At 43.2% G+C, this 115,343-nt stretch carries 118 protein-coding genes (2 of these 118 running past the window's edge); 40 read left to right on the top strand and 78 right to left on the bottom strand.

Translation table 11 applies throughout. The annotated features are described in order from the left end of the window. Together NL626_RS16055 and mpl are read right to left on the bottom strand one after the other, a co-directional pair. Nucleotides 1–265, bottom strand: partial view of a flavin prenyltransferase UbiX gene (locus NL626_RS16055; RefSeq protein ID WP_033906022.1) — the 5' end (the start) only. Its footprint begins 374 nt before the window's first position; the window shows 265 of its 639 coding nt (coding positions 1–265); the start codon lies at nt 263–265; its stop codon lies off the left edge, out of view. 5 nt (nt 266–270) lie between these two features. Beyond that, nucleotides 271–1,629 (bottom strand): UDP-N-acetylmuramate:L-alanyl-gamma-D-glutamyl-meso-diaminopimelate ligase, encoded by a 1,359-nt coding sequence (gene mpl, locus NL626_RS16050; protein WP_151514463.1) that lies wholly within the window; start codon nt 1,627–1,629, stop codon nt 271–273. Between the two features lie 312 nt (nt 1,630–1,941). Here mpl and fbp point away from each other — a divergent pair, with 312 nt between their 5' ends. Then, nucleotides 1,942–2,958 (top strand): class 1 fructose-bisphosphatase, encoded by a 1,017-nt coding sequence (gene fbp / locus NL626_RS16045; protein WP_005383114.1) that lies wholly within the window; start codon nt 1,942–1,944, stop codon nt 2,956–2,958. A 127-nt stretch (nt 2,959–3,085) separates the two neighbouring features. Further along, a complete protein-coding gene (gene ppa, locus NL626_RS16040; protein WP_005379635.1) occupies nt 3,086–3,616 on the top strand; it encodes an inorganic diphosphatase in 531 nt (176 codons plus the stop codon). Nucleotides 3,617–3,689: 73 nt separating this feature from the next. On the opposite strand, the gene NL626_RS16035 is transcribed toward ppa, so the two are convergent. The 4 genes from NL626_RS16035 to NL626_RS16020 are packed head-to-tail and all read right to left on the bottom strand — an operon-like array spanning nt 3,690 to nt 9,967. Beyond that, entirely contained in the window at nt 3,690–4,052 is a 363-nt protein-coding gene (locus tag NL626_RS16035; protein ID WP_025768360.1) for a DUF2799 domain-containing protein, read from the bottom strand. Between the two features lie 49 nt (nt 4,053–4,101). Further along, nucleotides 4,102–4,449, bottom strand: a complete 348-nt coding sequence (locus NL626_RS16030; RefSeq protein WP_064368958.1) for a gamma-glutamylcyclotransferase — start codon at nt 4,447–4,449, stop codon at nt 4,102–4,104. A gap of 44 nt (nt 4,450–4,493) precedes the next feature. After that, nucleotides 4,494–8,258, bottom strand: a complete 3,765-nt coding sequence (locus NL626_RS16025; protein ID WP_253657529.1) for a translocation/assembly module TamB domain-containing protein — start codon at nt 8,256–8,258, stop codon at nt 4,494–4,496. Continuing rightward, on the bottom strand, nt 8,255–9,967 hold the full coding sequence (locus tag NL626_RS16020) for an autotransporter assembly complex family protein (protein WP_005383121.1): 1,713 nt from the start codon (nt 9,965–9,967) through the stop codon (nt 8,255–8,257). The genes NL626_RS16025 and NL626_RS16020 overlap by 4 nt, the downstream gene beginning before the upstream one ends. A gap of 167 nt (nt 9,968–10,134) precedes the next feature. Here NL626_RS16020 and msrA point away from each other — a divergent pair, with 167 nt between their 5' ends. Beyond that, the gene (gene msrA / locus NL626_RS16015; RefSeq protein WP_005379620.1) at nt 10,135–10,773 is read left to right on the top strand and encodes a peptide-methionine (S)-S-oxide reductase MsrA; all 639 of its coding nucleotides are present in this window, start codon (nt 10,135–10,137) and stop codon (nt 10,771–10,773) included. Nucleotides 10,774–10,843: 70 nt separating this feature from the next. On the opposite strand, the gene NL626_RS16010 is transcribed toward msrA, so the two are convergent. Then, complete coding sequence (locus NL626_RS16010) at nt 10,844–11,044, bottom strand: DUF1107 domain-containing protein (RefSeq protein WP_005379612.1); 201 nt, start codon at nt 11,042–11,044, stop codon at nt 10,844–10,846. A gap of 215 nt (nt 11,045–11,259) precedes the next feature. On the opposite strand from NL626_RS16010, the gene NL626_RS16005 reads away from it, so the two are divergent. From NL626_RS16005 to NL626_RS15975, 7 genes are all read left to right on the top strand, one after another. After that, a complete protein-coding gene (locus NL626_RS16005) occupies nt 11,260–11,811 on the top strand; it encodes a YtfJ family protein (protein ID WP_005383122.1) in 552 nt (183 codons plus the stop codon). 236 nt (nt 11,812–12,047) lie between these two features. Next, on the top strand, nt 12,048–12,347 hold the full coding sequence (locus NL626_RS16000; RefSeq protein ID WP_080996158.1) for a DUF2607 family protein: 300 nt from the start codon (nt 12,048–12,050) through the stop codon (nt 12,345–12,347). 134 nt (nt 12,348–12,481) lie between these two features. Next, the gene (locus tag NL626_RS15995) at nt 12,482–13,135 is read left to right on the top strand and encodes a DUF2796 domain-containing protein (protein ID WP_033906016.1); all 654 of its coding nucleotides are present in this window, start codon (nt 12,482–12,484) and stop codon (nt 13,133–13,135) included. Nucleotides 13,136–13,187: 52 nt separating this feature from the next. Then, on the top strand, nt 13,188–13,916 hold the full coding sequence (locus NL626_RS15990) for an ABC transporter ATP-binding protein (protein ID WP_042522447.1): 729 nt from the start codon (nt 13,188–13,190) through the stop codon (nt 13,914–13,916). Beyond that, the gene (locus tag NL626_RS15985; protein ID WP_005379602.1) at nt 13,913–15,172 is read left to right on the top strand and encodes an ABC transporter permease; all 1,260 of its coding nucleotides are present in this window, start codon (nt 13,913–13,915) and stop codon (nt 15,170–15,172) included. The genes NL626_RS15990 and NL626_RS15985 overlap by 4 nt, the downstream gene beginning before the upstream one ends. 4 nt (nt 15,173–15,176) lie before the next feature. Beyond that, nucleotides 15,177–15,671: a DUF3299 domain-containing protein gene (locus NL626_RS15980; protein ID WP_253657528.1), complete on the top strand. Its 495-nt coding sequence runs from the start codon at nt 15,177–15,179 to the stop codon at nt 15,669–15,671. A gap of 322 nt (nt 15,672–15,993) precedes the next feature. After that, entirely contained in the window at nt 15,994–16,899 is a 906-nt protein-coding gene (locus NL626_RS15975; RefSeq protein ID WP_253657527.1) for a TIGR03899 family protein, read from the top strand. Between the two features lie 89 nt (nt 16,900–16,988). Here NL626_RS15975 and cysC (NL626_RS15970) read toward each other — a convergent pair whose 3' ends face one another. The 5 genes from cysC (NL626_RS15970) to cobA all read right to left on the bottom strand — a co-directional run bounded on the left by cysC (NL626_RS15970) (nt 16,989) and on the right by cobA (nt 22,899). Beyond that, the gene (cysC, locus tag NL626_RS15970; RefSeq protein ID WP_005379598.1) at nt 16,989–17,606 is read right to left on the bottom strand and encodes an adenylyl-sulfate kinase; all 618 of its coding nucleotides are present in this window, start codon (nt 17,604–17,606) and stop codon (nt 16,989–16,991) included. 24 nt (nt 17,607–17,630) lie between these two features. Beyond that, nucleotides 17,631–19,355 carry an SLC13 family permease gene (locus NL626_RS15965; RefSeq protein WP_005379596.1) on the bottom strand — a complete coding sequence of 575 codons (1,725 nt, stop codon included), beginning with the start codon at nt 19,353–19,355 and terminating at the stop codon, nt 17,631–17,633. 251 nt (nt 19,356–19,606) lie between these two features. Next, a complete protein-coding gene (gene cysN, locus NL626_RS15960; protein WP_017633444.1) occupies nt 19,607–21,037 on the bottom strand; it encodes a sulfate adenylyltransferase subunit CysN in 1,431 nt (476 codons plus the stop codon). A gap of 18 nt (nt 21,038–21,055) precedes the next feature. Next, nucleotides 21,056–21,964, bottom strand: a complete 909-nt coding sequence (gene cysD, locus NL626_RS15955; protein ID WP_005379592.1) for a sulfate adenylyltransferase subunit CysD — start codon at nt 21,962–21,964, stop codon at nt 21,056–21,058. Nucleotides 21,965–22,023: 59 nt separating this feature from the next. Further along, on the bottom strand, nt 22,024–22,899 hold the full coding sequence (cobA, locus tag NL626_RS15950; RefSeq protein WP_031780800.1) for a uroporphyrinogen-III C-methyltransferase: 876 nt from the start codon (nt 22,897–22,899) through the stop codon (nt 22,024–22,026). A 275-nt stretch (nt 22,900–23,174) separates the two neighbouring features. On the opposite strand from cobA, the gene cpdB reads away from it, so the two are divergent. Then, on the top strand, nt 23,175–25,136 hold the full coding sequence (gene cpdB, locus NL626_RS15945) for a 2',3'-cyclic-nucleotide 2'-phosphodiesterase (protein WP_195723064.1): 1,962 nt from the start codon (nt 23,175–23,177) through the stop codon (nt 25,134–25,136). Nucleotides 25,137–25,233: 97 nt separating this feature from the next. Beyond that, nucleotides 25,234–25,812, top strand: a complete 579-nt coding sequence (locus NL626_RS15940) for a Crp/Fnr family transcriptional regulator (RefSeq protein ID WP_017820293.1) — start codon at nt 25,234–25,236, stop codon at nt 25,810–25,812. Nucleotides 25,813–25,865: 53 nt separating this feature from the next. On the opposite strand, the gene dbpA is transcribed toward NL626_RS15940, so the two are convergent. Continuing rightward, a complete protein-coding gene (dbpA, locus tag NL626_RS15935) occupies nt 25,866–27,245 on the bottom strand; it encodes an ATP-dependent RNA helicase DbpA (protein WP_154204877.1) in 1,380 nt (459 codons plus the stop codon). 142 nt (nt 27,246–27,387) lie between these two features. On the opposite strand from dbpA, the gene NL626_RS15930 reads away from it, so the two are divergent. After that, nucleotides 27,388–27,849 carry a GNAT family N-acetyltransferase gene (locus NL626_RS15930; protein WP_017820295.1) on the top strand — a complete coding sequence of 154 codons (462 nt, stop codon included), beginning with the start codon at nt 27,388–27,390 and terminating at the stop codon, nt 27,847–27,849. A gap of 91 nt (nt 27,850–27,940) precedes the next feature. On the opposite strand, the gene NL626_RS15925 is transcribed toward NL626_RS15930, so the two are convergent. Then, the gene (locus tag NL626_RS15925) at nt 27,941–28,537 is read right to left on the bottom strand and encodes a LysM-like peptidoglycan-binding domain-containing protein (RefSeq protein ID WP_017820296.1); all 597 of its coding nucleotides are present in this window, start codon (nt 28,535–28,537) and stop codon (nt 27,941–27,943) included. A 232-nt stretch (nt 28,538–28,769) separates the two neighbouring features. On the opposite strand from NL626_RS15925, the gene NL626_RS15920 reads away from it, so the two are divergent. Further along, complete coding sequence (locus NL626_RS15920) at nt 28,770–29,390, top strand: FKBP-type peptidyl-prolyl cis-trans isomerase (RefSeq protein WP_005383137.1); 621 nt, start codon at nt 28,770–28,772, stop codon at nt 29,388–29,390. Nucleotides 29,391–29,543: 153 nt separating this feature from the next. After that, a complete protein-coding gene (locus NL626_RS15915) occupies nt 29,544–30,023 on the top strand; it encodes a DUF2780 domain-containing protein (RefSeq protein ID WP_017820297.1) in 480 nt (159 codons plus the stop codon). Between the two features lie 135 nt (nt 30,024–30,158). Here NL626_RS15915 and rplQ read toward each other — a convergent pair whose 3' ends face one another. From rplQ to rpmE, 29 genes are all read right to left on the bottom strand, one after another. Then, nucleotides 30,159–30,539: a 50S ribosomal protein L17 gene (rplQ, locus tag NL626_RS15910; RefSeq protein ID WP_005383141.1), complete on the bottom strand. Its 381-nt coding sequence runs from the start codon at nt 30,537–30,539 to the stop codon at nt 30,159–30,161. Nucleotides 30,540–30,565: 26 nt separating this feature from the next. Further along, entirely contained in the window at nt 30,566–31,558 is a 993-nt protein-coding gene (rpoA, locus tag NL626_RS15905; RefSeq protein ID WP_005383143.1) for a DNA-directed RNA polymerase subunit alpha, read from the bottom strand. Nucleotides 31,559–31,582: 24 nt separating this feature from the next. After that, nucleotides 31,583–32,203: a 30S ribosomal protein S4 gene (rpsD, locus tag NL626_RS15900; RefSeq protein WP_005383146.1), complete on the bottom strand. Its 621-nt coding sequence runs from the start codon at nt 32,201–32,203 to the stop codon at nt 31,583–31,585. A gap of 27 nt (nt 32,204–32,230) precedes the next feature. Further along, the gene (gene rpsK / locus NL626_RS15895) at nt 32,231–32,620 is read right to left on the bottom strand and encodes a 30S ribosomal protein S11 (protein WP_001118870.1); all 390 of its coding nucleotides are present in this window, start codon (nt 32,618–32,620) and stop codon (nt 32,231–32,233) included. 18 nt (nt 32,621–32,638) lie between these two features. Further along, nucleotides 32,639–32,995, bottom strand: a complete 357-nt coding sequence (gene rpsM / locus NL626_RS15890; protein ID WP_005383154.1) for a 30S ribosomal protein S13 — start codon at nt 32,993–32,995, stop codon at nt 32,639–32,641. Nucleotides 32,996–33,144: 149 nt separating this feature from the next. Next, the gene (gene rpmJ / locus NL626_RS15885) at nt 33,145–33,258 is read right to left on the bottom strand and encodes a 50S ribosomal protein L36 (protein WP_000868186.1); all 114 of its coding nucleotides are present in this window, start codon (nt 33,256–33,258) and stop codon (nt 33,145–33,147) included. A gap of 38 nt (nt 33,259–33,296) precedes the next feature. After that, nucleotides 33,297–34,631 carry a preprotein translocase subunit SecY gene (gene secY, locus NL626_RS15880; RefSeq protein WP_005379562.1) on the bottom strand — a complete coding sequence of 445 codons (1,335 nt, stop codon included), beginning with the start codon at nt 34,629–34,631 and terminating at the stop codon, nt 33,297–33,299. 20 nt (nt 34,632–34,651) lie between these two features. After that, nucleotides 34,652–35,086 carry a 50S ribosomal protein L15 gene (rplO, locus tag NL626_RS15875; RefSeq protein ID WP_005383155.1) on the bottom strand — a complete coding sequence of 145 codons (435 nt, stop codon included), beginning with the start codon at nt 35,084–35,086 and terminating at the stop codon, nt 34,652–34,654. 5 nt (nt 35,087–35,091) lie between these two features. After that, nucleotides 35,092–35,268, bottom strand: coding sequence for a 50S ribosomal protein L30 (gene rpmD / locus NL626_RS15870; RefSeq protein ID WP_005379565.1), 177 nt, complete (start codon nt 35,266–35,268; stop codon nt 35,092–35,094). A 7-nt stretch (nt 35,269–35,275) separates the two neighbouring features. Further along, entirely contained in the window at nt 35,276–35,779 is a 504-nt protein-coding gene (gene rpsE / locus NL626_RS15865; RefSeq protein WP_004745894.1) for a 30S ribosomal protein S5, read from the bottom strand. A gap of 14 nt (nt 35,780–35,793) precedes the next feature. Continuing rightward, a complete protein-coding gene (gene rplR / locus NL626_RS15860; protein ID WP_005379568.1) occupies nt 35,794–36,147 on the bottom strand; it encodes a 50S ribosomal protein L18 in 354 nt (117 codons plus the stop codon). A gap of 9 nt (nt 36,148–36,156) precedes the next feature. Then, complete coding sequence (gene rplF / locus NL626_RS15855) at nt 36,157–36,690, bottom strand: 50S ribosomal protein L6 (protein ID WP_005379570.1); 534 nt, start codon at nt 36,688–36,690, stop codon at nt 36,157–36,159. Between the two features lie 13 nt (nt 36,691–36,703). Then, nucleotides 36,704–37,096, bottom strand: a complete 393-nt coding sequence (gene rpsH / locus NL626_RS15850) for a 30S ribosomal protein S8 (RefSeq protein ID WP_005379572.1) — start codon at nt 37,094–37,096, stop codon at nt 36,704–36,706. Between the two features lie 29 nt (nt 37,097–37,125). After that, complete coding sequence (rpsN, locus tag NL626_RS15845) at nt 37,126–37,431, bottom strand: 30S ribosomal protein S14 (RefSeq protein WP_004410442.1); 306 nt, start codon at nt 37,429–37,431, stop codon at nt 37,126–37,128. A 17-nt stretch (nt 37,432–37,448) separates the two neighbouring features. Then, nucleotides 37,449–37,988, bottom strand: coding sequence for a 50S ribosomal protein L5 (gene rplE / locus NL626_RS15840; RefSeq protein WP_005379573.1), 540 nt, complete (start codon nt 37,986–37,988; stop codon nt 37,449–37,451). Nucleotides 37,989–38,011: 23 nt separating this feature from the next. Then, entirely contained in the window at nt 38,012–38,329 is a 318-nt protein-coding gene (gene rplX / locus NL626_RS15835; protein WP_005379574.1) for a 50S ribosomal protein L24, read from the bottom strand. A 13-nt stretch (nt 38,330–38,342) separates the two neighbouring features. After that, complete coding sequence (gene rplN / locus NL626_RS15830) at nt 38,343–38,714, bottom strand: 50S ribosomal protein L14 (RefSeq protein WP_004410450.1); 372 nt, start codon at nt 38,712–38,714, stop codon at nt 38,343–38,345. 162 nt (nt 38,715–38,876) lie between these two features. Next, nucleotides 38,877–39,131, bottom strand: coding sequence for a 30S ribosomal protein S17 (gene rpsQ, locus NL626_RS15825; protein WP_005379575.1), 255 nt, complete (start codon nt 39,129–39,131; stop codon nt 38,877–38,879). Continuing rightward, nucleotides 39,131–39,322, bottom strand: coding sequence for a 50S ribosomal protein L29 (gene rpmC / locus NL626_RS15820; protein ID WP_005379576.1), 192 nt, complete (start codon nt 39,320–39,322; stop codon nt 39,131–39,133). Before rpmC ends, rpsQ begins: the two co-directional genes overlap by 1 nt. Beyond that, nucleotides 39,322–39,732, bottom strand: coding sequence for a 50S ribosomal protein L16 (gene rplP, locus NL626_RS15815; RefSeq protein ID WP_005379577.1), 411 nt, complete (start codon nt 39,730–39,732; stop codon nt 39,322–39,324). The genes rpmC and rplP overlap by 1 nt, the downstream gene beginning before the upstream one ends. A gap of 11 nt (nt 39,733–39,743) precedes the next feature. After that, complete coding sequence (gene rpsC / locus NL626_RS15810; protein WP_005383161.1) at nt 39,744–40,442, bottom strand: 30S ribosomal protein S3; 699 nt, start codon at nt 40,440–40,442, stop codon at nt 39,744–39,746. Nucleotides 40,443–40,460: 18 nt separating this feature from the next. After that, nucleotides 40,461–40,793, bottom strand: a complete 333-nt coding sequence (rplV, locus tag NL626_RS15805; protein ID WP_005383164.1) for a 50S ribosomal protein L22 — start codon at nt 40,791–40,793, stop codon at nt 40,461–40,463. 10 nt (nt 40,794–40,803) lie between these two features. Further along, nucleotides 40,804–41,082, bottom strand: coding sequence for a 30S ribosomal protein S19 (gene rpsS, locus NL626_RS15800; protein ID WP_004394525.1), 279 nt, complete (start codon nt 41,080–41,082; stop codon nt 40,804–40,806). Nucleotides 41,083–41,103: 21 nt separating this feature from the next. Further along, entirely contained in the window at nt 41,104–41,928 is an 825-nt protein-coding gene (rplB, locus tag NL626_RS15795; protein ID WP_005383168.1) for a 50S ribosomal protein L2, read from the bottom strand. A 15-nt stretch (nt 41,929–41,943) separates the two neighbouring features. Then, nucleotides 41,944–42,246 carry a 50S ribosomal protein L23 gene (rplW, locus tag NL626_RS15790; RefSeq protein WP_004398471.1) on the bottom strand — a complete coding sequence of 101 codons (303 nt, stop codon included), beginning with the start codon at nt 42,244–42,246 and terminating at the stop codon, nt 41,944–41,946. Then, complete coding sequence (rplD, locus tag NL626_RS15785; RefSeq protein ID WP_005379556.1) at nt 42,243–42,845, bottom strand: 50S ribosomal protein L4; 603 nt, start codon at nt 42,843–42,845, stop codon at nt 42,243–42,245. The genes rplW and rplD overlap by 4 nt, the downstream gene beginning before the upstream one ends. 17 nt (nt 42,846–42,862) lie before the next feature. After that, the gene (gene rplC, locus NL626_RS15780) at nt 42,863–43,492 is read right to left on the bottom strand and encodes a 50S ribosomal protein L3 (RefSeq protein ID WP_005379555.1); all 630 of its coding nucleotides are present in this window, start codon (nt 43,490–43,492) and stop codon (nt 42,863–42,865) included. A 14-nt stretch (nt 43,493–43,506) separates the two neighbouring features. Further along, nucleotides 43,507–43,818 (bottom strand): 30S ribosomal protein S10, encoded by a 312-nt coding sequence (rpsJ, locus tag NL626_RS15775; protein WP_004410492.1) that lies wholly within the window; start codon nt 43,816–43,818, stop codon nt 43,507–43,509. A gap of 456 nt (nt 43,819–44,274) precedes the next feature. Next, the gene (rpmE, locus tag NL626_RS15770) at nt 44,275–44,496 is read right to left on the bottom strand and encodes a 50S ribosomal protein L31 (RefSeq protein WP_005379546.1); all 222 of its coding nucleotides are present in this window, start codon (nt 44,494–44,496) and stop codon (nt 44,275–44,277) included. 296 nt (nt 44,497–44,792) lie between these two features. Between rpmE and priA the strand changes: the two genes are divergently transcribed. The 7 genes from priA (at nt 44,793) to rraA (ending at nt 54,243) form a co-directional block, all read left to right on the top strand. Then, nucleotides 44,793–46,997 carry a primosomal protein N' gene (gene priA, locus NL626_RS15765; RefSeq protein WP_213969834.1) on the top strand — a complete coding sequence of 735 codons (2,205 nt, stop codon included), beginning with the start codon at nt 44,793–44,795 and terminating at the stop codon, nt 46,995–46,997. 303 nt (nt 46,998–47,300) lie between these two features. Then, a complete protein-coding gene (gene cytR / locus NL626_RS15760) occupies nt 47,301–48,329 on the top strand; it encodes a DNA-binding transcriptional regulator CytR (protein WP_254901949.1) in 1,029 nt (342 codons plus the stop codon). 226 nt (nt 48,330–48,555) lie between these two features. Further along, nucleotides 48,556–49,104: a cell division protein FtsN gene (gene ftsN / locus NL626_RS15755; RefSeq protein WP_253657526.1), complete on the top strand. Its 549-nt coding sequence runs from the start codon at nt 48,556–48,558 to the stop codon at nt 49,102–49,104. 115 nt (nt 49,105–49,219) lie between these two features. Next, nucleotides 49,220–49,771 (top strand): ATP-dependent protease subunit HslV, encoded by a 552-nt coding sequence (gene hslV / locus NL626_RS15750; protein WP_005383176.1) that lies wholly within the window; start codon nt 49,220–49,222, stop codon nt 49,769–49,771. 23 nt (nt 49,772–49,794) lie between these two features. Beyond that, nucleotides 49,795–51,126: an HslU--HslV peptidase ATPase subunit gene (gene hslU, locus NL626_RS15745; RefSeq protein WP_025768349.1), complete on the top strand. Its 1,332-nt coding sequence runs from the start codon at nt 49,795–49,797 to the stop codon at nt 51,124–51,126. 1,616 nt (nt 51,127–52,742) lie between these two features. Further along, complete coding sequence (locus NL626_RS15740; RefSeq protein ID WP_005383178.1) at nt 52,743–53,660, top strand: 1,4-dihydroxy-2-naphthoate polyprenyltransferase; 918 nt, start codon at nt 52,743–52,745, stop codon at nt 53,658–53,660. Nucleotides 53,661–53,736: 76 nt separating this feature from the next. Next, nucleotides 53,737–54,243 (top strand): ribonuclease E activity regulator RraA, encoded by a 507-nt coding sequence (rraA, locus tag NL626_RS15735; protein ID WP_005379537.1) that lies wholly within the window; start codon nt 53,737–53,739, stop codon nt 54,241–54,243. A 135-nt stretch (nt 54,244–54,378) separates the two neighbouring features. Here rraA and zapB read toward each other — a convergent pair whose 3' ends face one another. Further along, nucleotides 54,379–54,621: a cell division protein ZapB gene (gene zapB / locus NL626_RS15730; protein ID WP_005379536.1), complete on the bottom strand. Its 243-nt coding sequence runs from the start codon at nt 54,619–54,621 to the stop codon at nt 54,379–54,381. Between the two features lie 348 nt (nt 54,622–54,969). Between zapB and glpX the strand changes: the two genes are divergently transcribed. The 3 genes from glpX (at nt 54,970) to NL626_RS15715 (ending at nt 57,826) form a co-directional block, all read left to right on the top strand. Beyond that, entirely contained in the window at nt 54,970–55,977 is a 1,008-nt protein-coding gene (gene glpX / locus NL626_RS15725) for a class II fructose-bisphosphatase (protein ID WP_137281674.1), read from the top strand. A 717-nt stretch (nt 55,978–56,694) separates the two neighbouring features. Next, nucleotides 56,695–57,315 carry a metalloregulator ArsR/SmtB family transcription factor gene (locus NL626_RS15720; protein WP_253657525.1) on the top strand — a complete coding sequence of 207 codons (621 nt, stop codon included), beginning with the start codon at nt 56,695–56,697 and terminating at the stop codon, nt 57,313–57,315. A gap of 160 nt (nt 57,316–57,475) precedes the next feature. After that, nucleotides 57,476–57,826: a DUF3135 domain-containing protein gene (locus NL626_RS15715; protein WP_253657524.1), complete on the top strand. Its 351-nt coding sequence runs from the start codon at nt 57,476–57,478 to the stop codon at nt 57,824–57,826. On the opposite strand, the gene NL626_RS15710 is transcribed toward NL626_RS15715, so the two are convergent. From NL626_RS15710 to NL626_RS15700, 3 genes are all read right to left on the bottom strand, one after another. Beyond that, the gene (locus NL626_RS15710) at nt 57,820–58,110 is read right to left on the bottom strand and encodes a GIY-YIG nuclease family protein (protein WP_080773739.1); all 291 of its coding nucleotides are present in this window, start codon (nt 58,108–58,110) and stop codon (nt 57,820–57,822) included. The genes NL626_RS15715 and NL626_RS15710 overlap by 7 nt on opposite strands. An 895-nt stretch (nt 58,111–59,005) precedes the next feature. Then, complete coding sequence (locus NL626_RS15705) at nt 59,006–59,428, bottom strand: DUF805 domain-containing protein (protein WP_005384868.1); 423 nt, start codon at nt 59,426–59,428, stop codon at nt 59,006–59,008. 162 nt (nt 59,429–59,590) lie between these two features. Further along, nucleotides 59,591–59,938, bottom strand: a complete 348-nt coding sequence (locus tag NL626_RS15700) for a 5-carboxymethyl-2-hydroxymuconate Delta-isomerase (protein WP_017820736.1) — start codon at nt 59,936–59,938, stop codon at nt 59,591–59,593. Between the two features lie 269 nt (nt 59,939–60,207). On the opposite strand from NL626_RS15700, the gene tpiA reads away from it, so the two are divergent. Beyond that, nucleotides 60,208–60,978 carry a triose-phosphate isomerase gene (gene tpiA, locus NL626_RS15695; RefSeq protein WP_005384863.1) on the top strand — a complete coding sequence of 257 codons (771 nt, stop codon included), beginning with the start codon at nt 60,208–60,210 and terminating at the stop codon, nt 60,976–60,978. Nucleotides 60,979–61,073: 95 nt separating this feature from the next. Here the strand turns inward: tpiA and NL626_RS15690 are convergent, their stop codons facing one another. The 15 genes from NL626_RS15690 to wecB form a co-directional block, all read right to left on the bottom strand. Continuing rightward, nucleotides 61,074–62,240: a nucleotide sugar dehydrogenase gene (locus tag NL626_RS15690; protein WP_213912282.1), complete on the bottom strand. Its 1,167-nt coding sequence runs from the start codon at nt 62,238–62,240 to the stop codon at nt 61,074–61,076. Nucleotides 62,241–62,391: 151 nt separating this feature from the next. After that, a complete protein-coding gene (locus tag NL626_RS15685) occupies nt 62,392–64,491 on the bottom strand; it encodes a YjbH domain-containing protein (protein WP_253657523.1) in 2,100 nt (699 codons plus the stop codon). Nucleotides 64,492–64,659: 168 nt separating this feature from the next. Further along, on the bottom strand, nt 64,660–66,648 hold the full coding sequence (locus NL626_RS15680) for a nucleoside-diphosphate sugar epimerase/dehydratase (protein WP_054574231.1): 1,989 nt from the start codon (nt 66,646–66,648) through the stop codon (nt 64,660–64,662). A 275-nt stretch (nt 66,649–66,923) separates the two neighbouring features. Beyond that, nucleotides 66,924–68,099 carry a DegT/DnrJ/EryC1/StrS aminotransferase family protein gene (locus NL626_RS15675; protein WP_253657522.1) on the bottom strand — a complete coding sequence of 392 codons (1,176 nt, stop codon included), beginning with the start codon at nt 68,097–68,099 and terminating at the stop codon, nt 66,924–66,926. A gap of 33 nt (nt 68,100–68,132) precedes the next feature. Continuing rightward, a complete protein-coding gene (locus NL626_RS15670) occupies nt 68,133–68,762 on the bottom strand; it encodes an acetyltransferase (protein WP_047103861.1) in 630 nt (209 codons plus the stop codon). Beyond that, nucleotides 68,755–69,366: a sugar transferase gene (locus NL626_RS15665; protein WP_253657521.1), complete on the bottom strand. Its 612-nt coding sequence runs from the start codon at nt 69,364–69,366 to the stop codon at nt 68,755–68,757. The genes NL626_RS15670 and NL626_RS15665 overlap by 8 nt, the downstream gene beginning before the upstream one ends. Then, nucleotides 69,350–70,609: a glycosyltransferase family 4 protein gene (locus NL626_RS15660; RefSeq protein ID WP_262589774.1), complete on the bottom strand. Its 1,260-nt coding sequence runs from the start codon at nt 70,607–70,609 to the stop codon at nt 69,350–69,352. The genes NL626_RS15665 and NL626_RS15660 overlap by 17 nt, the downstream gene beginning before the upstream one ends. After that, the gene (locus tag NL626_RS15655; RefSeq protein ID WP_253657519.1) at nt 70,609–72,420 is read right to left on the bottom strand and encodes a heparinase II/III-family protein; all 1,812 of its coding nucleotides are present in this window, start codon (nt 72,418–72,420) and stop codon (nt 70,609–70,611) included. The genes NL626_RS15660 and NL626_RS15655 overlap by 1 nt, the downstream gene beginning before the upstream one ends. After that, on the bottom strand, nt 72,417–74,558 hold the full coding sequence (locus NL626_RS15650; protein ID WP_253657518.1) for a bi-domain-containing oxidoreductase: 2,142 nt from the start codon (nt 74,556–74,558) through the stop codon (nt 72,417–72,419). Before NL626_RS15650 ends, NL626_RS15655 begins: the two co-directional genes overlap by 4 nt. After that, nucleotides 74,530–75,792 carry an O-antigen polymerase gene (locus tag NL626_RS15645; RefSeq protein ID WP_253657517.1) on the bottom strand — a complete coding sequence of 421 codons (1,263 nt, stop codon included), beginning with the start codon at nt 75,790–75,792 and terminating at the stop codon, nt 74,530–74,532. Before NL626_RS15645 ends, NL626_RS15650 begins: the two co-directional genes overlap by 29 nt. Further along, entirely contained in the window at nt 75,789–76,961 is a 1,173-nt protein-coding gene (locus NL626_RS15640; RefSeq protein WP_253657516.1) for an acyltransferase, read from the bottom strand. Before NL626_RS15640 ends, NL626_RS15645 begins: the two co-directional genes overlap by 4 nt. Beyond that, nucleotides 76,942–78,087, bottom strand: a complete 1,146-nt coding sequence (locus NL626_RS15635; RefSeq protein ID WP_253657515.1) for a hypothetical protein — start codon at nt 78,085–78,087, stop codon at nt 76,942–76,944. Before NL626_RS15635 ends, NL626_RS15640 begins: the two co-directional genes overlap by 20 nt. Then, entirely contained in the window at nt 78,084–79,187 is a 1,104-nt protein-coding gene (locus NL626_RS15630) for a hypothetical protein (RefSeq protein ID WP_253657514.1), read from the bottom strand. Before NL626_RS15630 ends, NL626_RS15635 begins: the two co-directional genes overlap by 4 nt. 147 nt (nt 79,188–79,334) lie before the next feature. Then, nucleotides 79,335–80,600, bottom strand: coding sequence for a UDP-N-acetyl-D-mannosamine dehydrogenase (gene wecC / locus NL626_RS15625; RefSeq protein ID WP_253657513.1), 1,266 nt, complete (start codon nt 80,598–80,600; stop codon nt 79,335–79,337). Nucleotides 80,601–80,621: 21 nt separating this feature from the next. Next, a complete protein-coding gene (gene wecB / locus NL626_RS15620) occupies nt 80,622–81,746 on the bottom strand; it encodes a non-hydrolyzing UDP-N-acetylglucosamine 2-epimerase (protein ID WP_253657512.1) in 1,125 nt (374 codons plus the stop codon). A gap of 866 nt (nt 81,747–82,612) precedes the next feature. Between wecB and NL626_RS15615 the strand changes: the two genes are divergently transcribed. Beyond that, the gene (locus tag NL626_RS15615; protein ID WP_213969823.1) at nt 82,613–83,938 is read left to right on the top strand and encodes an MBL fold metallo-hydrolase RNA specificity domain-containing protein; all 1,326 of its coding nucleotides are present in this window, start codon (nt 82,613–82,615) and stop codon (nt 83,936–83,938) included. Between the two features lie 3 nt (nt 83,939–83,941). Here NL626_RS15615 and wecA read toward each other — a convergent pair whose 3' ends face one another. From wecA to NL626_RS15545, 14 genes are all read right to left on the bottom strand, one after another. Beyond that, nucleotides 83,942–85,033: a UDP-N-acetylglucosamine--undecaprenyl-phosphate N-acetylglucosaminephosphotransferase gene (wecA, locus tag NL626_RS15610; protein WP_239945660.1), complete on the bottom strand. Its 1,092-nt coding sequence runs from the start codon at nt 85,031–85,033 to the stop codon at nt 83,942–83,944. 222 nt (nt 85,034–85,255) lie between these two features. Then, the gene (locus tag NL626_RS15605; protein ID WP_161445818.1) at nt 85,256–85,906 is read right to left on the bottom strand and encodes an ABC transporter ATP-binding protein; all 651 of its coding nucleotides are present in this window, start codon (nt 85,904–85,906) and stop codon (nt 85,256–85,258) included. Further along, entirely contained in the window at nt 85,903–87,861 is a 1,959-nt protein-coding gene (locus NL626_RS15600; protein ID WP_253657511.1) for a capsular polysaccharide biosynthesis protein, read from the bottom strand. Before NL626_RS15600 ends, NL626_RS15605 begins: the two co-directional genes overlap by 4 nt. A 2-nt stretch (nt 87,862–87,863) precedes the next feature. Beyond that, a complete protein-coding gene (locus NL626_RS15595; protein WP_253657510.1) occupies nt 87,864–88,538 on the bottom strand; it encodes an acylneuraminate cytidylyltransferase family protein in 675 nt (224 codons plus the stop codon). Next, entirely contained in the window at nt 88,535–89,512 is a 978-nt protein-coding gene (locus tag NL626_RS15590) for a DUF6716 putative glycosyltransferase (RefSeq protein WP_253657509.1), read from the bottom strand. The genes NL626_RS15595 and NL626_RS15590 overlap by 4 nt, the downstream gene beginning before the upstream one ends. After that, nucleotides 89,505–90,680 carry a hypothetical protein gene (locus tag NL626_RS15585; RefSeq protein ID WP_253657508.1) on the bottom strand — a complete coding sequence of 392 codons (1,176 nt, stop codon included), beginning with the start codon at nt 90,678–90,680 and terminating at the stop codon, nt 89,505–89,507. The genes NL626_RS15590 and NL626_RS15585 overlap by 8 nt, the downstream gene beginning before the upstream one ends. A 56-nt stretch (nt 90,681–90,736) precedes the next feature. After that, nucleotides 90,737–91,948, bottom strand: coding sequence for an alpha-2,8-polysialyltransferase family protein (locus NL626_RS15580; RefSeq protein WP_253657507.1), 1,212 nt, complete (start codon nt 91,946–91,948; stop codon nt 90,737–90,739). A gap of 2 nt (nt 91,949–91,950) precedes the next feature. Beyond that, entirely contained in the window at nt 91,951–93,072 is a 1,122-nt protein-coding gene (gene neuC / locus NL626_RS15575; protein ID WP_253657506.1) for a UDP-N-acetylglucosamine 2-epimerase, read from the bottom strand. Next, nucleotides 93,072–94,115 (bottom strand): N-acetylneuraminate synthase family protein, encoded by a 1,044-nt coding sequence (locus NL626_RS15570; RefSeq protein WP_161444816.1) that lies wholly within the window; start codon nt 94,113–94,115, stop codon nt 93,072–93,074. The genes neuC and NL626_RS15570 overlap by 1 nt, the downstream gene beginning before the upstream one ends. Before the next feature lie 12 nt (nt 94,116–94,127). After that, nucleotides 94,128–95,228: a lipopolysaccharide biosynthesis protein gene (locus NL626_RS15565; RefSeq protein WP_253657505.1), complete on the bottom strand. Its 1,101-nt coding sequence runs from the start codon at nt 95,226–95,228 to the stop codon at nt 94,128–94,130. Between the two features lie 4 nt (nt 95,229–95,232). Beyond that, nucleotides 95,233–96,018 carry an ABC transporter permease gene (locus tag NL626_RS15560; protein ID WP_253657504.1) on the bottom strand — a complete coding sequence of 262 codons (786 nt, stop codon included), beginning with the start codon at nt 96,016–96,018 and terminating at the stop codon, nt 95,233–95,235. Nucleotides 96,019–96,020: 2 nt separating this feature from the next. Continuing rightward, on the bottom strand, nt 96,021–97,256 hold the full coding sequence (locus NL626_RS15555; protein WP_253657503.1) for a phosphoribosylamine--glycine ligase: 1,236 nt from the start codon (nt 97,254–97,256) through the stop codon (nt 96,021–96,023). Beyond that, nucleotides 97,257–99,005: a polysaccharide biosynthesis/export family protein gene (locus NL626_RS15550; protein WP_253657502.1), complete on the bottom strand. Its 1,749-nt coding sequence runs from the start codon at nt 99,003–99,005 to the stop codon at nt 97,257–97,259. It abuts the gene before it with no gap. 2 nt (nt 99,006–99,007) lie between these two features. Then, the gene (locus tag NL626_RS15545; RefSeq protein ID WP_253657501.1) at nt 99,008–99,400 is read right to left on the bottom strand and encodes a hypothetical protein; all 393 of its coding nucleotides are present in this window, start codon (nt 99,398–99,400) and stop codon (nt 99,008–99,010) included. Between the two features lie 407 nt (nt 99,401–99,807). Here NL626_RS15545 and NL626_RS15540 point away from each other — a divergent pair, with 407 nt between their 5' ends. The 13 genes from NL626_RS15540 to cysN (NL626_RS15480) all read left to right on the top strand — a co-directional run bounded on the left by NL626_RS15540 (nt 99,808) and on the right by cysN (NL626_RS15480) (nt 113,677). Continuing rightward, nucleotides 99,808–100,029 carry a hypothetical protein gene (locus NL626_RS15540; protein ID WP_005535462.1) on the top strand — a complete coding sequence of 74 codons (222 nt, stop codon included), beginning with the start codon at nt 99,808–99,810 and terminating at the stop codon, nt 100,027–100,029. Between the two features lie 68 nt (nt 100,030–100,097). Then, nucleotides 100,098–100,778 carry a YjbF family lipoprotein gene (locus tag NL626_RS15535; protein WP_170893638.1) on the top strand — a complete coding sequence of 227 codons (681 nt, stop codon included), beginning with the start codon at nt 100,098–100,100 and terminating at the stop codon, nt 100,776–100,778. Then, nucleotides 100,775–101,530, top strand: coding sequence for a capsule biosynthesis GfcC family protein (locus tag NL626_RS15530; protein WP_154204904.1), 756 nt, complete (start codon nt 100,775–100,777; stop codon nt 101,528–101,530). The genes NL626_RS15535 and NL626_RS15530 overlap by 4 nt, the downstream gene beginning before the upstream one ends. Further along, nucleotides 101,530–103,725: a YjbH domain-containing protein gene (locus tag NL626_RS15525; protein ID WP_253657500.1), complete on the top strand. Its 2,196-nt coding sequence runs from the start codon at nt 101,530–101,532 to the stop codon at nt 103,723–103,725. The genes NL626_RS15530 and NL626_RS15525 overlap by 1 nt, the downstream gene beginning before the upstream one ends. A 148-nt stretch (nt 103,726–103,873) precedes the next feature. Continuing rightward, a complete protein-coding gene (gene rfaD / locus NL626_RS15520) occupies nt 103,874–104,815 on the top strand; it encodes an ADP-glyceromanno-heptose 6-epimerase (RefSeq protein WP_005379462.1) in 942 nt (313 codons plus the stop codon). Nucleotides 104,816–104,941: 126 nt separating this feature from the next. After that, nucleotides 104,942–105,928: a lauroyl-Kdo(2)-lipid IV(A) myristoyltransferase gene (gene lpxM, locus NL626_RS15515; protein ID WP_132936695.1), complete on the top strand. Its 987-nt coding sequence runs from the start codon at nt 104,942–104,944 to the stop codon at nt 105,926–105,928. Further along, nucleotides 105,925–106,647 carry a glycosyltransferase family 25 protein gene (locus NL626_RS15510; RefSeq protein ID WP_053307407.1) on the top strand — a complete coding sequence of 241 codons (723 nt, stop codon included), beginning with the start codon at nt 105,925–105,927 and terminating at the stop codon, nt 106,645–106,647. Before lpxM ends, NL626_RS15510 begins: the two co-directional genes overlap by 4 nt. Further along, complete coding sequence (gene waaF / locus NL626_RS15505; RefSeq protein WP_253657499.1) at nt 106,644–107,699, top strand: lipopolysaccharide heptosyltransferase II; 1,056 nt, start codon at nt 106,644–106,646, stop codon at nt 107,697–107,699. The genes NL626_RS15510 and waaF overlap by 4 nt, the downstream gene beginning before the upstream one ends. Then, nucleotides 107,693–108,937 (top strand): lipid IV(A) 3-deoxy-D-manno-octulosonic acid transferase, encoded by a 1,245-nt coding sequence (gene waaA, locus NL626_RS15500; protein WP_253657498.1) that lies wholly within the window; start codon nt 107,693–107,695, stop codon nt 108,935–108,937. The genes waaF and waaA overlap by 7 nt, the downstream gene beginning before the upstream one ends. Beyond that, on the top strand, nt 108,937–110,673 hold the full coding sequence (locus NL626_RS15495) for an SLC13 family permease (protein WP_132936692.1): 1,737 nt from the start codon (nt 108,937–108,939) through the stop codon (nt 110,671–110,673). The genes waaA and NL626_RS15495 overlap by 1 nt, the downstream gene beginning before the upstream one ends. Nucleotides 110,674–110,702: 29 nt before the next feature. Further along, nucleotides 110,703–111,617 carry a sulfate adenylyltransferase subunit CysD gene (gene cysD, locus NL626_RS15490; protein ID WP_049534422.1) on the top strand — a complete coding sequence of 305 codons (915 nt, stop codon included), beginning with the start codon at nt 110,703–110,705 and terminating at the stop codon, nt 111,615–111,617. 2 nt (nt 111,618–111,619) lie between these two features. Beyond that, nucleotides 111,620–112,249: an adenylyl-sulfate kinase gene (gene cysC / locus NL626_RS15485; protein WP_132936690.1), complete on the top strand. Its 630-nt coding sequence runs from the start codon at nt 111,620–111,622 to the stop codon at nt 112,247–112,249. 12 nt (nt 112,250–112,261) lie between these two features. Continuing rightward, nucleotides 112,262–113,677, top strand: a complete 1,416-nt coding sequence (gene cysN / locus NL626_RS15480) for a sulfate adenylyltransferase subunit CysN (RefSeq protein WP_253657497.1) — start codon at nt 112,262–112,264, stop codon at nt 113,675–113,677. Between the two features lie 37 nt (nt 113,678–113,714). Here cysN (NL626_RS15480) and NL626_RS15475 read toward each other — a convergent pair whose 3' ends face one another. After that, complete coding sequence (locus NL626_RS15475; protein ID WP_170893632.1) at nt 113,715–114,590, bottom strand: glycosyltransferase family A protein; 876 nt, start codon at nt 114,588–114,590, stop codon at nt 113,715–113,717. A 12-nt stretch (nt 114,591–114,602) separates the two neighbouring features. Next, nucleotides 114,603–115,343, bottom strand: partial view of a sulfotransferase gene (locus NL626_RS15470; protein WP_170893631.1) — the 3' portion only. The gene runs 60 nt beyond the window's last position; only the last 741 of its 801 coding nucleotides appear in the window; its start codon lies off the right edge, out of view — the gene reads right to left on this strand; the stop codon is at nt 114,603–114,605.

The raw sequence follows: 115,343 nt of genomic DNA, 5'->3' as shown, positions 1-115,343 counted from the left end.
CATCTTTACCGCAAACGGTGATGTTATCGGGATTGCAGTTCAGGTGCTCTACCAATGCTTGCTGCGCCGCTTCTGGGCCACTTGGTAGCTTAAGATTATGCTCGGTTGCCATCACAACACGAGCTGCCGAAGAAATCAGAACGTAGACATGATAATCCGCCGCAACCAAGCATTCTAAAAGACGAAGGCCGTAGGGAGCACCAGAAGCCCCCGTTAATGCCAACGTGATGGCTTTTTTGTGAGAGGGTTGTGTTTTGTTTTGCATATCAATCAGGCTTTTTGTTTTAACTGCTCAAGAAGTTTTCCGTGAATACCACCAAAGCCACCGTTGCTCATGACTAGAATTTGGTCACCTGGTCGCGCACGTTCGACGATCTTGGCTACAAAGTTATCTATATCCGCATCGACAAACGCTGGCTGTTTGCATTGGTCGGCAATGTCTTGCACAGACCACTCGATATTATCTGGCTGGAACAAGAAGACTTCATCTGCACTGTGTAGTGACTCTGCAAGTGTGTTTTTGTGTACACCACGCTTCATGGTGGCAGACCGCGGCTCTAACACAGCAAGGATGCGTTTTTCACCTACCTTGTTACGCAAACCACCGACAGTAAGTTCAATTGCCGTTGGGTGATGCGCAAAATCATCGTAAACCGTCACACCTTGTTCTTCACCTTTCAGCTCTAAACGGCGCTTGGTATTGATGAAACGCCCTAATGCCTGGCAAGCAAGATCCGGAGTGACTCCAACATGTCGTGCAGCAGCGATTGCCATCAGCGCATTATCCACATTGTGGTCACCCACCAAATTCCATTCGACGGTACCAACCTTCTCACCTTGCAACGCAACGTCAAACTTTGAGCCATCAAGCACTAATTTGTGCGCTTGCCAGTCGCCATCAACACCTGAAAACTGCTTTTCTGTCCAGCAACCACGCTCTAATACATCCGCTAACGCTTGATCCTGCCTCGGCGCTAAGATCAATCCATTGCCCGGTACAGTTCGCACTAAATGATGGAATTGGCGTTTGATCGCTTCTAGATCATCGAAGATGTCGGCATGATCAAACTCAAGATTGTTCATGATTAAAGTGCGAGGATGGTAATGCACAAACTTAGAACGCTTATCGAAAAAAGCACTGTCATATTCGTCCGCTTCAACGACAAAAAACATACTTTCACCCAAACGAGCAGACACTCCGAAGTTACCGAGTACCCCACCGACTAAGAAACCCGGTTGATAACCACAATCTTCAAGTATCCAAGCAAGCATGCTCGACGTGGTCGTTTTCCCATGTGTACCCGATACCGCCAATACCCAACGATCATGCAGCAAAAACTCGTTGAGCCACTGCGGGCCAGAGGTGTAACGCATGTTAGTGTTGAGCACATGCTCGACACAAGGGTTGCCACGGCTCATCGCATTACCAATCACCACAAGATCTGGTTGGGGGGCGAGTTGAGACGGGTCAAAGCCTTCAATAATTTCAATACCTTGAGACTCAAGCAGTGTGCTCATTGGCGGATAAACGTTGGCATCAGAACCAGTGACTTTATGTCCTAATTGGCGCGCTAGAATCGCTGCGCCGCCCATAAATGTGCCACAGATACCCAAGATATGAATGTGCATAAACTAAACCTTGTAATGCGTTTTTTAATGCTTTCATTATCGCGATTACCGCCTGAAAAGCGAGTGACTTTAGCCTTCTTCTTGCAGTCCCTTTCACAAATATGACAAGGTTGAACACAGACTGTACAACCTCTTGCTTACTGATGAATTCCTCAAACAAGTCTACAAATAAATTGAGATCTCAAACAGTTACTTCATTACCATTAAAAAGATCTGCGACTTAAACTTACATCCAGCGCAATCGTTTAACATCCATAAAGAGATGCTCACTTGCGCACTACCCCCAATGAAATGAAAATGTAAGGATTAACCATGTCAGGACTGCGCACCCTAGGCGAGTTCATTGTCGAAAAACAAGCGGATTTCCCCCACGCTAGCGGTGATCTATCATCCCTTTTAGCCTCCATTCGTTTAGCTGCAAAAATCGTTAACCGCGAAATCAACGCAGCGGGTCTCGGTGATATCACTGGTGCTGTAGGCACGGAAAATGTCCAAGGTGAAGATCAGCAAAAGCTCGATGTTTACGCGAACGATAAGTTCAAAGCCGCGCTTGAAGCTCGTGATCAAGTGTGTGGCGTTGCCAGTGAAGAAGAAGACGAAGCAGTTGCGTTCAATAAAGAACTCAACCAAAACGCCAAATATGTAGTACTGATGGACCCACTTGATGGTTCTTCTAACATCGATGTGAACGTCTCTGTTGGTACTATCTTCTCGATTTACCGTCGTGTTTCTCCAATCGGTACTCCACCAACTGAAGAAGACTTCCTACAACCTGGTCACAAACAAGTGGCTGCGGGCTACGTAATTTACGGCTCCTCCACCATGTTGGTATACACAACAGGTAACGGCGTAAACGGCTTTACTTACGACCCATCTATCGGCAGCTTCTGTCTTTCTCATGAAAACATGATGATTCCTGATGATGGTAAGATCTACTCCATCAACGAAGGTAATTACATTCGTTTCCCTCAAGGGGTGAAGAAGTACATCAAGTACTGCCAAGAAAACGTGCCAGAAGACGGTCGCCCATACACTTCTCGCTACATTGGCTCGCTGGTTGCTGATTTCCACCGCAACCTACTGAAAGGCGGTATCTACCTTTACCCAAGCACACAAAGCCACCCACAAGGCAAGCTACGCCTGCTTTACGAATGTAACCCTATGGCATTCCTCATTGAGCAAGCTGGCGGCATTGCATCGGACGGCGTGAATCGCATTATGGACATCAAGCCTACTGAGTTGCACCAGCGTGTACCTTTCTTTGTGGGTTCGAAGAACATGGTTCGCAAAGTTGAAGAGTTCCTTGAACTGCACCGCGACGAAGAATAATTTCAGACCTTTGTCCAACGCGGCAGGTGTTTACCTGCCGCGTTTTTGTCGCTAAAGTGAAACGCGAATTTATCATCAGATGAAGCCGCTTTTGTGTGACTCATCGTTAATGAAAAGGAATATTCTAATGAGCTTAAACCATGTACCAGCAGGCAAGTCGCTGCCTGAAGATATCTATGTCGTTATCGAAATTCCAGCAAATGCAGATCCAATCAAGTACGAAGTAGATAAAGACTCTGGTGCTGTATTTGTCGACCGTTTCATGTCTGCACCAATGTTCTACCCATGCAACTATGGCTACGTGAACAATACCCTGTCTCTTGATGGCGACCCAGTCGACGTATTGGTACCAACACCATACCCACTCATGCCAGGTTCAGTCATTCGCTGCCGTCCTGTTGGCGTTTTGAAGATGACAGATGAATCGGGTGAAGATGCAAAAGTGTTTGCGGTTCCCCACTCAAAAATCTCGAAAGAGTACGAGCACATCCAAGATGTGGACGATATCCCAGAACTACTGAAAGCGCAGATCACGCAATTCTTTGAGCGTTACAAAGAGCTTGAAGCAGGCAAATGGGTGAAAGTGGATGGGTGGGCAGATGTTGCTGCCGCTAAAGCTGAAATCCTAGAATCTTACGAGCGAGCTCAGAAAAAATAAGCATCACTGCTGATACAAAATTAAAAAGAGCTGCTCTAGGGCAGCTCTTTTGCTTTCATCTTACCTGTGTCAACTAGATAGGTGCGCCTGCTGAAGACATTCGTCCAGCGTCGTAGTCATGTTGAAAGAAGGGGTCAACATCATCACAAATGCCAAAATACGGCCGCCCGATAACACCGAGCATATAAGCACTTTGCTCACAATACTCTTGCTTGCCTTGCTGGTAACCCGCTTGATAAGCCATTATCAGTTCTGGCGTCGCATGGTTAACATCATCCAGCTTCGCAATTCGCTCCTCAGATAACTCCCGTAATCCATCTAAAGCTGACTGCTTACCAAACACTTGCCAATCGGTCACATTATTCGAAGTCGGTAGTGTTGTTTGTGCGCATGCAGCAAGAAGCAACGCCATTACTCCAATTACGAATGTTTTCATCGTGACTCCTTAGTGTTTAGCTCGTTGCTATTGATAATGTCAGTATAGCTCACACCTTTTGACACCAATCGCCGGAAGCGATTTCTTCGGTTAATTGCTCAGTATCTTGATATAAGTAGATCCAAGCTTGGCCAAACGGCGTGACGATGCTCTCTCGGCGATATTCCACTGGCACATCTTCCAACTTATCTAGCTCGGATAAGGTTTCATCATCAATCAGATACACTTCACCTTGAATCGAGCGTTGCCCAACAGACAACGCTGGATAAGGGCCTAAGTCATACATTGCAAATTGAGCATCCGTTTCATGTAAACCAAGAAACTGCGCCGAGCGCAAATACTGATGGTTGTACTCTCCCTTGCGTAACGTGCCGTAGACAAAAATCAAATGCTGCATAACCACTCCTTAGTCATGACTGTGTATGCTTAGGTTAAAGCACTTTAATCGAACTCAAACTGATAGAGTAGGTCAACGGCGCTATCTACACCAGATACCGCTTCTAAATACAAGTCTTGCATCAATCGATAACGCACAGTGAACTCACCTAGAGAGTTAAAGATGCCGACACCATATTTCACCTGCAAACCTGGCAGAATATAACCACTCACCGTCACTTGCGAATCATCGCCCGACCCAGCAGTGTCCAGCTGTAAATCTTGTACGCCAAAGGCTTCACCAATTTCACCAACCACACGACCACTCTTCGCCAGGCTTAAACCAATTAAGGTAGTCGTCATTGCATTACCACCGGCTTCACCATCAATATCTTGACCACGAAGTAGATAAGAAAGTGCATTGGCTTGGTTCATCGCGGGCTCTGAGAAAATTTCTATACTCGGATCAGATGCTGGGCCCGACACTTGTACCCCCGCAATGACATCATCTTGGGTATTGTCTGGATTACGAATCGCTTTGATAGACAAGTAAGGTTGATCTGGTGGACCATTCATCAGAATCTTACCTTCTTTAATCAATAAGTCCTGACCAAACGAACGATAAGAACCGTCGACAACATTCACTTCACCAACGATGAAAGGACCTTTGTCTTTTTGTGTCACGTTTAGGTTCCCTTTCAACCCACCTTTTAAACCAAAAGCGGCAAGTTGGAAGTCATCACCAATTTTAATGTTGATGTTCGTTTCCACATCAAACGGCATCGCAGCGACATCGTCCACTGGCTGCAAGTTTTTATCGAGAATAACGGTATCACTCGATACGCCTACCGCACTTGGTGGAAGCTCTTCGACGACAATTCTGCCCCATGGCAAATTAATATCACCCTCAATTTTCGCAAGCTGAGGAGTCACATCTATTGTCATGTCAGGCTCAACTTTGATTTTTACCATTGGAGGCAAATCAACATTGAGCTCTTTAGCAAATACACGCGCTTTAGTACGCCAGTTCTGTAAGTCCTGCCAGTCGGCATCACCGGTAACGTTCAACTCACCATCCGGGGTTAGAATTCCGGCATCCAAGTCCGCTTGATGGCCTTTAAAGTTGATGACGACCTGCCCTGAGTTTATATCTATCGGTGTGACTTCACCCTGTAGCTTCATTTGGTCAATCAAGAACTGACCATTCACCTTCGGATGCATGACGTCACCTGATATCGCTAGGTCAGTATTCATGTTTGCTTTAAACAAGCTGTACTCACCAATCAACGGTGCCAAGAAATCCAAGTGGAACGTAGAGAGTGAAACCTTACCATCAATAGTGGGCTTTTCAGACGAGACATTCAGTAAAGAAACCTTACCAGACAAGTCACCGTTATCTTTCACATCAAATAGCCACTCGGCATCAAGCTTGTCTTTCGCTAATGCTGCTTTAAAGTTGAAGCTTTCCCAACCGACTTTAATTGGCTGTTCAAGCGCTTGTTCAACTTGGCCTTTTGGCATATTGACACTTAAGGTTACTTCAGGCTTTTTCTCTGGTGCCCATTTAGCAAAAGCCTGTGCATTAACCGAGCCTTGCAGCTTGGTTTCTGGCGGCAGGAATTGTTTGATTTGGTCAAAATCAAAATCATTGATAGCTAACTTCGCCTGGCCACTCTTACCGACACTAATGTCTTCGGTTAGACATACGCTCGACTCCGCTTGCAACCAACAATGCGCTTGAACGTTCGCGATCTGTTTGTCGATATTGACCTTCACCGCGGTCGATTTTTGCAACGCCCACGGGCCTTGTTGCGAGCTCAGCGTCAAGCGGCGCAGCGCCCCATCCCAAATCATTTCTGGTTTCTGCTGGAATGTCCCTTCAATTTCTAAACTGGTCGACACCAGGTCAGACACTACATCGAGCGTCAGTTGATGCAGTTTTTCATCCCCAGAGACTTCAAGGTCAGCACTATCAACTTTTATGTCGTCATAGGTAACGTTGTTCGCAATAAGGCTTATATTCGCTTTTGGTGCTGGCAGAGGCTTCACATCGCCCTTTAAGGTGATCGTTTCTACGTTCGCCTGTTGCTGCCAGTTAATCTGATTTAAAGCGAGATCAAGATTGATGTCTGGTTCTTTCAAGCTACCACGTAGTGCGACTTTACCTTGCATCTTACCTGCAAGATCCGGAACACTTTTTGCAAAATCAGGGAAGTTAACCTCAACATCCATCAGAATTTGCTTATCTATCTTACCCTTTGCACTGAGTTGGTTTGGACCATGAGAAAGCGCTAAACCCTGAGTGGTAAGTTGGATGTCTTCGCCTTTGCCGTTCTTATCAGACGCTTCAAGTTGCCCTTCAACATTCAGCGGATACCCTCGCAAAATGCCGTCAATGTCTAACTTAGGCAAACTGACTTGCCAACCGCCTTGTTCTGTTAACGACCCCGAAGTCGAAAGGTTACCGCTGATATCCCCTTCTGCTTCTTTCCATTGTAAACCTGGTTGAATGTTTTTCAGGTTTAAGTCAGCTTGCCAGTTGATTGGCGCGGCCCAATTGGCCATGACTTTCCCAGAGAGTTCGCCTCCCAGGGTTTTCACTACAAGGCTTTCGAGGTCAATTTGCTCTAACGTACCTTTGCCGTTTAGTGCGACATCAACGGCGGGAATATCTTTGCCTGACGCTTTGGTTTCTAATGCGACTTCGTAGCCATCAAGTGAGCCTTTTGCCGCCAAGCTTGGTACAGAAACCTGGTAATCGCTTTGTCCAAATAGCGGCCATTGCGCCTGTACATTTTTAATCGCGACATCAAACGGTAACTGCGTTTTAAGCGGTTGAATATCACCTTTGATCTCCGCTTGTACAAGCTCAGAAAGCGTAGCATTTAGTGACAAATCACCAACCGAACCCGAGACCGAAAGCGACAGTTTTTGTCCCTTCGCATCCGCTTGCTTCACTAACGCGTCCAGTTGCGCTTTGATAGGGTAATCAGAAGAAAGCGTCACTTGTGTGCTCAACTTGCCTTCCACTTCTGGCATGTCGAGCTCTAATGTTTTGACATCAACACGCTCACCGCCTGCTCTTGCAACCAAACCAAGATGATTGACGATCACTGGCGTTTCACCTGCCAGTTTGAAATTGTGAATATCAAGACGACGCGCTTCCACCGTCAGTGGAATCCATACTTCGGGTAACACAATATCTTGCGGCGTAACGTCAGTTTCTTTCGGCTCATCGGCAGCCGCTTCAGGTTCAGCCTCACTTGGTGCTAAAGCCACATTAATGTCTTTCAACGCGGTAGGTGCAATCACCAAACGATCACCCTGCATCGACAAAGCGGTCGAGAATGTTTGCCAATTAATTTGATTGCCCAGCACATTGACATTGATGTCATTAAAGCTGACTTTATTAACAAAAATTGGCACTGGCGTACTGATAGAACGCAGTGGTGGTGTTTCCTCTTGCTCCTCGCTTGCTGGCGGTAGCTCAGGCATCTTAAAGTCAAGCCCCTGCAGTCTTAACTCATCGACACAGACCTTAGGGTCAAAGAAGCAGCGGAAGTTCACTGCCAAAGCTAAACGCTCGACTTTGGCGTCGATATTCAAAGACTCATCGACAAAACTGACGTTATGCAGTTCGAAGCGAGGAAACAATGAACCCTGCACTTTTTCAATCTGCAATTGTGGTAATGCTTTTTCAGCTCCCCACAAGGCAAATTTGAGGCCTGGGTGGGTAAACAAAACTGTCGCGACAATAATGATGAGCAACAGCAATAGACCAATCAAACTGAGCGACAGCCATTTGGTCCACTTAAACATCATTTTGATCATAGCTCAGGCCCCAATGAGAAGTGGATACGAAACTCTCGTTCTGGTTTTGCATCCAACCCCCATGCAAAATCAAAACTAACAGGGCCCACCGGAGACGCCCAGCGGATACCAACACCAGCACCTGATTTCCAATCTGGTGTTTCATTAAACGCATCACCAATATCGTAAAACGTTGCAGCCCACCAGTTTCCATAAACACGATATTGGTATTCTAATGTACTGCTAACAATGTATTTACCACCCGTCAAAGCACCACTCTCATCCACAGGTGAAATAGATTCATAGCCGTAACCACGAATATTATTGTCACCACCAGCGAAGAAACGCAGCGACGGTGATAGCTTTTCAAGTTCATCGGTAATATTCGCACCACCTTCTAAGCGGAACAAACCACGATGATTCTCTCCAATACCACGAATCCAAGAAGTCGAGCCAATTAAGCGGAGCACTCTAGTTTCAGAAAGCATAGCGGTATCACCATACTCAATAGTGATGCTTTGCTTGTCTCCCCACATTGGCATATTGCCCCCTCGAACCCTAGTCCGAGAAAATGTCGCACCTGGAAGTACGAAGTTGAATTCATCATCTTGTAAACCTTGCGTAAAGCTCTCGTACAAATGACGAACATAAACGGTATTATGCCAACCACCGTCTGCTAACCAATGACGCTCCACTGCAAGGTTAGACTCGATACTCTGCGTGTCACGGTTGTCTAGGTTTTTAAGCCCATATTGAACTTGATAATAATCGTTAGCGACATCTTCTAAAGGAATTTTGTAAGAAGCAGTCACGGTTTGCTCTGGCTTAGATAGGGATAAAGCGGTGTTGAAACTGTGTCCTCGGGAGCTCACCCAAGGTTTCTTCCACTTCAACGTCCCTCGAACGCCGACATCCGTTGAGTAACCAATACCCGTCTCGATCTGATTCTTGGAAGCAGGAGATAAAGACACTTTAATTGGCAAGTCTCGGCCATCATCAAGCCTATCCAATTCAGGCTCAACAAAAACTGAGGAAAACCACTCCGTATTTGATAGCTTCTGGTTAAACTCGCCCAGCTTCGAAACGTTGTATGGGTCCCCTTCTTTAAAAGGTTGTAATGATGCGACACGATCTTCCCAGATGTGGTTGCCAATAAAAGAAACGTCGCCAAAATTGAAACGTATTCCACTGCTGTAGTGCAAACGGACATTAGCTTCGTTCAGATCAGGGATAACCTCTAATCGACTTAGCGTAAACTCACCATTGAAGTAACCACGCTGAAGCGCCAAGTTACGAATGCCTGACTTAAGGCTGTCGTATTGGCCTTGATTCAAAACTTGACCAACTTTGAGCGGAGAGCGCTCAATAAGTTTTGCAAACTCTTCATCGTCCTTGGCCTCTCCAGTGATGACCACATCCATGACTTTCACTTTCACTGGCAAGCCCGGCTTGATGAGCACAATTAACTCATCATTCGCTTCAGGAATAGAGTATGAAATTTTTGCATGATAATACCCAAGCGCGTTAAGCGCTTCAGTGATACTTTGATCTAATCTCGCTTGAAAACGCAGAGAAGTGGAGTAATCCTTCTCTGGAATAGATGATAGATACGCACTGACATTCTCTTCTAAAGCGCCATCAATGCCTTTCAAAGTCAAAGAAACATCGGCATAGGCACCATGAGAAAAGGCAAACAGGCCAACAATGGTGGGGAGAGCTTTTTTTATCATGCTTTTATGGCTGAATGAGGTTAAGTAAACGTAAATAATGATAACGCCAATTAGATTCTAAGTCTGTAATATTAATAGGTTTAACGCGGTCTATGTCATCACAGCATCAGATACAGACGAAATGAAAAAGTTCGCAAATTTAAGACACGTATTGAAGGACAAATACCATGCTCAACAAACAAACATTGATCAGTATAGAAGATGCCTTGCCAGGTAGAGATCAACCAATGCAGATTGACGATCATCATTTTGTAAATAAATCTAACCTAAAGGCGCCTCTTGCGTCACACCAACAGCAGATTTTGCTCGGAATGGGCTGTTTTTGGGGCGCTGAGCGCGTATTTTGGCAACTCGACGGCGTTGTATCTACTTCGGTCGGTTACGCTGGGGGGTACACACCCAATCCCACGTATGAAGAGGTCTGTACAGGTAAAACGGGTCATACAGAAGTCGTACGAGTCGTTTTCGATGAACGCGTCATCTCATTAGAAAAGCTACTGGCTGTTTTTTGGGAAAAACACGACCCAACTCAGGGAATGCGTCAAGGTAACGACTTAGGTACTCAATATCGTTCTGCAATTTACACTTATTCGACGGAGCAGCTCGAGAGCGCAGAGAAATCGAAACTCTTGTATCAGCAAGCACTGCAAGAAGAGCAACGCGCGAACATCACCACCGAAATACAACCAGCAGGTCCGTATTACTTTGCGGAAACCTACCACCAGCAATATTTGGCGAAAAACCCTGATGGTTACTGTGGCATCGGAGGAACGGGAGTTTGCTTCCCACCAAGCCTCCAAGGATAAACCTAACCAGCAACAAAAAGAGCGACCGATATGGTCGCTCTTTTCTAAATCTAAGTGGGTACCAAGCTAACTAAGCCGATAATGATGCTATCACTTGGTTGACTTCTTTAAAGATGGTGAGCCTTTTATGATCGTTGACGTCAGGTAGTAACACTTTGCCATTGTCGAACTGAAAACAGCCAACCCCAACAATAAAAAACTGACCTTTGAACAACGTTTTAACAAAACGGGCCACTTGTAATGGTCGATATACAGCAAACTCACGTAGCATAACTCACCTCAATTCCTTTGAGAAAACACGGATTGCTTATTTTTCCTCTGCAATCTTAATGCGCAATTTGCGACGGAACTCATTTTAGCAAATTCTAAATATAACGCAAGATTACACCACTCCATACGTTAAATAAATGTTATCAACGGTCCTACAAATTTCTAGGTTCTGGATATATACTGGAAGCTTCCAAACCTCGTACGGAATATAACAATATGAAAACTAAGACTCTCCTACCTCTATTACTGGCCTTAACGCCAAGCTTGACCTTTGCACACAACTTGTCAGTGGGAAAAAGCGTTCCTCCTGTCAATGTTGCCGCTTACGGCGAGATTGTTTTACAAGGCGAAGGCGTTGCATACCAACCCTGGGCAACTCAACATATGCAAGGCAAAGTTCGTGTCATTCAAGCCATTGCAGGCCGTAGCAGTTCAAAAGAGATGAATGCCCCTTTAATGTCAGCAATAACAGCGGCAAATTTTCCACAAGAAAGCTACCAGACGACGACTATCATCAACCAAGATGATGCAATTTGGGGGACAGGCTCTTTCGTGAAGTCTTCAGCTCAAGACAGCAAAAAAGAGTTTCCTTGGTCATCCATGGTTCTTGATGAAAATGGCGTAGTTGCTAATACTTGGGACCTGAAAGAAGAAAGCTCGGCCATTATTGTTCAAGACAAAACGGGCAAAGTTCTGTTTGTCAAAGAGGGCGCACTTGAGCAAGATGAGATAACAAAAGTCATTGAGCTTATTAAACAGAACATCTAGCTTAATTGAATGGCTCCTTGTTCTTGTTGTAAGGAGCTATATGAATTTGATTAGAAGCATGGGCAGTGATAACTCTGCTCTTTATAAGTGCGATAAGTGCGACACTTCCATCAGAGAGTATTACCAATATTTTTCGGCACGTATGTGTTGAGTTAAATTTTTCTGCTAGCCAACAAAAGAGTGAACTTTTATTCATTATGGGTGTTATATTATAACAGTCGGTAAGAGGAGCTCAGATGTACCACCACCAGCAAAAAATACTAAGATATTGGTATCGCACTGCTTTATTTTTCAGTGTTGCGTTGCTGATCGCTTGGAACTTTGCGGTTGTACTTCATCAAGTCGATCTGACGCCCGACCATCATACCCATCATCATTGCCAATTATTTTCTGGTGTTCAGCACGGTATAGCAAAGGTACAACCTACCCTCTCTACACCGACTTTTACGCGCGCCCAGCATCATCATGTTTTTTTGCATCTCGTGTACGGCGAAGAAGTTCTTGGCGCTGCTCGTGCCCCTCCTTATTTTGCTTAATTTCCAAACTATTCCACACTCAAAATTATTGAGTTCATTCCCGCACCTAGTGTGTCAGGGAACAATAACTTAGTGAAACTCGAATCTGAGCAATACCGCCTTTGGTTAATGCCAGTAAAATTAGGAAAAATACAATGTCATCAAAACACGTTTTAGCCCTTGCTATTGGCCTCACTTTATCGACAGCAGCGAATGCAAACGAATACCGCCAGCATGGTGCTCATGTGCATGGTCACGTCGAGTTTAATATCGCCCAAGATGGCAAAGATCTGTTAGTAGAGATTACAGCTCCTGGAGCTGATGTTGTGGGTTTCGAGCATGCTCCAGAAAACGCGCAACAAGAGCAAGCGCTTAAACAAGCCGTCGCTACACTCGAAGACAGCAACGCATTGTTCGCTATTAACTCACAAGCTGATTGTAATATTGAAGAAGCTTACGTGAGCCACAACCTAAGCGAAACTCATGAGGAACATGATCATAGTGAGCACGACCATGATGACCATGCACATCACGATCATGAAGGGCACGAACACCATGATCATAATGAACATCATGATAAACATGACCACCATGACGCTCATGATGAGGCGCACGATCATGGCGGTCACGGTGAATTTTCGGTGCAATATCGCTTCAGTTGCGAACAAGTTAATCAGCTTAGCCAAATCCAAACCGATTGGTTTAACCAATTCCCAACTACAGAGTCCATCAGCGTCAATATATTCACTGATACCATGCAATCAGCAATTAAATTAAGCAAAGATAACACCCAAATCGTAATCAAATAACACGAGTGGCGTGTAAGTACCCACTTACACGCCACAGCTTTGGTGATTTAATATGACTGAAACCACACCAAATGTTGTCGAGCTAGAGGATGCCCAATTTTTCTGGCCCGGTTCAACCAACGCAACCATCCACATTCCCAAATTACACATTACACAAGGCGAGCATGTGTTTATCAAAGGTCCAAGTGGCTGCGGTAAATCGACCTTGCTCGCTTTGTTGACGGGGATTAACACATTAACTTCAGGCTCTCTATCTGTACTCGATACTGACCTTGCTAGTTTAAGTGCCAGTCAGAGAGACCGCTTTCGCGCCAATCATATTGGCTACATCTTTCAACAGTTCAATTTATTGCCGTACCTTAACGTACTTGAAAACGTATTATTGCCATGTCAGTTCAGTAAAATACGACGTGACCGTGCCCATTTAGGTGCCTCATCTCAAACGTTAAATGAACAGGCTCAGGCCCTACTAGAACGACTGCACTTGCCAAACGAGCTTCATACACGCCCTGTCTCTGAATTGAGTATTGGTCAACAACAACGTGTGGCTGCGGCTCGAGCTCTGATAGGACATCCAGAGTTAGTGATCGCTGACGAACCAACCTCAGCTTTAGACTATGACAATCGTAAAGCATTTATTGAGCTCCTTATGGAGCAAGCGAATCAAGCCAATGCCACACTGGTATTCGTTAGCCACGACCCAACACTCGAACCCTTATTCGATCGCACGCTCAATCTACCCGACATTAATCAAGTATCTAGCCTAGGAGCCATATCATGAGTGCTGTTGTAAAGCTCGCCTGGAAAAGCTTGATGAACCGCAAAGCGACGGCAATTCTAACCATCATGACCGTTGCGATTTCAGTGGTACTCCTCTTGGGCGTCGAGCGTATCCGAACTCAAGCCAAGGATAGCTTCGCCAATACAATTTCAGGCACAGACCTCATTATTGGTGGACGTTCTGGGCAAGTGAACCTATTGCTCTATTCTGTGTTTCGTATTGGTAATGCGACCAACAACATCGATTGGAAAAGCTACCAAGAGTTTGCCAATCATCGTTCAGTCGATTGGGCTATTCCAATCTCGCTTGGCGACTCGCATAAAGGCTTCCGAGTTATGGGAACCAATCACAGTTACTTTGAGCATTACAAGTTTGGAAGTAAGCAACCACTAACATTCAGCAAGGGTAGAGAATTCAATGGTTTATTTGAAACCGTGCTAGGTTCTGATGTCGCTAAACAACTTGGTTATGATATCGGTAGCGAAATCATCATTGCCCACGGCATTAGCGACGTTGGCTTTAGCCGTCATGATAATCTGCCATTTAAAGTTGTCGGTATCCTTGCACCTACAGGAACACCAGTCGACAAAACTGTCCATGTATCATTGGAAGCCATCGAAGCCATTCACGTCGGATGGGAAAGTGGTGCGCGTTTGGGCCCGACACCCAAGGCACAAGATCTCAAAAACAGAGACTTTCAGCCCAAACAAATTACCGCTATGCTCGTTGGTTTGAAATCTCGTATTCAAACTTTCGCCCTGCAAAGACAAATTAACACCTACCCCAAAGAGCCGCTTAGCGCCATTATGCCCGGCGTTGCGTTGCATGAGTTATGGGGAATGATGTCTGTTGCAGAGCAAGCCCTAATGGCAGTATCTGGTTTTGTCGTGATTGCAGGGTTGTTAGGTATGTTAAGCAGTCTATTAACTAGCCTACAGGAACGCCGCCGTGAAATGGCGATTTTGCGTGCCATGGGAGCAAGGCCTCGTCATGTTTTCTCACTCTTAATTAGTGAAGCCAGCTTGCTTACTGCTGCTGGTATTATTACTGGCGTTACTGGGCTGTATGCCATTCTTGCTATCGCGCAGCCGATCATCCAACAGCACTATGGAATACATCTCACCTTAAGCATCTTATCTACTTATGAGTGGATGCTATTAGGTTTCGTACAATGCGCTGGTATTGTGATTGGTTTCATTCCCGCACTCCGCGCCTACCGACAGTCACTGAGTGACGGAATGACAATAAGGATTTAATAAAATGTGGAAAAAAATACTCGCAAGTTGCTTGCTGGTCATCGCATTCACAGCGCCTGTTATGGCCAGCGAAGAACCATTAAAGCTTGACTGGATTGACCTTGTTCCAGAAAAAGAGCGTAAATTGTTCGACAGTATAGGCATGCCCGCATCTGATCACAGTGGTGGCGCAGCGCAGCAATCCAAGATTGGTAACGTTCGACCAGAACTGAACGGAAGCCAAGTTAAAATTCCGGGGTTTGTTATCCCACTTGAAGGTGATGCCGATACCGTCACCGAATTTTTATTGGTGCCATATTTTGGAGCTTGTATTCACGTGCCACCACCGCCTCCAAACCAGATCATTTACGTGAAGTTTCCGAAAGGCGCGCCTGTTCAAGAGTTGTGGGATGTTATATATGTGGTTGGAACGTTGAAAACCGAGACGATAAACCACGAACTGGCAGAAACGGCTTACGTTATTGAGGGATCAGAAATAGAAGCCTACGACGATATGTAATTTAAGTCGTCGATAAGCCTCGCTACACCTAAGGCGTCACACTGGCGCCTTTTTTAGCTTTGTGCTACACGATATAACGAGATAAATACGCTAACACGCCCACATAAATAACCAAAAGAAACGCTATCGACAGGTGCTTTTTGAGTTTACCTGCTTCTGAGAACTTCATAGCCCCTCCAAAATAACGATAACAATTTTAACAACTCATTATCATTTTGAATAGCCCTATTCGTTCAAAAACTGAGAACTCCTGTCTGGTCGCTTGGTCAGATAAGGTGTAAATTTAAACGTGCGAACCGCGCAGTTCTTGGTAGGAAAACGAATGGCAGACCCGACAAAGCAACCTGTTGTCATCGAACATCAGTCAGACACAAAAAAAAATACGCAACAAGAAAAGAAACAAGGCTACATAAAAGACAGTGCTAGTAAGGTAAAAACCATAGCCCAAATACACGGTCTTGACGCCTTACTGCAAACCGAACCGCCAGCCAAATCTGCGTTTGAAAGAGCCCAATTGCGAGAGCAAAGACGCCAAGAACAGCGACAAAAAAACTTAGAACAGATTTTAAAATTAGCGCACAGTTCATGCCGAGATGAGACAGCGGGAGAGCCAGACCAAGATTGGTTGCATCGATTTTTTGAGATGGCTCAAGACATCCATAACAGCGCGATGCAAAAGCTATGGGCTCAAGTGATGAAGCGTGAAGTAACCAATCCGGGTTCAACGTCCATGAAAGCGTTGAAAACCCTCAAGGATATGTCACCAAAGGAAGCACAAACTCTGCAAAGAGCCGCCTCTTTAGCGTGCAGTTTTGGAGGGGATCACAGCAGAAAACTGCTGATTGGTTACAAAGCGCAAGGAGGTATATTTAGCTTCGGCAAGCGAGACGTCGCCAACAGCCTAAATATGGGAAGTTTTCAACTGCCGTATTCAAGCTTGTTGCTCTTATTTGAATTAGGGCTGCTGCACAGTGCCGAACTTGAATCTGGCGAAATTAGTATCGAGACACCGTTGGTCCTCACCTACCAAGGTAAAAACTTGTCACTGAACGTAAACAGTAAAGGTGTCCGCCTTTTATATTACCGCTTCACACCCACAGGTAATGAGCTCTGTACCTTGCTCGGAAACAAACCACATGCCGAATACTACGATCAAATGCTTGCACTGTTAAATCATAGATTTAGTGTCCATAGTGAAGCTAAAAGTACGGTTTATCATACCGTCTAGCCAGCTTGAGAAGCATTTGATCACCTATGATCCAAATACTTCTCAAGCAGCTCAAAGAGCTTTAGGTCACCTATGATCTAAATGCTTTTTTATCGGATCACACCGCGTTGTTTAAGATCGATTAAGCACAAATCCACCAGCTCATCGACACTCTTTTCTCCCGCGGGCAAATCGATTTCAGGGTTCTCTGGCGCTTGATATTCCGAATCAATACCAGTGAAATTAGGAATCTCTCCCGCACGGGCTTTACGGTATAAACCCTTAGGATCTCGACCTTCGCAAACCTCTAGAGATGCATTGACATACACTTCGATAAACTCGCCTTCTGGCAATAAATCGCGTACTAACTTCCGCTCTGCACGATGCGGTGAAATAAACGCCGACAGAACAATTAAACCCGCATCTGCCATCAACTTCGCCAGTTCACCAATACGACGAATGTTCTCGCGACGGTCCTGTTCAGAAAAACCTAAATCGCTACACAAACCATGTCGTACATTGTCACCATCCAATAAATAGGTGTGGTAACCCAATGCTGCAAGGCGATTTTCCAACGCCCCTGCTACGGTTGATTTACCCGCTCCAGATAAACCAGTGAACCACAATACGGCAGGTTTTTGCTTCTTTAATTCAGCACGAAACTGTTTATCAACCGAATGCTGGTGCCAAACAATGTTTTCATCTTTTACCGTCGTTTCGGCAGTCATAACGTATCCTTGTAAATATCGGAATTAAAACGGGAAAAAGACCGGGATCAAAGTAAGTACTAATACAGAGTACACAATCGAAATTGGCACTCCAATTCTCACGTAGTCGGTCAATTTGTAATTTCCTACGCTGTACACCAGCAGGTTAGTTTGGTAACCGTAGGGAGAGATAAAGCTCGCACTCGCGCCGAACAAAACCGCCATGATGAATGGCATCGGATCCACGCCATAACCCACCGCCATGCTATAGCCGATAGGAAAAGAAAGCGCAGCCGCGGCATTGTTTGTCACCAATTCAGTGAGTACCAATGTCATGATATAAGTCGCCACCAAGGCACCAAATACTCCCCAGCCATTAAACGCTTCAATAAACATCACTCCCATTCTTTCTGACAATCCAGAAGAGATCATCAGTTGAGCAATAGACAAAGCGGAACCGACAATCACGACGATATCGATCGGAAAACGGCGGCGCAGTTCTGAAATCTGCACAATACCAAACGCAATAAGCGCGATAAGGTACGCAGCTAGACCTTTAATAATCGGTACTAACTCTAATAGAGCGCATCCAATTACGGCTGCAAAGCCCAGTAATACAATGGAAGACTTATTCGTATCAAGCCGAGCGCTAGAGTCCAAGTCATGCACTAAAACAAACTCTTTACGATGAGCTCGGCGTTCAGACTCAAAACGCTTTCCTGGAACCAGAACTAACGTGTCTCCTGGCGCTAAGGTAATGCTACCCAAGCCACCTTCTAGGCGTTCGTGGCCTCGGCGAATCGCCACAACAACGGCATCGAATCGGTCGCGGAATCGGCTCTCTTTGAGGGTTTTGTAGCAAAATGTCGCCGACGAGCTCACCACAACTTCGATAAAGTTTTGCCCATTTAAGTGCTGCTGACCAAACAACTTGAGGCCCGGAATTTCTTGCAGGGTCGCGACGCTCTCAACATCGCCACAAAATAACAGGCGGTCTTTTGCATTGAGCACAAAATCCGGTCCCACAGAAGAAACAGTAACACCATCGCGCACCACTTCTGCAAGAAACAGTTTGCGCAGCGCACGTAAATTATTCTCGCTGATCGTACGCCCAACTAGCGGTGATCCAGGCTCAACGCGAGACTCAAGAAAGTAAGGTAAATCTTCTTGGTTTTGATCATCATAATTCGGTAGCAAGTAGCTCAGTGGGATAAGAATCAGCATCCCTCCCACCAGCACAGCCAAACCTATCATCGTAGGTGTAAAAAAGCTCAGGCTCGGTAAGCCTGCGTCTTCGACAAAGCTGTTGATGATTAAGTTAGTCGACGTACCAATCAAAGTTAACGTGCCACCAAAAATGGCGGCGTAAGACAAGGGAATAAGTAATTTCGAAGGTGCATGCTGCTGATTACGCTTAATCGCCCCAATCAATGAGACAACCACAGCGGTATTATTCGTAAATGAAGAAAGCAAGGCGGTCGACACACCGAGCTTAGCAATCACGCTGCCTAACTGGCCCTCAGAGATACTTCGGCTCACCCAACTGATCAGCAGTGTTTTTTCTAGAGCACAGGATGCAAGAATCAATAGAACCAGGGTTAACAATGAAGAGTTGGTAAAATTGGATGCGATAGTGGCTGAATCCATCATCCCAGCCATGAATGCAATAAAAGCGGCACCCGCAAAGACGTAACTAGGCTTAATTTTCGTGACAAGCAAGCAAGTGATAATGCCAAGCAAAATCGCTAACACAAACCCTTGTTCCCACATAGCCTTTCCTTACCAAATAGCCCCAAAGGGCACAACAACGACTCATTTATCCATGAAACACCGACAAACGAGTAAACAGACAAAAATCAGCGCAAGCGAAAAGAACATCAGAATGCTCGGTTTTCTTGGGCTCCACCGAAGCATTCTGGTATTAGGAGAATACCTAACGACATTTCGCAATTCAGTTAGGTAGCGACGCCCCAAGTACAACAGCAGACAGAGCCTGAAATTATCGTACTTGGGTAAGCCAGTTACTTTTTCAGAAACTGGCTGACGTCTTTTGCTTCCCAGTGTGGGAAGTGTTTACGGACAAGCGCATTAAGCTCAACTTCAAACGCAGAGATGTCCGTCAAATCGCGCTCAACCACGGCGAGGCTCTCTTTAACCATGCCAGCACCAACCGTCACGTTTGTCAGACGATCGATAATGATAAAGCCACCGGTATCTGCACAGTCTTGATAATTGTCCAGCGCGACTGACTCATTAAGAGACCATTCACACAAACCAATACCATTCAATGGCAGCTCTGCCGAGCTATGAGTCGAGAGATTATTAATGTCATATTGATGACGAATCGCTTCAACATGACCTACGGTTTTCTTACCTGCGATTTTGATGTCATAGTCACGACCCGGTTGCAGGGGTTGCTCTGTCATCCACACCACATCGGCAAGCAAATGGTTTGTGGTTTCCACTTGAGCATTATCTAGAACAATCAAATCTCCACGGCTAATATCGATCTCATCGCTTAGCGTCAGAGTGACAGCTAATCCGGCACGAGCTTCTTCGATATCACCATCAAAGGTCACAATACGAGCCACAGTTGACGTTTTACCCGATGGCAATGCTTTAATGGCATCACCGACTTTGATCGAACCAGAAGAAATGGTCCCCGCAAAACCACGGAAATCGAGGTTAGGACGATTAACGTATTGCACAGGGAAGCGGAATTCACCCGCGCCTTTTTCTTGATCCACATCGACCGTTTCAAGAAGCTCAAGCAATGATGGGCCTTTAAACCAAGTCAGGTTTTGGCCTTTATCCACCACATTGTCCCCTTCAAGCGCTGAGATCGGGATGATTTGAATATCAATATCCCCTGTCAGATTCTCAGAGAACTTCAGATACTCATCGCGGATCTCTTCAAAGCGCTCTTGGGAGTAATCCACTAAGTCCATCTTGTTGATCGCCACAACAAAGTGCTTCAAACCCAAAAGGTTGGAAATGAAAGAGTGACGACGAGTTTGATCGAGAATGCCCTTACGTGCATCAACCAGAATCACAGCTAAGTCACATGTCGATGCGCCTGTAGCCATGTTACGTGTGTACTGCTCGTGTCCAGGAGTATCTGCAATGATGAATTTACGTTTCTGCGTCGAGAAATAGCGGTAAGCCACATCAATCGTGATCCCCTGCTCTCGCTCAGCTTGTAAGCCATCGACCAACAACGCAAGGTCGGGCTTTTCACCCGTGGTACCCACACGTTGGCTGTCTGAATGCACTGCCGCTAGCTGATCTTCATAAATTTGTTTTGAGTCATGGAGTAAGCGACCGATTAATGTACTTTTACCGTCATCCACCGAGCCACAAGTCAAGAATCTAAGTAACGACTTGTACTGGTGTTGTGTTAAATAGCCTTCGATACCAAGCTCGGCTAATTGAGCTTCAACTGCACTGTTCATTATCTTTCCTTAGATCCTTTAGAAGTAACCTTGACGTTTCTTAAGCTCCATCGATCCTGACTGATCGTGGTCGATCGCTCGGCCTTGGCGCTCACTCGACGTTGCCACCAGCATCTCTTCAATAATGCCAGTTAAAGTGTTTGCTTCAGACTCGATGGCCCCGGTCAATGGATAACAACCAAGGGTACGGAAGCGCACACTCTTCTCTTCAATCACTTCACCCGGTTGAAGCTCCATACGATCATCATCAACCATGATCAGCATGCCATCGCGTTCAACAACTGGGCGTTTGTCCGCGAGGTAAAGCGGCACGATCTCGATGTTTTCTAAATAGATGTATTGCCAGATATCAAGCTCAGTCCAGTTAGACAGCGGGAATACACGAATGCTCTCACCCTTATTAACCTGACCGTTGTACGTCTTCCATAGCTCAGGACGTTGGTTTTTAGGATCCCATGTATGGTTCTTATCGCGGAATGAATACACGCGCTCTTTCGCCCGTGATTTCTCTTCGTCGCGGCGCGCACCACCAAAGGCCGCATCAAAACCGTACTTGTTCAGCGCTTGTTTTAAGCCTTGAGTCTTCATGATGTCAGTGTGCTTAGAAGAACCATGAACAAACGGACTACAGCCCATGGCTAGACCTTCTGGATTCTTATGTACCAAAAGCTCAAAACCGTATTTGGCCGCGGTGCGATCACGAAATTCAATCATCTCGCGGAACTTCCAATCGGTGTCGACATGCAGCAATGGAAATGGAATCTTACCTGGGTAAAAAGCTTTACGCGCAAGGTGCAGCATCACTGATGAGTCTTTACCAATCGAATACATCATGACTGGGTTATCAAACTCAGCCGCAACTTCACGGATGATGTGGATACTCTCCGCTTCGAGTTGTTTAAGGTGAGTTAAACGTTGTTGGTCCATGTTTTGTATTTCCTTTTTAAGCTTGAAGGCGCATTACGTCTCTAATCTTTGGTCTGAAATTATATGGAGTTGGCAATAGCACTTTTGTTGAATTCAGTACTAGACAAAAACCAGTCTAACTTTTGAGACAGTCGCACAACCTCTCCGACAACAATCAAAGATGGCGACTGTGCTTCCTTCGATAAATCAGAGAGTTGGGAGAGTTCTCCCGTAAATACTTTTTGTTGAATCTGCGTGCCACGCTCAATAATGGCAATCGGAGTCGACGCTGAACGACCATGCTTAATGAGTTGATTCTGAATATAGTGTGATTTCATCAGCCCCATGTAGATCACTAAAGTCTGATTCCCACGCGCCAACGTGGACCAATCCATCTCATCACTTTCTTCTTTCAAGTGGCCAGTCACAAAGATGGCCGATTGCGCATAATCACGATGAGTCAGTGGAATACCAGCATAAGCGGTTGCGCCAGCTGCTGCGGTAATGCCAGGGACAACTTGAAAACGAACGCCGGCATCAGCAAGCACTTCTAACTCTTCACCACCACGACCGAATACAAACGGATCCCCACCTTTAATGCGCACTACTTTGTAGCCCTGCTTGGCAAAATCCACCAAAAGCTGATTCGTCTTCTCCTGCGGCACACTGTGATGCCCAGCTCGCTTCCCAACGCACACCAAAATCGTATCGCTTGGAATCAATGCCATGATTTCTTCAGACACCAAGTAGTCGTACAAAACCACGTCAGCTTGCTGCAAGCAGTTCAGTGCTTTCACCGTCAGAAGTTCAGGATCGCCTGGTCCTGCACCTACTAAGGCAACTTCACCAGGCTGTAGCGATTGCTTTGCAAAACGAGTAACACCAGCGACTGGGTTGTCAGAAACTAACCGGGGCTTTGGTTTAGGAAAAGAAGTGACTGAATCGTTCGTTGCCATGTGCTTGCTCATCGTCCATTGATATCGTTATGCAAGCATTATGGCGGGGCGTTTATATTACCTGAAATTCTAAAATTTCATTTTTTATTCAAAAATCTGCTAAGAAGTTTTTGTTTGGTCTCATTCAAAAGCGTGAAAAAGTCGGCGGTTAATATGAATAAGGTTCAGTAAACTGATTAATGTTCACAGTTTTCTGTATCTTTATCATCGAGTTGCACCTGTGTTTGATACATTACGCAGTACGATTTCCCCTTATCATTGAATTGGAGCACCAAATGAAAGTGGCAGTTCATCCTATTTCCCTCGCAGTTTTAAGTGGCATGCTAACGCTTGCTGGCCCAACAATGGCCGATACCATCAAGCTTCGTATTATCGAAACCACCGACATTCACACCAACGTGATGGATTACGATTACTACAAAGACCAACCATCACAGCAAATCGGTTTAAGTCGCGCAGCGACAATAGTGAAACAAGCTAAGTCCGAGACAGAAAACACAGTACTAGTAGATAACGGTGATTTAATTCAGGGCAGCCCAATGGGCGATTACATGGCGGCAAAGGGGATTAATCCCGGCGACGTGCACCCAGTCTACAAAGCGATGAACCAGCTAGACTACGATGTGGGCAACATTGGCAATCATGAGTTCAACTATGGCTTAGATTTCCTACAAACGACGTTGAAGGGGGCAAACTTCCCTTACATCAATGCAAACGTATTTGATAAACAAACCGGTGAGCATTACTTCAAGCCTTACCTCATCAAAACTCACACATTTACAGACACAAACGGCGAAGCGCATCAAATAAAAGTGGGTTACATCGGCTTTGTACCACCACAAATTATGGTGTGGGACAAGAAAAACTTAGAAGGCAAAGTCTTTGCTAAAGACATTAAGGAAACAGCTGAGAAACTGATTCCTCAAATGAAGAAAGAAGGCGCAGACGTGATTGTGGCGATTCCACACTCGGGCATTTCTACTGATCCATACAAGCTAGGCGCTGAAAACTCTGTTTACTACCTCACAGAAGTTGAAGGTATTGATGCGATTGCTTTTGGCCACTCTCACGCCGTCTTCCCAGGGAAAGACTTCGCAAACCTACCTGGTGTTGATATAGATAAAGGGACCATCAATGGTGTAACGTCCGTGATGCCGGGCCGCTGGGGAAGTCACGTAGGTGTGATGGATTTGATGCTGAAAGAGAAAGACGGCAGATGGCAAGTCGTCGAAGGCCAAGCAGAAGCACGCCCTATCTTCGATAAAGTAAATAAGAAGTCATTAGCTAAAGCCGATGCAGATATTGTGAAAGCGTTAGAAGAAGATCACAAAGGCACTCGTGAATTTGTAAACCAACCAATCGGCAAAGCAAATGATGTCATGTACAGCTTCTTGGCATTAGTGCAGGACGACCCCACCATTCAAATCGTTAACCTTGCTCAGAAAGACTACGTAGAACGCTTTATTCAAGGCGACCCAGACCTTTCTGACATTCCAGTACTGAGTGCGGCAGCACCATTTAAAGTCGGCGGTCGTAAGAACGATCCGAATAACTTTACAGAAGTAGAATCCGGTCAGCTCACCTTCCGTAATGCGGCCGATCTTTACTTATATCCAAACACCTTGGTTGCGATGAAAGTGAAAGGTAAAGAAGTTCGCGAATGGCTAGAGTGCAGTGCGGGTCAATTCAACCACATCGACATCAACAATCCTAAACCGCAATCTTTGATTGATTGGGATAATTTCCGTACTTACAACTTCGATGTTATTGATGGGGTTAACTACCAAATCGACGTTACCCAACCGCCGAAGTACGATGCGGATTGTAAAGTGATTAATCCAGATTCTCAGCGTATTGTGAACCTGACGTTCAATGGTAAGCCTGTCAATCCGAAGCAAGATTTCATCATCGCAACCAATAACTACCGTGCTTATAGCAATACTTTCCCTGGTACAGGCCCAGATTTCATTGCGTTTGACGCACCAGATGAAAACCGCTCTGTCGTCGCCACTTATATTTCTCGCGTGAGTGAAGAAAAAGGAGAAGTGACACCAAGCGCTGACAACAACTGGTCTTTCGCACCGATTAAGTCCGATAACAAGCTAGATATTCGTTTCGAAACCTCCCCTAGCGATAAAGCGGCGCAGTTCATCAAAGAGAAAGGACAATACCCAATGAAACGCGTGTCAACAGACGACATTGGTTTCGCAATTTATCAAATCGATCTGAATAAATAAGGTTGATTTGACAACAACACTAAGCGGCTCTCATGAGCCGCTTTTTTGTTACCAATAAAACCCGTTAAAATAAAGAAAACCGTTTCTGAGTTATCACATGCACAGCGATCTTTTTTCAGACTTAGTCAAACATGGCTTTTTAGAGACAGAAGCAAACCAACTTATTGAAAATGGTGAGTTACTCGAACTGCCTACACGCCACATTCTTAATCACCAAGGGGAGTTTAGCTCACACCTTTACTTCATCATTGAGGGGTTATGCCACGCAAGCTATCTTACTGAGCACGGCAAAGAATTCAGTAAAGAATTTTATTGGGAGAAGGACTGGGTTATCGGGTTTGAGAGCATAATAAAGGACCAACCTTCGCCTTACTTATTGGAAACGCTGAGCGCTTGTCAGCTATTTTGCTTGCCAATTGAAACGTTGCATCACTGGCGAGCAGAAAAGCACGCCATTTACTTAAAGCTACTCGAAAACCAACTGGTTAATAAAGAGAACAAAGAACGCTTTATGTTGCTCTACTCTCCAGAAGAACGATATCAATTATTTTGCGCTCATTACCCAGATTTAAAGCAACGTATTACCGATAGTCAAATTGCGGCCTACCTGGGCATTACGCCAATCAGTTTGAGTCGAATCAAAGCACGCTTAACCAAAGATCACACTCTCAAATAAACTCAAAAAAGAAAAAGCTCTTCAAACGAAGAGCTTTTTCTCTGCTATTTGAGCTATTTAAGAATTCGCGCCCGGAATTGGCGCCCTTTCATCTTGCCGTTACTAATGGTCTGTAGAGCCTTTTTAGCCACAGACTTTTCGACGGCAACATAAGCGCGTACAGGGAATAGGTGGATCTTTCCGACTTGAGAGCCTGGAATACCATTTTTTCCTGTCAAACAACCTAAGATATCACCCGGTCGTACTTTCTGTTTCTTACCGCCATCAATGTTAATCGTCACCATCTTCGCTTGGTATGGCTGCTGATTTGATTTGGCAGGCAATGTTGCTGGTACCACGTCCATCTCTAGGTATTCTTCAATACGAGCTACACGTAAACCGTCTTTCTCACCAAAAAAGCTGAACGCTAAACCTTTACTACCCGCACGACCTGTACGACCAATACGGTGCACATGAACCTCAGGATCGCGCGATAGCTCAAAGTTAAAGACAGCATCAAGATTATCAACGTCCAAACCACGCGCCGCAACGTCTGTTGCAACAAGGATAGACACACTCTTGTTAGCAAACTGCACCAATGCTTGGTCGCGTTCACGCTGCTCTAAGTCCCCATGGATATCGATAACGCTGAATCCTTTGTGATGCAACTCATCTGCGACACTTTGCACTTCTTTTTTGGTATTACAAAAAACCACCGCGGACTCTGGCTGGTGAGTCAGCAGCAAATTCGACAACGCTTCATCACGTGCTTCCGAGCCTTCAACTTTATAGAAGTACTGCGCAATGCTTGAGGTATCATGCGTCGATTCCACCTTAATCACTTCCGGTGTCTGCATTATACGCTGCGCAATTTGCTCAATTTTTTCTGGAAAAGTAGCACTGAAAAGTAGAGTTTGACGCTGCTTTGGCGCTGCATCGATGATTGCATCTAATGCGTCTTGGAAACCCATGTCCAACATGCGGTCAGCTTCATCTAGCACCAAGGTATTCAGTTCGCTAAGATCAATTCGGCCTTTTTCAAGGTGATCCAAAATACGACCAGGAGTACCAACTAGGATATGCGCACCATGCTCTAACGAACCAATTTGTGGCCCCATTGGCATCCCACCGCAGAGAGTAAGCACTTTAATATTATGAATGCCGCGACCTAAAGTACGAATTTCCTTCGCTACTTGGTCTGCAAGCTCACGTGTTGGACACAATACTAATGACTGGACACGAAAGCGTTTGACGTTGAGGTTCGATAAAACCCCTAAACCAAATGCAGCGGTTTTACCTGAGCCCGTTTTACCCTGCCCGATGACATCACGATGTTTTAGGATTGCAGGCAAGCTCAAAGCTTGAATTGGCGTCATGTGGGTATAGTTCAGGGAATCAAGTGTGGCGAGTAACGCTGGGTTCAGCCCAACTTGATCGAATGTTTGTTTGCTCACGGGGATATCCTCAGGTGAGATGGAAAGAGGGCACATTATCACCAGATTTGGTGGGAAAACCAGTGCTAATTAACCTTTGTTAATGAGTATGAGCTCAAAACAAAGTAAAGTCAGTCACTCTATTCTCACTACGGATAACAACATGCTCACTTGGATTACTTTGCCCTTTGCTCAGCTAACAACCACACAGCTGTATGAAATGATGAAATTGCGTGTGGATGTATTCGTTGTTGAACAAACCTGCCCTTATCCTGAACTGGATGGTAAGGACACGCTGGAAGGTGTTTATCATCTAATAGGCTATCACGGTGATGAACTGGTTGCTTGCGCAAGATTACTGCCCGCAGGCACTACGTATGACAATGTGAGTATTGGTCGAGTGGTGACAAAGCAGACCGCGCGAGGCGGTGGCTTAGGTCATAAGTTATTGGACAAGGCCTTGGCACAATGCGAAACATTATGGCCAGGACAGACAATAGATATAGGTGCTCAAGAACACCTCATCCAGTTTTATGCTAGTCATGGATTCAAGGTTATCTCAGAGTGCTATCTTGAAGATGGTATCCCTCATGTGGATATGCGGAAAGAATCCGTAGCGCTATAAGCTTCAACTCGATTGGTTACTATGAAAACTAATCGCTATGAAAAACTGACTAAAAAGACGCGATATCTTCGCGTCTTTTCATTTGAAGCGTTTACTTGTTACGTCCAAAGGTCCCATCCGATAAACGGAAAAACATAACGGACCGCCCGCTTTTTTCCAGCTGTAGCATATCTAACTCACCTTCGTCACTAAGCTTAAAGCGAATCAACTGTCCCTGCTTTATTTGGCTTAGCGGCTTATCACTGCCTTCTATTTTGACCAGAGCGCTAAGATCCGCCATAGAGAGCTGATTACTTCTGAAAACCTGCGCTAATGTATCACCATTTTTAACCGTGTACTCTTTCCAGTCTTCAGATTTCGGTCCAGAGTTCTGAGAGGTTCTCTGCTGGCTTAAACTCTGCGCGTTCAGCTCAATCGCTACGCGTTGATGATCGACCTCAGTCTGCTCAACTGGCTGGTCTGTTTTATTAGGCAAAGGAATAACAAGGAGTACCAGAATCAATGGCACTAAGACCATCAAAGCACGCTGATGAAATTTAGGCAGACGCAACCAAAACTGCTTAACAGGCTGTATACGCTCCAACCATTGCTCTTTGTTGAACGGCTGCTTCCAGTCGATAGCAGCGAATTTTTGTTTAACCAATTCGACATAGTCGACTTGCTGCTTTTTCTTTCTGCGACGATTCATTGTAATGAGTCCCTTAATACTTCTACGGCCAGTATAAAAATACCGACGCGGAGAGTATATGTTTTTCACCAAACTAAAATGGAATTGGGATTAAATTAGCAGAAATTTCACTTGGAGTAAGAGATAAGTCACAACCTGGCCGCCTCAATTAAGCATTCGGTCGCAATCATTTAAACCTAAGCTCGAAACTGATATCCTGTTACCTTTATCACTCCTAATAAGAGCGACATTCATGTCTGAAATTAAATTTGAAACTGCAGAACAAAAAGCAAGCTACGGCATTGGTCTGCAAATGGGTCAGCAACTTGCAGGATCTGGTCTTGAAGGTCTTAGCGTTGATGCTATCGCAGCAGGTATTGCAACAGCACTAACTGGTGACATGCCATCAATCGAAATTGATGAAATCAACAAAGCACTACAAGAACTTCACACTCGTGCAGAAACAGCTCGCCAAGAAGCAGCAAAAATTGCGGCAGCAGAAGGCGAAGCGTTCCTAAAAGACAACGCTCTACGACCTGAAGTTAACGTTCTAGACTCTGGTCTTCAGTACGAAATCATTTCTGAAGGTACTGGTGCAGTTCCTACAGCAGAAAGCTCAGTTCGCGTTCACTACCACGGTGAGCTAACTGACGGTACTGTATTCGATAGCTCTGTATCTCGCGGTCAACCTGCTGAATTCCCTGTTACAGGTGTAATCAAAGGTTGGGTAGAGGCACTACAACTAATGCCTGTTGGCTCTAAGTGGAAGCTATACGTACCACAAGATCTTGCGTACGGTGAGCGTGGCGCTGGTGCGGCTATCCCTCCATTTGCAGCTTTAGTTTTCGAAGTAGAACTATTAGATATTATCTAATTGAAACCATTTTCAATTATGATTAAATAAAACGGCGCACTAGCGCCGTTTTTTTGTCTAAACTGAATAGACTTTCTCACCTCTGAACCTTTCACTCTGATAGCCTTTAAAAATAAAATCACTTTTAAAAAACGCTCAACCTTTGGAGGTACTATGCGTAAAACACTCCTAACTCTAGCACTCCTATCAATCAACATTGGTAGTGCGCACGCATTCTTAGATTCAGTCACTCAAAAAAGTAAAGAAAGTGGCCTGATGGACATGGTCGGCAGCAGCTTGAACACCGAGTCATCTCCATTAACAGACATGCTAACTAGCCAATTACCAGTATCCACTGAGCAAGCAGCCGGAGGCAGTGGTGCGCTACTCGCTTTGGCTCAAAGCCAGCTTTCGCAAGAAAATAGTAGTGAATTACAGTCTTTGATTCCTGGACTTTCAAACTTGCAAGGGGCACAAAGCTTACTAGGAAATATTGAGAATATCAGTGCAGTAAAAAGTGCATTCGATACGTTAGGTTTAGACCCATCTATGATCAGTCAGTTTGCTCCAGTAATCTTGGATTACTTGAACAAGCAAGGCGCTAGCGAAGGGCTTCTAAGTTCGTTGGGCGGGTTGTGGAATACTAGTAAATAAGCGTAAGTGATAATCACTTTTTAAATTGCCAGTCTGCATGGGTTGAAATAAATGCAGGCTGGATATAAAGGTTTACTGAATTACAGATACAAAAAAGCCGAGCTAATGCTCGGCTTTCTCGTTCTTACGAACTGATTACTCAGCAGCTTCTTCAGCAGCTGGGCGATCTACAAGCTCAATGTAAGCCATTGGAGCTTTATCACCAGCACGGAAGCCAGCTTTTAGGATACGAGTGTAACCGCCCTGACGAGCAGCAAAACGTGGACCTAGTTCGTTAAATAGTTTTGCAACTACTTCGTTGTCACGAGTACGTGCAAATGCTAGACGACGGTTAGCAACACTGTCAGTCTTAGCTAGTGTAATCAAAGGCTCAACTACGCGACGTAGCTCTTTTGCTTTTGGCAAAGTAGTCTTGATAACTTCATGACGTACTAGAGAGCTAGCCATGTTGCTGAACATCGCTTTGCGATGTGAGCTGTTGCGGTTGAGTTGACGACCACTCTTACGATGGCGCATGACCTAATCCTTCTAACTAGTATCGATTAATCTTCAGCGATTGATGCAGGTGGCCAGTTTTCTAGGCGCATACCCAGAGACAGACCACGTGACGCAAGTACGTCTTTAATCTCAGTAAGAGATTTTTTACCAAGGTTAGGCGTTTTAAGTAGCTCAACCTCAGTACGTTGTACTAGATCACCGATGTAGTGAATCGCTTCTGCTTTCAGACAGTTAGCAGAGCGAACTGTTAGTTCAAGATCGTCTACAGGACGCAGTAGGATCGGATCGAATTCTGGCTTCTCTTCCTTCTCCTCAGGAACTCGTACATCACGAAGATCTACGAATGCATCCAATTGTTCAGCTAGGATTGTAGCTGCACGACGGATTGCTTCCTCAGGTTCTAGAGTACCGTTTGTTTCCATATCGATAACAAGCTTGTCTAGATCAGTACGCTGTTCTACACGAGCAGCTTCTACAGCGTAGGCAATTTTGTCTACTGGGCTGTAAGTAGCATCTACTAGTAGGCGACCGATAGGACGCTCGTCTTCTTCGTTATGGATACGCGCAGAAGCTGGAACATAACCACGACCACGTTCAACTTTGATACGCATTGCGATCTCAGCGTTGTCATCCGTTAGGTGACAAATTACGTGTTCAGGGTTAGCGATCTCTACATCACCATCATGGGTGATGTCACCTGCAACCACAGGGCCCGAGCCTGATTTGTTCAAAGTAATGAACACTTCATCTTTGCCTTCGGCAACGCGCACAGCCAAACCTTTAAGGTTTAGAAGAATTTCAAGAATATCTTCTTGAACGCCTTCTTTCGTGCTGTACTCATGAAGTACGCCTTCAATTTCTACTTCTGTTACAGCACAACCTGGCATAGAAGATAGAAGGATGCGGCGAAGTGCATTACCCAGAGTATGACCAAAGCCACGCTCTAATGGCTCAAGAGTTACTTTTGCGTGAGTCGAGCTGATTTGTTCGATGTCAACTAGACGTGGCTTAAGAAATTCTGTTACAGAACCCTGCATTGTGTCCTCTCTTTAGTTTAAACCTTACTTAGAGTAAAGCTCGACGATCAATTGTTCGTTGATGTCAGCTGATAGATCAGAACGCTCAGGCATACGCTTGAATGTACCTTCCATCTTGCCACCATCTACTTCAATCCAAGTTGGTTTTTCACGTTGTTCAGCAACTTCTAGAGCTGCTTTGATACGAGCTTGCTGTTTAGCTTTCTCGCGAATAGAAACAACGTCATTAGCCGCTACTTTGAAAGAAGGAACGTTTACAACTTTACCGTTTACTAGGATAGCTTTGTGGCTAACTAGCTGACGTGCTTCTGCGCGAGTTGCGCCAAAGCCCATGCGGTAAACTACGTTATCAAGACGACCTTCAAGAAGCTGAAGTAGGTTTTCACCAGTGTTGCCTTTTAGGCGAGCAGCTTCTTTGTAGTAGTTACGGAATTGTTTTTCTAGAACGCCGTACATACGACGTACTTTTTGCTTCTCACGAAGCTGAACGCCATACTCAGATAGACGACCGCGACGAGCGCCGTGTACACCTGGTGCGTTATCAATTTTACACTTGGTATCGATCGCGCGAACACCAGACTTAAGGAATAAGTCAGTGCCTTCACGACGGCTAAGCTTCAGCTTAGGACCCAAATATCTTGCCATGATTCTTCTCCAATTGTCCTAGAAACGTTATACGCGACGTTTCTTAGGTGGACGACAACCGTTATGAGGGATTGGTGTAGCATCAACGATGTTTGTGATGCGGAAACCAGCGGCGTTTAGTGCACGAACAGTAGATTCGCGACCTGGACCAGGACCCTTAACCATAACTTCCAAGTTCTTTAGGCCGTATTCTTTAGCCATTTCAGCACAACGCTCAGCAGCAACCTGTGCAGCGAACGGAGTAGACTTACGAGAACCACGGAAACCAGAACCACCTGCAGTAGCCCATGCAAGAGCGTTACCTTGACGGTCAGTAATGGTTACGATTGTGTTATTGAAAGAAGCATGGATGTGCGCAACGCCATCTGCAACTTGCTTGCGTACGCGCTTACGAGCGCGAGTTGGTTGTTTAGCCATTGTACTCTACCTTCCCGATTATTTCTTGATCGGCTTACGCGGACCCTTGCGGGTGCGAGCGTTGGTTTTAGTACGCTGTCCACGTAGTGGTAGACTGCGACGATGACGAAGACCACGGTAACAGCCAAGGTCCATAAGACGCTTGATGTTCATAGATACTTCACGACGTAGATCACCTTCTACAGTGTACTTAGCTACACCATCACGCAGTTGATCGATCTGCTCTTCAGTTAGTTCACTGATCTTAACATTTTCAGCAATACCCACTTCAGCTAGGATAGCTTGAGAGCGAGTTTTACCGATGCCGTAGATCGCTGTTAGAGCGATTACTGCATGTTTCTGATCAGGAATGTTAATGCCTGCTATACGGGCCATTATTCACTCCTAAGTGTTTCTATAAAAGAATTAGCCGCAGCAAAGCCCGTTATGGATACGCTGCGGAATACTACTTCTTTTGCACGCAAAAGGTAGGCCGAGGAATATACTCGACCCAACCTTCATTTTCAAGTAAAAATTTCTGCTAATTAGCCTTGGCGCTGTTTGTGCTTTGGCTCACTGCAAATCACGCGAACGACACCGTTACGCTTGATTACTTTACAGTTACGGCAGATTTTTTTAACGGAAGCACGAACTTTCATTGCTAAACTCCGTAAATGAAACTGAGTCTACCGCCGGATTAACGGCCGTAGCCTTTCAGATTCGCTTTCTTCAACACAGAATCATACTGTTGAGACATCAGATGAGTCTGTACCTGTGCCATAAAGTCCATAATTACAACAACTACGATTAGTAGCGATGTACCGCCGAAGTAGAAACGTACGTTCCACGCGACCATCATGAACTCGGGAATCAGACAGATAAAGGTAATGTACAGTGCACCAGCAAGGGTTAAACGTGTCATTACTTTATCAATGTATTTCGCTGTCTGCTCACCTGGGCGGATACCGGGTACGAATGCACCAGACTTCTTCAAGTTATCTGCTGTTTCACGCGGGTTGAAAACCAACGCCGTGTAGAAGAAACAGAAGAAGATAATTGCTGCTGCATAAAGCATTACATACAACGGTTGACCAGGGCTAAGAGCCAAAGACACGTCAGTTAACCAACCGAACGCGCTGCTCTCACCGTTTTGACCAAACCACTGAGCCAATGTTCCTGGGAACAAGATAATACTTGATGCAAAAATCGCTGGAATTACACCTGCCATGTTAATTTTAAGAGGCAAGTGCGAGCTTTGCGCAGCAAACACTTTACGACCTTGTTGACGTTTCGCATAGTTAACGACGATTCGGCGTTGACCACGTTCCATGAAAACAACGAAGTAAATTACTGCAAAAGCTAATACCGCGATTAGCAACAGAAGAAGTACATGCAATTCACCTTGACGCGCTTGCTCGATTGTTTGACCGATTGCAGAAGGCAATCCAGCAACAATACCTGCAAAAATCAGTATCGAAATACCGTTACCAATTCCGCGCTCTGTAATTTGTTCACCTAACCACATCAAGAACATGGTACCGGTTACTAAACTTACGGTAGCAATTAGCGTAAACATGGTTTGGTTGATAACAACCAGATTGTCGACCATGTTTGGTAGGCCAGTTGCAATACCTATAGCTTGGAAGGTTGCAAGTACAAGCGTGCCGTAGCGTGTGTATTGGCTTATCTTACGACGGCCTGCTTCACCCTCTTTTTTGAGTTCAGCTAACGCTGGATGAACTACAGTTAGCAATTGGACAACAATAGATGCCGAAATATACGGCATGATGCCCAATGCTAATATAGATGCACGCTCAAGAGCACCACCGGAGAACATGTTAAACATTTCAACGATGGTACCTTTTTGCTGTTCGAACAAATCGGCAAGTACAGCAGCGTCAATACCAGGAATCGGCACAAAAGAGCCGGCTCGGAATACTAAAAGTGCACCAATTACGAATAACAAGCGCGACTTTAGTTCACTTAAGCCGCTCTGAGCACTACGAAAATCTTGTCCTGGTTTCTTAGCCATCTGTACCTCGTTCCTCGAGATTATTCCTCGATTTTACCGCCTGCAGCTTCGATTGCAGCTTTAGCGCCTTTAGTCACACGTAGACCTTTAACAGTCACTGCTTTGTTGATTTCACCAGAAAGAACAACTTTTACAAATTCGATGTTCTTAGTGATGATGTTAGCAGCTTTAAGACTGTTTAGATCAACTACGTCACCAGAAACTTTCGCTAGCTCAGCTAGACGAACTTCAGCAGACACTAGGCTCTTACGAGAAGTGAAACCGAATTTTGGTAGACGTTGTTTCAGAGGCATCTGACCGCCTTCGAAACCTGGACGAACACTGCCGCCAGAACGTGATTTTTGACCTTTGTGACCACGGCCACCAGTTTTACCTAGGCCTGAACCGATACCACGACCTACTCGCTTCGCAGAAGTTTTCGCGCCAGCAGCCGGTGCTAGAGTATTCAAACGCATTCTGATTACTCCTCAACTTTAACCATGTAGTAAACCTTGTTGATCATACCGCGAATACACGGAGTATCTTCAAGTTCTACTGTGTGGTTGATTTTACGAAGACCTAGACCGCGCAAAGTAGCTTTGTGCTTTGGCAGACGACCAATTGAGCTTTTAGTTTGAGTTACTTTAATAGTTGCCATGGTGTTCTTACTCCGAAATAGATTCAACAGTTAGACCACGTTTAGCAGCAACCATTTCTGGTGACTTCATGCTACCTAGTGCATCGATCGTTGCACGAACGATGTTGATAGGGTTCGTAGAACCGTACGCTTTAGATAGTACGTTGTGTACACCAGCAACTTCTAGTACTGCACGCATCGCACCACCTGCGATAACACCAGTACCTTCTGCAGCAGGCTGCATGTAAACTTTAGAGCCCGAATGGCGACCTTTCACTGGGTGGTGAAGAGTGCCTTCGTTTAGAGCGATCGTAGTCATGTTACGACGCGCTTTTTCCATTGCTTTTTGAATCGCTGCAGGTACTTCACGAGCTTTGCCGTAACCGAAACCTACACGACCGTTACCGTCACCAACTACTGTTAGTGCAGTGAAGCTCATGATTCGACCACCTTTAACCGTTTTAGAAACACGGTTAACTGCGATTAGCTTTTCTTGCAAATCATTCGCTTGAACTTGTTGTTCTTTAGCCATCTTCCAACCCTACCTTAGAATTTCAGACCAGCTTCGCGAGCAGATTCTGCTAGCGCCGCTACTCGACCGTGGTATTGGAAACCAGAACGATCAAATGCAACTGCAGTTACGCCCTTCTCTAGAGCGCGCTCAGCAATAGCTTTACCCACTGCTTTAGCTGCATCAACGTTACCAGTGTATTTCACTTGCTCACGGATCGCTTTTTCTACAGTAGAAGCTGCTGCGATAACCTCAGAGCCGTTAGCCGCGATAACCTGTGCGTACACGTGACGAGGAGTACGGTGTACAACTAGGCGAGTCGCACCCAGTTCTGCAATCTTACGACGTGCACGTGTAGCACGACGGATGCGAGATGCTTTCTTATCCATAGTGTTACCTTACTTCTTCTTAGCTTCTTTAGTACGCACATTTTCATCTGCGTAACGAACACCTTTGCCTTTGTATGGCTCAGGCTCACGGTAAGAACGAATGTCAGCCGCAACTTGACCAACTAGTTGCTTGTCAGCACCAGTGATCACGATTTCAGTTTGGCTTGGACATTCAGCTTTAATACCCGCTGGCAACTCGTGCTCAACTGGGTGTGAGAAGCCTAGTGTTAGACCTACAGCGTTGCCTTTGATAGCAGCACGGTAACCTACACCTTTAAGAGTTAGCTTCTTAGTAAAGCCTTCAGTAACACCAACAACCATGTTGTTAACTAGAGCGCGAGCAGTACCTGCTTGAGCCCATGCGTTAGCAACACCTTCTTTAGGACCGAAAGTCAGGTTATTTTCTTCCTGAGCGATTACAACTGCGTTGTTAAGAACGCGAGTTAGTTCGCCTTTCGCACCTTTTACAGTGATTTCTTGGCCGTTTAGTTTCACCTCTACGCCAGCTGGAATAGCGACAGGTGCTTTTGCAACACGAGACATAGTCTACTCCTTATTAAGCTACGTAAGCGATGATTTCACCACCAAGACCTGCTTTACGTGCAGCGCGGTCTGACATAAGACCCTTGGAAGTAGAAACGATAGCAATACCAAGACCACCCATTACAGAAGGAAGTTCATCTTTCTTCTTGTAAACACGTAGACCTGGACGAGAAACACGTTTAAGTTGCTCGATTACTGGTTTAGCTTGGAAGTACTTAAGTGTAACTTCTAGCTCAGGTTTTGCTTCGCCTTCAACAGCGAAGTCAACGATGTAACCTTCAGCTTTTAGTAGTGCAGCAATTGCAACTTTAAGCTTTGAAGAAGGCATTTTTACAGCAACTTTGTTTGCTGCCTGACCGTTACGAACGCGGGTCAGCATATCCGAAATCGGATCTTGCATGCTCATATGATTTACTCCAAATGATTAAGTGGCAATTACCAGCTAGCCTTACGAAGACCCGGAATCTCGCCTTTCATGCAAGCTTCACGAACCTTAATACGGCTTAGACCGAACTTACGTAGGTAACCGTGTGGACGACCAGTTTGGTTGCAACGGTTGCGCTGACGTGATGCACTTGAATCACGTGGAAGAGATTGCAGTGTAAGAACCGCGTTCCAACGATCTTCTTCAGATGCGTTTACATCGCTGATGATAGCTTTTAGCGCTGCACGCTTTTCAGCGAACTTAGCTACTAGCTTCGCACGTTTTGCTTCACGTGCTTTCATTGAATTTTTAGCCATAACAGTAACCCTTCACCTTACTTACGGAATGGGAAGTTAAAGGCAGCCAGCAGAGCACGGCCTTCCTCATCAGTACCAGCAGACGTCGTAATAGTGATGTCTAGACCGCGTACTCGATCAACTTTATCAAAGTCGATTTCCGGGAAGATGATTTGCTCGCGAACGCCCATGCTGTAGTTACCGCGACCGTCAAAAGACTTAGCGCTAACACCACGGAAGTCACGTACACGTGGAAGAGCGATGTTAATTAAACGCTCAAGAAAATCCCACATACGTTCGCCACGCAAGGTTACTTTACAACCGATAGGGTAGCCTTCACGGATTTTGAAACCTGCAACAGATTTGCGCGCTTTTGTGATAAGTGGCTTTTGACCAGAGATCGTTGCCATATCAGACGCTGCATTTTCTAGCAGTTTCTTATCGTTGATTGCTTCACCAACACCCATGTTTAGGGTGATTTTCTCGATTCTAGGGACTTGCATGACGCTTGTGTAACCGAACTGTTTGGTCAGTTCAGCGACTACAGACGACTTGTAGTAATCATGCAGTTTCGCCATAGTAGAACTCCAAATTACTTCTATTAGTTAGAAACGGTTTCGCCGTTAGACTTGAAGAAACGAACTTTTTTGCCGTCTTCAAAACGGAAACCGATACGGTCAGCTTTACCAGTAGCTGCGTTAAAGATAGCCACGTTAGAAACGTCGATAGCTGCTTCTTGCTCTACGATACCGCCTTGGATACCCATAGCTGGAACAGGTTTCTGATGTTTCTTAACTAGGTTGATACCTTCAACGATAACTTTACCAGTTGCTAGAACCTTAGTTACTTTACCTTTCTTGCCTTTGTCTTTACCAGCAAGAACGATTACTTCGTCATTACGACGGATTTTAGCTGCCATTTCTACGTGCTCCTTACAGAACTTCTGGAGCCAGTGAAACGATCTTCATGAACTTATCGCCACGAAGTTCGCGTGTCACAGGACCAAAGATACGTGTACCGATTGGTTGCTCAGTATTGTCGTTTAGCAATACGCAAGCATTTCGGTCGAAGCGAATGACAGAACCGTCAGGACGACGTACGCCTTTACGGGTGCGCACTACCACCGCCTTCAGAACATCACCTTTTTTAACTTTACCGCGAGGGATTGCTTCCTTCACAGTAACTTTGATGACGTCACCGATATGTGCATAACGGCGGTGAGAGCCACCCAGAACCTTAATACACATTACGCTGCGTGCGCCTGAGTTATCAGCTGCGTCCAGCATACTTTGCATTTGGATCATGTTAGTGCTCCGCTAAATATTAATAACTAGACCCATCACGGGTCGGGCTGCCTCTTTAAAAGGGACGCGAATTGTACCACCCTTTTTTGTGATTGGGTAGTCAAAAAATAAACGGCTCCAAAAATATTTTGGAGCCGCTTTAGTTTCATAGAATTAACGAGATTAAATCTTCGCCTTTTCTAGAACTTTTACCAAAGTCCAAGACTTAGTCTTAGACAGTGGACGACACTCTGCGATTTCAACTGTGTCGCCTAGGCCACACTCGTTGTTCTCGTCATGTGCGTGTACTTTAGTCGTACGTTTTACGTATTTACCGTAGATTGGGTGTTTTACGAAACGTTCGATAGCAACAGTGATAGACTTGTCCATCTTGTCGCTAACAACACGACCTTGTTGAGTACGTTTTACTTCGCTCATTATGCGCCTGCCTTCTCAGTCAAAACAGTTTTCACACGTGCGATATCACGGCGTACAGCTTTCAGAGTATGAGTTTGCTGTAGTTGACCAGTCGCAGCTTGCATGCGCAAGTTGAACTGTTCACGTAGCAAATTCATTAGCTCAGCGTTAAGCTCTTCAACGCTTTTCTCGCGTAGATCTTGTGCTTTCATCACATCACCTGCTTAGTTACAAATGTAGTTTTGAAAGGCAGTTTACGTGCCGCAAGACGGAACGCTTCACGTGCCAATTCTTCAGGTACACCACCCATTTCGTACATAACCTTACCAGGTTGGATTTGGGCTACCCAGTACTCAACGTTACCTTTACCCTTACCTTGACGAACTTCAAGTGGTTTTTCTGTGATTGGTTTGTCTGGGAACACACGGATCCAGATTTTACCTTGACGCTTAACGTGGCGTGTCATTGCACGACGTGCCGCTTCGATTTGACGAGCAGTTAGACGACCACGGCCAACAGCTTTAAGACCGAATTCGCCGAAGCTTACATCAGTACCTTTAGCTAGACCACGGTTACGACCAGTCTGAACCTTACGGAACTTAGTACGTTTAGGTTGTAGCATCTGTCGACTCCTTACTTACGGCCTTTACGCTGCTTCTTAGGCTTGTCGCCTTTAGGCTCTACAGCGTTAGCTGCTGGCATACCACCTAGGATTTCACCTTTGAAGATCCAAGTTTTAATGCCGATCACACCGTATTGAGTGTGAGCCGAAGAAGTTGCGTAATCAATGTCAGCACGTAGAGTGTGTAGAGGCACACGGCCTTCACGGTACCACTCTGAACGTGCGATTTCAGCGCCGCCTAGACGACCGCTTACTTCCACTTTGATACCTTTAGCGCCTAGGCGCATTGCGTTTTGTACTGCGCGCTTCATAGCACGACGGAACATAACACGACGCTCTAGCTGAGACGCGATGCTATCACCAACAAGTTGCGCATCTAGTTCAGGCTTACGTACTTCAGCGATGTTAATTTGCGCTGGTACACCTGCAATTTTAGCTACAGCTGCGCGTAGCTTCTCAACGTCTTCACCTTTCTTACCGATAACAACGCCTGGACGAGCAGTGTGAATAGTCACACGGATGCTCTTAGCAGGACGCTCGATAACGATACGTGATAGAGACGCTTTTTTCAGTTCACTTGTAAGGAACTGACGTACCTTGAAGTCGCCGTCTAGGTTGTCAGCGAAATCTTTGGTGTTAGCAAACCATGTAGCATTCCAAGGCTTAACGATGCCTAGACGAATACCATTTGGATGTACTTTTTGACCCATTGCTTACTCTCCTAGTCTCTAGCGATCTGCTACAACAACAGTGATGTGGCTTGAACGCTTCAAGATACGATCCGCACGACCTTTAGCACGAGGCATAATACGCTTCATGGTTGGGCCTTCATCTACAAAGATTTTTGCGACATTCAGATCGTCAATATCTGCACCTTCGTTGTGCTCCGCGTTAGCGATAGCAGACTCTAGAACTTTCTTAACTAGTGCAGCAGCTTTTTTGTTGCTGAACGTTAGGATTTCTAGAGCTTGGTCAACAGATTTACCACGGATTAGATCCGCAACTAAGCGAGCTTTCTGAGGCGAAATGCGAGCAAAGTTATGTTTAGCAATTGCTTCCATTATCTACTCCTTAGCGCTTCTTAGCTTTCTTATCCGCAGCGTGACCGCGGTAAGTACGTGTTGGTGCGAATTCACCCAGTTTGTGACCGATCATTTCATCAGTTACAAATACTGGTACGTGCTGACGACCATTATGGACAGCGATGGTCAAACCGATCATCGTAGGGATGATCATTGAACGACGGGACCAAGTCTTAATAGGCTTTTTGTCTCCGCTTTCCACCGCTTTCTCTACCTTCTTCAGCAAGTGTAGGTCAATAAAAGGACCTTTCTTGAGAGAACGTGGCATGGCGATTCCTCTTTATATAGATTACTTGTTACGACGACGTACGATGTACTTGTCAGTGCGTTTGTTCTTACGAGTCTTGAAGCCTTTAGTAGGCATACCCCAAGGAGATACTGGGTGACGACCACCAGAAGTACGACCTTCACCACCACCATGTGGGTGGTCAATCGGGTTCATTACAACACCACGAACCGTTGGACGGATACCGCGATGACGTGATGCACCTGCTTTACCAAGTTCACGTAGCATGTGCTCAGAGTTACCAACTTCACCGATTGTTGCACGGCCTTCAGAAAGAACTTTGCGCATCTCGCCAGAACGTAGACGGATAGTTACGTACGCACCGTCGCGAGCAACGATTTGAGCGTAAGCACCAGCCGAACGAGCTAGCTGACCACCTTTACCAGGCTTAAGTTCAACGTTATGTACTGTTGAACCTACTGGGATATTACGCATTGGTAGAGTGTTACCAGCTTTGATTGGTGCATCAACACCAGACTGAATAACATCACCAGCTACAACACCTTTAGGTGCTAGGATGTAGCGACGCTCACCGTCTTTGTAAAGAACTAGAGCAATGTTTGCGCTACGGTTTGGATCGTATTCAAGACGCTCAACTGTCGCTGGAATACCATCTTTAGTACGTTTGAAGTCAACTACACGGTAGTGGTGCTTGTGACCACCGCCGATGTGACGTACTGTGATACGACCCTTGTTGTTACGACCACCGTTCTTAGAGTTTTTCTCTAGAAGAGGTGCGTATGGCTTGCCCTTGTGTAGGTCAGCGTTAACAACTTTAACAACGTGACGACGACCAGGGGAAGTCGGCTTACATTTAACAATAGCCATTTTTAACTACTCCTGTTATTCCGCGCCGCCAACGAAGTCAAGATCTTGACCTTCTTTCAAAGTAACGTACGCTTTCTTAACGTCGCTGCGGCGACCTTGGCGTAGACCTTGACGTTTGGTCTTACCCTTAGTGATAAGAGTATTTACAGACTTAACTTCAACTTCAAATAGCTTTTCTACAGCTGCTTTGATCTCTTTTTTAGTCGCATCTTTAGCTACTTTGAAAACGATAGTGTTCGCTTTCTCAGCTGCCATAGTTGCTTTTTCAGAGATGTGCGGTGCACGTAGAACTTTTAGGATACGCTCTTCAGTGATCATGCTAGCATTTCCTCTACTTGCTTAACTGCTTCTGCAGTCATTACAACTTTGTCAAACGCGATTAGAGATACTGGATCGATACCAGCAACATCACGTGCGTCAACTTTGTATAGGTTACGAGCAGCTAGGAATAGATTCTCATCTACTTCGCTAGTCACGATTAGAGCGTCAGTTAGCTCAAGCTCTTTAAGCTTAGCAACTAGCTCTTTAGTCTTTGGTGCTTCAACTGAGAAGTTATCAACAACGATTAGACGCTCTTGACGAACAAGCTCAGAAAGAATGCTCTTCATAGCACCACGGTACATTTTTTTGTTTACTTTTTGGCTGTGATCTTGTGGTTTCGCAGCAAAAGTAACACCACCTGTACGCCAGATTGGGCTACGGATTGTACCAGCACGCGCACGGCCAGTACCTTTTTGACGCCATGGCTTAGCGCCACCGCCAGAAACTTCTGAACGTGTTTTTTGAGCACGAGTACCTTGACGAGCACCTGCTGCGTACGCAACAACTACTTGGTGTACAAGAGCTTCGTTAAACTCACGTCCGAAAGTAGTTTCGGAAACAGTTAGTGCATCGGCACCTTTAACCATTAGTTCCATTACTTACTCCTGAGACGTTATGCTTTAACAGCTGGTTTAACGATCACGTTGCCGCCAGTTGCGCCTGGGACTGCACCTTTAATAAGAAGCAGGTTGCGCTCAGCGTCAACACGTACGATCTCTAGGTTTTGAGTCGTTACACGCTCAGCACCCATGTGACCTGCCATTTTCTTGCCTTTAAATACGCGACCTGGAGTCTGACATTGACCGATAGAACCAGGAGCACGGTGAGACAATGAGTTACCGTGAGTCATATCTTGAGTACGGAAGTTCCAACGCTTAACAGCGCCTTGGAAACCTTTACCCTTAGATGTACCAGTAACGTCTACTTTCTTAGTTTCGTTGAATAGTTCAACAGTTAGTTCTGAACCAACTTCGAACTCTTCGCCGTTTTCTAAACGGAATTCCCAAAGACCGCGACCAGCTTCAACGCCAGCTTTAGCAAAGTGACCTGCTTCAGCTTTGTTTACACGGTTAGCTTTCTTAGAACCAGCTGTAACCTGGATTGCTGCGTAGCCGTCAGTTTCAAGAGTTTTCACTTGAGAAACACGGTTAGCTTCAACCTCAACAACTGTTACTGGGATAGAAACGCCTTCTTCAGTAAATACGCGGGTCATGCCCACTTTACGACCGATTAGACCAATCATACTTCTAATCTCCCTTAACCTAGGCTAATTTGAACGTCAACGCCCGCAGCAAGGTCTAGACGCATTAGAGCATCAACAGTCTTGTCTGTTGGCTCAACGATGTCGATTAGACGCTTGTGAGTACGGATTTCGTACTGGTCACGTGCTTTCTTGTTAACGTGTGGAGAGATAAGAACTGTGAAACGCTCTTTACGAGTTGGCAGTGGGATTGGACCACGAACCTGTGCGCCAGTGCGCTTAGCTGTTTCAACGATTTCCGCTGTAGAAGCATCGATTAGTTTGTAATCGAAAGCTTTTAGGCGGATACGGATACGTTGGTTCTGCATGAGACAGAGCTCCAAATTTAATAAATTACACAAACAATATCGCCACTCAAACTCGTCAAGACGAGAGAATGCCGATTGATTTATGTGAAACCGTAGCATCCAAGATTAGGACGCATTGTCAGTTAATTTTCGATTAACTATCCCTATATGCCAAAGTCACCTTTGAGGATAGTTTTTCCGAAGAAAAGATAGCTAATTGTATTAACCGCGAACATAAGCTGAGTATACATTACCTCGCAAATCCTTAGATTTGCTCGCTCCTCACTGCTCATTGGTTCACAACTGGCTTAACCAGTGCGCTGCATTATACAGATCACACTTTAGGTTGCAAGCGCTGAGTGAAAAATAATCGGGAATATTCCAAACCCCATACATTCCTCTTCGCTTGGTAGCCATTAAAACAAAAAGGACGCCGAAGCGTCCTTTTCTAAACTGTAATCGTAATAGCGGCTGCTATTATTTCTTACCGCTTGATAGTGCACCGAAACGCTTGTTGAAGCGATCAACACGGCCGCCTGTATCAACGATACGTTGCTTACCAGTGTAGAATGGGTGACACTTGTCACATACGTCTAGGTGGATAGACTCTTTACCTAGAGTAGAGTTGAACTCAAAAGAGTTGCCGCAAGAACAAGTCGCTTTTACTGCTTTGTATTCTGGGTGGATACCAGCTTTCATGGGATAACCTCAATAGTAGGCCGTGTCGCTATACGAATCTAAGCCGCACACCACACGCAATTAATAATAAAATGGGATACCGCATCAACTAATTGCCGAAGCCATATCTCAAGGCGCGATATAGTAAAGAATCACATTGCTCGGATCAACACATTTGGCAACTTTTTCGCCACTTTTTTAGCCAGACTAATCATAGAGGCACGATTCACACTGAATCGCATTGCTTTACTCGAATTTCCATACCGATTTTAATAGACTCTCATTTCCTTTCCCTCTTTTTTAATAGCTAAGAATTTATGCGTCCAACCATTGCTAGAGTGGCATTACCCGTTCCGCTCGACAAACAATTTGATTACGCCATTCCGGGGCACCTGTTTCCGATCATTGGTGGACGCGTTTCCGTACCTTTTGGACGCCAAACGTTAGTTGGCATCGTCACCGCGATGGTTAATCACTCGGACTTTCCCAAAGATCAACTCAAGCCAATCAAAGCAGTTCTTGATTCTCAGCCGATATGGTCTGAAAAGCTTTATTCGTTGCTGACTTGGTGCAGCCAGTTCTACCAATACCCACTTGGAGATACGCTACACAATGCGATGCCAGCAGCTCTACGTAAAGGAAAGCCTGCAGATTTTGCGACGCTACAAGAGTGGCAAATTACCAAATCCGGTAAAGACAAGCTGATGCAAGGGCTTGATCGTCGAGCGGTCAAACAACAGAAGGTCTTGCAAATGTTGGTTAACGGCGCTTTGCCTCACCAGGAATTTGTCGACCAAGAGATAGCCTCAACAGTACTAAAGTCTTTAGAAGAGAAAGGCTGGATTGAACGTATCGAGAAGAGGCCTGTAATCACCCAGTGGGGACAGCACGTTGAATGCGACGTCGAAAAGCCAAAGCTCAACCACGAACAAGCGCTGGCTATTGCGAGTGTAAATAGCCAAACAGGTTTTGCCTCCTATTTATTAGAAGGCGTCACGGGCTCAGGTAAGACAGAAGTGTACCTCAACCTTATCAAGCCAGTTTTAGAGCAAGGTAAACAAGCCTTGGTTTTAGTACCAGAGATTGGCTTAACGCCCCAAACCATCAACCGCTTTAAACGCCGTTTTAATGTGCCAGTTGACGTCATCCACTCCGGGTTAAACGAGACGGAGCGTCTGAATGCGTGGCTTTCTGCACGCGACAAAGCGGCCGGAATCATTATCGGCACACGCTCTGCCCTACTCGCGCCTTTTGCTGATCTCGGGATTATCATTGTGGACGAGGAACATGACACCTCTTACAAACAGCAAGATAGCTTGCGTTATCATGCACGCGATGTTGCTGTAATGCGCGCTCATAAAGAACAAGTTCCGATTGTTCTGGGCTCAGCCACACCTGCACTGGAGACATTGCACAATGCCTTGTCAGGCAAATATCACCATTTAACACTAACCCAACGAGCTGGCTCTGCCGTGCCAACCACTAATAAAGTGTTAGATGTAAAAGGTCAGTATTTAGAAAGTGGCTTATCTGCCCAACTGATTGCCGAGATGCGCAAGCATTTAAAAGCGGGCAATCAAGTAATGTTGTTTCTTAACCGCCGAGGCTTTTCGCCCGCTTTGATGTGCCATGAATGCGGTTGGATTGCAGAATGTAAACGCTGTGATGCGTACTATACGTTCCACCATTACAGCAACGAAATACGCTGCCATCACTGCGGCTCACAACAACCGGTAATTCATCAGTGTCAGGGGTGTGGTTCAACTCAACTGGTTACCGTCGGCGTAGGAACGGAACAACTCGAACAACAATTGACTCAGTTATTTCCAGAATACAACGCCATTCGCATCGACAGAGACAGCACACGCCGCAAAGGTAGTTTGGAAGATGCCCTTGAATCGATTCGTAAAGGTGAACATCAAATTCTGATTGGCACCCAAATGCTGGCTAAGGGGCACCATTTTCCAAATGTAACGCTCGTTGCTCTTTTGGATGTTGATGGCTCTCTCTATAGTAGTGACTTCCGCGCTTCCGAGCGACTAGCGCAGTTGTTTATTCAAGTCGCAGGTCGTGCCGGCCGCGCAAGTAAACCTGGCGAGGTTATCCTACAAACCCACCATCCTGAGCACAGCTTGCTGCAGGCCCTACTTCAAAAAGACTATCGCCACTTTGCTATGACTGCTCTGGAAGAACGCAAACTGGCTCAGCTTCCGCCTTATAGTTTCTTGACTCTGTTTAAAGCAGAGGCGAACCAAAGTGAGGTAGTTGAAGACTTCCTGCGTCAGGTTCGCTTTACGTTAGAGTCACACCCTCTGTTCGATGATTCCTGCATGGTGTTAGGCCCTACTCCTTCACCTTTGGCCAAGCGGGCTGGTAAATACCGTTGGCAACTATTACTGCAAACTCAGCATCGTTCATTGATGCAAAAGTTATTAACCAGTGCCAAACCTGCTATTGAGTTGTTGCCAAATGCTAAGAAAGTGCGCTGGAATTTAGACATAGAACCACAAGATCTCAGCTAGCAAACGTTTAACTATGTAATGAATTACCATTTAATGTGACCAGAATCACACCAAGATTACAATTTTTGTTAAACAGACCGTAACTTTCACTTTAGAAATGAATAGACTATCCAAATTAGAAAAGTCTAAAGTGACTTGTTTGCACAGGCTTAGATTAAAACAATGACTATTCCCACAAATTGATATCGCGGTGAAGAATCCATTTTCCCACTCGTTAACACGAACTGAGCGAAGAGCAAATACAGCTCTAACTCGGTTTGATTACTCTGATTTCAAACCGGAATAACGTCATCTTGGCAAAAAATAAATGAGAGGTTAAAAACTATGGCGACAATGAAGGATGTTGCCCAGCTTGCGGGAGTGTCTACGGCTACGGTATCTCGAGCCTTAATGAATCCAGAGAAAGTCTCTTCTTCTACAAGAAAGAGAGTAGAAGATGCCGTACTTGAAGCGGGTTATTCTCCAAACTCATTAGCGCGTAACTTACGTAGAAACGAATCAAAAACCATTGTTACTATCGTTCCCGACATCTGTGATCCTTATTTTTCTGAAATTATTCGCGGTATTGAAGATGCAGCCATGGAACATGGCTATCTAGTCCTGCTGGGCGATAGCGGACAACAGAAGAAACGCGAAAGCTCTTTCGTTAACCTCGTATTTACTAAGCAGGCAGATGGAATGCTACTGCTTGGTACAGATCTACCATTCGATGTCAGTAAGCCAGAGCAAAAGAACTTACCTCCGATGGTAATGGCGTGTGAATTTGCGCCTGAACTCGAGCTTCCGACAGTACATATTGATAACCTGACCTCAGCATTTGAAGCGGTGAATTACCTGACCCAATTAGGTCATAAACGCATTGCTCAAATCTCTGGACCAGATACAGCAATATTGTGTCAATTCCGCCAGCAAGGCTACCAACAAGCCCTGCGCCGTGCCGGCATCAATAAAGATCCGCAATATAGTGTCATTACTGAGTTCTCTTTTGATGGCGGAGCAAAAGCCGTTCGTAAACTGCTCGAATTGCCAGAACCACCAACGGCTATTTTCTGTCACTGTGACACAATGGCCATCGGCGCAATTCAAGAAGCGAAAAAGCTTGGCTTACGAGTACCGCAAGATCTCTCTGTTGTGGGCTTTGATGACATTAACTTCGCTCAGTACTGCGATCCACCGTTGACCACCATCTCTCAACCTCGCTATGAGATTGGTCGACAAGCGATGCTAATGATGCTCGAGATGTTAAAAGGCCACGACGTGCATTCAGGCTCACGTCTGCTTGAAACTAATCTCGTCATTCGTGGAAGTGCAGCGCCACCACAGCGCCCTTAACCTAAAGATTAGGTATTCATCCCCAAAGCGGTGCTAAGGCGCCGCTTTTTTTATTTACCCCTCCTGCTTTTTGTGTATCCCTGAATAAATGTAAGTGAGAACGGAAACACACTCCTACACTCGGGCGTTGTCGCGCTTTAGCTATCAAGATTCTATCAATAGGGTGTTTTCTCAACTCGTTCTGGATTAACATATTTGCAAGAATCCTTGATGACCAGAAATAACCGTGGCAAATAGAGATTATGTAAGACGAGGGCGAGGCGCCCCAAAAAAGTCGACAAAAAAACAGCCGCCGAAAAGAAAAAAACCTTGGCGCAGTGGCCTGCTCGCTATCTTGCTCGTGGGCGGTTTTTGCTATGGTCTTTACCTTTTGAGTAGTGACCCAGAACCTAAACAACCAGTCGTGAAGCAGCCAACAACCACTGTAAGCAAACCAAAGCCGAAAAAAGACTTGCCGCCACCACCAGAAGAAAAATGGGAATATGTTGAGTCACTACCGAAACGTGAAGTTGAAGTTGTGGCCAAAGAAATTGAAGTTTCTAAAATTCCTTACATCATGCAGTGTGGCGCGTACAAAACTCAGGCACAAGCCGAAGAGCGCAAGCTTGCAATCGCGTTCCAAGGGATGTCGAGCAAGATTCGTAAGAAAGAAGGCAGTTCATGGTATCGCGTGGTGCTAGGTCCGTATAAGTTCAAACGTGATGCAGAACGTGACCGTCATAAACTGCAACGCGCGAAAATCGAGCCGTGCGCGATTTGGAAAGAAAATCTTTAAACTCAGGCCCTAGGAGCTAAGATCCTAGGGCCTTTCTTTTTGCCCCCTTGAATCCCCATTTCTCCTCCCCCATATACTGAATTAAATCCAAAGAGAAATAATCAAGAGGTCGACTGTGACTACCATTGTATCTGTACGTCGAAATAATAAAGTCGTCATCGCGGGTGATGGCCAAGTATCTCTAGGCAATACCGTAATGAAAGGTAATGCGCGCAAAGTTCGCCGCCTATACAACAACCAAGTACTAGCGGGCTTTGCCGGCGGTACTGCGGATGCCTTCACCCTTTTTGAGCGCTTCGAAAGCAAACTGCAAATGCACCAAGGTCACCTAACCAAAGCGGCAGTTGAGCTAGCCAAAGACTGGCGTAGCGATCGTGCTTTGCGCAAGCTCGAAGCCTTACTTGCCGTTGCCGACGAAACCGCATCGTTAATCATTACCGGTAATGGTGATGTCGTACAGCCAGAACACGACCTGATTGCGATTGGCTCTGGTGGTGCTTACGCACAAGCTGCCGCAACCGCCCTACTAGAAAACACAGATCTAGATGCTCGTGAGATCGCGGAAAAAGCTCTCAATATCGCGGGTGACATTTGTGTCTTCACTAACCATCACCACACGGTAGAAGAGCTAGACTCAACAGTAGAGCCTGAAAAACCAACCGCGTAATCGTAACGAAGTAAGGAAAGAATATGTCTGAAATGACGCCTCGCGAAATCGTTCATGAATTGAACCGCCACATTATCGGTCAAGAAAAAGCCAAGCGTTCGGTTGCGATTGCACTTCGTAACCGCTGGCGCCGCATGCAGCTTGAAGAAAGCTTGCGTGCCGAAGTGACGCCAAAAAACATCTTGATGATTGGTCCTACTGGTGTTGGTAAGACTGAAATCGCACGACGCCTCGCAAAACTGGCAAATGCCCCTTTCATCAAAGTTGAAGCGACAAAATTCACCGAAGTGGGTTACGTTGGTAAAGAAGTTGAAACCATCATCCGTGACCTAACCGATGTCGCTGTGAAAATGACGCATCAACAAGCGATGGAGAAAGTGAAATTCCGCGCAGAAGAGCAAGCGGAAGAACGCATTCTTGATGCGCTACTGCCACCAGCACGTGATAGCTGGGGTCAAGCAGAGCAAACGGAAGAGTCTTCTCACACTCGCCAGATCTTCCGTAAGAAACTGCGTGAAGGCCAACTAGACGATAAAGAAATTGAAATCGACGTAGCCGCACCGCAGATGGGCGTAGAGATCATGGCGCCTCCTGGTATGGAAGAGATGACTAACCAGCTGCAAGGCATGTTCCAAAACCTGGCAGGCGACACTAAGAAAAAACGTAAGCTGAAAATCAAAGACGCAATGAAAGCGTTAGCGGAAGAAGAAGCGGCGAAACTGGTAAACCAAGAAGAGCTAAAAGAAGCAGCGATTTTCAACGTTGAAAACAACGGCATCGTATTTATCGATGAGATCGACAAGATCTGTAAACGCGGCGAGAGCTCAGGCCCAGACGTTTCACGCGAAGGTGTTCAGCGCGACCTACTTCCATTGATTGAAGGCAGCACGGTATCAACCAAGCACGGCATGGTAAAAACAGACCACATTCTGTTTGTTGCATCTGGTGCATTCCAAGTGGCAAAACCATCTGACTTGATCCCAGAATTGCAAGGTCGTCTACCAATTCGCGTTGAGCTAGAAGCACTAAGCAGCAACGACTTCAAACGCATTCTGACAGAACCAAAAGCCTCTCTAACAGAGCAGTACGTTGCGTTGATGAAAACGGAAGATGTGGACATCGAATTCACAGAAGACGGTATCACGCAAATCGCGGAAGCTGCATGGACGGTCAACGAGAGCACAGAAAACATCGGTGCTCGTCGCTTACACACCGTAATGGAACGCTTGATGGATGAAATCTCTTACGACGCAGCGGAGCAATCTGGCGCTAAATTCGTTATTGATTCCGCTTACGTGAAAGCGCGCCTAGGCGACACAATTGAAGATGAAGATCTAAGCCGCTTTATTCTTTAAACGCAATCTATTTTACCAAAGCCCAGAACCTTGTTTCTGGGCTTTTTGTTTAGAATGGCGGTGACTTTGACAACATCTAAATCAAAAGCTCTCGTCATTCTAGCGAGCTCAAGCGAGACTAAGAATCTGGTAACAACAGACGCCTACTCTTCCTCGCTCACCTTAATCACCGCACAATCGGACGATAGATTCTGAATCACACTCGTTCCTCGCTGTTCAGAATGACGGTTACTGTGACAACACCTAAATCAAAAGACCTCGTCATTTTAGCGAGCTCAAGCGAGACTAAGACTCAGCTAACAGCAAGCTCCTATTCCTTCCCACTCACCTTAACCACGGCACTATTGGGACGATAGATTCTGAATCACACTCGCTCCTCGCTGTTCAGAATGACGGTGACTTTGACAACATCTAAATCAAAAAGATCTCGCCATTCTAGCGAGCTCAAGCGAGACTAAGAATCTAGTAACAGCAGACGCCTATTCTTTCCCACTCACCTTAACCACGGCACTATTGGGACGATAGATTCTGAATCACCTCGTTCCTGGCTGTTCAGAATGACGGTGACTTAGACAACATCTAGACCAAAAGCTCTCGTCATTCTAGCGAGATCCAGCGAGACTAAGAATCTGCTAACAGCAGACGCCTATTCTTTCCCACTCACCTTAACCACGGCACTATTGGGACGATAGATTCTGAATCACACTCGCTCCTCGCTGTTCAGAATGACGGTGACTTTGACAACATCTAAATCCAAAAGATCTGGTCATTCTAGCGAGCTCAAGCGAGACTAAGAATCTGGTAACAGCAGACGCCTATTCTTTCCCACTCACCTTCACCACCGCACAATCGGATGATCGATTCTGAATCACACTCGTTGTTCAGAATGACGGTTACTGTGACAACACCTAAATCAAAAAGATCTCGTCATTCTAGCGAGCTTAAGCGAGACTGAGAATCTGGTAACAACAGACGCCTATTCTTCCTCGCTCACCTTAATCACCGCACAATCGGATGATCGATTCTGAATCACACTCGTTCCTCGCTGTTCAGAATGACGGTGACTTAGACAACATCTAAATCAAAAGATCTCGTCATTCTAGCGAGCTCAAGCGAGACTAAGAATCTGCTAACAGCAAACGCCTTTCTTTCCAACTCACCTTCACCACTGCACAATCGGATGATCGATTCTGAATCACACTCGTTCCTCGCTGTTCAGCATGACGGTGACTTAGACAACACCCAAATCAAAGGATCTCGTCACTCTAAGAGCTCAAGCGAGACTAAGAATCTGGTAACAGCAGACGCCTATTCTTTCCCACTCACCTTCACCACCGCATAATCGGATGATCGATTTTGAATCACACTCGTTGTTAAGAATGACGGTGACTTTGACAACACCTAAATCAAAAGACCTGGTCATTCTAGCGAGCTCAAGCGAGACTAAGAATCTGCTAACAGCAAACGCCTTTCTTTCCAACTTACCTTCACCACTGCACAATCGGACGATAGATTCTGAATAACCCTTTGACTTCTAGCTGAGTTGTTTTAGGTCAATAGCGTATCTGCCTCTTTGTGCTTATACTGGGCACATTGGTTACTAGCACGAAATTTCCATGAAACAATCTCTACAGATCTGGCTTGAAGCCGCTCGTCCAAAAACATTACCTCTGGCATTGGTCTCTATCTTAACAGGTAGCGTGCTCGCCTACTCGGCGGGTCATTTCTCACTGACGATTGCCATCATGGCTTTCGTAACCGCGACATTGCTGCAAATTCTATCCAACCTGGCAAACGACTATGGCGATGCCGTTCAAGGTACAGATAACGACAAACGCCTCGGCCCATTACGAGCGATGCAGTCAGGCGCGGTAAGTGCTAAACAGATGAAACAAGCGATTATCTTTAACATCGTTCTGACCGCCATTTCAGGCTTGGTGTTGGTTTTCTATTCACTAAGTTCACTGGAAAGCATTGTCACATTTATCGGGCTGGGAATTCTGGCCATTCTCGCCGCCATTGCTTATACCATGGGTAGCAAACCATACGGTTACGTGGGGCTTGGCGATATATCAGTATTCTTGTTTTTTGGTCTACTCGGTGTATCCGGTACCTACTTCTTGCATACTGGTCACGTAGACACCACGCTATTCTTACCTGCTTTAGGCTGCGGTTTACTCGCCGTTGCAGTACTCAACATCAACAATATGCGTGATATAGAGAACGACCGAGAGTGTGGTAAACGCACGGTGGCGGTACGCTTAGGTCAACGTAAAGCCAAACAGTACCACTTTATTTTACTTGGTGGTGCTATCCTTGCCTTTGCAGCTTACTTGTTAATTCAAGACAAACCCGTTTGGATTAGCTTGCCATTTTTACTTAGTATTTATTTCGTGGCCGATCATGGTAAAGCAGTTTGGCATACACAAAAGCCCGCTCAGATAGCACCCATGATGCCAGTCATCGTGAAATGTTCTCTAGTCACCAACGTTTTGTTTGCAACAATTGTGGTAGCTCAAACTCTAGTAAGTTAAAAAAGGATTGTCATTGCATTGACTTAATGCCTAGATATACTCAAAGACAACCAATTTCTGTTTAGAAAGGTACGCTATGGAATACAATACCTCAGCACTCTGTGATATCTACCTCGATCAGGTAGATGTGGTTGAACCAATGTTCAGTAACTTTGGCGGTCGCGCTTCATTTGCCGGGCAAATCACCACCATCAAGTGTTTTGAAGATAATTCGTTGATCCGCGAGACATTAGAGCAAGATGGACTTGGTCGCGTTTTGTTAATTGACGGTGGCGGTTCCCTACGTAAAGCCCTTATCGATGCAGAAATCGCAACCATTGCGGAAGAAAACGAGTGGGAAGGCATTGTCGTTTACGGCTGTGTTCGTGAAGTCGATGAACTTGAAGATATGAACTTAGGCATTCAAGCCCTCGCTTCTATTCCTGTTGGAGCGACCAGTCAGGGTATTGGCGAATTGGATGTACCAGTCAACTTTGGCGGCGTCAGCTTCTTACCTGAAGATTATATTTATGCTGATAGCACCGGAATTATCCTGTCGCCTGAACCATTGAATATTGATTTAGAGTTGGATGAAGAAGCATAGCGAGTCTTAGGTGTCTAAGTTATAGGGTCTTCTCTTAGCTATCAGCGCCTAGCCTTGTCTTAACATTTTCTACTTCCCTAAAACACAAACACCCGCTTAGCGCGGGTGTTTTTAATTTGGAATGAAGAAGCCGAATTATTCCACTTCGTCCATTTTGCCAAGTAGTGCACGAATGCGCTCTTGCCATTGTGCGTGCTCTTGCTGTGCTTGTTGTGCTTTTTGCTCTAGCTCTTCACGTTGAGAGCGAAGCTCGTTAGCTTCTTCCGCAAGTTTAGCTTTATCTTCTTTCAGCTCTTCGACTTCCATCTGAAGAAGAGTGATTGTGTCAACTGCAGTTTGAATTTTAGATTCTAGTTGTTCTAGTACTTCAAAAGACATCTTGGCCTACCTATGTTATTCCGTTGGGACGATGTGCGAGATTGATGCACACCTAACCTATATAAGGTTCATTCTACTCAGCGTCGCGATGAGAAACACTCACTATATTCGATATTTTGCATCATTCGGTCAAAAAATCAGCGCAATCTCACTAAACGCTGACTTTTCTTGTCGCCGAAGCATTTTTGAGCAAGGATTTTGCGTCCCGCTACTCTGAAAATCGCCCTAAGTATTGATCAAATTCAAGTTAGATAAAGTAAAAGCCTCGCAAAAAGGCAAACGTTTACTCGACCTTGTGATAGAATCGCCGCGCAAATTCTTCTTCCCTCTTGCTTACTTGGAGACATCATGAAACGCGATTTAGCAATGGCATTTTCCCGTGTGACTGAAGGTGCAGCTCTGGCTGGTTACAAATGGCTTGGCCGTGGCGATAAAAACGCAGCCGATGGCGCAGCTGTTGAAGTTATGCGCACGCTACTGAACAAAACAGATATCAGTGGTGAAATTGTCATTGGTGAAGGTGAAATCGATGATGCGCCAATGCTGTACATTGGTGAGCAAGTTGGTATTGGTGGTGATGAAGTAGATATTGCAGTCGACCCGATTGAAGGAACGCGTATGACGGCAATGGGACAATCGAACGCACTAGCCGTACTTGCCGCAGGTGAGAAAGGCAGCTTTCTTAAAGCGCCAGATATGTACATGGAAAAACTGGTTGTTGGCCCTGGTGCAAAAGGCGCAATTGACTTAGAAAAGCCGTTAAAAGAAAACCTAGAGAACGTAGCAAAAGCCCTGAACAAGCCACTTGATACCCTAGTCGTTATTACCCTTGCGAAACCTCGCCACGATGACGTTATTGCAGAAATGCAAGCAATGGGCGTACGTGTCTTTGCGGTGCCTGATGGTGACGTCGCTGCCTCTATTCTAACTTGTATGCCAGACAGTGAAGTGGACATGATGTACTGTATTGGCGGTGCGCCAGAAGGGGTTGTATCAGCAGCGGTAATTCGAGCGCTAGATGGTGACATGCACGGTCGCCTGCTTCCTCGTCATGAGGTAAAAGGCGATACTGAAGAAAACCGCATTTACGGCGCAGATGAACTAAAACGCTGCGATGAAATGGGCGTAAAAGCGAATGTTGTCCTCAAAATGGAAGACATGGCTCGTAGCGACAATGTGGTATTTTCAGCTACAGGCATCACTAAAGGTGACTTGCTGGAAGGTATCTCTCGTCAAGGCAATATTGCAACCACAGAAACGCTGCTCGTGCGCGGTCGATGCCGAACTATTCGCCGCATTAAGTCGACTCACTACCTAGATCGTAAAGATCCAGAAGTACGCGATATTATTCTTTAAGCATTTCTCGAGGCTCTAGCTCAATCTGAGTTTGAGCCTTTCTTTCCGCACAACGGGCAATAGATTCTGAATCACACTCGTTCCTCGTTGTTCAGAATGACGGTGACTTTAATAAGCTCTAAATCAAAAGAACTCGTCATTCTAGCCAGCTCCAGCGAGACTAAGAATCTGGTAACAGCAAACTCCTATTCTGTCCTGCTCGCCTTAACCGCTGCTCAACCAAAAGATAGATTCTGAATCACTCTCGTTCCTCGTTGTTCTGAATGACGGTGACTTTAATTAGCCCTAAATCAAAAAAATTCGTCATTCTAGCGAGCCCCAGCGAGACTAAGAATCTAGTAGTAACAAGCTCCTGTTCTTGCCTGGTCACCTTAACCACTACTCAACCAAAAGATAGATTCTGAATCACCTCGTTCCTCGCTGTTCAGAATGACGGAGACTTTAATAAGCTCTAAATCAAAAGAACTCGTCATTCTAGCGAGCTCCAGCGAGACTAAGAATCTGGTAACAGCAAACTCCTATTCTTTCCTGATCGCCTTAACCACTGCTCAACCAGGAGATGGATTTTGAATCACCTCGTTCCTCGCTGTTCAGAATGACGACATATATTGGCTCATATGAACATAGCCCCTACAAATCCACACTCAAATTAAGTCAACACTTTTCTTTACTAACCCTATCGCGCATAATATGTACTGACGTATAAATGGTGGGTATATGAAGACCGTAGATAGGATATTGCAAATCGTTAAGCGTGATGGCTCCGTCACTGCAAAACAACTCTCTTCTGAGCTAGGTATGACAACCATGGGGGCTCGTCAGCACCTGCAAAGTTTAGAAGATGATGGCATTCTTTCTATCCATGACGTAAAAGTAAAAGTTGGTCGCCCTGCTCGTCATTGGTCTCTCACTCAAAAAGGTCATGAGCAATTTGCTGACCGTCACGGTGAGTTGACCATTCAGTTTATAGAAGCTGTCGAACATATCTTTGGCAAAGATGGACTGGAAAAAGTCACATCAGAAAGGGAAAAACTCACGTTACAAAGTTATCGTCAGTATCTTGAGCAATGCGACTCTCTGCAAAGCAAACTAGAAACACTTGTCACATTAAGAGAGCAAGAAGGCTATATGGCCGAGCTCGAGAAAGATGAGAACGGATTCATCTTGATCGAAAATCACTGTCCGATTTGTAAAGCCGCAACTCGCTGCCCAAGCTTGTGCCAATCAGAATTAAGTGTCTTCCAGTCTTTACTTGGATGTGACACCAAAGTAGAGCGTACCGAACACATCATTAGTGGCCAAAGACGCTGCGTTTACCGCATCCAACAACTGCAGTAACCACCACAACCAAACATCGACATGCCGCACTTATTCAATCTCAAGCTTGAAAGCTTCTCTTATAAGTGAGATGGCTGAAGAATTCATCCTCTCTCCTCTTTCTAGTGGTATAGGCTTTTAGTAACTAAAGGCAACTTCCATAAGGATTTGGAGAGCATCGATGTCTAATCTACGTCATATCCCATCCCAAACGCTTCCTCCATTCGATGAAATGGTTCGAATGGCAGAGCGAGACCCAGAAGCTTTTGAGCAATTTCGTCATGAGATGGCGAAAGAGATGATCGAAAGCGCATCAGAAGATATGAAAGCAAGATTGTGGGCTCAACAAAGCCACATTGATAGAGTCATCAGCACGTGTAAAAACCCTCATCACACCAATGTGGTATTGATGAACGAGTTGCGAAAACAGGTCGTAAAGTTCAAAACAGCGCTAGAAGGGGAAGCGGCACCGACACAAAAAGCGGATGTGGTTAGCTTAAATGCGTTTAAAGATAGGGATGATTTTTACTGATACTCAATAGATAGATCGAGAAAGTTAGGGTTCGTTTCTCTTACCAAGGCTAACTTCCACTCACGCTTCCACTGCTTGAGCTGCTTTTCTCGGTTTATAGCATTAGCCATATCGTCGAATAACTCAAAGTAAACGAGCTTATGAACGTTGTATTTCTTGGTAAACCCTTCCACTACTCCATTTTTATGTTGCCATATTCTTTGGGGCAGCTGACTGGTAACACCTATGTAGAGAACGGCGTTGTTATTTGACGTTAGGATATAAACGCAAGGTGTTTTATCGATGATTCATTCTCCTTCATTATTCGCTTTTACTTTTCCATTGTAATTCGCAAGCTCAGGCAGTTTATTTCAAACTCGGAGCGCTCTATGCGTAGATTCTGAATCACACTCGTTCCTCGCTGTTCAGAATGATGATGGCTTTAACAGTCTCTATATCAAAAGAGTTCGTCACTCAATCGAGCTGTAGCGAAACTAAGAATCTGGTATCAGCAAGCTCCTACTCTTTCACACTCAGCTTAACCACTGCTCAACCGGACGATAGATTCTGAATCACCTCGTTCCTCGCTGTTCAGAATGACGATGGCTTTAAGAGCCTCTAAATAAAAAGAGCTCGTCATTCTAGCGAGCCTTAGCGAGACTAAGAATCTAGTAACAGCAAACTCCTATTCTTTCCCGCTCAGCTTAACCACTGCTCAACCGGACGATAGATTCTGGACCACGCTCATTCCTCGCTGTTCAGAATGACAGTGGCTTTAACAGCCTCTAAATCAAAAGAGTTCGTCATTCTAGCGAGCCTTAGCGAGACTAAAAATCTCGTAACAGCAAGCTCCTATTCTTTCCCGTTCACCTAAACCACCGCACAATCGGATGATAGATTCTGAATCACGCTCGTTCCTCGTTGTTCAGAATGACGATGACTTTAAGAGCCTCTAAATAAAAAGAGCTCGTCATTCTAGCGAGCCTCAGCGAGACTAAGAATCTAGTAACAGCAAGCTCCTATTCTTTCCCGCTCAGCTTAACCACTGCTCAACCGGATGATAGATTCTGGACCACGCTCATTCCTCGCTGTTCAGAATGACAGTGGCTTTAACAGTATCTAAATCAAAAGAGTTTGTCATTCTAGCGAGCCTTAGCGAGACTAAGAATCTACTTTCAGCACGCACGATACTTGAAGCAATTACTCCGGCTCAGGGCCATATTGGTTTGGTCCTGATGTTCCCTTTAAGAAACCACATTCAATTAGAATCCATAAACCACAAATCAGAGAAATGGAAGCGACGAACATCTGTGGGGTCGACGGCTCTTGCGCGGCAGGGCTGGTCATTGGCGTGGCAATTCGTCCGATAATCAGCGGAATATTCAGTGCTAGCCAATAGATCGATTTGTTGCGGTCGTGCCAACGCTTGGTGGTGATCGCCAAATCAGGGATCAACAGAACCACCAAGAAAATAGGAAGAAGCACATAGGAGAGAGTAGGAAGCAGTTGGCTGATACCGGCACCAAAGCCTAGAATGGACACATAGTAAATGACGTTCCAAATCCAGTAGGTTTTACGGTTTATACGTCCTTGAAAAGAAAACAGTAACTCTTTAGTCGACATCAAATTTTACCCCAAAGTAGAAAGGTTATAGATTAGCCGAGTCGATATAGTTTGGAAAGGACACCGATAGCTTGGGTGCCCACAACGACCTTACAATAAGCAGAGCCAGGCTGAGAATTCGTAACAATAACCCCTCGCTATTCTCGGGCAATTCAGCGCAACCTAGTTCACTACCTTTTGGAAGCTATCTATATCCATATCTCGGATATTGACCGTTAAACTGTGCACGTGACTAGCTTGCTCTTGAAGTGTCGCCATCAAGGCTCGTGACAGTTCTCGCTTTTGTTCTTGGGAGCGACCAGATAACAAATCAAAGTTGATATGGATAAAGTCGAGGCTATCACCCTCCTCTCCTATTAACCAATTGTGGCACCGGAGCGTTCTAGATTTCACTGACGCGAGTTCAAAAAGGCCACTTTCTAACGCCGTTTTATGTAAATCCTCCAGCAACCCCTGAACATTGACGCGTTCTTCCACCGAGTTTGAATACTCTAAAACGAGATTTGGCATTTTGATTCCTTTCTACAACAATTAATTCCAGCGCGTAGTAATACCAATCTCAGCAGCAATTTCCGAGGAATGAACTATCATTCTGTCTACGCGATCACCAATCGGTTGCTTTTGACAAAAATAACAGGATCGATGCTTGGTCGAATCAGCAAAGAAAGCCGGACAAGACATGACGCCAATCATGATCTGTTCACATTATTCTGTTATATTCCTACGTAGATTTTTTACATTAATTGACTATTTACATTAAAGATAAGGGAGATATTCCTATGCGTCGTCCTGTAGTGATGGGTAACTGGAAACTAAACGGCAGCAAAGCAATGGTAACTGAGCTGCTAACTGGTCTTAACGCTGAACTTGAAGGCGTTGAAGGTGTTGACGTAGCAGTCGCTCCACCAGCACTTTACATCGACCTAGCAGAGCGCGTAATCGCTGAAGGCGGTAACAAGATCATCCTAGGTGCTCAAAACACTGACCTAAACAACAGCGGTGCGTTCACTGGCGATATGTCTCCAGAAATGCTGAAAGATTTCGGTGCTACTCACATCATCATCGGTCACTCAGAGCGTCGTGAATACCACAACGAATCTGACGAGTTCATCGCTAAGAAATTCAACTTCCTAAAAGAAAACGGCCTAACACCTGTTTTCTGTATCGGTGAATCTGAAGCGCAAAATGAAGCTGGCGAAACTGAAGCTGTATGTGCACGTCAAATCAACGCAGTTATCGACACTTACGGTGTTGAAGCTCTAAACGGCGCAATCATCGCTTACGAACCAATCTGGGCTATCGGTACTGGTAAAGCAGCAACAGCTGAAGATGCACAACGCATCCACGCTTCTATCCGCGCACTAATCGCAGCGAAAGACGAAGCAGTTGCAGCACAAGTAATCATCCAATACGGCGGTTCTGTTAAGCCAGAAAACGCTGAAGCTTACTTCTCACAACCAGACATCGACGGCGCTCTCGTTGGCGGTGCTTCTCTAGACGCGAAAAGCTTCGCAGCAATCGCTAAAGCAGCGGCTAAAGCAAAAGCTTAATCTCGTTTTTACTGAGAGTAAAAATAACAAAGGGATGCATCATGCATCCCTTTTTGTTTGTGTATTAGATTACACACGATCATCTTAACTAAAGTCTAATCACTACCAAATAGGTCTCGCGTGTACACCTTATCAGCCACATCAGTAAGTTCTTCAACCATACGGTTAGAGACAATCACATCTGCGCTTTGTTTAAACTCATTCAGGTCGTTGATTACACGTGAGTTAAAGAACTCGTCTTCCTGAAGTACTGGTTCATACACCACCACTTCAATACCCTTTGCCTTGATACGCTTCATAATACCTTGAATAGACGAAGCGCGGAAATTATCTGAGCCAGCTTTCATTATCAAACGGTATATCCCAACCACTTTAGGTTCTCGTTTGAGAATAGACTCAGCAATAAAGTCTTTACGAGTTCGATTGGCTTCCACTATGGCCCCAATAATACTGTTTGGGACATCTTGATAGTTTGCACGAAGTTGCTTGGTATCTTTTGGTAAACAATAACCACCATATCCAAATGAAGGATTGTTGTAGTGGTTACCAATACGGGGGTCCAAACCAACACCTTCGATAATTTGGCGAGAATCAAGATTATGCGTCTCAGCGTAAGAATCTAACTCATTGAAATAAGCTACGCGCATTGCAAGGTAAGTATTTGAGAACAACTTAACCGCTTCAGCTTCTGTAGAATCAGTAAACAAAACTGGGATGTCTTCTTTTACCGCCCCTTCAACTAGAAGATTGGCGAATGTCTCAGCACGTGAACTGCGCTCACCAACAATGATGCGAGATGGGTGGAGGTTATCGTAAAGTGCTTTGCCTTCGCGAAGAAACTCTGGCGAGAAAATAATATTTTCACAACCTAACTCTTGCTTAATGCGTGCAGTATAACCCACAGGCACTGTAGACTTAATTACCATTACAGCATTTGGATTAATCGCCATTACATCTTTTATCACCGCTTCGACGGAAGCCGTATTAAAGTAATTGGTTTGTGGGTCATAATCCGTTGGCGTTGCTATAACAACAAAATCAGCACCTTTGTAGGCGAGCTCTTTGTCCGTGGTAGCAGTAAAGTCTAGTTCTCGATTAGACAGAAAATCTTCAATTTCTTTATCCACAATGGGTGAACACTTGTTGTTAAGCAACTCAACTTTTTTTTCTACAATATCAAGTGCAACAACTTGGTGGTTTTGGGCTAACAACATCGCATTAGAGAGCCCGACATACCCCGTACCGGCAACCGCTATTTTCATTCCAATACCCTAATCTTTAGTTCTTATATCAGAATATCAATAGTTTTAATTTTTGGATAGTGAAACAATATTGTGCAACCTAAGCTTCATACATTAGAAAATAAAAAAGCGGCACATTGGCCGCTTTTATACATTGTACTGTTCTATGGGTTTAGTCTAACTGAGTTGATAAGTAACGCAGGTAGGCGTTACGTAAGCGAATCTTATTCTCTTCAAAGTAATCGCTACCATAACGACCACGGTTGAAGTAACGACGTAGCATGCTGTTGTCCATGATAAGCTCATCACCTTGTCCATCACTTAAGAAATTGACGTCATTGCCTACTCGCGTCATCACATTAAAGTCATAAGCTTCGTTACCTCGAACCTGCAATAAGCTAGGAGACATATCACGCCAAGGTGTTAGTGGTAGCTTGACTGACACAGCGACAAACTGCTCTTCATCAGTATCTTTGTACTTAGTAACCTGATAAGTAGCAGAAACCTCAATATCCTCAAACCAATGCGATGTTGTTAGCTTAGCACCAACATCGCCCCGCCAAAACTCACCCGCTGTCGCGTTAAACTGCCAATCCCATTCGGGCATTGAAAAAGTATAGCGAGCTAGCGAAGTTTGACGATCGAGAGTTTCATAGCCATTTTCATCTTTCTCATCGACGTGCTGGAAGTAGCTCATTTCCAAACTCAAAGCGTGCGCACCAGACTGAGAAAACCATGTAGACTCACTTCTCGCGCCAATATAATCTGTTTTCGCCAGACCGACGGATACTTGGTTCGCAATATCGACATAAGGTAAACGGAAGAATTGGTGCAACATTGCGCGTTCGATATCATTTTCGTAAGCACTATCCTCAAAGTATCCCCATTTTTCATAATCGTCAGTTTCCGCTAACGGCAAAATATGGCGAACATCGACAGCCGCGCCAGACCAAAGGTAGGTATATAAGTTACTCGACATCGCAAAAGAGTAGTCATAAACACCAAACTCGGTCGCAACGGCATGACGAACCATTGGTGAAAAGACAAGTTGAGACTCTAGTGCGCCGCTATTTACGCGCTCTGTTTTCCAGTTAACCAACTCAAGTTTTTCGGCTAAATCTCGTGTCGTGAACTTAATATCCTCGCACGCAGCAGAACCATTGATAAAACTCTGATAGCACGTTGAATTCGCTTGCACGCTCACAACGGGCTTTTGGTTTGCGAGCATAAATAGCTCAATACGCTCTGAATCACCACCCACTTCTGATACCGCGTTTTGACCTAGGTGGCTAGAGATGATCCCCATAGCAACACCTAAACCATCTACTTGGTTATGGTTATAACGACGGTTTTCTAGCGCCACTACTGTTGTTTGATTCAGCAAACCGATTTGAGTATTCACAAAGCCTTCATTACGAAGCGCGCTCACTAAAGCAGAGATAGAAGCCTCTTTAGCTTTATTCTGCTCCAAAGACAGCTTTTCCATTAACGTGAGATTATTGCGCGAGTAATCGCGAGAACGTGTATACCCAGTAACTAGAGGTACTGAAAGTGCCGCGTTCCAAATATTTTGTTCATCAGTATTGTGGCCAGAGTAAAGCTGATAACTGAGCGAGGCTGTCACATCATAAGGCAATGTGCCTTGTGGGGTAAAAAGCTTGACCGAGGAGTTAAACTCCACAGCATCGTATTCTCCGCTAACCTGCAAAAAGCTCAATGGTTGATATTCAATACCACCGAATGGGCCATCCATCACACCTAATTCGATATCAGAAAGCCCATAACCTGCAGAAACGCGAACCGGAGCAAAGTCGAACGAGTAATCTGCAACCGCATATTTCGTACTGAACTGATTGGCTGAGCCACCTAAGTCCTGAATACCTAGAGCAAAGTCGAGATTCTCCGATCCCCAAAAGTGAGGGACCTGATACTTGAAAGACATAGATAAATCACGGGTATCACCACAATCGTAAAAACAATTTGAGGTATAGTCATCCGTTACAATTCTTCCGTGAGCTTCCAAGCCATCAAACATACCGAACGAGAATTTTAGAGAATCTAAATCTTGAACTGCCGTCCTAAATGGTAAGCCTTGAGCGTACGTAAAAGAAAAATCGCCGTAATCTAAAGACTGTGCATTGGGCGTAAAAGTCAATCCGGTAAAGCTTTGGTTCGAAGGTAGCGTCGCCAACTCCTGAGCGGTAAGAGAAGTACTTACCAATAGCGGCAGCGATAATGCTGCTATCCCTGTTTTTATCGTTTTCTGTGCCATCAGTTTTAGCCACTGTTAATGTATTGAATACAGAAAAAGGCACTCAGAAGTGCCTTTTTGAGATTACGACATGTTCACGTTACGCTCGTAGTAAACAAACCACCACTGCGAGCACCAAGACAACATATCTTATTAATTTTTCTATTATTTACCAACCAGACAAAAGCATCAAGTTTCACTTGCATTACTTTGCTTTGGTTCAAAAGTATATAACTCCGCAGTGCGAGTATTTTGCTTCCATACGAGATCTTCAATGCCGTCCACCGGATTAAAGCCTGTAGGAGCATCGAGTAACAAGCGACGAATCACTTCGTGTTGGAAGTTGTGACAGGCGACATCGAGCTTGTCGATTAAGATTTCATACTCTTTTAGTGGTAGGTAACTTTCTTGCGCTGTCATAATACGTGCGTGTGCCGTTTCGGAAACATTGTCATCTCCAATCAACAGCTCTTCATATAACTTCTCTCCCGGTCTCAAACCTGTGAAGAGAATCTCTATATCGCCATGAGGATTGTTTTCATCTTTAACTTCAAGTCCTGACAGGTAAACCAAGTTCTTCGCTAGATCGACAATCTTAACGGGCTCCCCCATATCGAGAACAAATACATCGCCACCTTTACCCATCGCCCCAGCTTGAATAACCAACTGGGCAGCTTCTGGAATTGTCATAAAGTATCGAGTAATGTCTTTGTGGGTGACCGTAATAGGTTCTCGCTTCTCAATCTGTTTTTTGAATACAGGAATTACCGAGCCAGACGAACCCAAAACATTACCAAAGCGCACCATACAGAAACGCGTACCCAGATTAGGGTTGCTCTCACGAATTCGGTTTTGTTGCTCCGCCAACGCCTGTAGCCCTAACTCAGCCATACGTTTAGTCGCACCCATCACGTTCGTTGGTCTAACAGCCTTATCAGTAGAAATAAGAACAAAATTCTTCACACCTGCATCAATCGCCGCTTGCGCTGTATAGTAAGTGCCAAACACATTGTTTCTTACACCTTCAACAACGTTGTACTCCACCAGCGGAACATGTTTGTACGCCGCAGCATGGTAAACCGTGTCCACTTCAAAGGCTTTCATGGTAGTTTCTAAGCGATTTTGTCTCTGCACAGAGCCAACCAATGGAACGACGACAATGCTCAGATTGTTAGCTTTAATGATTTGACTCAATTCACTGTGCACCTGATACAACGCAAATTCAGACAGTTCAAATAAGATCAATGATTTTGGCGAGTAGTTTAAAATCTGACGACATAACTCAGAGCCAATTGAACCACCAGCTCCCGTCACCATCACTACTTGATTCTTGATGTTCGCTTCCATTAATACTTGTTGCGGCTGAACAGGGTCTCGACCTAACAAATCACCAATCGGAACCTCTTTCAGTTCATCAATTTTCGCCTTACCCGTAAGGATATCTTTCATATCTGGAACGGTTTGGATTTCAACAGGCAGTTTAGAAATTCTATCTAAGACTTCCTTACGGCGTTTGTTTGAAGCGCTAGGAATAGCAAGTAAGATTTTTTTTACTTCATACTTTCTAATCGCCTTCATCGCGTTATCCGCTGTATAGACTCGGTAACCCATTAGCATTGTGTTTTGAAGCGTTTTGTCTTCGTCGACAAAGCCAATAACTCGGTAGGTTTCTGATTGTCGCAGCGCAAACGCAAGCTCACGACCGGCACTACCAGCACCATAAATAAGAACTGGCGCTCCGGCTTTGTGTACCGATTGAGCAACCAAACTCCTTACCAGCAGACGGCTAGTCCCTACACCGATCGCAAGAAAAGCGGCATAAATAAAAGGAATCGAGCGTGGTAGTTGGGCATCAAATGCGAAAGCAAAGCTGGCCACACAAAGCGCAGATAGAATCGTACCCAACCCGACGACTGCCAGAACATGAAAGCCTAAATAGCGTAGCACCGCTCGGTAGAGGCCAAACGAGACAAAAACAGCAAGAGTACAGACAATGGTTGCCAACAATACATAGTTACTGCTTATATCTGGAAGTGGGCGGAATTCACCAATGCGAGACCAATAAGCAAACATAAAAGCAGCAGAGATAATAAAGAAATCCACTCCGATACTAATAAGGCGCTTTTGATATCTCGGTAAAGACCAAATGACGTTAAGTTTGGAATTATTTTCAATCATGACAGTATGTAAGCCTCATTACCCCAAGTTTATTTTTAGAGTTTGGTGGTAATGCTAGTTAATATTATGAGATAGCCTGAGCAAAGATTATACAACCTGATGATTATGTATAGAACCATTAATTGCATATTCTCTCACTGCATCGCATCTTTTAAGCAATCTGCGTAGCAGACATTTTACATTTTCATCAAGTGGTGGGACGCTGTTACAGGAAAACATAAATAACGACATATTAAAGCACTATTATTTATGCGTCCCACTTAGACTGAACTGGTTTACTTCTGCGCTTCTAACAACACTTCACGGATCACACCGCACGTTTTAGCGACTTCTTCTGACGATAATGTTGGATGAACCAAAAACATTAAACTGGTTTCACCTAACTGCACTGCATTCGGCAAACGTTTTTCTGGTCGCCATGGCGTATTATCAAATGCTTTTTCTAAATACACCTCAGAGCAGCTACCTTGATAAGCCGGAACACCACGTTCCACAATGGCTTCCACAATGCGATCTCTCGTCCAGCCCTCTGCCAAATGTTTAGGCTCAACAAAAAGGTAATGTTTGTATTCAGCGTGCAGCGAATGCTCAGGCACGTGAACGCGTCGAACGATATTGAGATCTGCAACAGCCTCATCGATTTGTGCCGCATTAGCTTGGCGTTTTGCCGTCCACTCTGACATGCGAGTCAATTGAATACGACCAACCACAGCTTGTAGCTCAGTCATACGCCAGTTGGTTCCAAAGCTGTCGTGCAACCAGCGAAAGCCTGGTGGATGCTGACGGTTATAAATCGCGTCATAGTTTTTACCATGATCTTTGTAAGACCACATTTTTGACCACAAATCTTTATCATTCGTGGTCACCATGCCGCCTTCACCACCTGTCGTCATGATCTTATCTTGACAGAATGACCAAGCACCAATGTGACCAATTGTGCCGACACTGCGGCCTTTATATTTCGCGCCATGTGCTTGAGCACAATCTTCAATAACATAAAAACCATGTCTTTCTGCAAGCGCCATAATGGCATCCATTTCTGCCGGCATACCAGCCAAATGAACAACGATGACCGCTTTAGTCTTAGGAGTTAGGACCGCTTCAATCGACGCTGCCGTAATGGCTTGGCTATTGAGATCTACATCCGCAAAAACAGGATTAGCACCAGCCGTAACAATAGAGGACGCAGAAGCAAGAAACGTTCTAGGCGTCGTAATAACCTCATCCCCTTCACCAATCGCTAACGCTTTAAGCGCGACATCGAGTGCAAGGGTACCATTGCTTAGTGCAACAGCATGATCACATCCAACCCAAGCTGCGAATTCTTTTTCGAACTCACGGCACTCACTACCCGTCCAGTAGTTTACTTTGTTTGACAGTAGTACACGACTAACTGCGTCGGCTTCTTCTTGAGTAAAAGAAGGCCATGGAGAAAATGGAGTATTAAGCACGATGTCACCTAAATAAAAATTATTCTGAGAATGTTATTTTGAATTTACGAGCTGTGCAGGCGTACCCACAACAGTTTGCAAATCTGGTACATGGTTCAGGACAGTCGCGCCAGCTCCTACCATTACGCCCGTACCAATGGAAATAAGTTGTTTAACTTGGCTTCCGATACCGAGCCAAGAACCTTCCCCGACAGTTACCCCGCCCGCAAGATTACAACCAGGGCTAACATGAACGCCATCCGCTAAATGGCAGTCATGATCTATCGTTGAGGCCGTGTTAATAATGCATGCTTTACCAACTTTGACAAAAGGATTGATGACAGCACCAGCCATGACCACCGTACCTTTATCAAGCTGACTATGCCGACTAATTGTGGCCCTAGGGTGCTCTAGTACAGAGAACTTAGCGCCAGCTGTACTGAGCTGATTCTGCTTTTCTAACCTGATTTTATTATTGCCGATGGCTATCACCGTTAGATCAAACTGCGCCGCTATCTTTAACAAGGTTTCGGAATTCCCTTTGACTGGCCAATGCTCCACATTTTGCAACCCTGGCCAGCGATCATCAAAAAACTCAATGTTTGTATAACCATTTAGCTCCGCAATTTCAGCAACGACTTTCCCGTGACCACTAGCGCCTAAAATTGCGCAAGTTCTATTCATGGACTTCGCTCTGCTTTGATTGACCAGTAAAAGGTTCTATCGTGACATGGCCATCTGCCGATATTCCTTCCTTCACAAACACTTTTTTAACGGTTAGGAACAGAATTTTGATATCTAGCCATAGGTTACGATTATCGACATACCAGACATCGAGCTTAAACTTATCTTCCCAATTAATCGCATTACGCCCATTAATTTGAGCCCAGCCCGTTACGCCAGGCCTGACTTCGTGACGTCTTGCTTGCTCTTTACTATAAAGCGGTAAGTACTGCATTAATAAAGGACGTGGCCCCACTAAACTCATCTCACCTTTCAATACGTTCCACAACTCCGGAAGCTCATCGAGACTTGAATTTCTCAATTTGTCTCCGAACGGAGTCATTCGCTCGGAATCAGGAAGTGGATTTCCTTGTGAATCGACTGCATCTTTCATGGTACGGAACTTAACCATTTCAAATGGTTTGCCATGCAAACCAGGACGTGTTTGACGAAACAACACGGGCGAGCCTAAGTTCTTGCGTATTTTCCAAGCTACGAGCGCGATAATTGGTGAAAGCAAAATAAGGGCAAATAAAGAAGCCGTGAAATCAAATGATCTTTTCATTATTTACCTCTGCAGATTTCACATCTGATTGAGCCGTTCCTACTACCCACTGAACCCATTTATCAGCTAACAACTGACGGTCAAACTGACTTTCAGCAAGCTGTCGAGCGGATGCCCCCATGTTAACAAGCGCCCCTCGATTATCTGACGCCTGCTCTAAGGCATTTGCAAATGCCTGCGGATTTTCCGGAGCCACAGTAAAGCCACACTGAGAATCTTCTATCATCCCTGCTAACCAACCTGGGTAGTTATTAATCACAGGGAGGCCCGCAGAAATATAATCGAAAAATTTATTCGGAGATGTTCCGTAATAAAAAGCAGGGATATTTGCCAACACTTGCATTCCAACATCAGCGCTTGCCATCAAACCCGCCAACTTCTGCTTATTTACAGGAGGGTGAAATACAACGTTATTCAGCTGCATCTCTTTAGCTTTCGCCTCCAATTGTGGTTTTAGCTTACCTTGCCCCACCAAAACTAACTTAATATCGTTTCGGCCACGGCTTTGTAACTCTGTCGCTGCATCTAAGACAGCATCCAAACCGTTCGCCATACCATGAGTGCCAGTGAAAACCGCCATCAAATCTTCTTGCGCGACACCTTCTGGTCGCCATGGCTCGCTTGGTTGAGTAAAGATGGAGAGATCACAGCCATTGGGCACCATCGCGATTTTGTCTTTAGGTACTCCACGCTTCTTGATTCCCTCGACAATGCCAGGAGAAAGGCCAATACAGCGATTCGCACTGCGATAAGACGCCCATTCTAATAGAGACATCAAACCCAAAATGATAGGGTTTGTAATTACCCCCATTTCTTTTGGTAATTCAGGCCACAAATCCCTTACTTCAAATACAAACGGCTTTCCACGTAACCAACGTGCAAAAATACCTGGAATACCCGCTGTTAATGGTGTTGTTGTTGCAAACAATACATCGTATTTCTCTGTAAAAGCTAAGCCGATACTTTTGAGTGCAAACTTAACAAATGTCATGCTTCTTTTAAGAAAGCCATCTGAGTTGGAATACGCCAAATCAAACTCAATGATGCGGATACCATCGACGACGCCCTCACGTTTGCCACCAATAAACTCTGACTCTAACCCTGTCTCTCCTCCACCATATGTGCCACATACCATAGTGACATTATGCCCATGGTGAATTAGGCGCTTTGACATCTCGTAGGAACGTATTCCTGTGGAACCTTTAGGTGTTGAAAAATGTTGATGAAAATAAAGAATATTCATTATCTGTAATTATACTCTGTCGTTATTTTGCCATCTGACGTTACTTCGATTTCCAAAACAGGAATGGAAGTTTCTTGGTAGTAATAGCGCGACTCTTTTCCTTCGACTAACTCAAGTCGTTTGATGTCAGTATTACTATTTATCGTTATAGAATGAATATGGTTGGTGATGCGATTGCCTTCTATCATCCATTCCCCTGGACTCAGGCGCCAACGTAGTATCGCTTTGTTCTGTACACCGTGGATATCATCGACAACTCGCAGCGCACTGTTCGAAAGAGAAATCTCTCTTTTATGACTGCACCCCAAATAGTCACGGTAACTAGCGCTACAATATTGGCGATCTTCATCCCAATGGACATTTTCAGCCTTAAGCCAAGCACCTAAGAGAAATCTGCTCAAGCGTGGCATTTGTTCATGCTCATCAAACTGAACCGTATTATGACTTTGCGTTCCACCATAGTAATCGATATATGCTTGACCAGCATTGTAACTAAAGGTGCCACCGTCTCTTAACAGGTTTACACCATCAAGCCAAAAGTCCACATGTAGAGCATCGTTTTGAGCAGGTCGAAAACGAAAGATAGGGTAATTGAATAGTGCAAACGCTCCAGTTTGGCTTCTTAATCCGACGTATCCGCCTTGCGCAAAATGAAATGAACTTGGTTTGTTAAGTGCTTGCTGTGGTTTACTTAACCCCAGAAGTTTAAGTGGTTCATCATAGCTACCTGCTTTTTCCCAAGCAGATGACTGCAAGAACAGGACTGAGGCGAGCTGAACCGTTGGGCGAAAATCTCGATAATCCGAGTCACTTAAAGGTAACAACCTTGCGCCATCGTTATGACCTAAATTAGGTGCATCCCCATTTACTTCTTGAATCAACTGATATAACCATTGAGTCGCCAAACCAATTTTTGTATACAACGACGGACTAAACGACTTGAGATTAAGTTCCCGTCTCCATAGCTCAGCCATTGAGTAAGTATCTAACATAACTCGGTGATAGTTGACTGAATACTGGCTGAATGTTCCATCACAATCGATTAAATGCTTTGCTCGATTCTCTAACCACTTACGCCCCATTTTTTGCCAGCGCATAGCGCTTTTATCGCCATTGGAAACAAGCCAACTTCCACCGATAAATAGGGCTGCAGCTTCCGAAGTGCCATGGTTGTTATCTTGAGCAACGGCATAAGAGATGGTCGGGGCAATGCGTTTTAAGTGGGCTTTAACAAATGCCAACAGTGCAGGTTCAGGACTTTCAATTTGATTCAATAATTTAGCAGCCATAGCCAAATGCATGACTCTTATTGAGGCTTCTTGACCACACTTCCAGTTCGGCCCCAAATAAGGAGAATTGTATTTTAGCCAATCTTTCGTAGTTGCATTCAGCTCATCAAGCGCTTGCTCTCTTCCAGAAAGATAATCCTTCGCTAAGCCTAGCACCCAGTCAAATCTAGATGCTTCCCAAACCCCTTTAATATCACCAACATTAGAATCAAAGTCAGACAAACAAAACCAAGGTTTTTCCATGTTGGAGTAGCATTTTCCAGTTAATGCGCTCTCCGACCATCGCAATTCACTGACTAATCGCTTCGGCTTCCAACCAAAAGGGGAGAGTTGGTATCGCTGACTAGATTTACATTGAACGGAAGCAGATAAAGGACGAAACAAAAGCCCCGATATCGAGGCTTGATTGAGACGCTTAACTGGGTTTAATCCGCTTCGGACACCTAGTTGGTAAACTGCCACTCTGGCTAAATTGAAAACACCCAAGTTCTTTGCAGTTTGCGCTTTTAGTTTTAGACTCATTGTTGTTTACGCAATTGCTCTGCTATTTCAATTGTCACTCTTGCTACCTCAAACAACTCTCGAGGTGGAATCGGCGACTCTTTACCTGATTCAATAGCACTAAGGAAAGCAGCCGCACAACCTGTTTGGCCTTTGTCTTGTTTCCATAAATTCATTTTACTAAAGCCAGGCCAACCAAAACCTTTTAGCTTACGGAAGTTGTCCAATTGAAGTACTCTACCTGCAGCGAAAACTTCTACGCGCTCTTTCGGGAAGTTAGCAGCACCATTAGCTAAGTAGTGGATAGTGCCGAAAGAACCATCAGCAAAACCAAGAATAATCGCAGCTTTATCTTCCATGATATCAACACTATCAACATCACCCATACGACGACACTGCACAGAAACAATCTCTGAATCAGCTAGGTATCTCATTAGATCAATGAAATGGCACGCCTCGCCAATAATACGACCGCCGCCAATTTCATTATCTTGCGTCCAGTGAGCCGCAGGGATAGCTCCAGCATTCATGGTCATCATAAAGCTTTTAGGCTCTTTGAGTGATGAAAGCAGCTCTTTCATTTTTTGGACTTGAGGGGAGAAACGACGATTAAAGCCAACCATCAGCTTTGGAGCAGATGCAGTGGATGACTTAGAGTAGTATGTCGCTTCTACTTCTGCTAGCTCTTCAAGCGTTACAGCTAGAGGCTTCTCAACAAATACGTTCTTACCTGCGTTTAGCGCTTCAGATACAAAATGAGCATGGCTGTTATGGCGCGTTACAATAGCTACAGTGTTGATTTCTGGATCAGAAATCATTGCGCTTGTATCTGTTGTGGTTTTCGCAAAGCCTGCTTTTTCACCATGAGTTACGCCATTAATACCACCAGAAGTGGCGATAGTGTGTAATTGAGCGCCTCCCGCTTTAAACGCAGGGATCAACATGCGAGAAGCGTAGTTCCCAGCCCCAACAAACCCAACAACAGGTTTAGATGCTTCAAAAGTCGCTTCGCGGTTAAGTGTGATGGATTTCTCGTGACGAGAACTGCACTCACTCTGATATTGAAGCAAAATACCCAGCGCTGACTTATCAGAAGTCAGTAATTCATATGCTTGCGCTGCATCTTCAAATTTAAATCGATGAGTAATAAGTGGTTTAACATCAACTTGGCCAGAGGCCATCATGTCCAAGATAGCTTCGAAATTTCGTTGTTCAGTCCAACGTACAAAAGCATATGGGTAATCTTGACCATTATCTTCGTAGTTGGCATCGTAGCGACCAGGGCCATAAGAACAAGAGACTTGGAAGGTTAGTTCTTTCTCATAGAAATCCGCTCGATTTAGCTCTAAGCCAGTCACACCGACAAGGATAATGCGGCCGCGCTTACGACTCATTCGTGCAGCTTGGGTCACTGGATCAGTTGATTTTGTCGAAGCAGTAATAATTACGCCATCGACGCCGTTTCCACGGCTAAATGCCATACCAGCTGCAACAGGATCTTCACCTTTACCAGGGTTACAAACTTCCGCGCCGAATTGCTTCGCCAGCTCCAACTTCGCATCATCGTAATCAATCGCCAGTACACGACAACCTTGAGCACGCAGCAATTGAACGGTTAGTAAACCAATTAAGCCAACACCAGTAACAACAAATGCTTCTCCTAACGTCGGTTCGGCTAAACGAATACCTTGTAAACCAATACTCGCAACAATGGTGAATGATGCTTCTTCATCGGATACGTTGTCTGGAATTAAAGCGCACAAATTTTTAGGTACACGAACAACATCAGCATGAGGACCGTTCGATACAACGCGATCCCCCTCTTTGAAGCCTTGAACACCTTTACCGACAGCATTAACGACACCAACGTTGCAATACCCCAATGGTAGTGGTTGTGCTAGCTTAGACTGTACAGCTTCCAACGTGGTCATTAGTCCGTCAGTTTGTACTTTCTCTAATACCATTTTTACTTTATCAGGTTGCTGACGTGCTTTATCTAGTAGGCTTGCTTTACCAAAGTCTACAAGCATGCGTTCTGTACCTGCAGAAATTAAAGAAATACTAGTATCAATTAATAGATTACCAGCTGAAGCTTTTGGGGCTGGTGCTTCTACTAAGTTAGAACCACCTTTAGCCATGTCTTGTAGTACTTGTTTCATTATTCCATCTAACCTTTCTCAAAATAAGCAAAAATATAACAGCGAGCAAGCCATTATTTATTAGTTGTATTGGACTATTTGATATCCAAGAAGACAAATAAACTATCAATGCAGAGTAACAACACAGTCTCAATAACCCACGCCCGCCAGATATAAACCTGTAATAAGATAACTGACAAATCGCACCATATAAATAGGCAAAAATATATGTCCCAAGCATTCCAAAATTATAAAACGCCGAACCCCAAATACTTAGTGGAGCTGTTCCTCTATCCGACCTGAACAATATATAATGTATCTGATTCGCGATATCGCTCCCTTTAACACCAGGAAGAATACCAACAATGCTCTTAAACCAATCGTAACCCGATTGAAGTTCTAAATTATAAATATACTGAAAACCCACTATTGAGCTTAATTGATTGGATGCAAACACACGATGTAACAATTGTTCAAAGCCAGATGCAATACCACCATCCTCAATCCGTCCGAGGCTAACAGAGAAAGTGACAAACATAAATAGAACAACAGGTAATGAAATCATGAAGAATTTTAGTGGTACATTGCCTGACTTGTAAATCAAGTAAAAGTTAAAATATATGAGAAAAGCCATAACTAAAAAAGTTCTCTGACCAGTTCCCATTAATGCCCACAACAAAAACAAACCACCTACAGTTATATATAACAAAAAGATCTTTGATTTTCTAAGCACTAAAGAAAAAAACAAAAATAATACAGGCAACATTGTATTTTTAAACTGATTAACGTAACCAGCCGCCACGTAGTTATCACCTGCATATGACTGTAACCTCATCGTTGTAAAGTCATCCACCCCTCCGAGTAGCGACTTCGTAAACAAGTTATAACCAACCGCTTTATAATAAATAACAACAACAACAATAGACAACACCAAAAACATCAGCGCTAAAAATTCAGTTTGCTTTACTTCACTCGTAATATTTTCCGACCAAAAGTTTTTATATTTTTTCTCTATAGGGAAAATAGTTGAAACGACACTCGCACCAAGCGAAAAGAATAAGGGAGAAAGCAGAACAACCCAAGCATGAACATAGTCAGCGGTGATATCCAAGTCTAAAAGTAAGAAGGATCCCACTCCCATAACCCAATTAAAAAACAAAAAACCAATTACTGGATTAGACAGCCAAATGCTTCTATTAAGGACAACACCAAAAATACTTAATAGTGTAAATATAAGAAATAGAATAGCATTCATATTCTTTTACCAGACATCAAGACACCAAAACGCCCAACAACATCACCCATTACACGTCTAACATAATTTTTATCCTCTAAAAATCTTGAGCAATTATAAGAGACCATAGTAATCAAAATAACAAATAAAAATGAAAAGGCTATCACACATTGCAAGTTAAAAGATATCAAATCAGATACCAGCGAATAATACAACATTAGCAAAGGCCAATGTATTATATACAGTGTATATGAAAACTGAGATGAATTCGCAAAGAAGACGCAAACTGGATTACCAATAAATATCTTTACAGATAAAGAATTAAATAGTTTCAATCTAATAAGAACAAGAACAAAGCAAATAGAAAAAAGGTATCTGGAACCAAATGTTAGAATTTCAGAGCGTGAAAAAATCAAGCAATATAAAACGATAGATGAGAAAAGTAAGATAACAACATCTACCCCCCATTTTCTAATGGAGAACCTCTCAATATTTTGATAAAGAACAAGGTATAAGAAACCCAACCCCCAAGAAAAAAATCCCCCAAAGAAAAGAAACCATTTACCAAAGAATAAAACAAACATGAAAAAAGCGACAGGTAGTGATAGCAGCATTTTATTATGAAGAAGTGAAAAAACAATAAGAGCTGTCAATATGTAATACCAGAACTCATAAGATAAACTCCATAGAGGCCCATTCATGCTCGGCGTTAGAAATACATCTGTTGAAATGTTCTGAAGAAAAATCAAACTTGCGAAGATGTCTACGACATTATATTCAAATGACTCTCTAACTAGGAAAATTTCATGTCCATTAGAAAACGGGATTCCGAAAAAAGTAACAACAAAATAGACCAATGTAACAACGAGCACAGAGAAGATTAGTGGTGGATACAGCCTTAACAGTCTATTTAAGACAAAGTCCTTGATATTAAATGAGCAAAAACCATTCGAGCTTAAATTTCTATAAATAGAATTAGATATCATGAAACCGCTAAGGACAAAAAAAACAATCACAGCATACTGCGCAACCGTATAAACGACTTTGTTAATCAAAGTCGACTCAAAAAATGGCTGGAACATCATTTGATAAACATGAGCTAAAACTACCAAATAAGCACTAAATCCTCTTAGTACGTCAAAAAACCTCGAATCTTCTTTTGAAATCTTATTATACGTACTTAGATTCATCTTTACACTCTATCAGATTCATTCCACTAAATAATAAAGCCAGTTTATCTTCGAAGTACCCATTATATTCTTCTATATTTCCTAACCTATCTTTAATGCTTTGAAGACGCTGAGGATTTTCAAGCAAGGATAATATTGACAACTTCAACCCATCTAAATCATTATAATTACAAGATATAGTAACTTGTTCTTCAATTAGCCTTTTAGCTGTAATCACTTCAGAGTTAACTATAATACCGTTATTGAACTTTATTGCATCGCCCCATTTATTCGACTCAGCATACCTGTTAATTTCCACCTTAGGATCATAATACGTAAATACTAAATCAGAATTAAGGTATGTAGATAAAGCCTCCGAGTTTGTCACCGAACCAATATATCTTACTTTATCTAACTGGGATAGTTCCAGAGCTTCTTGACAGTCTAATTTCCCAGCTAAAATAAAGTAAACCGGATACGACTCTAGTTCCTTCGCTAAATCTAATATAACCGACATCCCTCTTCCTGCACCAAGCCAACCATTGATATTAATCGTTAAGCCACATTCAATCTTTGATACTTTAGGCTTTAACTCTTTAGCTTTATCAATTTCAACCTTGCTAGGAATATTTTTTACAAGATAAAATTTATCACTTTCAAAGTCATAACGCTCTATACTTGGAATAATGTGCTTATATACATTCCTTGAAGTTATTTTTTCCAAAAATGACAACAGGCTGTCAAAAGGTGACGGTAGTTTGAACAACATAGAGAATCGATCTGCATCATCAAAAACCACTTTATAGCCTATAATTTTTGACGATAGTAATAGAGGAAAGGAACTTTCAAAACCTAATGCCCAAACAACATCTCCTTTCTTAAAGCTAAAGCCTTTCAAAAAAACTTTGGCAAACCATAGAAAATACATTAGTTTTACCTTTCTTCCACCATACCCTCCACCTTTAATAAGGATATCCTTCTCTATATTGTCATTGAAATAGACTTCCTCTTTTTCTCCCTCTACCCTTTCCCAACCTACATGCTTGACAGTAACATCGCTATTACAAAATAAAAACGAAACAAGTTTATACAACCTTGTTCTTTTTGATATTGATGACAAAGGTGCTACAATAATAAATTTTTTCATCTTACTCTCTGATATGATATAAACAAACCGGTAACCACTCTAACTCCCCAGTTAGTGATTGAAGAAAACATAACAGATATAACTGGGTTAACGTTAAGAAAAACAAGAAAAACGAAAATCAAAAAAGATAAAGCAAGAGCCGCTATATTAAACTTTGAAAACTGAATTAACCTTTTCGTAGATGATGCAACGCCAATTAATGCTGATGGTATTACATAATATAGCCGCAAAAAACCCAAGATTACAATTAGCGCAGCCAACATATTATTCAATTCATATTTATCAGAATAAAAGTAGTCAAAGGCAAAGCTACCAAAACAATAAGAAATCAGTGAGAGGCCGAGACCTATAAGTATAAAAATTAAATTGATTTTTTTGAAAAAAGTGATATTTATACTGTCTTTTTTTTCTCTGAGGTAAGGTCCAAGATAAAAACCTATAAAGCCATTTAAAAACACCACAAGTGGTAAAAAAACAGAAAAATGAACAAATAGATTTGCAGAACTATCAGTAAACCCAAAAAAATTCAGTAAAATCTGTTCAAAGTTCACTGATAAATTCAAGCCAACTGTTTGCAGAAAAAAATACTTTGCTTCTTTAAGTATAAGTTCCTTTGGTGCTATACTTCCCTCTCTACTTTTCACCAAATAATAACTCACCCAGTCTTTTCTATGCATAGCAACAACTAACACTCCCAGCAGCGAAACTAGCACAGAAAATATAATCACCCCTTCGATGTTATAAATACTTTCAGAGGCAACAGACCAGCAAACAGAAACAAAAAAAATAACTTTCCATCCATTCAAGGAAATTTGTGCCCTATTCATCTTCAAAGCCCCTCTGTATATTGAATAGGACAAAGAAATAAAAGCGAGAGATACAATTAAAACAAAAACAAAATATATTGAAACAGGTTTTATCAACACCACAACAAAGGAGACTAAAAATGACAAGAAAAGCACTCTTAATATCATGTACCTCCAAATTGACATTAATGTTTCAGGCCTTCTTAATAATACTTGGTCTAATCCTAATATCACTGTACTAGCAGCGAGCAGCATTATTGACTTCAAGAATGCCCAAAGTGCAATATCATCCAATGGATAATACTTAGATATAACAATATCAGACAGTAAAAAAGCGCCCATACCAATTATATAAATGAAAAACGAAAATGCCCTACTTATTTTACTATTCATGTTCATTTAGTAATAAGAAGGCTTTCGCCTTCTTATTGCTCTCACTATTTACCAAATACCTTTAGTATCAATAACTATACCGCTAGTCACTTTCGTTTGTTTAAACTCTTTATGGTCAACTAGCAGAACTTGAATATCAGCCTCACATGTTGCCATATCCATTTCAACCAACTCTACACCGATGAGTTTAGACGGCGCTGTTTCAATATTTGGCTCAACAGCAATCACTCGACCAGCATGCATTTCGGCAATTTTTTGTGTAATTGCCATTGCAGGGCTCTCACGTAAGTCATCAATATCAGGTTTAAAGGCCAAACCGTAGCAAGCAACCGTGACGTCACGGGCCGTTTTGTCTGGTTTTGCTTGCAAAAACTCGGCAATTGCTAGTTTTACTTTATTAATAACCCAATCCGGCTTGCCGTCGTTCACTTTACGTGCCGTGTGGATAATTTGTGCTTCTTCTGGTGTTTTTGACACAATGAACCAAGGGTCAACCGCAATGCAGTGGCCACCTACACCAGGTCCTGGCTGAAGGATGTTTACGCGAGGGTGACGGTTCGCGAGTGCAATCAATTCCCATACATTGATGTCTAGCTTGTCGCAAATGATTGAAAGTTCGTTAGCAAAAGCGATTTGAACATCACGCGAGCTGTTTTCTGTCAGTTTTGCCATTTCCGCTGTGCGCGCATTTGTCACGACACAATCACCTTGCACAAAAGTACGGTACAACTCCACTGAGCGCTCAGAGCAGCGAGTAGACATACCACCAATAACGCGGTCATTTTCTACCAATTCACGAACAACGTGACCAGGCAATACACGCTCCGGACAGTGAGCGATATTAACATCCGCTTGTGCACCATGCGTTTGTGGGAAAGTCAGATCACCACGAGCTTCAGCTAGCCAAGCGGCCATTTGCTCTGTGGCACCCACTGGTGACGTAGATTCAAGAATAACGAGGTCACCTTTTTTAAGAGCTGGTGCAATGGCTTTACTTGCCGCCTCAATGTAAGACAAATCAGGCGCTGGTACTTCACCTTCTTTACATGGCAAAAATGGCGTTGGAACCGCAATTAAGAATGCATCTGCCGGCTCTGGCGTTGTGGTTGCTTTCAAGTAACCTTCAGACACTGCTGCACTTACGATCATATCGAGATCCGGCTCAACAATATGGATTTTGCCTTGGTTGATGGTATCAACTGCGTGCTGGTTTACATCAACACCTACTACCTTTTTCTTACGTGATGCAAACATGGCTGCGGTTGGCAAGCCGATGTAACCTAAGCCAATAACTGAGATTGTTTCAAAAGACATAATTATTTCCTAACTAAATGATTATTTTGCTAATTCTTCTAAAATACGCTGACATGCTAGACCATCACCATAAGGGTTGTGTGCAAAGCTCATCGCTTGGTAAGCCTCTTTGTCATTCAGTAATACATCTAAACCAGTGACAATCTTATCTACATCTGTACCCACTAGCTTTACTGTGCCCGCGGCAACGGCTTCCGGTCTTTCTGTTGTGTCACGCATAACTAATACAGGTTTGCCTAGGGAAGGCGCTTCTTCTTGGATGCCGCCAGAGTCGGTAAGAATGATATGTGCCCGACTCATTAGGTAGATAAATGGCAGATATTGTTGAGGCTCGATAAGATGCACATTATTTACGTTTGACAGAATGCGATTTACTGGCTCTCTTACATTCGGGTTTAGATGTACTGGGTATAAGATTTGTGCTTCAGGGTGGTCTTGCGCAGTTTTAGCTAAAGCTTCACAAATGCGTTCAAAACCGCCACCAAAACTTTCGCGACGGTGACCAGTAACCAAAATCAGTTTTTTGCTTTCATCAAGCATTGGAAACTGGCTTGCCAATTGTTGGTTAAGCGCACTGTCGTTATCAATTTTGTCTTTAACCATCAATAGAGCATCGATAACGGTATTACCTGTGATGCTGATATTGTCTGAATTGATGTTTTCTTGTAGCAGATTGTGTTGCGAGGTTTCTGTAGGAGCAAAGTGATAAGTAGTTAACGCACCGGTTAGTTTTCGGTTTGCCTCTTCTGGCCATGGCGAGTAAATATTGCCAGTGCGCAGACCTGCCTCTACATGGCCCACAGCAATTTGCTCATAGTAAGCTGCAAGGCTTGCAGCAAAGGTAGTTGCAGTATCACCGTGTACAAGCACTACATCTGGCTTAAACTCCTGAAGTACTGGTTTAAGTTCCAGTAAGATACGGGCCGTTACATCGTTCAGTGATTGACCAGCCTTCATCAGGTTAAGATCGTAATCAGGCTTAATTTCAAATAACTCTAAAACCTGATCCAGCATTTCTCGATGTTGAGCGGTAACGCAGCACTTAGCGTCAAATCGCTCATCATTTGCAAGCACATGAACTAGAGGAGCCATTTTTATGGCTTCTGGACGTGTACCGAATACGGTGAGAATTTTCTTTTTAGACATTGTAAATAACCTAGGCCAAAGAATAGGACGTTGATGTGAATAATCGCGAGTGGTGGACACAACACTTCTTCTTACATTAAAAAGCAACAAAGCATTGTTTCCGGACAGCACAATAACCCCAGAGGAAAATACGCAAACGAACGCGCCATACCTTTGAGGAGCAGAAATCTAGGTAGACAATTTAGGCAAGTCAGTCATTTTCGCAAAGAAGAAACTCTTGTGAAGACTGTGGTTGATAGGTATTGGTTGATAAACCTGATGCCTAGCCATTATCTTTTTAAAACAGTGTTCATTACTGTTTTGTCCTCCTCTGACGTAATAGGAGGTGCTTTAAGTATTTGTTTGAAGTCTCTATTTTACTTATAGAGCCTTGCCAGAAATGCAACAGTGTGCTTAATTGTATTTATTGTCTGGCGACATTTTTATGTCACTCGGAGAACTTTTTTGCTTTTTGGCACGCTACCGCCCTTAGGTCTGGCTCCTAAAGGCAATGCATTTGTTTTTTTATCATTTGTGCTCAAGGCAAAGGATTGTATAGCAAACAGGTTGCAACGAAAAGCACAATACTGACAAAAAAATGGCTTTTTTATGACAACTGGACAAAATGCAAACTGTCAGTTTAACCAGAAAATCGTAAATTCTGCCTACCTAAAACGCGTTTTATAATACGCATTTATTCATTTTTATTTATGACAAAATGCAAAAAGTTGACTATGTGGAATATGCATCACAGTTTAGTGCAACTGAAAATACCATTTGACACTCTCCTAGCATTTTGACTCCTACTTTTGTGTTTATCTGGCTGGTTACCTCTCCCTCTTCTTTCTTGAATTCATTACATTGATGCTCATGAAAAGGAGATCGTTATGAAAGTACTTCATCATGGTGGGAAGAATACGGTGACAGGCTCTTGTCACGAACTGCAACTCGAGCACGGGAGCATTTTGATCGATTGTGGGCTATTTCAGGGTAAAGATGCATTGGTAGGCCGTCATGACCGTTCGATGGCGATAGAGTTTTCCCTAGCCAAGGTAAAAGCACTGGTGCTGACTCATGCTCATATTGACCACATAGGACGATTACCGTGGTTACTCGCTGCGGGTTTTAAAGGTAAAATCTACTGCACACAAGCTACTGCTGAGTTGGTCCCTCTTATGCTAGAGGATGGATTAAAGCTACAACTGGGTTTAGGCAAGCATCAACGGCAGCACATCTTAAATCTAATTAAGCAGCGATTGGTGCCGTGCCAGTACAACACATGGCTTCCTCTTAAGGGGTTGGCTTATTTACGCTTTCAACCTGCAGGCCATATTTTAGGCTCTGCTTATTTGGAATTTAAACTCTCAAATAATGACGTAGTTGTATTCTCTGGCGATCTCGGCCCAAGTGATACGCCTTTACTCCCTGATCCTAAGCCGCCAGAAAAAGCGGACTATTTGTTTATTGAATCGACCTATGGTGATAAGCACCATGAAAGTGTGAAAAGTAGAAGTGCTCGGCTGCTTTCTATTGTCGAACATGCACTGGAAGATGGTGGTGTGATTGTTATTCCTGCTTTTAGTGTAGGTAGAACACAAGAACTGTTATTCGATATTGAACAGCTTTTGTACCAGGAGTCTTTACATGGAGCCCTACCGATTATTCTTGATTCGCCTTTAGCAAGAAAGGTGACAAAGACTTATCGGCGCTTTAAAAAGCTTTGGGGTAAAGAAGCGAAGCAGCGCTTGGAGCAACATCGTCACCCTTTAGCGTTTGAACAATGTATTACGATTGAGACTCATGCTGAACATATGAGACTGGTGAATCGTCTGGCGAGCACGTCTGAACCAGCTATTGTGGTTGCGGCTTCTGGGATGTGCGAAGGTGGTCGAGTGGTGAATTACCTCAATGCGTTGTTACCCGATAGTCGTAATGATGTGCTGTTTGCTGGCTATCAAGCGGAAGGAACGCTAGGGAGAGAAATTCAAGAAGGGGCGAGTGAGGTTGATATCGAAGGAAAGAAAATTAAAGTGAAAGCTCAAATACATACAATGTCTGGCTATTCTGCTCATGCAGATCAATCTGATCTAATTCGATTTGTAGAAGGAATTAATCCGCCGCCAAAAGAAGTGCATTTGATTCATGGTGAAAATAAAGTAAAAAGAGCCCTACATTCCAGCCTAACAGCAAAAGGCTCTACCGTTGTTAAATAAGCGTCAGCTACTTACCGTTACATGTGTCTTACCAATTTGAAATCGCTTTCTAATCCAGCAGGTAATACGCCAAATGTAACTAATGATGAAGACATAACATGTAAATGCCAATAAAAAGAGTATCAACATGACGTGCTCATGCACCTGAAACACCTGCCCTAGAGTTCCAAACGCAGCAAACAATAACGCCCAGAAGGTAATGAATGCTAAAGTTTGTCGCGATGACAAACCCAACCGCATACATATGTGGTGAAGATGTAAACGATCAGCCTTAAAGGGAGACTGTTTCTTCCTTAAACGACGTAGCATGACCATTGCCATGTCCATTAAAGGAACAGCAATTAACCATAAGGCCGTAACAGGCTTCATTAAAATAGCTTGCACCTCATTCGAAATGCTTTGCGAGCTGTGTATTAGTAACCAAACAATGGTAAAACCAATCAGAAAGCTTCCTGAGTCTCCCATAAATACCTTAAATGAGCGCTTAGGGATCAGATCTAGGTTACACAATATGTACGGGAACATGGAAAGCACAAAGATAAAACAGAATATTGTTAGCTTTACTTCTCCGGCTTGGTAAAACATAAACCCTAAAGCTAAAAATGTGACTGATGCTAAAGACGCCAATAAACCATCAATTCCATCGACCATATTGAATGCTGTAATACAACCAATGATTGCAATCGTTGTTAGTAAAACATTTGCACTACCTACGTTGAGCACCCCAAATCCAAATAGATTGCCAAGCTCTGTAAGCGCAATCCCTTCACCAAGGGTAAGCCAAACGGATATGACGGTAATGACGCAGAGCCTGAAAGAAGCGCTGATGTCTAACTTGTCATCTATTGTGCCGATAATAGTCAGTATTAGACCACATACAAGAAAGTCCTGCTGATTTGGCAAAAGTTGTCCTTCAAACGTACTTGCTAAAGTAATCGTGACAAAGAGGGACAAACCACCTATTACAGGTACATCTCCAATATGCTTTTTACGACATGATGGTCTATCGACGAAGTCATGGGCAAGAGCAAGCTTCCTGAAAGTAAACAAGCTAATAAAAGACACACTGACAGTAAGTAAAACAAGAGAGATCAAACCAAGTTCCGTTGTGATAAGTATAGTTATAAGCAACATTTTGCGGCTTTCACTAAATCAGCCGATTGAGCTAGATTTGCTTGCACGCGATTTGTGATCTAACAGGCATTAGTTCCTGCGTTTATCAAAATCACCTACTAATTGTATATCAAATAAATTCTCTTGAACTAGATTTTATACAAAAAAGCAAGCTCAAATGCGTTTGTGAAGGAGTTTAATCTGCTAAAGATTTTTATAAACTTCCAGAGCTTGTTCTAATTCAGGATAAAACTGGAGCTCTCCTTTGTGGAGGATTATTGCGCTATCACAAAATTCACGGATCTCTTTCATATCATGGCTAACCATAATCACGCTAGCTACTTTACTTTTTTCTAAGAGGGCCTCCTTCGCTTTTTTCCGGAACTTTTGATCGCCTACAGATGTTGCTTCATCAATGAGATAAATATCAAAGTCAATCGCGACACAACAACCAAACGCCAGACGGGAGCGCATACCGCTCGAGTAACTTTTTACTGGTAAATCGTACTTCACCCCCAACTCAGCAAAGTTTTTTACTTTTTCCTCGTAGGCTTTAAGATCGGCTACACCATTTACACGCCCAATGAAACGTGTATTCTCTCTGCCTGTCATCTGTGGATGGATACCTGTAGCAAGCGCAACCGGCCAAGAGATTTCTCTATCGGTGACAACTTTTCCTTTATTTGGGTATTCACTGCCTGCCAGTATACGAAAGAGGGTCGACTTACCTGCGCCATTCGAACCCAATATCGCGATATTATGACCTTCTGGGATAATAAAGTTAATATCCTGAAATATGTACTGATTACCCAACTTTGATGGATAAAACTTCGTTAGGTTTTCTAATCTGATCATAATGTAACACGATCTCTTAAGCGCCTAGCTTGCAGCAAAGCAAACAAAGCCAAGTTGAATTTCCCTCTAAGACGTCCTTCTTTCTGTTGAGTTATGCGCCGAACGCTCTGTTCTACGGTACACAACTGATTGGTTTCCGTATCAATATAGGTTGGATATAACACCAAAGCTCCGTAGACCAATTCCTCTAAACTTAAACGACGAGTCCTACGACTACAAGTTAAGTGATCAATAGTCAGTCCCCAACCGGCATAGAATGGCATTCCGTATGTATAAACCGTTTTACCTCGTAATAGTGCTTCAAAGCCCGCCAATGATGTCATGGTGTGCACCTCATCAACACGCTCTAGTAGGCTATCCATGCTGAGGTCTTTTACAATGACATTTGCTTGTGGGTATTCATCGTCAGGGTTTAACCCTAAGTCTCGCTCACCAGCAAGCACATCTGGGTGCGGCTTATATATGATGAAGGCCTGAGGATGCCTTCGCCTTACTACTTGCAACAAAGACTTATTGGTTTTGAGCTCTGCTGAGCCAAACTGTATGGAAGCATCTGTTTCAACTTGCCCTGGCACAAGAATCACTCGCTGATTGGAAGGCAGCGTTAACTCCTCGCTCTTTCCGACATTATATTTAGTCACTTTAGCTTTTTGTAATTTAACAATCAGCGCTTGAGTGCGAGCTTTATCCCAATCGCTCAAAAGTAATTCGCGATAACTTTTTTCGAGGTCGCTTTCGGCGGTAGCATCAAAATAGATACCGGTTTTATCGAGCACCAACGATGCAGGTTTAGATAGCTGTACTCCCAAGCCAACCGAACGAATAAACCCGTCTTCTATCCGCCACATTGTTTTAGGGACAGATTCTTTTCTCCCCCATAACGCGGCCACTGATGCATGCTTTCTATGAGAAAATTTCCAACCTCGAAAATAATGTGAAAGTAAATATTTTCGTATTTTCGATAAGTGAGAGAGATCGACCTGTTGCGATTCAGTGCTGCATTGTCTCAGCGTATCAGAAAAGTAATTTATAATATCTTCAATCTCGCAGCGCTCACCGAATATTGGGTCAACATATCGTGCATATTGTATATAAGCAGCATAAAAGACTTGCTCTACACTACGCGAGACATTTCGACGAGAACATTCTAGATAATCTTGAGTCAGCCCCCACCCGGCATAAAATGGCATTCCAAAACAATGGACATTAACCCCTCCCATTAACCCTTCGAAGCCCATGAGGCTAGAAACAGTATAAAGGTCAGAGACTGACTCCAAAAAGTCCCATGGATTTGCAGCATCTGAGCATATTTTGATTCGTTCATTTTGGACCGGCAACGGGAATAAAAAGCCCTGTTTTTTACCCGATAATACGTCAGGATGCACTTTCAGCCAGATAGTGTCATCCGGATGATCGTCTAAAGCTTGTTTTAACATGGTGACGAATCTTGCTTCATCTGCCATTGCTCCTTCTACAGAAGCGTCTCCTTTAGTTTGGTCTATCACTACAACCTTGGGTGATGCTCCAAACTTGGAGGATTGGTTGACATTGTACTTCGATAAGCGCTTTTCTTTAATTGCTCCAATACAAGCTCGAGCGCGAGTTAACTGTTCGGCAGTAAGCTGGTTCGCTTTGAGAATCAGCGTCTCAAGGTCTGAAGGTTGTCGAGAGTCGTAATAGATCCCTGAAGTATCAACAACGAGACTTGCAGCGCTCGCTCCCTCAACACCAAGGCCTACAGAACGTAGAAATCCATCTTCTAGTGCTATATATGGCAGCTTGTTTTTACTCGCATACTCACGAGCTTTCTTCGCTGTCGCCTTAAAACCCCACCCAATAACTGCTTCTTCTGAGGAAGATACAATACCCAGCTCAGGAATGAATGCTGCGAGGTGCGGAATTTTCTTAATTCCTCTGGAAAAGCACTTAACTTGCGTCTTCTCTATGTTATTCATAACTACTGTTTGAAATAAGCTTCGATTTTTTGTATGTCAGCTAATGTATCAACATCAAGTGAGCGCTCTTCTTCCATCACGTAGGGAAATACACCAAATTTTGGAATACATTGGCTCTGAGTAAAACCTTCTACAGAAAATAGGTAAATCGCCCCATTAGGCTGAAAGCAACGCGGTAAATCTTGTCTACGCGTGTACGGAGCATCTGCACTGACTAAACCTGTAATCTCACCACTTTCTAAAATCTTATAAGCTTTTGCAGGAGTGTTGTCCGGCTCATACACAGAAATAACGCAGCTACATGCATCATTTTGTTCATAAACTTCGAACGACTTCTCTATATCAGCGACATTTCTGAGTGGAGACGTTGGTTGTAATAACATCACACTATCGGTGCTTACTAAATTAAGCACTTTAATTGCATGTGATATTACAACATGGGAAGAGGCATTATCCGTTGCAAGTTCTGCAGGACGTTTAATGACTTTTGCTCCAAATTTTTCGGCAATACTAGCTATGTCAGAGCAGTCAGTAGAAACGTAAACATCTTCAAATAATCCACTCTCTTTTGCTGCATCAATACTCCAAGCGATCAACGGTTTGCCAGATAAAGGGTAAATATTTTTGCCAGGAAGACCTTTAGATCCGCCTCGTGCCGTAATTAATGCGATGTTCATCGGTTGTTACTTCTCTGTTGTTCCAAGTATATTTTATGATACCTATGAAAGAAAACCATGTTTTTAATCGAATATCGAATGAAGTCTTTGTTTATTTTACCAAAATGCAAGTAATTAGCTTTCAATATACAAATAATATTTTTTAAATTAAGATTAAATTCAAAACATTTTTTATTACCGCCTTCTATATGCTCATCTTTTATATAAGGCATCACGTGTAATTCAACCCACTCTTTGCAGACATTTTCGGCAGGAAATACGATATCTTTGCTCATTAAGCCAGAATTAAAAAACAACCCTTGACCATAGTGCGTACTTTTAGGCAACTCAAGTACTGTCACATTTTTTCTATTATATATTGCATCTAAAAGTACGCTTGATGTTATAGAAATAACATGTTCAGCTCTTGGCAACCAATCGTCCGACTTACCGACAGTAATATGAAGATTTTGGGGCAATTTTAGGTCATGTTTCGTTATGATTTTTTGAAAAGTAATCTTTGGATTATGAGGGCTATTCTCATATTCTCGCGTACAAATAACCAATTTTCTATTTGGCTCTCTATAAGCAAATGAAATAAGTTTCTCTATAACGTATAAGCGCTCGCGCTCCCTATAAGGAACAATGGACTGCTCGAAGAAAACGGAGAGCCCTATCTCAGTTTGGTCAGAAAATTGCTTCTTCATTAAGTAAGGGCGAACTCTTAAATTTATATCAACATCAAAGATACGAAAAACTTGCTTCGCCTTTTCAAATGAATACTGATTGTATAAAAATATGCAGTCAGAGTTTGCACGCGAAATTAGAGACAATACTGCATCTTTGTAGAAAATACCAGGGAATATAGTATTTACTCGCTCCCTAACTAAACAAGAGCGAACCATCTTAACTCCACCGAAAGGCGTTATGTCACACTCTTCCTTATCAAGGTTTTTGATAGCGTTTCGATAAGAATCTAAATAGTCATTATTCATTTAATAGATTTTTTGCATGTAATAGTGATGCGTTTTTAATCCAACTAGAATCATCCGCAAGACTGTTTGCCAACAAAAAAAATGCAATAGCATCGTGCTTTTCACCAAGAGAGCGAGATAACATTGCAATTTGATAATAACTAGAATATTCCCTTCCACCTTTAAAATTATCACGTTTTGCCTTGAGCCGAATTTTTAATACATCAGCATGCATTAGTTTAGATAATCCTAGACAAGCAATAACTTCCCGATAGTTACCTTCTGAAATTATTGTCTCATTTTCTTTGAAACCTTTATTATATATTTCTATCGAAATCTTGATGGTATGAAAGGATTGATAGCCCTCGTATTTACTTGGAAATAAAGATATCATACTATTAATTCCATCTTTGTCGTCTACTGACAAGTAGCATAGTATTGCCATGTGAATCATATGAGGAGAACGAAAATATCGAACAATACGAGGAATATACGATGATGCCAAATCAAAGCGCTTATCTAAAAATAAATCATAGAAAGTTTCCAAAACATTTACATCAAGTAATCCAAGATCAAACCCAGATATAATAGTGCTTTTTTGATTATGAACGATATCAAAAATAAAACTATCCAATTGACCACAATCTTTAAGCTCTGCGAGTATATTATGTCCGAACGAAACCATATATGAGTCTATAAAATTCAATTTACAGTGCTTTAAATTATATGTTTGAATGATATCTTCTACATTATTACCAATATATATGTCTATTTCGGTATTTATATTACTTTCTAAAACTGTTCTTAAACAGTGGTATTTGCATTCTTTCTTAGTTGTGAAAGCAAACTTAGGATTAAGTGTAATTTGAGGCGTGATTGCAACTACTTTGTCAAAGTTACATAAAACTCCAAATAAAACAGCAGCATACCCCCCCATAGATGAACCAATAGCGATGCTATATTCATACTTTTCTATATATTTTCTTAATGATAAAATAGTATCATCTATATTATTTGAAAACTCTGGTATTGCGAAATTGTAGAATCCATCACCTTCATCTGATAAGAACAGAATGTCAAACTCATCTAAATCTTTTAAAGTTTTATATAAATCAAAGTTTTTTCTTCCTCTAGATGAGAAGCTGACTAATAATTTTTTTTTGTTCTTATCAACAAACTCAAATGCCATCTCAGTATGTCCTCAACAGTGATTTAAACTCATTCTTTTACATGAGCCTAATTTGGCTAGTTAAAATCAATATGTTCAAAAATTGTTAGCATTTTGGTGTGTTCCAGAATAACCTGCCTTGCCTTCGCTGGACACTTAGAACCTAATGCTTGAATCAAACCATTTGTAATTGAGACACAGTCCGTTGACTGACTTAACTGATTAGCATACACCAAAGCTGTCGTAGAAATGCCTAGTATCTTATCGAATTGACACTTTTTTATTAGCGCTTCGATTGGGAAATCACTTTCTTCAATCACAAGAACTCTCTCAGATAACTCCATCTCAACAACTTTTGCTTTGATGAAATCGATAAAGTCTTGCTTATCCCTTGGATGAAACTTGATAAAACACTTACCACTCGAATCAGAAAGGTACTCTTGAATTACATTTATAACTGCATCTGCATAAGCTTCACTAGGAATTGGGTACATTTGAGATAGATACAACATATCGTCAAAAGATACACTATATTTTTCTACTAACCCATCAAGGTCAAAACCAGGTTCATACGTAGCGTAAGTATTTAAAACATTTACCTGGCCCGCACTAAAAACACCATCAATTGCACGGGGATATGCTACATTTATACTGTCAAAATCTTTAGCATAATCAATAAACCCTCTCCTTTCATCTGACAGCTTTTCGAGATAATTATATGTTTTATACTCGGACTCTTTATTGTATCTGAAAGCTTTAACTACTTGGATTGGTAGCTTATAAAAGTCTCTTAAATAAGTATAAATTATCTTAGCAAAGGGGTAATACTTGTTCGAAGATAAACCACTATCGTTTAGTGCTTTTATAAAACTATTTTTCTTACTTGGTCTTACCTTTTCAAACTTAGAGTAAGAATATTTATAAGTTGCCAAACCTTCTTCAATTAGATGTGTTTTTATATTTTCCTTTTTTGCGATCTTGTGGCATATGTTATAATGAGATTCAAAAGAAGACATATACAGATCACTAATACCTTGCAAAACTTGACTATATATCGTCGTAATTTTATTAATATTGTCTAAATTTAGACTATTAGGTTTTATTGGTAGCTCGGCCAAATAAATCTCATCAAATAGGCTATTGTCAGCTTCTTTTTTTATTTTTCTAGGGACTTCTATATTTGCCTTTGTATATAAAATTACTAGTTTGTTATTTTTTAGCCCATCTCGCTTAATCAGCGCCTGATGGTGTATTAATTGACCAAATTGAGAAATAAGAAACAAGTTCATCTTTATACCTTATCTACAAATACTTTTTGCTTCTCGGTTTCCCATAACTCTTCAGAATATACCGAGGCCATGAACAACTGATCGCTCTCACCAGCCCCAAATTCATGGAACGCGTCATATTTTTTACCATACTCTGAGTTTATCTTTTTAAGTATAAAATCAGCATCGTTTGGTAAATTCGTGATTGATTGAGCCGTTGCCCTATTTTTTTGGCGAGTACCAATATCTAGGGAAGCAATACCATAAAATGGGGCTTCTCTTACACCCGCACTGGAATTACCGATGACAATCTTTGAGTACTTTAACAATGTTAAGAAACACTCAAAACGTACACTTGGAAAAATTCGTATATTATCACGCCCTTCAAAACGCTTATATTCATTAATAATAACATCTGTTCCGTGATCGTTATTCGGATAAATTACGACAAAATTTTTGTTTGATGTAATAACCGCATCGACTACACACTTTATGTTTTCTGCTAACATTTCCAGTTCAGTTGTAACCGGGTGATACATCAACACACCAAAATCATCAAACGGGATATCATAACGATCTAACGCTTCATTCAGTGTTGGGAGACTTCCAGACGACATAATATCCAAGTCAGGAGAGCCAATTACATTAATAGATTTCTCTGTCTCACCTAGCTGAAGAAGACGCTTCTTAGCTGTTTCATTAGAAACATAGTGTAAATGCGCCATCTTACTTACCGCATGACGGATAAGCTCATCGATAGTCCCAGAGACTTCTCCCCCTTCAATATGAGAAACAAGAATGTTGTTTAAGCTACCAACAATCGCACCAGCCATAGCTTCAACACGGTCTCCGTGAACAACAATCATGTCAGGTTGCACTTCTTTAACGTAATCTGACAGTCCTGTGATTGTCTTAGCTAGTATTACATCCATTGTGTCCGCAGCGTGCTGGTTGATGTATTTGTAGACATTTTTGTAACCCGATTTCTCAACCTCTTGTACTGTAAAGCCGTACTTATGAAGCATGTGCATACCGGTAACGAAAATATGCGCCTGAAAATCAGGCGCAGCTTCTACCATGGTAATAAGAGACTTGAGTTTGCCGTAATCTGCCCGTGTACCAGTTAAGAAAACTATCTTCTTCATTATTGAACATCCGACTTTTTAAGTTGGATATCTGCAACAATATCTGCCTTAGCTTTTTTGCCAAGAAGGCTTTCATAGTCATCGGCTAGAAAATCACCAGTCCCTGGGCGCTTAACCCAAAGGTTGTCACGAGTAAATTGTTCTCCAGCTTTGATTTCTGCAATTGTGACAACACTTGCGTACGCGAAGTCGATAGTTACTTGTTCTTCTTTTGCTGGTTCTTTCTTACCACCACGCATTTTTGCCATGCGTTTAGATTGGGTGATAAGTTCCGCACACTCCGCAGCATCCATTGAACAACAGATATCTGGGCCAGGACGGTCTTTGCTATCAGTAAAGTGACGCTCAAGCACCGAAGCACCAGCAGCTACAGCACCCAAGCATGCAAGGTTATCAATGCTATGGTCAGACAAACCTACAACGGCATCTGAGAAAGCTTCCTGCAGCTGCTCCATTGCACCAATTCGGATTAAATGATCTGGCGTCGGGTATAGGTTAGTAGTGTGAAGTAGGCAGAACGGTGTTTTATGCTTTCTGAAGATGTCTACGGCTTTTTGAATAGACGGGATATCATTCATTCCAGTGCTCAAAATAACTGGCTTTCCGTAGCTTGCGATTAGATCAAGAAGAGGATAGTTATTACATTCACCAGAACCAATTTTGTATGCTGGGACATTCATTCTCTCAAGACGCTCTGCCGCAGCACGAGAGAAAGGTGTACTAATAAAGATAGCACCTTTAGACTCCACATATTCTTTAAGCTTGGTTTCGTCTTCTTCGTTTAGTGAGCAACGCTCCATAATCTCATAAATTGAGACATCTGCATTACCAGGAATTACATTTTTCGCCTCACCACTCATTTCGTCTTCTACTACGTGAGTTTGATGCTTGATGACTTCAGCGCCACCTTCAATAGCTGCATCAACCATTTCAAATGCGACTTTTAATGACCCTTCGTGGTTAATACCGATTTCTGCAATAACTAGTGGATCGTAATCTAAGCCTACTTTACGACCTGCAATTTCAAATACTGGGTTGCTCATTATTAAATCTCTTTATTTAAGTTCATGTACAGTTGCAATGATGATTCTCATAATACCAAAGAAAATCATCAACAATAAGGAGAACAAAGATATGTTGTAGAAAACTTCTGGATACTTATGCTCTTCGGGTACTTGAACCTCTTCAACTACTATCAAAAACTTCAGTTTTCTATATGCTTCGATTCGTGATTTTTCCAAAGAGATAGTCGAAGATGTATATGCTGAAACTGCCATCTCTAGTTCGATCTTCAAATCTGAAAATTGCGATAGTATCTCATTAATCGAACTTGAGCGGTTTGAGTCCGTTAAACGCGACTTCTCTTTTATTAACTGTTGTTCTAGAGCTTTAATCTGATTTTGTAGCACCATGACTTGGGGAGCGCTATTGGACATTGTCAGTTTGGCAGCTTTTAGCTCGGCATTCTTTATCGCAATTTGTCCTTCTAATTCGTAAGCAATTTGACTTAGAGCTGAGCCCTCCTGTTCAGGATCCAGAAGGCGGTGTTCGGCCTGGAACTGAATTAGCTTACGTTTTGTAGACTGCAAACGCTCTTCTGCTCCTTGATGTTCTTTCTTGATAAACGTTAATTGGGCATCTGCAAGCTGATGACCAACGTTATTAATGAACCACTCTGATTTGGTTGCTATTGCTTTTGTAATGTCATAAGACATCTTGGGATCAAATGCTTGCGCATATACTGTAATAACAGATGATTTCTCATCAATTTCAACTCGAATTTTATCTCGATAATACCTTTGAAATTCTTCGCTGCTAGCAGCATCCGATAATCGACTTAACAGATCATATCTGTTATCAGAATAATGTTTCTTTATGGACAGCTTGTTTTCTAGGTAATTTAACATATCATTAGAAAACACGAATGACTTCACTAGTTGAGTGTCTTGATTCCCTGCGGGAACACCCAAACCAGACAGCAACGCCATTCCTGCATCCATAGTTGCCATGCCATCGGGTTGTTGAACAATTAGTTGCGTTTTGCTTTCATATCTGGGAGAAGCTATAACAATTTGATAAAAAGAAAAAATAACTGTTGGAAATACAACTAGTGAAAAAAATAGGTTCGATTTTATTTTATCTAATAGTTCTTTCATTTTATTAACGACTTATCGCTGATTTCCACAAAGCGTGATAACAGCAAAGTGAAAAGAAGAAGATTACTAAAGTAGAAATATCTAAGTAGTTAATATTAACTCCTACCGTACCGTAGGTTGGATAAGCATAATACCTAGTGTATTCCACAGCATGGAGAAGTGGATTCCATGTCATATACTTCCATGCCTCTTGAGGGATATCTCTTAAACTAAAAAACGCGCCCGATATAAATAACAAAGGTCTCAAAGCCAAGGTTCTAACTTTGTCTACTTCAGGGATATAACAGCGTGTTATCGCAAATAACATTCCTATACTTGTCCCCAATAACCAAACTTGAAAAAAGAGGAATAATATACCAATAGGATTATGAACAGCTAATTCAACCCGCATAAAATATGCAATGATTATAATAACTATTGCAACAAAGAAACGTGATAATAGCTCAAAACCAGCGACTGCTATAATTGCACTTATTGGCTGAACCTGACGAAAAGCAAATAGCGCTTGATTACTTTTAATAGCACCTGCTACCGAGCTTACTGTAGTAATAAAGAACTGAGTCAATAATATGCCATAAACCATAAAGAAAAAGGTTGGCATTGTGTGTGTTGTACCACCATCAACGTTACTACGCATGAGAGTCAATATCATAATAAACGCAAGAGGTGACGCTACAGACCAACTAATTCCTAGCTTATCGCTAAATTTACTGCGAATTTCTCTTAGAAAAATGGCAAATATAACATCTTTCCACACAGAAAGCATCGATCGTTTTTTAACCAATGCCATGATTAATCTAACAACTGTTTTAGTTTACGTTTTAGTAGTGAAGGGCAATAGTCATAACCTGCACCAACTAATAAGTAGTTATCTTTTAACTTTTTCAAATATTTTTGACGTTCAAGATTACACTGTTTATTTTCTATATTTATCATTTCTATTCTGCAATGCTCAAGAGCTAGCCCAAACTGATACATCGAATCACCAACAACGAAAAGTGGGGTCTGAGATTTTAAGACTGTAACTATTGCACTAGAGTTAATCGTTATTACAATTTTTGCCTCATTGATTAAATCAACAAGGCTGCCATCGACAAAGTAGGCACTACTTTCTAGTCGATACTCATTGAAGTCTAACGGATGCTTTTTAATTCCAAGTTTCAAACCAAGTATGCTGCACTTTTCATATACTCGATCTATTACTTCTTGATTTGAATAAAAGTCACTGTACATCAAAAACTGTGAGTCATGCTCGAGCTGTAGCAGTAACAATGCACTATTGTCTTCTAGTTGCTCGTTAGATTTATTATGTTGATTATTGTTTTTTAACTTTCTAACCAAACGTTTATAGTACTTTCTCACACTATATCCATTGTGCATATAACGGAGTACTGTTCTTCGCCCAAACAACCTTTCCAACGAGAAAGAAAGAATAAAAAAAGAAAAAAACATCATAGATAGTAATGAATCATGGGTATTTCTAGGCAAGAACTCATTATTATCAGCAGTGTCGATTTTCTTATTTAGCAAGCTAATATTAGCGTTCGCATTCACACCTTTATTATCAATCACTGTGGTAAAGGGTCTCAATAGCCCCTGCTCTGTCACAAGGTATGAAATCTCCAATTCATTGCAAAGCAGTATAGCAATAGTATGATACCAACGGGTATCATTGTGCAAAATGACTAGGTCGACACTCTTTTCTGTGATAAACCTCTTTAGCCCTATGTAGAACTTAGCCATGTATTTTAGCTCTGATGATGATAAGGTTCTCGACTCTATCTTCTTCGCGTAAGCGTGGTGATAGGTAGAAAGAGAATTCATTTTCTTGAGCAAGTCGTTATCAATTGGCTCTTTAACAGATGCGATCAAAGATGTTGCAAGAGTCAACTTAAAAGTGGGTAAATATACTTTCTTAGATAAACACGAAGTGACCGCAAACTTCCTTCTTGCTACGAGACTAGCCACTTTTTCGTGTAGTGGCGAATACATTGGATCCAAGGATAAAAGGTTGTATCTTCTTTCCATTTAGTTTATCGCTACATTGGCAGCAACCGCGATTTGGTAGATTATTTGTGTAATATCTTTTACAGCTTGCATGGCTTTCGTGTCGACTTTTGGCAACACTAAAATTTGGTCTCCTTTTCGGATCGGTTTTGAACTATCAAATTCGACCAAACCATTTGCTCTCACAATAGCAATGCGGTCATCTTCGGCTCTATCTGTAAATCCACCAGCCCATGCAACATAATCATCAATTGTTGCATTTGGATTGTAAACTACAGCTTGCGGCATTAATACTTCACCACCGATTTGGATCAAGTCTGTTTTATTTGGAATAACAACTTCATCACCCTGCTCCAATAAGATGTTTGCAACTCGACCATCATCAGAAACAATAACCTTACCAAGGGGCTGAATTTTACGTGCTCTTTCCGTAAATTGAAGGACCATTTCTGCTTCTTTTGCTCTTATTGCAGCCTCACCATCTGACGATGCGGGTGCAGTAAAAATACTTCGCTCTAGACGATCAAGTGATTCGTCAATCATTTCTTTTTGCTTCTTAGCTACGCTATCTCGCAATACATAAATGGACTGGTAATCAGCAAGTGTTGGATCAATTGGAATATTATTTAGGAGATCATGTAATTTAGTACTTTTTGTTACGGCAAAGTAAGATGGACCTAAGTAACTACCTGAGACCTGAACATCTATTACTTGAGCGTGTAAGTCATCATTGAAGATAACTTTATCCCCATCTTGTAACTCAAACTTCTGAAATTCTTGATATGTAATATAGCGAGAGAACGGACCATCGACTCGACTCCCTACAATTCCAACATGAGAAACTTTAGCAAGTGGTTTTGCATACGCAGCTAATTTTTCCCCTTGTTCACTGTTATTTTCCAACTCAAAACGAAACGGATTGCGAGCCCCACCAGTGACAGTAATAGTCGCTTTTTGGGGCGCGACTAAGATTACATCACCGTCTTTAAAACTAACCTTCGGCATAACTCCTGATTGCATAAAATCATAAAGGTCAACCTCAGCTATACTTTTACCATTACGAAGAACTTGAATTTCACGATAACTGCCGCGCTCAGAATCAATACCTCCCGCACGCTTGAGAAAGTACAGAATTGAATCGGAGGCCATGCCAGCATACTGGCCAGGTCGAATAACTGGTCCGCTTAAAAATACGCTGACAGGAGTAGCAGTGAGGAGGTTTACGTACACATTGACGTTGGCGGTATATACCTGCTTGATCTTTTTCGTCACAAGTCGGTTGATTTGACTAGCTTTAACGCCTAAGACATTAACAGGCCCTACTTCTGGTATGAAGATATTCCCTTGGTTATCCACCGTTACTACATTTGAATAACTCACAGCCCCCCATAACCAAATATTAATTTTATCTCCGGCTGCAACTAAGTAATTTTCACTCAGGCCATCTGTTCTTTCGGTCTCATATCCACCTGCAAAAATATTTGCTGCATAAGGAGGTGGTAGCTCTTCTCCAGAGGAAGGGAGTAATTGTCTAACATCCACCTCACCTGGCAAAAGAAGATTATTTCTGTTCTCTTTATTAAATGAACCAGCAGAGAGTTTCTCGTTGGGTGGCATTTGAGATTGGTTTAAAGTTCCAGAGGAAGAAAACGTAGGGTTAGCTGCATTGAGGTTTAAATTGTTGTTATCAAGTGCGAAAGCTGAATTGATACAAGCAAAGCTTGTAATTACAACTAGCCATTGAGCTGCTTTATTTGTCATCTTCATCATTTTTAAAGCTTTTTCTCTAGTTTATCTTTAACAAGCCCATTGACCCAATACCAAGTATTTTTGGTATTGCTTTTATCTGACTTTATCGAGCACACTACATTAGAAGTGGAGTCAATGTTCACTTCTCGACAGTATAGTCCCAGTGCAGAGAAATAAATCGGCCCAACAGCAACATGATAATTTGGATGCGATATAGACGCCAGTTCAGGTCTGTTCAAATATCCCCAATACTGTTCTGGAACTTCCTCCATCATTTCTATCGAAGATGACTCTTGCGTAACAAGTGGAAGATCTGCCTTAACGTGGCGAGGTTTACTCGCACATGCACTCAGTACTGTAATGGACACTAGAGAAATGAAGAGATGTTTATGTCTGAAAAGTAGATGTTTTGTCATTTTTACGCACGCTACCGCCCTATGGTTAAACACGTTATCCATAACACGTATGTATTTTGGCAAATAAGATGCTTTGAGCACTCAGTGTACTCTGGACTTGCTCATCAGCTTTTCCCACAGTGAATGCCCCCTTTGAAGTCCGTACTAGGGTACAAGATAACTCTCCTTTGAGGCAAGTCCACACCCGCGGAAGAGTGTACTCAATGGAGCATATTCGCAATTTTCCAATTAATTAGCTGCACGCAATTGTTTGGTAAAAAAACCAACCGTTTCATAAATACAACAAAAAAAACCTTTTATAAGAAACTATTTACAGTCTGCCCAACTTTTAACTAGAATATGAATTGGAACTCTAAATAGAGTTTCAAACATCGATGTTTTAAAACTAGTTAACACAAGGATTAATAATGAAGAATACAGCTCTAGCTATTCTTATGGCTCTAAGCGCATCAACTGCATTTGCAGCAGAAGAAGCAGGTTCAGCAGGCGCAGCGTCTGCATCTGCAACAGGTACAACAGCCGTAGCAGTAGGTGCAGCTGCAGCAGTAACTGTAGTGGCAGTTGCAGCGTCAGATAGCGATTCAACATCTACTTCAACATCTACTTCTACTTCTACTTCTACTAACTAATTTCGTTTTGTAGATAGAAGATAATCGCCCTGAATGACTCAGGGCGATTTTATTTGTAAGAGGGAATAATGAATATCTTCCGAACGTCTAAATGGATACGCCCACTTCTCACTCTTCCGCTATTCGCCTTACTCTTTGGTTGTACACAAAAGTTCAATGATGTTTCAGCAACCGTTCAAGAAGCGTACGGTAACTACATCGATGTAGAGATGACCCCTGAAGAAATAAATGCCGTTCCTTATGCCAGTGCCTATTTAAAACTTGGGAATCAAAAACAGGTATTTGTTGTTTTAGCTTTTGCAGAGCGAAATCCTCTCAATGGAAAAATACAACTGAAATGGGTAAGTGCTGACAAAGCTATGATCGTTACGGAGAATGGGCATATAGTAAAAACGATAGGTCTACAGAATGGGGACTTAGCGGGTATTTATGGTGATGTGCCAGATTTTTCTTCTGATTCAGCCTCTGTCAACTTTGCACTCTCATACGACTGGGCAACACAATACCGTTATGGTTTTCCAGCAAATGTAACGCGTTCTTACTCAGGCCAAAAAACGTTAACAACCCCTATATCCAACACGATGACCGACGTATATAAAGAAGTTGTTGAGTTTAGCAGCCTTTCTCAATCAGTCGAAAACTACTATTGGGTAAACGAGCAAGGTCAGGTTATCAAAACCTTACAATACTTAGGACCAAATATGATTCCGGTTGAGTTAACCATTTTGAAGGGATATAGCAAATCATGAGCAAGCAACTACTAACATTACTCGGTTTGGTCATGCCGCTTTTGAGTATGCCTAGCTTCGCTCAAACAGAAACCTCTGCTATGCAACCATTAAATGTTGAATTGCTAGGAGTAGGCAAACAGCTACAATTCCAAGAGCCGACTCGTTTAGAAAGCCTGTTAGCACTTGCTAAGGAGCAAAGCGTGTCTCTGCAATACTCTCTTGGTACCACTTTGTTTGACAAATCGGAACGCGCCGAAAAAAACTCTACCGCTTTAAAGAGCACAGTACTCAATCAAATGATTCAACATAACTTGGTTGCACATCCATTCTATAAATTCATTCAGAAGCAAAGCTTTGCACCACGCTTACTGTCTGCGATCGATGTTGATAAAATTCGACTAAATAAATTCGACAACCCACTGTTGCGCGGCAATCTCCTGCTCGCAAGCCCTCTGCGCGAAGAAAAAGTGTATTTCTTGGGAAACTTGAATAGCGTGTATTCTATTAAAGGGCAAGCAGGCATCCCTTTGCAGAAGCAAATAGAGAATTTGAAAAGTAACATTGGTGCATTATCAACACCACCAGTGTTGATCTACCCAGATGGTCACGTAGTTAAGCCACATCACGGAGCTTGGTTAACAACACAATATTACCTACCACCTCTGACCTTGGTATATGTACCGTTTGGTGATCTTGAACGGTCTGACATGGATCAAGATATAATCCGCCTACTCACTCAATTGATACCAAATGCTACAAAGAGACCGTAATGATACCAATTAGAAAAAGCTTAACCCTTTCTTTAATGGGCCCAGCATTGGTTTGGGCTCAAGAAGTACCCTTTGAGGCTCCCTCGTTACAGCCTTCTCAATCTGATTTTGGTGGTGTTGGCTTGATGCAGATGCCAACAGGACGTATGGCTCCTGAAGGGGAATTCAACTTTTCTGTTACCGGTAGTGATGAGTACCTTTTTTACAACGTTACTCTGCAACTAATGCCTTGGTTAGAAACAACCATTCGTTATACTTCGGTGCGAGATTTGCTTTATAGTAAGGATCCTAGTTTCTCGGGAGATACAAACTATACCGATAAAGGTATTGACTTTAAAATTCGATTGCTAAAAGAATCTCAGTATATTCCTGAGCTATCACTGGGTGTTCGAGACTTTGCTGGTACCGGCTTATTCGATGGAGAATACATCGCAGCTACGAAGCGGTATTCCAACTCTGAGCTAGGGACCTTTGATTTTACTTTTGGTATTGGTTGGGGGTCGCTAGGCACTCGTGACAACATCTCTAACCCGACTTGTAAATTGTCAGATCGATTTTGTGAACGCCCCTCTGACTATTTAGATACAGGTGGCACAACTAACTTTGATAGAGCATTTAAAGGACCAACTGCATTGTTTGGTGGTGTTGAATATCAAACCTTACATGCACCATTACGCTTTAAACTCGAATACGATAGCAATGATTACAGCGAAGACTTCCCTGTGGTAAAAGGTGGCGTGGACATGGCACCACATACTCCTTGGAACGTTGGTATGCTATACCGTGTAGGAATGGCCGATTTTCGTTTAAATTATGAACGCGGAGACACTTTGGTCGCAGGTTTAACGCTCAACACTAACTTCAATGACATGCCATCATTCTGGCGAGATGAGCCTACGCCAGAACTCGAAGATAACCAACCAGAAGAACTATCTGATGTTGACTGGGAACGTGTAACGGAAGATTTAGACAAAATTGCGGGTTACCAAAACACGCGCATTTATGTTGATGACAACACCGTAACTGTCGTTGGTGAACAGAAGAAATATCGTGACCGTACAGGGGCACACGAAAAAGCAGCGGCTGTACTTCATAATGAAATGCCTGAAGACATTGATACCTATGCTATCAACGAACGTAGCCGAGGCTTGGTCGGCGAACAAACGATTATTTCCAAAGAAAAGTACCGCGACTTTGCCCAAGTTAATTACATCAACCCCAAAATAGAAGATGCAACCGCAAAGGCTAGCAATAAGCCAAATGGAGAATCTGTCTATGATGGTTTTAAGCGTTTTGATTGGGGCTTTGCACCTAAACTTGTTCAAACTCTAGGTAACGCAGAAGACTTCTATCTCTTTAGTGTAGGGCTAAGCGGTAATGCCTCATACTGGCTGACGGACAACCTTGAAATTGGCGGTTCGTTATACTGGGATTGGTATAACAACTACGATAAGTTTAATTATGTCACTCCACCCGATGGTACTACCGTTCCCCGGGTTCGCACCATGTTCCGTGCTTACCAAAATGAACACGCTGTGACCATGTCAAACCTACAGTTGACTTGGTTCCAAGAGTATTCCGATACCATGGATCAACAATTCTACGCGGGTTATCTGGAGAGCATGTTTGCTGGAGCCGGTACCGAGTTTCTTTACCGTCCACAAGGAGCTAACTGGGCGATTGGCGCTGATGTCAACGTAATTTCTCAACGTGATCCACAAAGTTACTTCGGTGTTTACGATGAGAAATGGCAAAACGTGCCAGAATATGGACGTCCGTTCCAAGTTATTGATAAAGGCTTCACTGGTTTTGTATCTGGTTACTACTACCCTCAATGGGAATTCCTACAAGATTTGATGATCCAAGTCGATGTTGGTCAGTTCCTAGCTGGTGATGTTGGTACACAAATCAACGTTTCTAAGCAGTTCAAGAGTGGCGTAATTGCTGGTGCCTTTGCGTCATTTACAGACTTGTCTGCGGATGAATTTGGTGAAGGTAGCTTTACCAAAGGTTTCTACTTGTCGATTCCATTTGACATCATGACCGTTAAGCCAAGCAACAATCGTGCGAACTTTAGTTGGCAGCCTCTTACTCGTGACGGAGGACAGAAACTCGGACGTAAATACAGCTTGATTGAGTTGACCGATGAGCGAAATCCTTGGTATCAAAGGCCTAACCGTTCGGATGTGGAATAATAAAGTAATCAAGGGAGCTGCGGCTCCCTTTTTCATATATAGATACTGAGTCATAGAAGACTCAAACCTATCTTCCTGCTTCCAATAGCGCTACTTTTCGTTTCTTGCTAGAATTCCTGAGAAAATTTTAATCTATGGTGGAAGTTCTATGATCATCGTAACTGGTGGCGCTGGCATGATCGGCAGCAACATTGTTAAAGCACTAAACGAAGCTGGTATTAACGATATCCTGGTTGTCGACAACCTAAAAAATGGCAAAAAGTTTAAGAACTTAGTTGATCTGGACATCACAGATTACATGGATCGTGACGACTTTCTGACCCAAATTATGGCGGGCGATGATTTTGGTCCGATTGAGGCAATTTTCCACGAAGGTGCTTGTTCTGCAACGACTGAGTGGGATGGTAAGTACATGATGCTAAACAATTACGAGTACTCTAAAGAGCTGCTGCATTACTGTTTAGATCGCGAGATTCCATTCCTATACGCTTCTTCAGCAGCCACTTACGGCGATACAGAGACTTTCGTTGAAGAACGCGAATACGAAGGCGCACTGAATGTATACGGTTACTCGAAACAGCAGTTTGATAACTACGTTCGTCGCCTATGGCAAGACGCTGAAGAACATGGTGAGACCCTTTCTCAAATCACTGGCTTCCGCTACTTCAACGTATATGGCCCACGTGAAGACCACAAAGGTAGCATGGCATCAGTTGCGTTCCACCTAAACAACCAACTTAACGCAGGTGAAAATCCTAAATTGTTCGCGGGCAGCGAATCATTCAAACGCGACTTCGTTTACGTTGGTGATGTATGTAAAGTTAACCTGTGGTTCTTAGAAAACGGCGTATCAGGCATTTTTAACTGTGGTACTGGCCGTGCTGAATCTTTTGAAGAGGTAGCAAAAGCAGTTATCAAGCATCATGGCAAAGGCCAAATTGAAACCATCCCATTCCCTGAGCACCTAAAAGGCGCTTACCAAGAATTCACACAAGCGGATCTGACCAAACTGCGCACCGCAGGTTGTGATGTTGAATTCAAGACAGTTGCAGAAGGCGTTGCCGAATACTTAACTATCCAAAACAGTTAAGCACCACAAGGTGGTAGAACCATAACCTGCCACCTTTACTCAAGTGCAATAGCCTGTATCATTCCTAACTATCTTTTTCTCATTTAAACCACTTCGCCCGCACACGAATAGGTAACTAGACACGCCATGACCATAAAACGTGATGACTTCGACCCTAAAGCATATAACCCTGAGTTTAAGCGCCACTTTCTGTCGCCTAAGTACTGGGGCACGTGGTTAGGTGTTATCTTATTTTTACCATTATCATTAATGCCTCTGGGTTTACAAAAGTGGTTAGCGAAAACCATAGCCAAAAAACTGTGTAAATCCCACAAAGGTCCAGCTCACCGAGCGAGGGTTAACTTTGAGCTGTGTTTTCCGGAAAAGTCGTTCCAAGAACGTGAAACTTTGATAGAAAAAACACTCTACACAGCAGCCATGTTCTTTTTTCGCTTCGGGTTACTAAGTTTACGCTCACCAAAATGGCTTCAGAACCGTTGCCAAATTCGCGGCCTAGACATTTTACGACAGCACATTGATAACAACGAAAATGTGATTTTAATGGTTCCCCACTCTTGGGCAATTGATGTGCCTGCTATCTTGCTCGCGTCAATGGGAATGCCAGTTTCTGCAATGGCGAAGAAACAAAAGAATGATGTTGCTGACTGGCTAATGCACAAGCAAAGAGTCCAATACGGTGGCCGTGTTTATGAACGCTCAGGTGGCATTAAGCCTTTCCTGAAATCCATTCGAGATGGCTATGTAGGGTATTACCTACCCGATCAAGATCACGGCCCAGAGCATAGTGTGTTTGTGGATTTTTTTGCAACACGTAAAGCAACGCTACCTGGTTTAGGCAAAATTGCGAAACTATCACGCTCAAAAGTACTACCTCTATTTGCGTCGATGAACACTGAAGATGGTACGTTTGATATTGAGATTTTACCAGCGTTTGAGCTGGATAAAGGCGAAGAGCAAGACGCTCGTACCTGTAATGAAGCCATTGAATATTTTGTCGGTGATAAACCCGAACAATATATGTGGGTACTACAGTTGCTGCACTCTCAAGAAGACGGCAATAACTATTACAATTTGTTTAAACCAAGATATAACAGCGACTGGAAAGTGCAGTGAAAGTATTTGTCGTAAGCTTGGCTCGATCGCTAGATCGCCGAGAACGTATTGAAGAAAAGTTAAAACAACAAGGCATTACGTTTGAATTTTTTGATGCAATAGATGGCTCTGTTGACCGTTTTCTTCATTCAGAAAAAAGTCGTCCTACCATTACTCTACGCCGCAAAGGGTATCAATTAAAAACCAGTGAAGTCGCCTGTTTTGCAAGCCATTACGAGTTGTGGGTTCGCTGTGTTGAGCTTGATGAACCGATCGTCATCTTAGAAGACAACGTCGACCCCGTCGAAGGGCTGAAGCAAGTACTCGAACATACCCTTCCATTGACTTCTAATTATGACTACATCAAGTTGTCTGCCACTCAGAAGCGTGTATTCACCCCAATCGTACCTATTGATGATAATCATATGCTAGGGGGATACTCAGCAGGCACTTGTGGTACCACCGCTTATATCGTCACACCTAAAGCAGCCTCAAAGTTTGTTATGCATGCTCAAGAGTTTATTGAACCAGTCGATGACTACATGGAAAAACCATGGAGACATGGTGTTCAAGTTTACAGCGTGTCTCCAGATCTCTTTACTAGAGCAGAGATTGCTTCGACGATTGGTGGTAAAAGAAAAGATAAATCCAAAATGACTCTTGCGAATAAAATATACGCTGAACTTTTTAGAACTTATGAGTCAATTTTGAAATTCCTATACTGGAAAAACAAAGCATGAAGATTTTAGTCATTGGCCCGGCATGGGTCGGCGATATGGTAATGTCGCAATCGTTATATATCGTATTAAAGCAACGCCATCCAGATAGCCAAATTGACGTTATCGCTCCAGGATGGTGTAAACCGATTCTTGATCGTATGCCAGAAATCCACCAAGCGATTGAAATGCCTATCGGTCATGGTGAGTTTAACTTATTAGGCCGCAGGGAAATTGGTAAATCATTACGTGAAAAGCAATATGACCACGCCTATATCTTGCCTAAATCAGCGAAATCAGCACTGATCCCATGGTTTGCCAACATTCCTCTTCGTACTGGCTGGAAAGGAGAAATGCGCTATGGTTTATTGAATGACTTACGCCCTAACATGAAGTCTTTTCAGTACATGGTAGAGCGCTATGTAGCGTTAGCTTATCCAAAAGCAGAAATGGTGGATTCTAACTCTCTTGGCGGGCTTGAAACTTTACCTCGCCCACGCCTTGCAATCAACGAAGCAGAGCAACAAGCCACGCTCAAAAAGTTCAACTTAACGCAAGACCAACCAATTATTGGACTGTGCCCAGGAGCAGAGTTTGGTCCTGCCAAAAAATGGCCCGAAACACACTACGCTGAAGTTGCGACGCAAATGGCTCGATCTGGGCATCAAATCTGGTTGTTTGGTTCTCAAAAGGACTTGGAGACTTGTAACAATATTCGCGCACTTGTTCCGACGCAATTCCATGAGCACATTCATGTTCTGGCAGGCCAAACCAGCTTAATTGAAGCAGTCGACTTACTTGCTGCATGTAAGACTGTTGTCGCGAATGACTCAGGCTTAATGCATGTGGCAGCTGCGGTTGGTTGTAATGTTGTTGCCGTGTATGGCTCAACTTCACCGAAGTACACCCCCCCACTCGCAGAAAAAGTGGAGATTGTTCATACCGATATTGATTGTCGCCCTTGTTTCCAACGTGAATGTCAGTACAAACACCTTAAGTGCTTGACAGAACTTTCGCCTAAGCAAGTGCTAGATAGTATCCAAAAACTTGACGTCATTACGATAAGCTCATGTTAGTTCGTATTGTTTATACCTTACTACTCGCCCTAGCGTCACCGCTGCTTTTATTTGGTTTGTACAAGAGCAAACCAAATAAGCCTAAGTTCGGCTCTCGCTGGAAAGAGCACTTTGGCATAACCCCCAAGCTAAAAAGCAACGACAAACCTATTTGGATACATGCCGTATCTGTTGGTGAAAGCATAGCAGCAACACCTTTAATCAAAGCCCTTAAGGAACAAAACCCCGAACAATCTATTCTAGTTACTACAACAACGAGTACGGGAGCTGAACAGGTTGCTAAGTTGGGTGATTTAGTTAAACACCGCTATATGCCAATTGACTTTGGGTTCGCTATCAAAGGTTTTCTTAAAGCAGTACAACCAAAACAAATGTTGATCATTGAGACTGAGCTGTGGCCAAACACGCTTCACCATGTTCACAAAGCGGGTATCCCTATAACTGTCGTGAATGCGCGCCTATCTGAAAAATCGTGTCAGAACTACGCCAAAATACAGCGGCTTTTTAACCAGCTTCATCCATGCCTAACTCAAGTACTCTGCCAAACGGATTCAGATGCAGAGCGCTTCGAACGCTTAGGTGTTGAGAAAAAGAAACTATCCGTTACTGGCTCGATTAAGTTCGATATTCAAATATCAGAGCAAGTGAAACAACAAGGACAGCAGCTTCGAGCCCAGCTTGGAAAGGATCGTCCAATTTGGATTGCAGCTAGCACCCACAAAGGCGAGGACGAACAGGTATTAGATGCACATAGACAAGTTTTAAAATCTCATCCAAATGCATTACTTATTTTGGTTCCTCGCCATCCGGAACGATTTGATGATGTGTTTGCGCTTTGCCAAAATTCCGGCTTCAATAGCACCAGAAGAACCAATGCTGCAATAGTTAACGCCGATACACAGGTATACCTTGCTGATACTATGGGTGAAATGCTGATTCTCCTTGGTGCCAGTGATGTTTGCTTTATGGCTGGGAGTTTGCTTGGGGATAAAGTTGGTGGACATAATGTGCTTGAACCAGTCGCACTCAACGTTCCAGTGATATCAGGCCCTAGTTACTTCAACTTCAAAGCGATTGTAGAAGACATGATTGCTCTGAATATTATAGACATTACCGATAAAACTCAGCTAGCGAGTAAAGTACTAGAGCGCTTTCAACATAGTAACTCTCAGCAAATGAGTGATTTTATTCAAGGCTATTTAAACTCGACTCAAAAAACAATTGAAGCAATTAAATAATGTCACAGACCCATTCAGCCTACTTTGTCATTACCGTTTTTGTGATTGCAATAATTGCCCTTGTCACAAGGTATCAAAACAAACCTGAAAAGGTTTTTGGAGTAGTTTTGCTTGTTTTATATAGCAGCAGATCCGTATCGACAGAGCAACTCATTAGCAGTATTGCCAATCCTGGCGTACTTACGCTGGTACTACTTATCATCTGCTCGCTAGCTTTAGAAAAGACCTCACTACTTCGTAGAATCTCGCAATTAGTCATCAAACCTAGCTATAAATCTACCTGGGTTCGACTGTTCTCGATAACCACATTGTCTTCAGCATTTCTAAACAACACAGCGGTGGTCTCCACCATGATCGCCCCAATACGTGCCAATACCCTTCACCCAGCCAGCAAACTGCTACTTCCCCTATCTTTTGCTGCCATCCTTGGCGGAACACTAACGCTGATCGGCACTTCGACGAATTTAATCGTCAATAGTATGGTGCTCGATGCTGGGCTACCTAGTCTCTCCTTTTTTGATTTTTCACTTGTTGGCGGCATTGCTGTACTTGGGTGCGGGCTCACCCTGTTTTTACTTAGCCATTGGCTACCTAGCAACATTGAACGAGCAGATACTCAAGCTCAATATTTCATTGATGCTGAGGTAGAACCAAACTCCCCACTTATCGGTAAAACTATTCAGCGCAACGGGCTGAGAAATCTAAACTCTCTGTTTTTAGTCGAGATTCATCGCCAAGGAAGAACTATTTCACCAGTATCACCACATGAGTTAATAGAGGAAAATGATCGCCTATTATTCTGTGGAGAGATTAGAAAAGTAACTCAATTGAATCAATTCACGGGCTTATCACTCTTTGCTCATAAAGGCGAAAGGCTAAGTCATGATCTCAAAGAGGTCGTATTACGCCCTGAAAGTGCTTTAGTAAATAAGACCCTAAAACAAATTGGCTTTCGCGCTATGTTCAACGCTGCAGTGGTCGCGATCCGACGCGATGGTCACACGGTTTCCGGAAAGCTCGGTGAAGTTACCTTAAGAGCTGGCGACTATCTGGTACTCGCTGTAGGTGATGACTATCACCAGCGAAATAACATCGCTAAAAACTTTATACAGCTCCAAGCGCTAAAAGCCGATAGGCTACTCAAAGGACCGCAAGAAATTATCGCTGTTCTTGGCTTTTTTAGTGCTATCGCTCTTGCAGCTATGAAGATAGCTCCACTGCTGCACAACCTGATCTTGTTGCTTGGTGTTCTACTATTAACTGGAGCACTGAAAACGAATGAAATTATACGAAGGCTACCAGTCCAGATATGGCTAGTAATTTCATCTGCACTTTTGCTGTCTCAGGCATTAGATAATAGTACAGCAGTCGACCTCCTGCGGAGCGCAATGACAGAACAAGCTGAATTTATGAGCCCATTGTCAGGGCTTATCATGGTTTACTTGGTCACTTTATTGCTAACGGAGTTGGTCACCAACAATGCGGCGGCGGCCTTAGTCTTCCCCGTTGCTTATGCCCTTGCGACGAGTCTAGATGCAAATCTTCACAGCTATATTTTAGCTGTCGCGTTCGGCGCAAGTGCAAGCTTTATTAGCCCATATGGATACCAAACCAACTTAATGGTTTACAATGCAGGTCAGTACTGTATCAAGGATTATATAAAGATTGGGGTGCCGATGAGTATTACGTATAGCGGTTTAGTATTAACGGCTATCACAACTATCTATGGCGTTTAACTCCCTCATCGAATCAAAGAGAGACCGGAATGAAACTTTCTCCACAACGAATGACTCACCTTAAGCAGCTTGAGGCAGAATCTATCCATATTATGCGTGAGGTAGCTGCCGAGTTTGATAACCCAGTGATGCTTTACTCTGTTGGTAAAGACTCTTCAGTGATGCTACACCTTGCGCAGAAAGCCTTTGCGCCTGGCATTCCCCCGTTTCCCCTTATGCATGTTGATACCACATGGAAATTCAAAGAAATGATTGAGTTTCGTGACTACATGGCGAAAAAGCTTGGTATGAAGCTGATTGTGCACCAAAATCCAGAAGGGCTTGCGATGAACATCAGCCCATTTGTGCATGGCAGCTCAAAACATACTGATATCATGAAGACACAAGGCCTAAAACAAGCCTTAGATAATCATGGCTTTGATGCTGCTTTTGGTGGTGCTCGTCGTGACGAAGAAAAGTCTCGCGCGAAAGAGCGTGTTTACTCTTTCCGTGATGAACATCACCGCTGGGATCCTAAAAATCAACGCCCTGAGCTTTGGAATATCTACAACGGCAAAGTAAACCAAGGCGAGAGCATTCGCGTATTCCCTCTTTCTAACTGGACTGAGCTGGATATCTGGCAATATATCTACCTAGAGAGCATCGAGATTCCAAGCCTGTACTTTGCAAAAGAGCGTCCCGTCGTTGAGCGTGACGGTATGTTGATCATGAAAGATGATGATCGCATGGAGCTTCGTGAAGGGGAGACGGTAGAACAACGCATGGTTCGCTTCCGTACACTAGGCTGCTACCCATTAACGGGAGCGGTTGAATCTCAAGCAACAACGCTACCAGAGATCATTCAAGAGATGCTGCTTACAACCACTTCTGAGCGCCAAGGCCGTGCCATTGACCACGATAGCTCTGGCTCCATGGAGAAAAAGAAACGTGAGGGTTACTTCTAACTATGACCTCGCCGTATCAAAAGAAGCACAATGAGTCTGTGAGTGACGATGTGGTTTGGCATAACACCAGCGTAACTCATGAAGATCGTGTTGCGCTTAAGCAGCAAAAGCCTGTTGTACTTTGGTTTACCGGACTTAGTGGCTCAGGAAAATCGACCGTCGCTAACGCGGTAGAAAGCAAGCTATTAGCGTTAGGTAAACATAGTTACCTTCTTGATGGTGACAATGTGCGCCACGGTCTAAACAAAGATCTTGGCTTTAGTGATCTAGACCGTATTGAGAACATTCGCCGCATTGGCGAGGTGGCTAAACTATTTGTCGATGCCGGGAACATTGTTCTGACCGCGTTTATTTCGCCATTTATCTCAGATAGAAAGCAAGTGCGCCAGTTAATGCAGCAAGGCGAGTTTTTAGAGGTGTTTGTTGATACTCCACTCGCAATCTGCGAGCAAAGAGATCCTAAAGGCCTGTATAAAAAGGCACGCGCAGGTGAGATTAAACACTTCACTGGCATCGACTCTGAGTACCAAGCGCCTATATCTCCAGAAATTCACATCAAGACAGCTGAGCTGTCTGTCGAAGCGTGTGCCGACCAAGTGATTCAAGCGCTCACTGAAAAAGAATACATTTAAAAGGAAGTCATTATGTCTCATAGCTCTGAGCTTATCGCTAAAGACATTGAAGCGTACCTAAACGTACATGAAAACAAAGACCTACTTCGTTTCTTAACTTGTGGTAACGTTGATGACGGCAAATCTACACTGATTGGTCGCCTACTATACGACAGCAAGCTGATTTATGAAGATCAAATGGCTGCGATCGAAAAAGATTCTCAAAAGTTCAATACGACAGATGAAGCGTTCGACTTAGCACTACTAGTCGACGGTCTACAGTCCGAGCGTGAACAAGGCATCACGATTGATGTTGCCTACCGCTACTTCTCAACCGACAAGCGTAAATTCATCATCGCCGACACTCCAGGACATGAACAGTACACTCGTAATATGGTTACGGGTGCTTCTACCTGTGATCTTGCGATTGTAATGGTTGATGCTCGCCACGGTATCCAGACGCAAACACGTCGTCATAGCTATATCTGTAGTCTACTTGGAATTCAGCACGTTATCGTTGCCGTTAACAAAATGGATCTGATGGACTACAGCCAAGAGGTGTATCAGAAAATCAAAGTCGATTACCGAGATATGGCAAAGAACTTCAACATCAAGGATATCCGCTTTGTGCCAATCTCTGCTCTAAAAGGCGACAATGTTGTCACTCCAAGTGAGAACATGGATTGGTACCCTGGCGCTACATTAATGAAGCTGCTTGAAACAGTTAAGATTAACCAAGACATCAACACTGAAGTCATGCGCTTCCCAGTGCAATATGTCAATCGCCCAAACCTAAACTTCCGTGGTTTTTGTGGCACCCTTGCTTCAGGCATTGTACAGGTTGGTGATGAGGTTACTGCTCTTCCATCGAACAAAGTTTCTCGCATCAAATCTATTTTTACCTTCGATGGTGAGCTAAAAGAAGCAATGCCGGGTCAAGCCATCACCCTAACGCTTGAAGATGAAATCGATGTGTCACGCGGCGATATGCTTGTCCATTCCAACAACATTCCGGAGGTTGTAGACGCTTACCAAGCTCATATCGTTTGGATGGATGAATCCCCGATGCAAACGCATAAAGAATACCTATTCAAATTTGCGACTAAAACCTGTACAGGTAAGGTTTCTCAAATTGAGCATAAGGTTGATGTCAATACACTTAAGCAGCATGATCATAAAAATACGCGCCTTGAGTTAAACGAGATTGCACTCGCCTCAATAAAGCTTACCGATAAAGTTGCAATGGATGTTTATCAGCAGCTACCTCAAACTGGCGCTTTTATCATTATTGACCGCATTAGTAACGTGACTGTCGGCGCGGGTATGGTGTCATCGATACAATTAAACCATACTGAAGAACCAGCTCGTGTTTACTCAGAAGCAGAGAAAGAGCTCAATGCTTATGTATGTAAGCACTTCCCAGAGTGGGGCTGTGTAAAAATAAACTAAATAAATAGGTGAGCCATAAACATATCGCTCACCTATTTTATTGGGAAGGGTTAGAGAATATTAGATTTCTGATCCTCTCCTTTATCGCCTTCCTTTGAGATTTTCGCGCTCTCTGTTTATATTTTCTTATTCGATTGTTAAATGACTTTAAGTTCACTCCATCCAAGTCTTGTTTTAGTGACTCCAAACTATTGGCCATTGCTAACAAAAAGTCTCTCTGATTTTCGTGAGAGGACGAGGATATCCTTGTTGAAAAAGAATCTTTTTGATTAATTCTATATACAGACATTGGTTCAGGTAAGTAGACTCCGCCTCCCTTTACAGAAGACATAATCTGCATAAAATAGTCCCCACATGGCATTAATTTAATAGTGCTTGATGAAGCTAGGGATAAAGCAGACTTACGGATAAATAAAGATGCTGTTGGGCAGTAATCACCATCTCCTAGTATAACTTCATCAGTAGAAACGTAATGGGTTCCCTCAAAATGATTTGAGACTAGCTCTCTATTGCCTTCTGGGTCCTCTGAGTATGCTGGGTGAAAGCAAAGGTCTATATTTGGGTTCCCCTCTAAAGCATCAAATTGTTTCTGTAGCTTTGTATTATCTATCCAATAGTCATCACCTTCGCAAAAAGCTAAGTACTCTCCTTTAGCCTTTGGTGATAAGTGTGACAATGCTAGAGTTCGGATGCCTTTAGAGTAAAGATTTTCATCAGTATACATTCGAACTATGTTCGAATGCTTTTCACATATCTCATCAATAATTTCTCTACTATTGTCCGTAGAGAGATCATCATAAACAATAACTTCAAATTCGAAATCACAGAACTGGTTGAGAAAGCTATTAATTGTTTTTTCAATATATTTAGAGTGATTATAACAAACACAAAGAATTGAAACTTTAACAGACATATTATTACCGACCTACAAGTAGTGTTCCAACTTACTCTCTTTAACAAAATCCTCTATACGACTTACAATGTCTGCATCAAGGCTATTTTGCCAGCTTATGTCTTTATCCTTGTTTTTGAATACAGAGTAGGTAGTATCAACCTTCTTTTTTGATATAAGAAATGACTTAGTTTGTGAGGTAAGCTCTAGCCCTAGAAAATCGAATATATCTTCAACTTGTTCTAGAGGGTCTTCTAGTAGCGCACTATAGTGCACGAGTTTAAAGTTATCTGGATACAGCTGAGAAAGTTTTTCAAATAACTTTGTAGTCTCCACCCACTTAGACAGACCAAAATATTCTTCTTTTTTCTCTAAGTTTTTCTTGCCTGCATAGATCAACTCTTCTTCCAAAAGCCAGCCTAAATCGGATCTAAATTCTCGCTTTGCATTATACCAACTGCTAATTACAGCTCTCGGGTCTCTAACCAAGCCTAAAACCTTTACATCAGGGCACTTTTTGATCATATTCTCTATAATATGATGGTATCTAACTTCCTTATATACGATAGTACCCAAATGATTGTTCTTTTCGAATATAGGCTTACGACCTTCCTTTCGTTCAGCATCTTGACGAATAAAAGAAGAGTTGGTTTGTGCAATGTTATTAAAAAATGCATCGATATCATCTTTTTTAGAATTTTCATCTAGAAATGATTTAAACTCGTAGGAAAAAAGCGGCTGATATAGATAGTTAACATCAGGAGAGCTATTAAT

Origin of the sequence: Vibrio sp. Y58_MX_L22, assembly GCF_024181865.1 — a bacterium.
GTDB lineage: Bacteria > Pseudomonadota > Gammaproteobacteria > Enterobacterales > Vibrionaceae > Vibrio > Vibrio alginolyticus.
Note: the sequence above shows the minus strand (reverse complement) of the source record. Positions and strands in the feature narration are given on the sequence as shown.

What these genes read in the sequence shown, in the direction of transcription:
- rpmE (WP_005379546.1), bottom strand. Translation starts at nt 44,496, where the DNA reads ATGAAAGCTGGTATCCACCCAGAATACAAAGCAGTAAAAGCGACTTGT.
- NL626_RS15995 (WP_033906016.1), top strand. Translation starts at nt 12,482, where the DNA reads ATGTCATCAAAACACGTTTTAGCCCTTGCTATTGGCCTCACTTTATCG.
- cobA (WP_031780800.1), bottom strand. Translation starts at nt 22,899, where the DNA reads ATGGCAACGAACGATTCAGTCACTTCTTTTCCTAAACCAAAGCCCCGG.
- NL626_RS15560 (WP_253657504.1), bottom strand. Translation starts at nt 96,018, where the DNA reads ATGGCATTGGTTAAAAAACGATCGATGCTTTCTGTGTGGAAAGATGTT.
- NL626_RS15635 (WP_253657515.1), bottom strand. Translation starts at nt 78,087, where the DNA reads ATGAAAAAATTTATTATTGTAGCACCTTTGTCATCAATATCAAAAAGA.
- rpsE (WP_004745894.1), bottom strand. Translation starts at nt 35,779, where the DNA reads ATGGCTAAAGAACAACAAGTTCAAGCGAATGATTTGCAAGAAAAGCTA.
- NL626_RS15705 (WP_005384868.1), bottom strand. Translation starts at nt 59,428, where the DNA reads ATGTCGACTAAAGAGTTACTGTTTTCTTTTCAAGGACGTATAAACCGT.
- NL626_RS15940 (WP_017820293.1), top strand. Translation starts at nt 25,234, where the DNA reads ATGCACAGCGATCTTTTTTCAGACTTAGTCAAACATGGCTTTTTAGAG.
- NL626_RS16000 (WP_080996158.1), top strand. Translation starts at nt 12,048, where the DNA reads ATGTACCACCACCAGCAAAAAATACTAAGATATTGGTATCGCACTGCT.
- NL626_RS15585 (WP_253657508.1), bottom strand. Translation starts at nt 90,680, where the DNA reads ATGGCATTTGAGTTTGTTGATAAGAACAAAAAAAAATTATTAGTCAGC.
- cysC (WP_005379598.1), bottom strand. Translation starts at nt 17,606, where the DNA reads ATGACTGCCGAAACGACGGTAAAAGATGAAAACATTGTTTGGCACCAG.
- rpsN (WP_004410442.1), bottom strand. Translation starts at nt 37,431, where the DNA reads ATGGCTAAAAATTCAATGAAAGCACGTGAAGCAAAACGTGCGAAGCTA.
- NL626_RS15570 (WP_161444816.1), bottom strand. Translation starts at nt 94,115, where the DNA reads ATGAGCAACCCAGTATTTGAAATTGCAGGTCGTAAAGTAGGCTTAGAT.
- NL626_RS15555 (WP_253657503.1), bottom strand. Translation starts at nt 97,256, where the DNA reads ATGGAAAGAAGATACAACCTTTTATCCTTGGATCCAATGTATTCGCCA.
- NL626_RS15595 (WP_253657510.1), bottom strand. Translation starts at nt 88,538, where the DNA reads ATGAACATCGCATTAATTACGGCACGAGGCGGATCTAAAGGTCTTCCT.
- cpdB (WP_195723064.1), top strand. Translation starts at nt 23,175, where the DNA reads ATGAAAGTGGCAGTTCATCCTATTTCCCTCGCAGTTTTAAGTGGCATG.
- NL626_RS15680 (WP_054574231.1), bottom strand. Translation starts at nt 66,648, where the DNA reads ATGATTGAAAATAATTCCAAACTTAACGTCATTTGGTCTTTACCGAGA.
- rfaD (WP_005379462.1), top strand. Translation starts at nt 103,874, where the DNA reads ATGATCATCGTAACTGGTGGCGCTGGCATGATCGGCAGCAACATTGTT.
- rpsD (WP_005383146.1), bottom strand. Translation starts at nt 32,203, where the DNA reads ATGGCAAGATATTTGGGTCCTAAGCTGAAGCTTAGCCGTCGTGAAGGC.
- NL626_RS15685 (WP_253657523.1), bottom strand. Translation starts at nt 64,491, where the DNA reads ATGGCACAGAAAACGATAAAAACAGGGATAGCAGCATTATCGCTGCCG.
- waaA (WP_253657498.1), top strand. Translation starts at nt 107,693, where the DNA reads ATGTTAGTTCGTATTGTTTATACCTTACTACTCGCCCTAGCGTCACCG.
- NL626_RS15925 (WP_017820296.1), bottom strand. Translation starts at nt 28,537, where the DNA reads ATGAATCGTCGCAGAAAGAAAAAGCAGCAAGTCGACTATGTCGAATTG.
- NL626_RS15990 (WP_042522447.1), top strand. Translation starts at nt 13,188, where the DNA reads ATGACTGAAACCACACCAAATGTTGTCGAGCTAGAGGATGCCCAATTT.
- NL626_RS15605 (WP_161445818.1), bottom strand. Translation starts at nt 85,906, where the DNA reads ATGATCAGATTAGAAAACCTAACGAAGTTTTATCCATCAAAGTTGGGT.
- rplB (WP_005383168.1), bottom strand. Translation starts at nt 41,928, where the DNA reads ATGGCTATTGTTAAATGTAAGCCGACTTCCCCTGGTCGTCGTCACGTT.
- lpxM (WP_132936695.1), top strand. Translation starts at nt 104,942, where the DNA reads ATGACCATAAAACGTGATGACTTCGACCCTAAAGCATATAACCCTGAG.
- NL626_RS15740 (WP_005383178.1), top strand. Translation starts at nt 52,743, where the DNA reads ATGAAACAATCTCTACAGATCTGGCTTGAAGCCGCTCGTCCAAAAACA.
- msrA (WP_005379620.1), top strand. Translation starts at nt 10,135, where the DNA reads ATGCTCAACAAACAAACATTGATCAGTATAGAAGATGCCTTGCCAGGT.
- NL626_RS15665 (WP_253657521.1), bottom strand. Translation starts at nt 69,366, where the DNA reads ATGAAAAGATCATTTGATTTCACGGCTTCTTTATTTGCCCTTATTTTG.
- NL626_RS15600 (WP_253657511.1), bottom strand. Translation starts at nt 87,861, where the DNA reads ATGAATAACATAGAGAAGACGCAAGTTAAGTGCTTTTCCAGAGGAATT.
- NL626_RS16025 (WP_253657529.1), bottom strand. Translation starts at nt 8,258, where the DNA reads ATGATCAAAATGATGTTTAAGTGGACCAAATGGCTGTCGCTCAGTTTG.
- rpmJ (WP_000868186.1), bottom strand. Translation starts at nt 33,258, where the DNA reads ATGAAAGTTCGTGCTTCCGTTAAAAAAATCTGCCGTAACTGTAAAGTA.
- rplQ (WP_005383141.1), bottom strand. Translation starts at nt 30,539, where the DNA reads ATGCGCCATCGTAAGAGTGGTCGTCAACTCAACCGCAACAGCTCACAT.
- NL626_RS15615 (WP_213969823.1), top strand. Translation starts at nt 82,613, where the DNA reads ATGAAAGTACTTCATCATGGTGGGAAGAATACGGTGACAGGCTCTTGT.
- cysD (WP_005379592.1), bottom strand. Translation starts at nt 21,964, where the DNA reads ATGGACCAACAACGTTTAACTCACCTTAAACAACTCGAAGCGGAGAGT.
- NL626_RS15545 (WP_253657501.1), bottom strand. Translation starts at nt 99,400, where the DNA reads ATGACAAAACATCTACTTTTCAGACATAAACATCTCTTCATTTCTCTA.
- rplE (WP_005379573.1), bottom strand. Translation starts at nt 37,988, where the DNA reads ATGGCGAAACTGCATGATTACTACAAGTCGTCTGTAGTCGCTGAACTG.
- NL626_RS15920 (WP_005383137.1), top strand. Translation starts at nt 28,770, where the DNA reads ATGTCTGAAATTAAATTTGAAACTGCAGAACAAAAAGCAAGCTACGGC.
- cysN (WP_253657497.1), top strand. Translation starts at nt 112,262, where the DNA reads ATGTCTCATAGCTCTGAGCTTATCGCTAAAGACATTGAAGCGTACCTA.
- NL626_RS15535 (WP_170893638.1), top strand. Translation starts at nt 100,098, where the DNA reads ATGAATATCTTCCGAACGTCTAAATGGATACGCCCACTTCTCACTCTT.
- NL626_RS16020 (WP_005383121.1), bottom strand. Translation starts at nt 9,967, where the DNA reads ATGATAAAAAAAGCTCTCCCCACCATTGTTGGCCTGTTTGCCTTTTCT.
- hslU (WP_025768349.1), top strand. Translation starts at nt 49,795, where the DNA reads ATGTCTGAAATGACGCCTCGCGAAATCGTTCATGAATTGAACCGCCAC.
- rplV (WP_005383164.1), bottom strand. Translation starts at nt 40,793, where the DNA reads ATGGAAGCAATTGCTAAACATAACTTTGCTCGCATTTCGCCTCAGAAA.
- rplF (WP_005379570.1), bottom strand. Translation starts at nt 36,690, where the DNA reads ATGTCTCGTGTTGCAAAAGCACCTGTCGCTATTCCAGCTGGCGTAGAG.
- secY (WP_005379562.1), bottom strand. Translation starts at nt 34,631, where the DNA reads ATGGCTAAGAAACCAGGACAAGATTTTCGTAGTGCTCAGAGCGGCTTA.
- rplN (WP_004410450.1), bottom strand. Translation starts at nt 38,714, where the DNA reads ATGATCCAAATGCAAAGTATGCTGGACGCAGCTGATAACTCAGGCGCA.
- rplD (WP_005379556.1), bottom strand. Translation starts at nt 42,845, where the DNA reads ATGGAACTAATGGTTAAAGGTGCCGATGCACTAACTGTTTCCGAAACT.
- priA (WP_213969834.1), top strand. Translation starts at nt 44,793, where the DNA reads ATGCGTCCAACCATTGCTAGAGTGGCATTACCCGTTCCGCTCGACAAA.
- NL626_RS15660 (WP_262589774.1), bottom strand. Translation starts at nt 70,609, where the DNA reads ATGAATATTCTTTATTTTCATCAACATTTTTCAACACCTAAAGGTTCC.
- NL626_RS15715 (WP_253657524.1), top strand. Translation starts at nt 57,476, where the DNA reads ATGTCTAATCTACGTCATATCCCATCCCAAACGCTTCCTCCATTCGAT.
- NL626_RS15495 (WP_132936692.1), top strand. Translation starts at nt 108,937, where the DNA reads ATGTCACAGACCCATTCAGCCTACTTTGTCATTACCGTTTTTGTGATT.
- NL626_RS15915 (WP_017820297.1), top strand. Translation starts at nt 29,544, where the DNA reads ATGCGTAAAACACTCCTAACTCTAGCACTCCTATCAATCAACATTGGT.
- NL626_RS15720 (WP_253657525.1), top strand. Translation starts at nt 56,695, where the DNA reads ATGAAGACCGTAGATAGGATATTGCAAATCGTTAAGCGTGATGGCTCC.
- NL626_RS15980 (WP_253657528.1), top strand. Translation starts at nt 15,177, where the DNA reads ATGTGGAAAAAAATACTCGCAAGTTGCTTGCTGGTCATCGCATTCACA.
- rraA (WP_005379537.1), top strand. Translation starts at nt 53,737, where the DNA reads ATGGAATACAATACCTCAGCACTCTGTGATATCTACCTCGATCAGGTA.
- NL626_RS16030 (WP_064368958.1), bottom strand. Translation starts at nt 4,449, where the DNA reads ATGCAGCATTTGATTTTTGTCTACGGCACGTTACGCAAGGGAGAGTAC.
- rpsK (WP_001118870.1), bottom strand. Translation starts at nt 32,620, where the DNA reads ATGGCTAAACAACCAACTCGCGCTCGTAAGCGCGTACGCAAGCAAGTT.
- neuC (WP_253657506.1), bottom strand. Translation starts at nt 93,072, where the DNA reads ATGAAGAAGATAGTTTTCTTAACTGGTACACGGGCAGATTACGGCAAA.
- rpsC (WP_005383161.1), bottom strand. Translation starts at nt 40,442, where the DNA reads ATGGGTCAAAAAGTACATCCAAATGGTATTCGTCTAGGCATCGTTAAG.
- rpsH (WP_005379572.1), bottom strand. Translation starts at nt 37,096, where the DNA reads ATGAGCATGCAAGATCCGATTTCGGATATGCTGACCCGCGTTCGTAAC.
- mpl (WP_151514463.1), bottom strand. Translation starts at nt 1,629, where the DNA reads ATGCACATTCATATCTTGGGTATCTGTGGCACATTTATGGGCGGCGCA.
- NL626_RS15645 (WP_253657517.1), bottom strand. Translation starts at nt 75,792, where the DNA reads ATGAATGCTATTCTATTTCTTATATTTACACTATTAAGTATTTTTGGT.
- rplX (WP_005379574.1), bottom strand. Translation starts at nt 38,329, where the DNA reads ATGGCAGCTAAAATCCGTCGTAATGACGAAGTAATCGTTCTTGCTGGT.
- NL626_RS15690 (WP_213912282.1), bottom strand. Translation starts at nt 62,240, where the DNA reads ATGAAAATAGCGGTTGCCGGTACGGGGTATGTCGGGCTCTCTAATGCG.
- cysD (WP_049534422.1), top strand. Translation starts at nt 110,703, where the DNA reads ATGAAACTTTCTCCACAACGAATGACTCACCTTAAGCAGCTTGAGGCA.
- cysC (WP_132936690.1), top strand. Translation starts at nt 111,620, where the DNA reads ATGACCTCGCCGTATCAAAAGAAGCACAATGAGTCTGTGAGTGACGAT.
- rplW (WP_004398471.1), bottom strand. Translation starts at nt 42,246, where the DNA reads ATGATCACTGAAGAGCGTATCCTAAAAGTTCTACGTGCACCGCACATC.
- rpmC (WP_005379576.1), bottom strand. Translation starts at nt 39,322, where the DNA reads ATGAAAGCACAAGATCTACGCGAGAAAAGCGTTGAAGAGCTTAACGCT.
- NL626_RS16005 (WP_005383122.1), top strand. Translation starts at nt 11,260, where the DNA reads ATGAAAACTAAGACTCTCCTACCTCTATTACTGGCCTTAACGCCAAGC.
- wecB (WP_253657512.1), bottom strand. Translation starts at nt 81,746, where the DNA reads ATGTCTAAAAAGAAAATTCTCACCGTATTCGGTACACGTCCAGAAGCC.
- rpmD (WP_005379565.1), bottom strand. Translation starts at nt 35,268, where the DNA reads ATGGCAACTATTAAAGTAACTCAAACTAAAAGCTCAATTGGTCGTCTG.
- NL626_RS16010 (WP_005379612.1), bottom strand. Translation starts at nt 11,044, where the DNA reads ATGCTACGTGAGTTTGCTGTATATCGACCATTACAAGTGGCCCGTTTT.
- rplR (WP_005379568.1), bottom strand. Translation starts at nt 36,147, where the DNA reads ATGGATAAGAAAGCATCTCGCATCCGTCGTGCTACACGTGCACGTCGT.
- NL626_RS15975 (WP_253657527.1), top strand. Translation starts at nt 15,994, where the DNA reads ATGGCAGACCCGACAAAGCAACCTGTTGTCATCGAACATCAGTCAGAC.
- rplC (WP_005379555.1), bottom strand. Translation starts at nt 43,492, where the DNA reads ATGATTGGTCTAATCGGTCGTAAAGTGGGCATGACCCGCGTATTTACT.
- NL626_RS15550 (WP_253657502.1), bottom strand. Translation starts at nt 99,005, where the DNA reads ATGATGAAGATGACAAATAAAGCAGCTCAATGGCTAGTTGTAATTACA.
- fbp (WP_005383114.1), top strand. Translation starts at nt 1,942, where the DNA reads ATGTCAGGACTGCGCACCCTAGGCGAGTTCATTGTCGAAAAACAAGCG.
- rpsQ (WP_005379575.1), bottom strand. Translation starts at nt 39,131, where the DNA reads ATGAGCGAAGTAAAACGTACTCAACAAGGTCGTGTTGTTAGCGACAAG.
- NL626_RS15965 (WP_005379596.1), bottom strand. Translation starts at nt 19,355, where the DNA reads ATGTGGGAACAAGGGTTTGTGTTAGCGATTTTGCTTGGCATTATCACT.
- NL626_RS15650 (WP_253657518.1), bottom strand. Translation starts at nt 74,558, where the DNA reads ATGAAACAAGTACTACAAGACATGGCTAAAGGTGGTTCTAACTTAGTA.
- NL626_RS15985 (WP_005379602.1), top strand. Translation starts at nt 13,913, where the DNA reads ATGAGTGCTGTTGTAAAGCTCGCCTGGAAAAGCTTGATGAACCGCAAA.
- rpsS (WP_004394525.1), bottom strand. Translation starts at nt 41,082, where the DNA reads ATGCCACGTTCTCTCAAGAAAGGTCCTTTTATTGACCTACACTTGCTG.
- waaF (WP_253657499.1), top strand. Translation starts at nt 106,644, where the DNA reads ATGAAGATTTTAGTCATTGGCCCGGCATGGGTCGGCGATATGGTAATG.
- NL626_RS15580 (WP_253657507.1), bottom strand. Translation starts at nt 91,948, where the DNA reads ATGAACTTGTTTCTTATTTCTCAATTTGGTCAATTAATACACCATCAG.
- rpsJ (WP_004410492.1), bottom strand. Translation starts at nt 43,818, where the DNA reads ATGCAGAACCAACGTATCCGTATCCGCCTAAAAGCTTTCGATTACAAA.
- NL626_RS15475 (WP_170893632.1), bottom strand. Translation starts at nt 114,590, where the DNA reads ATGTCTGTTAAAGTTTCAATTCTTTGTGTTTGTTATAATCACTCTAAA.
- rplO (WP_005383155.1), bottom strand. Translation starts at nt 35,086, where the DNA reads ATGCGTTTGAATACTCTAGCACCGGCTGCTGGCGCGAAAACTTCTGCG.
- NL626_RS15670 (WP_047103861.1), bottom strand. Translation starts at nt 68,762, where the DNA reads ATGAATAGAACTTGCGCAATTTTAGGCGCTAGTGGTCACGGGAAAGTC.
- NL626_RS15540 (WP_005535462.1), top strand. Translation starts at nt 99,808, where the DNA reads ATGAAGAATACAGCTCTAGCTATTCTTATGGCTCTAAGCGCATCAACT.
- ppa (WP_005379635.1), top strand. Translation starts at nt 3,086, where the DNA reads ATGAGCTTAAACCATGTACCAGCAGGCAAGTCGCTGCCTGAAGATATC.
- tpiA (WP_005384863.1), top strand. Translation starts at nt 60,208, where the DNA reads ATGCGTCGTCCTGTAGTGATGGGTAACTGGAAACTAAACGGCAGCAAA.
- wecC (WP_253657513.1), bottom strand. Translation starts at nt 80,600, where the DNA reads ATGTCTTTTGAAACAATCTCAGTTATTGGCTTAGGTTACATCGGCTTG.
- cysN (WP_017633444.1), bottom strand. Translation starts at nt 21,037, where the DNA reads ATGAACAGTGCAGTTGAAGCTCAATTAGCCGAGCTTGGTATCGAAGGC.
- rplP (WP_005379577.1), bottom strand. Translation starts at nt 39,732, where the DNA reads ATGCTACAACCTAAACGTACTAAGTTCCGTAAGGTTCAGACTGGTCGT.
- NL626_RS15655 (WP_253657519.1), bottom strand. Translation starts at nt 72,420, where the DNA reads ATGAGTCTAAAACTAAAAGCGCAAACTGCAAAGAACTTGGGTGTTTTC.
- NL626_RS15530 (WP_154204904.1), top strand. Translation starts at nt 100,775, where the DNA reads ATGAGCAAGCAACTACTAACATTACTCGGTTTGGTCATGCCGCTTTTG.
- NL626_RS15930 (WP_017820295.1), top strand. Translation starts at nt 27,388, where the DNA reads ATGCTCACTTGGATTACTTTGCCCTTTGCTCAGCTAACAACCACACAG.
- NL626_RS15565 (WP_253657505.1), bottom strand. Translation starts at nt 95,228, where the DNA reads ATGAAAGAACTATTAGATAAAATAAAATCGAACCTATTTTTTTCACTA.
- NL626_RS15590 (WP_253657509.1), bottom strand. Translation starts at nt 89,512, where the DNA reads ATGAATAATGACTATTTAGATTCTTATCGAAACGCTATCAAAAACCTT.
- NL626_RS15640 (WP_253657516.1), bottom strand. Translation starts at nt 76,961, where the DNA reads ATGAATCTAAGTACGTATAATAAGATTTCAAAAGAAGATTCGAGGTTT.
- rpsM (WP_005383154.1), bottom strand. Translation starts at nt 32,995, where the DNA reads ATGGCCCGTATAGCAGGCATTAACATTCCTGATCAGAAACATGCAGTA.
- zapB (WP_005379536.1), bottom strand. Translation starts at nt 54,621, where the DNA reads ATGTCTTTTGAAGTACTAGAACAACTAGAATCTAAAATTCAAACTGCA.
- rpoA (WP_005383143.1), bottom strand. Translation starts at nt 31,558, where the DNA reads ATGCAGGGTTCTGTAACAGAATTTCTTAAGCCACGTCTAGTTGACATC.
- glpX (WP_137281674.1), top strand. Translation starts at nt 54,970, where the DNA reads ATGAAACGCGATTTAGCAATGGCATTTTCCCGTGTGACTGAAGGTGCA.
- NL626_RS15700 (WP_017820736.1), bottom strand. Translation starts at nt 59,938, where the DNA reads ATGCCAAATCTCGTTTTAGAGTATTCAAACTCGGTGGAAGAACGCGTC.
- NL626_RS16035 (WP_025768360.1), bottom strand. Translation starts at nt 4,052, where the DNA reads ATGAAAACATTCGTAATTGGAGTAATGGCGTTGCTTCTTGCTGCATGC.
- NL626_RS15525 (WP_253657500.1), top strand. Translation starts at nt 101,530, where the DNA reads ATGATACCAATTAGAAAAAGCTTAACCCTTTCTTTAATGGGCCCAGCA.